Origin of the sequence: Methylobacterium fujisawaense (assembly GCF_014138435.1) — a bacterium.
Taxonomy (GTDB): domain Bacteria; phylum Pseudomonadota; class Alphaproteobacteria; order Rhizobiales; family Beijerinckiaceae; genus Methylobacterium; species Methylobacterium fujisawaense.
In genome coordinates this window covers 111,380-222,714 of the sequence record NZ_JACJIM010000003.1, presented here as the reverse complement: position 1 = coordinate 222,714, position 111,335 = coordinate 111,380, and the positions used below count along the sequence as shown (strand labels likewise).

The 111,335-nt window shown below is 71.1% G+C and carries 104 protein-coding genes, 1 pseudogene and 1 riboswitch (2 of these 106 running past the window's edge); of the genes and pseudogenes, 48 read left to right on the top strand and 57 right to left on the bottom strand.

The window, feature by feature from the left end; all coding sequences use genetic code 11:
* The 6 genes from GGQ91_RS10125 to fliL all read right to left on the bottom strand — a co-directional run.
* Positions 1–1,206: the 5' portion of a phosphopentomutase gene (locus tag GGQ91_RS10125; RefSeq protein WP_182591902.1), read on the bottom strand. The gene continues 18 nt to the left of window position 1, outside the view; 1,206 of the gene's 1,224 nt are visible here — the first part of the coding sequence; its start codon is at positions 1,204–1,206; the stop codon falls past the left edge of the window.
* Between the two features lie 2 nt (positions 1,207–1,208).
* Positions 1,209–2,846 (bottom strand): ABC transporter ATP-binding protein, encoded by a 1,638-nt coding sequence (locus GGQ91_RS10120; RefSeq protein WP_043388711.1) that lies wholly within the window; start codon positions 2,844–2,846, stop codon positions 1,209–1,211.
* A gap of 122 nt (positions 2,847–2,968) precedes the next feature.
* Positions 2,969–3,829 (bottom strand): MotE family protein, encoded by an 861-nt coding sequence (locus GGQ91_RS10115; RefSeq protein WP_043755938.1) that lies wholly within the window; start codon positions 3,827–3,829, stop codon positions 2,969–2,971.
* On the bottom strand, positions 3,826–4,326 hold the full coding sequence (locus GGQ91_RS10110; protein ID WP_043352105.1) for a DUF6468 domain-containing protein: 501 nt from the start codon (positions 4,324–4,326) through the stop codon (positions 3,826–3,828). The genes GGQ91_RS10115 and GGQ91_RS10110 overlap by 4 nt, the downstream gene beginning before the upstream one ends.
* Positions 4,327–4,345: 19 nt before the next feature.
* Positions 4,346–5,563 (bottom strand): flagellar motor switch protein FliM, encoded by a 1,218-nt coding sequence (gene fliM / locus GGQ91_RS10105; protein WP_085987666.1) that lies wholly within the window; start codon positions 5,561–5,563, stop codon positions 4,346–4,348.
* 64 nt (positions 5,564–5,627) lie between these two features.
* Positions 5,628–6,176: a flagellar basal body-associated protein FliL gene (gene fliL, locus GGQ91_RS10100; protein WP_043352102.1), complete on the bottom strand. Its 549-nt coding sequence runs from the start codon at positions 6,174–6,176 to the stop codon at positions 5,628–5,630.
* Positions 6,177–6,431: 255 nt separating this feature from the next.
* Here fliL and flgF point away from each other — a divergent pair, with 255 nt between their 5' ends.
* From flgF to flgH, 4 genes are read left to right on the top strand one after another with little or no spacing between them, the layout of a single operon-like run.
* Positions 6,432–7,172, top strand: coding sequence for a flagellar basal-body rod protein FlgF (gene flgF / locus GGQ91_RS10095; protein WP_043388715.1), 741 nt, complete (start codon positions 6,432–6,434; stop codon positions 7,170–7,172).
* Between the two features lie 14 nt (positions 7,173–7,186).
* Positions 7,187–7,978 carry a flagellar basal-body rod protein FlgG gene (gene flgG / locus GGQ91_RS10090; RefSeq protein WP_043388717.1) on the top strand — a complete coding sequence of 264 codons (792 nt, stop codon included), beginning with the start codon at positions 7,187–7,189 and terminating at the stop codon, positions 7,976–7,978.
* 34 nt (positions 7,979–8,012) lie between these two features.
* Positions 8,013–9,164, top strand: a complete 1,152-nt coding sequence (gene flgA, locus GGQ91_RS10085) for a flagellar basal body P-ring formation chaperone FlgA (RefSeq protein ID WP_100793914.1) — start codon at positions 8,013–8,015, stop codon at positions 9,162–9,164.
* A 36-nt stretch (positions 9,165–9,200) separates the two neighbouring features.
* The gene (flgH, locus tag GGQ91_RS10080; protein ID WP_043352094.1) at positions 9,201–9,950 is read left to right on the top strand and encodes a flagellar basal body L-ring protein FlgH; all 750 of its coding nucleotides are present in this window, start codon (positions 9,201–9,203) and stop codon (positions 9,948–9,950) included.
* Positions 9,951–9,956: 6 nt separating this feature from the next.
* Here flgH and GGQ91_RS10075 read toward each other — a convergent pair whose 3' ends face one another.
* The 5 genes from GGQ91_RS10075 to GGQ91_RS10055 all read right to left on the bottom strand — a co-directional run bounded on the left by GGQ91_RS10075 (position 9,957) and on the right by GGQ91_RS10055 (position 14,272).
* Complete coding sequence (locus tag GGQ91_RS10075; protein ID WP_043352092.1) at positions 9,957–11,267, bottom strand: Gfo/Idh/MocA family protein; 1,311 nt, start codon at positions 11,265–11,267, stop codon at positions 9,957–9,959.
* Between the two features lie 83 nt (positions 11,268–11,350).
* Positions 11,351–11,719 carry a PilZ domain-containing protein gene (locus GGQ91_RS10070; protein ID WP_182591901.1) on the bottom strand — a complete coding sequence of 123 codons (369 nt, stop codon included), beginning with the start codon at positions 11,717–11,719 and terminating at the stop codon, positions 11,351–11,353.
* A 102-nt stretch (positions 11,720–11,821) separates the two neighbouring features.
* The gene (locus tag GGQ91_RS10065; RefSeq protein ID WP_043356220.1) at positions 11,822–12,580 is read right to left on the bottom strand and encodes a phosphatase PAP2 family protein; all 759 of its coding nucleotides are present in this window, start codon (positions 12,578–12,580) and stop codon (positions 11,822–11,824) included.
* Positions 12,581–12,611: 31 nt separating this feature from the next.
* Positions 12,612–13,130, bottom strand: coding sequence for a 2'-5' RNA ligase family protein (locus GGQ91_RS10060; RefSeq protein ID WP_179698316.1), 519 nt, complete (start codon positions 13,128–13,130; stop codon positions 12,612–12,614).
* Between the two features lie 26 nt (positions 13,131–13,156).
* Positions 13,157–14,272 (bottom strand): spore photoproduct lyase family protein, encoded by a 1,116-nt coding sequence (locus tag GGQ91_RS10055; protein ID WP_182591900.1) that lies wholly within the window; start codon positions 14,270–14,272, stop codon positions 13,157–13,159.
* Positions 14,273–14,344: 72 nt separating this feature from the next.
* On the opposite strand from GGQ91_RS10055, the gene GGQ91_RS10050 reads away from it, so the two are divergent.
* The gene (locus GGQ91_RS10050) at positions 14,345–15,304 is read left to right on the top strand and encodes an alginate O-acetyltransferase AlgX-related protein (RefSeq protein ID WP_182591899.1); all 960 of its coding nucleotides are present in this window, start codon (positions 14,345–14,347) and stop codon (positions 15,302–15,304) included.
* Here the strand turns inward: GGQ91_RS10050 and GGQ91_RS10045 are convergent.
* Positions 15,298–15,522 carry a hypothetical protein gene (locus GGQ91_RS10045; RefSeq protein WP_043352033.1) on the bottom strand — a complete coding sequence of 75 codons (225 nt, stop codon included), beginning with the start codon at positions 15,520–15,522 and terminating at the stop codon, positions 15,298–15,300. The two genes, GGQ91_RS10050 and GGQ91_RS10045, sit on opposite strands and share 7 nt — an antisense overlap.
* Positions 15,523–15,786: 264 nt before the next feature.
* Between GGQ91_RS10045 and GGQ91_RS10040 the strand changes: the two genes are divergently transcribed.
* The 6 genes from GGQ91_RS10040 (at position 15,787) to GGQ91_RS10015 (ending at position 20,035) form a co-directional block, all read left to right on the top strand.
* A complete protein-coding gene (locus GGQ91_RS10040) occupies positions 15,787–16,764 on the top strand; it encodes a glutathione S-transferase family protein (protein WP_182591898.1) in 978 nt (325 codons plus the stop codon).
* Between the two features lie 122 nt (positions 16,765–16,886).
* Positions 16,887–17,354 (top strand): hypothetical protein, encoded by a 468-nt coding sequence (locus GGQ91_RS10035; protein WP_075379727.1) that lies wholly within the window; start codon positions 16,887–16,889, stop codon positions 17,352–17,354.
* A gap of 82 nt (positions 17,355–17,436) precedes the next feature.
* Complete coding sequence (gene trxA, locus GGQ91_RS10030; RefSeq protein ID WP_182591897.1) at positions 17,437–18,351, top strand: thioredoxin; 915 nt, start codon at positions 17,437–17,439, stop codon at positions 18,349–18,351.
* Positions 18,352–18,400: 49 nt separating this feature from the next.
* Entirely contained in the window at positions 18,401–19,066 is a 666-nt protein-coding gene (locus GGQ91_RS10025; RefSeq protein ID WP_043352038.1) for an LON peptidase substrate-binding domain-containing protein, read from the top strand.
* Positions 19,067–19,078: 12 nt separating this feature from the next.
* Complete coding sequence (locus GGQ91_RS10020; protein ID WP_043352039.1) at positions 19,079–19,285, top strand: Trm112 family protein; 207 nt, start codon at positions 19,079–19,081, stop codon at positions 19,283–19,285.
* 360 nt (positions 19,286–19,645) lie between these two features.
* Positions 19,646–20,035: a hypothetical protein gene (locus tag GGQ91_RS10015; protein ID WP_043352078.1), complete on the top strand. Its 390-nt coding sequence runs from the start codon at positions 19,646–19,648 to the stop codon at positions 20,033–20,035.
* Between the two features lie 6 nt (positions 20,036–20,041).
* On the opposite strand, the gene GGQ91_RS10010 is transcribed toward GGQ91_RS10015, so the two are convergent.
* The 7 genes from GGQ91_RS10010 to GGQ91_RS09980 form a co-directional block, all read right to left on the bottom strand.
* Positions 20,042–20,404 (bottom strand): SpoIIAA family protein, encoded by a 363-nt coding sequence (locus GGQ91_RS10010; protein ID WP_043352080.1) that lies wholly within the window; start codon positions 20,402–20,404, stop codon positions 20,042–20,044.
* Positions 20,405–20,478: 74 nt separating this feature from the next.
* On the bottom strand, positions 20,479–22,668 hold the full coding sequence (locus GGQ91_RS10005; protein WP_182591896.1) for a primosomal protein N': 2,190 nt from the start codon (positions 22,666–22,668) through the stop codon (positions 20,479–20,481).
* Positions 22,669–22,733: 65 nt separating this feature from the next.
* Entirely contained in the window at positions 22,734–23,900 is a 1,167-nt protein-coding gene (locus tag GGQ91_RS10000) for an MFS transporter (RefSeq protein ID WP_182591895.1), read from the bottom strand.
* 37 nt (positions 23,901–23,937) lie between these two features.
* Positions 23,938–24,195 (bottom strand): hypothetical protein, encoded by a 258-nt coding sequence (locus GGQ91_RS09995; protein WP_043352044.1) that lies wholly within the window; start codon positions 24,193–24,195, stop codon positions 23,938–23,940.
* Positions 24,196–24,345: 150 nt separating this feature from the next.
* The gene (locus GGQ91_RS09990; RefSeq protein WP_043352045.1) at positions 24,346–25,461 is read right to left on the bottom strand and encodes an alpha/beta hydrolase; all 1,116 of its coding nucleotides are present in this window, start codon (positions 25,459–25,461) and stop codon (positions 24,346–24,348) included.
* 124 nt (positions 25,462–25,585) lie between these two features.
* Positions 25,586–26,866: an App1 family protein gene (locus tag GGQ91_RS09985; protein ID WP_182591894.1), complete on the bottom strand. Its 1,281-nt coding sequence runs from the start codon at positions 26,864–26,866 to the stop codon at positions 25,586–25,588.
* 21 nt (positions 26,867–26,887) lie between these two features.
* Positions 26,888–27,286 (bottom strand): DUF3775 domain-containing protein, encoded by a 399-nt coding sequence (locus GGQ91_RS09980; RefSeq protein ID WP_043352051.1) that lies wholly within the window; start codon positions 27,284–27,286, stop codon positions 26,888–26,890.
* Between the two features lie 330 nt (positions 27,287–27,616).
* On the opposite strand from GGQ91_RS09980, the gene GGQ91_RS09975 reads away from it, so the two are divergent.
* Positions 27,617–29,068, top strand: coding sequence for a hypothetical protein (locus GGQ91_RS09975; RefSeq protein WP_343066778.1), 1,452 nt, complete (start codon positions 27,617–27,619; stop codon positions 29,066–29,068).
* 60 nt (positions 29,069–29,128) lie between these two features.
* A complete protein-coding gene (locus GGQ91_RS09970; RefSeq protein ID WP_043388750.1) occupies positions 29,129–30,451 on the top strand; it encodes an HlyC/CorC family transporter in 1,323 nt (440 codons plus the stop codon).
* A gap of 170 nt (positions 30,452–30,621) precedes the next feature.
* Here the strand turns inward: GGQ91_RS09970 and GGQ91_RS09965 are convergent, their stop codons facing one another.
* Positions 30,622–32,010 carry an aminotransferase gene (locus tag GGQ91_RS09965; RefSeq protein ID WP_043388754.1) on the bottom strand — a complete coding sequence of 463 codons (1,389 nt, stop codon included), beginning with the start codon at positions 32,008–32,010 and terminating at the stop codon, positions 30,622–30,624.
* Between the two features lie 136 nt (positions 32,011–32,146).
* Here GGQ91_RS09965 and GGQ91_RS09960 point away from each other — a divergent pair, with 136 nt between their 5' ends.
* Positions 32,147–32,680, top strand: a complete 534-nt coding sequence (locus GGQ91_RS09960) for a hypothetical protein (protein ID WP_043352059.1) — start codon at positions 32,147–32,149, stop codon at positions 32,678–32,680.
* Between the two features lie 304 nt (positions 32,681–32,984).
* Positions 32,985–33,476: a glutathione peroxidase gene (locus GGQ91_RS09955; RefSeq protein WP_210281226.1), complete on the top strand. Its 492-nt coding sequence runs from the start codon at positions 32,985–32,987 to the stop codon at positions 33,474–33,476.
* 23 nt (positions 33,477–33,499) lie between these two features.
* Here the strand turns inward: GGQ91_RS09955 and GGQ91_RS09950 are convergent, their stop codons facing one another.
* From GGQ91_RS09950 to GGQ91_RS09925, 6 genes are all read right to left on the bottom strand, one after another.
* On the bottom strand, positions 33,500–33,820 hold the full coding sequence (locus tag GGQ91_RS09950) for a hypothetical protein (protein WP_182592146.1): 321 nt from the start codon (positions 33,818–33,820) through the stop codon (positions 33,500–33,502).
* A gap of 137 nt (positions 33,821–33,957) precedes the next feature.
* A complete protein-coding gene (locus GGQ91_RS09945) occupies positions 33,958–34,749 on the bottom strand; it encodes an ATP12 family chaperone protein (protein ID WP_182591892.1) in 792 nt (263 codons plus the stop codon).
* Positions 34,750–34,795: 46 nt separating this feature from the next.
* Positions 34,796–35,461, bottom strand: coding sequence for an HAD-IA family hydrolase (locus GGQ91_RS09940; protein WP_043352067.1), 666 nt, complete (start codon positions 35,459–35,461; stop codon positions 34,796–34,798).
* A 58-nt stretch (positions 35,462–35,519) separates the two neighbouring features.
* Entirely contained in the window at positions 35,520–35,900 is a 381-nt protein-coding gene (locus GGQ91_RS09935) for a hypothetical protein (RefSeq protein WP_053610928.1), read from the bottom strand.
* A 732-nt stretch (positions 35,901–36,632) separates the two neighbouring features.
* Entirely contained in the window at positions 36,633–38,039 is a 1,407-nt protein-coding gene (locus GGQ91_RS09930) for an RluA family pseudouridine synthase (protein ID WP_179698324.1), read from the bottom strand.
* 142 nt (positions 38,040–38,181) lie between these two features.
* Positions 38,182–38,616 carry an NUDIX hydrolase gene (locus GGQ91_RS09925; protein ID WP_403091112.1) on the bottom strand — a complete coding sequence of 145 codons (435 nt, stop codon included), beginning with the start codon at positions 38,614–38,616 and terminating at the stop codon, positions 38,182–38,184.
* A 139-nt stretch (positions 38,617–38,755) separates the two neighbouring features.
* A riboswitch (cobalamin riboswitch) is annotated at positions 38,756–38,948 on the top strand.
* A 284-nt stretch (positions 38,949–39,232) separates the two neighbouring features.
* On the opposite strand from GGQ91_RS09925, the gene GGQ91_RS09920 reads away from it, so the two are divergent.
* Positions 39,233–41,416 (top strand): TonB-dependent receptor, encoded by a 2,184-nt coding sequence (locus tag GGQ91_RS09920; protein ID WP_182591891.1) that lies wholly within the window; start codon positions 39,233–39,235, stop codon positions 41,414–41,416.
* Positions 41,410–42,867, top strand: a complete 1,458-nt coding sequence (locus GGQ91_RS09915; protein ID WP_075379737.1) for a PepSY domain-containing protein — start codon at positions 41,410–41,412, stop codon at positions 42,865–42,867. The genes GGQ91_RS09920 and GGQ91_RS09915 overlap by 7 nt, the downstream gene beginning before the upstream one ends.
* A gap of 162 nt (positions 42,868–43,029) precedes the next feature.
* Here the strand turns inward: GGQ91_RS09915 and GGQ91_RS09910 are convergent, their stop codons facing one another.
* Positions 43,030–45,108: a TonB-dependent receptor gene (locus GGQ91_RS09910; RefSeq protein WP_403091208.1), complete on the bottom strand. Its 2,079-nt coding sequence runs from the start codon at positions 45,106–45,108 to the stop codon at positions 43,030–43,032.
* Positions 45,109–45,358: 250 nt separating this feature from the next.
* On the opposite strand from GGQ91_RS09910, the gene zigA reads away from it, so the two are divergent.
* Positions 45,359–46,582, top strand: coding sequence for a zinc metallochaperone GTPase ZigA (zigA, locus tag GGQ91_RS09905; protein WP_053610924.1), 1,224 nt, complete (start codon positions 45,359–45,361; stop codon positions 46,580–46,582).
* A gap of 10 nt (positions 46,583–46,592) precedes the next feature.
* Here the strand turns inward: zigA and GGQ91_RS09900 are convergent, their stop codons facing one another.
* From GGQ91_RS09900 to GGQ91_RS09890, 3 genes are all read right to left on the bottom strand, one after another.
* Positions 46,593–47,168: a MarR family winged helix-turn-helix transcriptional regulator gene (locus GGQ91_RS09900; protein WP_051976358.1), complete on the bottom strand. Its 576-nt coding sequence runs from the start codon at positions 47,166–47,168 to the stop codon at positions 46,593–46,595.
* 135 nt (positions 47,169–47,303) lie between these two features.
* Positions 47,304–47,693, bottom strand: a complete 390-nt coding sequence (locus GGQ91_RS09895) for a response regulator (protein ID WP_020093672.1) — start codon at positions 47,691–47,693, stop codon at positions 47,304–47,306.
* Positions 47,694–47,827: 134 nt separating this feature from the next.
* Complete coding sequence (locus tag GGQ91_RS09890; RefSeq protein WP_043348472.1) at positions 47,828–49,093, bottom strand: adenosylmethionine--8-amino-7-oxononanoate transaminase; 1,266 nt, start codon at positions 49,091–49,093, stop codon at positions 47,828–47,830.
* Between the two features lie 91 nt (positions 49,094–49,184).
* On the opposite strand from GGQ91_RS09890, the gene GGQ91_RS09885 reads away from it, so the two are divergent.
* From GGQ91_RS09885 to GGQ91_RS09875, 3 genes are all read left to right on the top strand, one after another.
* Positions 49,185–50,309 carry an aminotransferase class I/II-fold pyridoxal phosphate-dependent enzyme gene (locus tag GGQ91_RS09885; protein WP_182591890.1) on the top strand — a complete coding sequence of 375 codons (1,125 nt, stop codon included), beginning with the start codon at positions 49,185–49,187 and terminating at the stop codon, positions 50,307–50,309.
* Between the two features lie 116 nt (positions 50,310–50,425).
* The gene (locus GGQ91_RS09880; RefSeq protein ID WP_043349744.1) at positions 50,426–50,935 is read left to right on the top strand and encodes an OsmC family protein; all 510 of its coding nucleotides are present in this window, start codon (positions 50,426–50,428) and stop codon (positions 50,933–50,935) included.
* Between the two features lie 10 nt (positions 50,936–50,945).
* Positions 50,946–51,803 (top strand): class I SAM-dependent methyltransferase, encoded by an 858-nt coding sequence (locus GGQ91_RS09875; protein ID WP_182591889.1) that lies wholly within the window; start codon positions 50,946–50,948, stop codon positions 51,801–51,803.
* A gap of 38 nt (positions 51,804–51,841) precedes the next feature.
* Here the strand turns inward: GGQ91_RS09875 and GGQ91_RS09870 are convergent, their stop codons facing one another.
* Positions 51,842–53,440: a gamma-glutamyltransferase family protein gene (locus tag GGQ91_RS09870; protein ID WP_043755983.1), complete on the bottom strand. Its 1,599-nt coding sequence runs from the start codon at positions 53,438–53,440 to the stop codon at positions 51,842–51,844.
* Positions 53,441–53,561: 121 nt separating this feature from the next.
* On the opposite strand from GGQ91_RS09870, the gene GGQ91_RS09865 reads away from it, so the two are divergent.
* Positions 53,562–55,001, top strand: a complete 1,440-nt coding sequence (locus tag GGQ91_RS09865; RefSeq protein WP_179698332.1) for a carbohydrate porin — start codon at positions 53,562–53,564, stop codon at positions 54,999–55,001.
* 57 nt (positions 55,002–55,058) lie between these two features.
* On the top strand, positions 55,059–56,594 hold the full coding sequence (locus GGQ91_RS09860; protein ID WP_182591888.1) for a cation:proton antiporter: 1,536 nt from the start codon (positions 55,059–55,061) through the stop codon (positions 56,592–56,594).
* A 12-nt stretch (positions 56,595–56,606) separates the two neighbouring features.
* Here GGQ91_RS09860 and gshB read toward each other — a convergent pair whose 3' ends face one another.
* Positions 56,607–57,563 carry a glutathione synthase gene (gene gshB, locus GGQ91_RS09855; RefSeq protein ID WP_043349733.1) on the bottom strand — a complete coding sequence of 319 codons (957 nt, stop codon included), beginning with the start codon at positions 57,561–57,563 and terminating at the stop codon, positions 56,607–56,609.
* A gap of 49 nt (positions 57,564–57,612) precedes the next feature.
* Positions 57,613–57,906: a hypothetical protein gene (locus tag GGQ91_RS09850; protein ID WP_043349730.1), complete on the bottom strand. Its 294-nt coding sequence runs from the start codon at positions 57,904–57,906 to the stop codon at positions 57,613–57,615.
* A 441-nt stretch (positions 57,907–58,347) separates the two neighbouring features.
* Between GGQ91_RS09850 and GGQ91_RS09845 the strand changes: the two genes are divergently transcribed.
* Together GGQ91_RS09845 and GGQ91_RS09840 are read left to right on the top strand one after the other, a co-directional pair.
* Positions 58,348–58,560 (top strand): hypothetical protein, encoded by a 213-nt coding sequence (locus tag GGQ91_RS09845; protein ID WP_043349728.1) that lies wholly within the window; start codon positions 58,348–58,350, stop codon positions 58,558–58,560.
* Positions 58,561–58,658: 98 nt separating this feature from the next.
* The gene (locus tag GGQ91_RS09840) at positions 58,659–59,444 is read left to right on the top strand and encodes a hypothetical protein (protein ID WP_043349725.1); all 786 of its coding nucleotides are present in this window, start codon (positions 58,659–58,661) and stop codon (positions 59,442–59,444) included.
* 244 nt (positions 59,445–59,688) lie between these two features.
* Here GGQ91_RS09840 and GGQ91_RS09835 read toward each other — a convergent pair whose 3' ends face one another.
* From GGQ91_RS09835 to GGQ91_RS09825, 3 genes are read right to left on the bottom strand one after another with little or no spacing between them, the layout of a single operon-like run.
* Positions 59,689–60,348 (bottom strand): DUF1254 domain-containing protein, encoded by a 660-nt coding sequence (locus GGQ91_RS09835; RefSeq protein ID WP_182591887.1) that lies wholly within the window; start codon positions 60,346–60,348, stop codon positions 59,689–59,691.
* A complete protein-coding gene (locus GGQ91_RS09830) occupies positions 60,336–61,019 on the bottom strand; it encodes a DUF1214 domain-containing protein (protein ID WP_043388792.1) in 684 nt (227 codons plus the stop codon). Before GGQ91_RS09830 ends, GGQ91_RS09835 begins: the two co-directional genes overlap by 13 nt.
* Before the next feature lie 4 nt (positions 61,020–61,023).
* Positions 61,024–63,324, bottom strand: a complete 2,301-nt coding sequence (locus GGQ91_RS09825; RefSeq protein WP_043388795.1) for a transglycosylase domain-containing protein — start codon at positions 63,322–63,324, stop codon at positions 61,024–61,026.
* 293 nt (positions 63,325–63,617) lie between these two features.
* Between GGQ91_RS09825 and GGQ91_RS09820 the strand changes: the two genes are divergently transcribed.
* Positions 63,618–64,109, top strand: a complete 492-nt coding sequence (locus GGQ91_RS09820) for a YcgN family cysteine cluster protein (protein WP_043388797.1) — start codon at positions 63,618–63,620, stop codon at positions 64,107–64,109.
* Positions 64,110–64,187: 78 nt separating this feature from the next.
* On the opposite strand, the gene GGQ91_RS09815 is transcribed toward GGQ91_RS09820, so the two are convergent.
* From GGQ91_RS09815 to GGQ91_RS09790, 6 genes are all read right to left on the bottom strand, one after another.
* On the bottom strand, positions 64,188–64,877 hold the full coding sequence (locus GGQ91_RS09815; RefSeq protein ID WP_051976350.1) for an NrsF family protein: 690 nt from the start codon (positions 64,875–64,877) through the stop codon (positions 64,188–64,190).
* Positions 64,877–65,434 (bottom strand): sigma-70 family RNA polymerase sigma factor, encoded by a 558-nt coding sequence (locus tag GGQ91_RS09810; RefSeq protein WP_043349707.1) that lies wholly within the window; start codon positions 65,432–65,434, stop codon positions 64,877–64,879. The genes GGQ91_RS09815 and GGQ91_RS09810 overlap by 1 nt, the downstream gene beginning before the upstream one ends.
* Before the next feature lie 110 nt (positions 65,435–65,544).
* On the bottom strand, positions 65,545–66,288 hold the full coding sequence (locus GGQ91_RS09805) for a DUF1223 domain-containing protein (RefSeq protein ID WP_053610919.1): 744 nt from the start codon (positions 66,286–66,288) through the stop codon (positions 65,545–65,547).
* Positions 66,289–66,358: 70 nt separating this feature from the next.
* Positions 66,359–67,147, bottom strand: a complete 789-nt coding sequence (locus GGQ91_RS09800; protein WP_053610918.1) for a creatininase family protein — start codon at positions 67,145–67,147, stop codon at positions 66,359–66,361.
* Between the two features lie 123 nt (positions 67,148–67,270).
* Positions 67,271–67,804, bottom strand: a complete 534-nt coding sequence (locus GGQ91_RS09795) for a protein phosphatase CheZ (protein WP_182591886.1) — start codon at positions 67,802–67,804, stop codon at positions 67,271–67,273.
* 110 nt (positions 67,805–67,914) lie between these two features.
* On the bottom strand, positions 67,915–68,298 hold the full coding sequence (locus GGQ91_RS09790; RefSeq protein ID WP_012317888.1) for a response regulator: 384 nt from the start codon (positions 68,296–68,298) through the stop codon (positions 67,915–67,917).
* Positions 68,299–68,595: 297 nt separating this feature from the next.
* Between GGQ91_RS09790 and GGQ91_RS09785 the strand changes: the two genes are divergently transcribed.
* Together GGQ91_RS09785 and GGQ91_RS09780 are read left to right on the top strand one after the other, a co-directional pair.
* On the top strand, positions 68,596–69,582 hold the full coding sequence (locus tag GGQ91_RS09785; protein WP_043349701.1) for a bifunctional riboflavin kinase/FAD synthetase: 987 nt from the start codon (positions 68,596–68,598) through the stop codon (positions 69,580–69,582).
* Between the two features lie 62 nt (positions 69,583–69,644).
* Entirely contained in the window at positions 69,645–69,863 is a 219-nt protein-coding gene (locus GGQ91_RS09780) for a DUF2093 domain-containing protein (RefSeq protein ID WP_043349698.1), read from the top strand.
* 3 nt (positions 69,864–69,866) lie between these two features.
* On the opposite strand, the gene lpxK is transcribed toward GGQ91_RS09780, so the two are convergent.
* The 3 genes from lpxK to GGQ91_RS09765 are packed head-to-tail and all read right to left on the bottom strand — an operon-like array spanning position 69,867 to position 72,960.
* The gene (lpxK, locus tag GGQ91_RS09775; RefSeq protein ID WP_179698335.1) at positions 69,867–70,847 is read right to left on the bottom strand and encodes a tetraacyldisaccharide 4'-kinase; all 981 of its coding nucleotides are present in this window, start codon (positions 70,845–70,847) and stop codon (positions 69,867–69,869) included.
* The gene (locus GGQ91_RS09770; RefSeq protein WP_182591885.1) at positions 70,847–72,178 is read right to left on the bottom strand and encodes a glycosyltransferase N-terminal domain-containing protein; all 1,332 of its coding nucleotides are present in this window, start codon (positions 72,176–72,178) and stop codon (positions 70,847–70,849) included. Before GGQ91_RS09770 ends, lpxK begins: the two co-directional genes overlap by 1 nt.
* Positions 72,175–72,960: a lysophospholipid acyltransferase family protein gene (locus tag GGQ91_RS09765; protein ID WP_182591884.1), complete on the bottom strand. Its 786-nt coding sequence runs from the start codon at positions 72,958–72,960 to the stop codon at positions 72,175–72,177. The genes GGQ91_RS09770 and GGQ91_RS09765 overlap by 4 nt, the downstream gene beginning before the upstream one ends.
* 279 nt (positions 72,961–73,239) lie before the next feature.
* Here GGQ91_RS09765 and GGQ91_RS09760 point away from each other — a divergent pair.
* From GGQ91_RS09760 to GGQ91_RS09750, 3 genes and pseudogenes are all read left to right on the top strand, one after another.
* A pseudogene (locus GGQ91_RS09760) lies at positions 73,240–73,743 on the top strand (VIT1/CCC1 transporter family protein); the annotation flags it as partial.
* 64 nt (positions 73,744–73,807) lie between these two features.
* On the top strand, positions 73,808–74,746 hold the full coding sequence (locus tag GGQ91_RS09755; protein WP_043388809.1) for a metallophosphoesterase family protein: 939 nt from the start codon (positions 73,808–73,810) through the stop codon (positions 74,744–74,746).
* Between the two features lie 536 nt (positions 74,747–75,282).
* Positions 75,283–76,677 carry an amidase family protein gene (locus GGQ91_RS09750; protein WP_182591883.1) on the top strand — a complete coding sequence of 465 codons (1,395 nt, stop codon included), beginning with the start codon at positions 75,283–75,285 and terminating at the stop codon, positions 76,675–76,677.
* 257 nt (positions 76,678–76,934) lie between these two features.
* Here GGQ91_RS09750 and GGQ91_RS09745 read toward each other — a convergent pair whose 3' ends face one another.
* The 4 genes from GGQ91_RS09745 to GGQ91_RS09730 are packed head-to-tail and all read right to left on the bottom strand — an operon-like array spanning position 76,935 to position 83,476.
* A complete protein-coding gene (locus GGQ91_RS09745; RefSeq protein ID WP_182591882.1) occupies positions 76,935–78,077 on the bottom strand; it encodes a M20/M25/M40 family metallo-hydrolase in 1,143 nt (380 codons plus the stop codon).
* Positions 78,074–79,546, bottom strand: a complete 1,473-nt coding sequence (locus GGQ91_RS09740) for a M81 family metallopeptidase (RefSeq protein ID WP_182591881.1) — start codon at positions 79,544–79,546, stop codon at positions 78,074–78,076. Before GGQ91_RS09740 ends, GGQ91_RS09745 begins: the two co-directional genes overlap by 4 nt.
* 31 nt (positions 79,547–79,577) lie before the next feature.
* Positions 79,578–81,935 carry a penicillin acylase family protein gene (locus GGQ91_RS09735; protein WP_182591880.1) on the bottom strand — a complete coding sequence of 786 codons (2,358 nt, stop codon included), beginning with the start codon at positions 81,933–81,935 and terminating at the stop codon, positions 79,578–79,580.
* Positions 81,932–83,476: an acetolactate synthase large subunit gene (locus GGQ91_RS09730; protein ID WP_053610972.1), complete on the bottom strand. Its 1,545-nt coding sequence runs from the start codon at positions 83,474–83,476 to the stop codon at positions 81,932–81,934. The genes GGQ91_RS09735 and GGQ91_RS09730 overlap by 4 nt, the downstream gene beginning before the upstream one ends.
* 209 nt (positions 83,477–83,685) lie before the next feature.
* Between GGQ91_RS09730 and GGQ91_RS09725 the strand changes: the two genes are divergently transcribed.
* Both GGQ91_RS09725 and GGQ91_RS09720 read left to right on the top strand, forming a co-directional pair.
* Positions 83,686–85,287, top strand: coding sequence for an ABC transporter substrate-binding protein (locus tag GGQ91_RS09725; protein ID WP_052083552.1), 1,602 nt, complete (start codon positions 83,686–83,688; stop codon positions 85,285–85,287).
* Positions 85,288–85,292: 5 nt separating this feature from the next.
* Complete coding sequence (locus GGQ91_RS09720; protein WP_043388823.1) at positions 85,293–86,684, top strand: amidase; 1,392 nt, start codon at positions 85,293–85,295, stop codon at positions 86,682–86,684.
* Positions 86,685–86,777: 93 nt separating this feature from the next.
* Here the strand turns inward: GGQ91_RS09720 and GGQ91_RS09715 are convergent, their stop codons facing one another.
* Together GGQ91_RS09715 and GGQ91_RS09710 are read right to left on the bottom strand one after the other, a co-directional pair.
* A complete protein-coding gene (locus GGQ91_RS09715; protein ID WP_043388826.1) occupies positions 86,778–87,050 on the bottom strand; it encodes a hypothetical protein in 273 nt (90 codons plus the stop codon).
* Positions 87,051–87,158: 108 nt separating this feature from the next.
* Positions 87,159–87,860: a sigma-70 family RNA polymerase sigma factor gene (locus tag GGQ91_RS09710; protein ID WP_043358038.1), complete on the bottom strand. Its 702-nt coding sequence runs from the start codon at positions 87,858–87,860 to the stop codon at positions 87,159–87,161.
* A 201-nt stretch (positions 87,861–88,061) separates the two neighbouring features.
* Between GGQ91_RS09710 and nthA the strand changes: the two genes are divergently transcribed.
* From nthA to GGQ91_RS09695, 3 genes are read left to right on the top strand one after another with little or no spacing between them, the layout of a single operon-like run.
* Positions 88,062–88,745, top strand: coding sequence for a nitrile hydratase subunit alpha (nthA, locus tag GGQ91_RS09705; RefSeq protein WP_182591879.1), 684 nt, complete (start codon positions 88,062–88,064; stop codon positions 88,743–88,745).
* Entirely contained in the window at positions 88,742–89,401 is a 660-nt protein-coding gene (nthB, locus tag GGQ91_RS09700) for a nitrile hydratase subunit beta (RefSeq protein ID WP_182591878.1), read from the top strand. Before nthA ends, nthB begins: the two co-directional genes overlap by 4 nt.
* Positions 89,398–89,721, top strand: a complete 324-nt coding sequence (locus GGQ91_RS09695) for a nitrile hydratase accessory protein (protein ID WP_043388833.1) — start codon at positions 89,398–89,400, stop codon at positions 89,719–89,721. The genes nthB and GGQ91_RS09695 overlap by 4 nt, the downstream gene beginning before the upstream one ends.
* Here the strand turns inward: GGQ91_RS09695 and GGQ91_RS09690 are convergent.
* Together GGQ91_RS09690 and GGQ91_RS09685 are read right to left on the bottom strand one after the other, a co-directional pair.
* Positions 89,709–90,584: an MBL fold metallo-hydrolase gene (locus GGQ91_RS09690; protein ID WP_182591877.1), complete on the bottom strand. Its 876-nt coding sequence runs from the start codon at positions 90,582–90,584 to the stop codon at positions 89,709–89,711. The two genes, GGQ91_RS09695 and GGQ91_RS09690, sit on opposite strands and share 13 nt — an antisense overlap.
* 58 nt (positions 90,585–90,642) lie before the next feature.
* On the bottom strand, positions 90,643–91,653 hold the full coding sequence (locus GGQ91_RS09685) for an SDR family oxidoreductase (RefSeq protein WP_182591876.1): 1,011 nt from the start codon (positions 91,651–91,653) through the stop codon (positions 90,643–90,645).
* 178 nt (positions 91,654–91,831) lie between these two features.
* Between GGQ91_RS09685 and GGQ91_RS09680 the strand changes: the two genes are divergently transcribed.
* The 4 genes from GGQ91_RS09680 (at position 91,832) to pbpC (ending at position 98,256) form a co-directional block, all read left to right on the top strand.
* Positions 91,832–92,080 carry a hypothetical protein gene (locus GGQ91_RS09680; RefSeq protein ID WP_043354976.1) on the top strand — a complete coding sequence of 83 codons (249 nt, stop codon included), beginning with the start codon at positions 91,832–91,834 and terminating at the stop codon, positions 92,078–92,080.
* Positions 92,081–92,226: 146 nt separating this feature from the next.
* Entirely contained in the window at positions 92,227–95,640 is a 3,414-nt protein-coding gene (locus GGQ91_RS09675) for an acyl-[ACP]--phospholipid O-acyltransferase (RefSeq protein ID WP_182591875.1), read from the top strand.
* 111 nt (positions 95,641–95,751) lie between these two features.
* On the top strand, positions 95,752–96,003 hold the full coding sequence (locus tag GGQ91_RS09670; RefSeq protein WP_236961548.1) for a hypothetical protein: 252 nt from the start codon (positions 95,752–95,754) through the stop codon (positions 96,001–96,003).
* 120 nt (positions 96,004–96,123) lie between these two features.
* Positions 96,124–98,256, top strand: coding sequence for a penicillin-binding protein 1C (pbpC, locus tag GGQ91_RS09665; protein WP_182591874.1), 2,133 nt, complete (start codon positions 96,124–96,126; stop codon positions 98,254–98,256).
* Between the two features lie 64 nt (positions 98,257–98,320).
* On the opposite strand, the gene GGQ91_RS09660 is transcribed toward pbpC, so the two are convergent.
* The 4 genes from GGQ91_RS09660 to GGQ91_RS09645 all read right to left on the bottom strand — a co-directional run bounded on the left by GGQ91_RS09660 (position 98,321) and on the right by GGQ91_RS09645 (position 101,793).
* Positions 98,321–98,764, bottom strand: a complete 444-nt coding sequence (locus GGQ91_RS09660) for a hypothetical protein (RefSeq protein ID WP_075379762.1) — start codon at positions 98,762–98,764, stop codon at positions 98,321–98,323.
* Positions 98,761–99,594: a nucleotide-binding protein gene (locus tag GGQ91_RS09655; protein ID WP_043354968.1), complete on the bottom strand. Its 834-nt coding sequence runs from the start codon at positions 99,592–99,594 to the stop codon at positions 98,761–98,763. Before GGQ91_RS09655 ends, GGQ91_RS09660 begins: the two co-directional genes overlap by 4 nt.
* Positions 99,595–100,277: 683 nt before the next feature.
* Complete coding sequence (locus tag GGQ91_RS09650) at positions 100,278–100,991, bottom strand: MarC family protein (protein ID WP_043354982.1); 714 nt, start codon at positions 100,989–100,991, stop codon at positions 100,278–100,280.
* Between the two features lie 67 nt (positions 100,992–101,058).
* On the bottom strand, positions 101,059–101,793 hold the full coding sequence (locus GGQ91_RS09645; protein WP_043354966.1) for a methyltransferase domain-containing protein: 735 nt from the start codon (positions 101,791–101,793) through the stop codon (positions 101,059–101,061).
* A 148-nt stretch (positions 101,794–101,941) separates the two neighbouring features.
* Between GGQ91_RS09645 and gloB the strand changes: the two genes are divergently transcribed.
* From gloB to odhB, 8 genes are all read left to right on the top strand, one after another.
* Positions 101,942–102,718 carry a hydroxyacylglutathione hydrolase gene (gene gloB, locus GGQ91_RS09640; protein ID WP_075379763.1) on the top strand — a complete coding sequence of 259 codons (777 nt, stop codon included), beginning with the start codon at positions 101,942–101,944 and terminating at the stop codon, positions 102,716–102,718.
* A 342-nt stretch (positions 102,719–103,060) separates the two neighbouring features.
* Complete coding sequence (locus GGQ91_RS09635) at positions 103,061–103,630, top strand: TetR family transcriptional regulator (protein WP_007560094.1); 570 nt, start codon at positions 103,061–103,063, stop codon at positions 103,628–103,630.
* A gap of 400 nt (positions 103,631–104,030) precedes the next feature.
* A complete protein-coding gene (gene mdh, locus GGQ91_RS09630; RefSeq protein WP_043354955.1) occupies positions 104,031–104,993 on the top strand; it encodes a malate dehydrogenase in 963 nt (320 codons plus the stop codon).
* Positions 104,994–105,095: 102 nt separating this feature from the next.
* Positions 105,096–106,292 (top strand): ADP-forming succinate--CoA ligase subunit beta, encoded by a 1,197-nt coding sequence (gene sucC / locus GGQ91_RS09625; RefSeq protein WP_043354953.1) that lies wholly within the window; start codon positions 105,096–105,098, stop codon positions 106,290–106,292.
* Between the two features lie 2 nt (positions 106,293–106,294).
* Positions 106,295–107,179 (top strand): succinate--CoA ligase subunit alpha, encoded by an 885-nt coding sequence (sucD, locus tag GGQ91_RS09620; RefSeq protein WP_043354951.1) that lies wholly within the window; start codon positions 106,295–106,297, stop codon positions 107,177–107,179.
* 172 nt (positions 107,180–107,351) lie between these two features.
* The gene (locus GGQ91_RS09615; RefSeq protein WP_043388850.1) at positions 107,352–110,351 is read left to right on the top strand and encodes a 2-oxoglutarate dehydrogenase E1 component; all 3,000 of its coding nucleotides are present in this window, start codon (positions 107,352–107,354) and stop codon (positions 110,349–110,351) included.
* Positions 110,352–110,361: 10 nt separating this feature from the next.
* Positions 110,362–110,661, top strand: a complete 300-nt coding sequence (locus GGQ91_RS09610; RefSeq protein WP_075379765.1) for a YciI family protein — start codon at positions 110,362–110,364, stop codon at positions 110,659–110,661.
* Between the two features lie 49 nt (positions 110,662–110,710).
* A protein-coding gene (odhB, locus tag GGQ91_RS09605) for a 2-oxoglutarate dehydrogenase complex dihydrolipoyllysine-residue succinyltransferase (RefSeq protein ID WP_075379766.1) crosses the window boundary here: on the top strand, positions 110,711–111,335 show its start. The gene runs 704 nt beyond the window's last position; the window shows 625 of its 1,329 coding nt (coding positions 1–625); it begins with the start codon at positions 110,711–110,713; its stop codon lies beyond the right edge, outside the window.

The window sequence follows — 111,335 nt, the reverse complement described above, 5'->3', positions numbered from 1 at the left end:
TCCGGCCCCGTCCCAGGCCAGCCCGAGATGGGCCGCCACGGTGGCGCCGATATCCGCGAAGGTCTCCCGCCGGCCGATCGACCGGGCGGCCACGCCGGGGCCGAAGGCCAGGACCGGGACCTGCTCGCGGGTGTGGTCGGTCCCGGTCCAGGTCGGATCGTTGCCGTGGTCGGCCGTGATCACGGCAAGGTCGCCCGGCGCCAGCGCCGCCAGGATCTCGGGGATCCGGGCGTCGAACGCCTCCAGCTCCGCGGCATAGCCCGGCACGTCGCGGCGGTGGCCGTGCTCCGTGTCGAAATCCACCAGGTTGACGAAGATCAGGCCGCCCGCCGGCAGGGTCGCCAGCGCGGCGAGTCCCGCCGTCACGCAGGCCGCATTCGGGCCCGGCTTGATCTCGCAGCCGGTGGCGCGGTGGGCGAAGATGTCGCCGATCTTGCCGACGCTCACCACCGCGCGGCCGGCCGACTCGGCCCGGTCGAGCAGGGTGCGCCCGGGCGGCGCGACCGCGAAATCCTTGCGGTTGACGGTCCGGCGGAAGCCCGCCTCCGCCGAGCCCACGAAGGGCCGGGCGATCACCCGGCAGACGCGGTAGGGGTCGCACAGCCGGCGCGCCACGCGGCACAGGTCGTAGAGCCGCTCCAGCCCGAACGCCTCCTCGTGGGCGGCGATCTGGAACACGCTGTCGGCCGAGGTGTAGCAGATCGGCTGGCCGGTCCGGACATGCGCGGCGCCCAGCGCGTCGATGATCGCGACGCCCGGCGCGTGGCAATCGCCCAGGATGCCCGGGATGCCGCCTTCCGTGATCAGCGTGCGGGTCAGCTCCGGCGGGAAGGCCGGCCGGGTGTCGGGGAAATGCCCCCAGGGCTCGGTCAGGGGAAGCCCGGCGATCTCCCAGTGACCGGAGGGCGTGTCCTTGCCGGCGGCCTTCTCCACCGCGTGGCCGTAGGCGCCCCGCGGCGGCCCCGCCGGCGCGAGGTTCGGCGGGATGCGGCCCGAGGCGCCGCCGGCCGCCAGTCCGAGCCCGAGTCCGGCGAGATGGGGCAGACGCAGCGGACCCGCGCGCAGCCCCGCCCGATCGCCGCTTCCCTCCGCGCAGCGCTCGGCGATATGCCCCAGCGTGTCGGAGCCGGCATCGCCGTAGCTCTCCGCATCCGGGGCCCCGCCCACGCCCACGGAATCGAGGACGATGATGAGGGCGCGCGCCATGGTCAGGCGGATTCCAGCTCGGCGGGCGCGTCGCTCTCGAGGGCGAAGGCGGCCTTGAACAGGGCGCGGGTGTAGGGGGTCTGAGGTTTCGCGAAGATCGACTCCGCAGGGCCTTCCTCGACCACGTGGCCGTTCTGCATGACGATCACGTAGTTGGCGAGGGCCCGCACCACCTTCAGGTCGTGGCTGATGAACAGGTACGCGAGGCCGCGCTCGCGCTGGAGGTCGCGAAGCAGGGTCACGATCTGCGCCTGGACCGAGCGGTCGAGGGCCGAGGTCGGCTCGTCGAGGACGACGAAGCGGGGATTGAGGACCATGGCCCGCGCGATGGCGATGCGCTGGCGCTGGCCGCCGGAGAACTCGTGCGGGTAGCGGTCCATGGCGGCCGGGTCGAGCCCGACATCGGTCAGGGCCTTGGCGACCACGGCGCGGCGCTCCGCCCGGGAACGCGCCGCGCCCTGCACCACCAGCCCCTCGGCGACGATGTCGGCCACCGACATGCGCGGCGAGAGAGAGCCGTAGGGATCCTGGAAGACCACCTGCATGTCCTTCCGCAGCGGGCGCATCTGCGCCACGCCGAAGCCGTCGATCGCCCGTCCGAGGAAGACGATCGGCCCTTCCGAGCGCGTGAGCCGCAGCAGGGCGAGGCCGAGGGTCGTCTTGCCGGAGCCGGACTCGCCGACGACGCCGACGGTCTCGCCGGTCCGGACCCGCAGGGACACGCCGTCCACGGCCCTGACATGGCCGGTGACGCGCCGGAGCAGACCCGATTTCAGCGGGAACCAGACCTTCAGGGGCCCGGCCTCCAGCAGCGGCGCGGCATCGGCCGGGACGGGGTTGGCCCGGCCCTTCGGCTCGGAGGCGATCAGGCGGCGCGTGTACTCGTGCTGCGGATCCGCGAAGACGGCCTTGGTCGCACCGGCCTCCACGATGCGGCCCTTGAGCATCACGCAGACGCGGTCGGCGATCCGCTCGACGATGCCGAGATCGTGGGTGATGAACAGCATCGCCATGCCGAGGCGCTTCTGCAGGTCGGCGAGCAGCGCCAGGATCTGCGCCTGCACGGTGACGTCCAGGGCCGTGGTCGGCTCGTCGGCGACCAGAAGGTCCGGCTCGCAGGCGAGCGCCATGGCGATCATCACGCGCTGGCGCTGGCCGCCGGAGAGTTCGTGCGGGTAGGCGCCCATGCGCCGCTCCGCGTCGCGCAGGCCCACGAGGTCCAGAAGCTCCAGGATCCGCCGACGGGCCGCCTTGCCGGAGAGTCCGCGATGCAGGCCGAGTACCTCGCCGATCTGCCGCTCGATCGTGTGGAGCGGGTTCAGCGAGGTCATCGGCTCCTGGAACACCATGGTGATGTCGGCGCCGCGGACGTCGCGCATCGCCCGCTCGGGCAGCTGCGCGAGGTCGCGGTCCTTGAACAGGATCCGGCCGTCCTGCCGGGCCGATCCATCGAGGAGGCGCAGGATCGCCAGCGCCGTCACCGACTTGCCCGATCCCGATTCGCCCACGAGGGCGAGGGTCTCGCCCCGGCGGATGGCGAAGGAGACGCCGTCGACCGCCACGGTCTCGCCCTCCCGCGCGCGGAACGCCACGGACAGGTCCTCGACGGCGAGGAGCGGCTGGGGATCGGCCTCTGACATGAGCCCCTTATAGCGCGCCCGGCCCCGGACCCTAGCCCGTGCGGGTGCCGCATGACGCCCACCCGACATGTGCGACGGCAGGCTCCGGGAAGTCGCGCGGCCGCCCGCGCTGCGCCGCGTTCCTAGCGCGCCGGCGCCCCGGGATCGATCGCCGGCAACTCGTTGGCGGGCAGCCCCATCCCGGCCTGGGCCTGCGGCCCTCCGGCGCCGCGGGCGCGGTTGGCGAGGGCCACGGTCAGGCGCTCGGCGGTCTCGGGCTGCATCACCGCCAGGACCTCGGACATCTTGCGGGGATTCATGGCCAGCACGATCGGGACCAGTACGTCGAGCCCGAGCCGGTCGAACACCCGGGCGGCGTCCTTGGGCTTCATCGCCTCGTACATCGTGACGATGTTCTTCAGGCCCTGCTTCTCGGCGTCCTCCTTCGCCTTCGCGACGGCGTCGACCTTGTCCTCGGCCTTCTTGAGGTCGCCCAGGCCGGTCTCGAGCTTGCGCTCGGCCTCCCCCAGCATCTTCTCGCGCAGCTCCAGCTCCTCGCTCTTCTGGCGCAGGGCGTCGCGCCGGGCGCCGAGCTTCTCCAGGAGCAGGCGCTCGGTGGGCGAGGCCGGGTTCCCGGCCGCGGGCGGTGCGGGCCGCGCCGGGGGCGGTTCCGGCGGCTTCTCGGTCGCGGCGGCCGGCGCCTCCTTGGCGCCCACCGATCCGGTCGTCACCGGGTCGTAGGGCTCGTAGCCGGTGCGCGCCCGGGCGACCGCGCGCCCGTATTCCGGAAGCTCGGCGCTCTCCGGCAGGCCGGCCTGCAGCAGGCTGAGCAGCTTGAGCACGAGCAGCCCGCCCGCCGCCAGCGCCACGGCGTCGATGAGGCGCAGCCGGAACTGCCGGACGGGCTTCCGGCGCGCGCGCCGCTGCGGCGTCGCGGCGCGGCGTATCCGCTCCTCGGGATCCGGCTTCGGCGGCGGGATCTTCGGGGCCTTTACGCCGGTCACGCGGCGCGCGCCCGGACGCGGGCGAGGGCGCGCTCGCTCATGGCGAGGGCCGCCGCGGCCGCCACCCCGAGGCGCTCCCCGTTCGGACCGGCCTGCTCCGGCCTGCGCTCGGGCGGGATCTCCGGCGCGGGCCTCGGCTCAGGGGACGGCTCGGGACGGATCGGGACGGCGCGCATCTGCGCCACGATGGCGCCGATGCGCGTGATCACGCCCTCGCCGGCCTCGACCTGCAGCTTCAGCTCGGCGGCGCGGATGGTGGCGGTTTCCAGGCTGGCGTTCAGCGTGCGGTCGCCCTCGTCGATCGTCGCCCGCAGACCGGCGATGGCCCGCTCGGCCGTGCCGGTCGCCACCATCAGGTCGCCGATGGTCTGGCGCAGGGCGGCCTCGTCGCCCTTCATCTGGCCGATGCGGCGCGAGAGACGGAGGGACGTGACGATGGTCGCTGCCAGGAGGACGGCAACCAGGATGTCGGCGGCGAGGGTGACGAAGAGACTCATGTTGGGACCCTCATCGGCCCTAATTGTCCGACCGGTTGTTCATCGAGGCCTCGTAGGCCTGGATCGTCGTGCGCGAGCGGCGCAGGGGCCGCGTGACCTGGACGGCGATGTGCCCGTCGACGCGGCCCATCCGCCCCTGGGTGAGCGCCCAGTCGCCGCAGCGCACGGTGATGAGATCCGACGGCTTGGCGTCGAACATCAGCGTCTCGCCGACCTTCAGGCTCATGACCTGTTTGAGCGGCAGCATCATCTCGTGCAGCACCGCCTCCATGGTCACGTCGGCCTGCCAGATCTCGGTGGCGAGGTGGCCTTCCCAGACGTGATCGCGGCCGAGCTTCTCACCCATGAAGCTCTGGGTCAGGAGCTCCCGGATCGGCTCGATCGTCGCATAGGGGAACAGGATCTGCAGCATGCCGCCGCGCCCGTCGACGTCCAGGCGCAGGCTGATCAGGATCGCGGCGTTGCCCGGCCGCGTGATCGTGGCGAAGCGCGGGTTGGTCTCGATCCGGTCGATGCCGAAGGTCACGGGCGACAGCGGCTGGAACGACAGCTCGAGATCGCCCAGCACGATCTCCACGAGGCGGCGCACCAGCGTCATCTCGATGGCGGTGAACGGGCGACCGTCCAGACGGCTCGACAAGCCGCCGCGCTTGCCGCCGAGCAGCAGGTCGAACGTCGCGTAGGCGAGGTTCGAATCGACCGTGACGAGGCCGGAATTCTCCCATTGCTCGGCCCGGAACACGCCGAGCAGGGTCGGCAGCGGGATCGCGTTGAGATAGTCGCCGAAGCGCACCGAGGTGATGTTGTCCAGCGTCACCTCGACGTTGTCCTGGAACAGGTTGCGCAGGGAGGTCGACAGCAACCGGATCATCCGGTCGAAGACGATCTCCAGCATCGGCAGGCGTTCGTACTGGACGACGCCCGAATCGACGATGGCCTGAACGCCCCCGGCCCCCGAGGCCGAGAGCTCGCGCATGGAGAAGCCGAGGACGCCGTCGATCTCGTCCTGGTTCAGCACCCGGTCGTTGCCGGCGAGTTCGGGGAGGTTGTCGCTCTCCCCGTCCTCGATCATCGTCGCCCATTCGGCGGCGACGTCGCTCGCGTTGCGCGTGGTGCCCTGCTCGGCGAGGGCCGCGCCCCATTCCTCGGCGAGGGACGAGTCGCCGCCCTCGGCGCCCTGCTCCAGAAGGGCTGCCGACCAATCGTCCTCGGGGAGTTCGTCCTCGGGTTCCATCAGGCGTGCTCGATCGGGGGCCGGCCCGGCGCGGGGTTGGAGGCGATGGGGGTGGTCGCAGGCGCGCTCATTGGACGATCACGTCCTTGAAGAGCACGGCATCGACCTTGGCGGGATACAGGGCGATGTTGACCCGCCGCAGCAATTCCTCGCGCAGCCGGAACAGGCCCACCGAGTTCGTGATGTCGCTGGCGCGCAGCTCGCGCATGTAGACTTGCAGCGCGTCCTCCACCCGCGGCATCAGCGGCTTGACCTCCTCCTCGGCCTTCGCGTCCTTCAGCTCCAGGGCGATCCGGACCTTCGCGTACCGGGCCTTGTCCTGCGGCTGGTCCGGACTGAGGTTGAGGAGCATCTCGCGCACGTCCACGAAGACCACGGGCTTCTTGCCGTCCGGGCCGACACCCTTGCCGTCTGCGCCGTGCCCTCCGCCGTGGCCGCCGTCCTGTGCGGCCTCCTTGCCGCCGCCGCCGCCCATCATCAGGAAGGCGCCCGCGCCGCCGCCCACGAGCAGGACCGCGACGGCCACCATGATCATGAGCTTCTTCTTGCCCTTCGGGGCGCTTTCGGCTCCGGCCCCGCCTTCCTCGGCGGAGGCCTTCTTCGGCTTCTTGGCCATGGAATAATGCTCTCTCGCGGGAGACTGCGCGCCAGGTACACCCAGATATCGGAGCATCACGGTTAACGTGCCGTTAAGCAGGCAATTCCTGCCGGGCCAGGTTTGCCGCAACGCAGACCCGGCGCCGACGCGACGACCGCGCAATCCCCGTCAAGCCTTTGTCAGAACGATGGAATTTTCGTCCGTTGGGTTTGGCACAGCGGATGCTGAATGGATCGTTGCCGCCTCCGCGGCCCGCGAGTCCCAGAGTCCACGATGCAGAATGCCCTCTTCGTCGGCGTGTCGAGCCAGATGGCGCTCCAGCGCGAGCTGGACGTGATCGCCAACAACATGGCGAACGTCTCGACCACCGGGTTCAAGGCTCGCAACACCCGCTTCCAGGAATACCTGATGCCGGTGGCCAGCGCGGATTCGTTCGCCCGGCCCGACCGGCGTCTCTCCTACGTCATCGACCAGGGCACCACCCTCGATCTCGGGCAGGGCCCGGTCGAGCGGACCGGCAACCCGCTCAACGTGGCGATCAAGGGCGCGGCCTTCATCGCCGTGCAGTCCCCCCAGGGCGAGCGCTACACCCGAAACGGCGCCTTCGAGATCGACCCGCAGGGCGCCCTCGTCACCAGCGACGGCTACAAGGTGGCGGGCGAGGGCGGACCGATCACCATCAACCCGCAGGAGACCGGCCTCGCCATCGGCCCCGACGGTACCGTGTCGACCAATCTCGGCATCCGCGGGCGCATCAAGCTCGTCACCTTCGCCAACCCGCAGCGGCTGACCAACGAGGGGGGCAACCTCTACGCCTCGCCGGAGCCGGCACGCCCCGCCGGCATCGACGGACGCCTGGAATCCGAAGCGCTGGAACGCTCGAACGTCCGCCCGGTGATCGAGATGACCCGGCTGATGGACGTGAACCGGTCCTACGCCATGGTGTCGAGCATGATCTCGCGCCTCGACGACCTGCGGGGCACGGCGATCCGCCGCCTCGCCGACGTCGCCTAAGGGGAGCTCGGCCGATGCGCGCCCTCTACTCCGCCGCCACCGGCATGGCGGCCCAGGAACTCAACGTCCAGGTCATCTCGAACAACATCGCGAACCTGCGGACCACCGGCTACAAGCGCCAGCAGGTGCACTTCCAGGATCTGCTCTACCAGAACCTGCGACGGGCCGGCGCCTCGACCTCGCAGCAGAACACCCAGCTTCCGGCCGGCCTCGCCCTCGGCTCGGGCGTGAAGACGACCTCGACAGCCCGCGTGATGTCCCAGGGCACGCTCTCGTCCACCGAGAAGGATTACGACGTCGCGATCCGCGGCGAGGGGTTCTTCCGGGTGACGCTCCCGGACGGCCGCACCGCCTATTCCCGGGACGGCTCCTTCGACCTCTCGGCCTCGGGCCAGCTCGTCACCCGCGACGGCTACCTGCTCGATCCGGCGATCACCGTGCCGCAGAACGCGACGTCGGTGACGATCAGCGCGACGGGCGTCGTGCAGGCGAGCATTCCGGGCCAGACGGCGCCGCAGGCGCTCGGCCAGTTCCAGCTCTCGCGCTTCGTCAACAAGGTCGGCCTCGAATCGATCGGCGACAACCTGTTCGTCGAGACCGCGGCCTCCGGGCAGGCGATCAGCGGCCTGCCGGGCGCCGACGGCTTCGGCAACCTCCAGCAGAGCTACCTGGAAGAGGCGAACGTGAACGCCGTCACCGAGATCTCGTCCCTGATCGCCGCGCAGCGCGCCTACGAGATGAACTCGAAGGTCGTCACCGCGGCCGACCAGATGCTCTCCACCACCACGCAGATGTTCCGCAGCTAACCGCGCGACCCGCACCCGCTTCAGGTCCCTGAACATGTATGCCGGCATGCATCCCGCCCATCCCGCTCATCCCGATCCCGACTTCGAGACCCTCGATCTGCCCCGTATCGGCATGGCGGACGGAAGTGACATCAGCCCGATCATCCGCCGTCCCCGGCCGCGGGTCTCCCCCCTCGGCTCGGCCGTGATCCTTCGCGCGGTGCTGGCCTTCCTGACCTTCGCGGTCCTCGGCGCCCTGGCGATCCCCGCCATGGCCCAGGCTGAAGGTCTGCGGCTGCGCGGCGACGTCACAGCCCGCGGAGACATCCTGACGCTGGCCGACCTGGTCGAGGGCGTGCCGGAGCGCCTGGCCGCGCGTCCGCTGTTCCGCGCACCCACCCTGGGTGCCACCGGGACGATCCAGACCCGCCGCATCCTCGACGCGGCCGCCGCCCTGGGTCTCGCCAACCTGGAGACCGGGGGCCGGCTGCAGATCGCCGTGCAGCGCGCCGCACGCCGCCTCGGGCCGCCGGAGATCGAAGCCGCGCTCAAGCGCGGCCTCGAGACCAGCTACGGGCTCGACCCCCGCAGCGTCACGATCCGCTTCGACGGCGACGGCCCGACCCTGCTCGCTCCGGTGGACCTCGAAGGGCAGGCCGCGGCCCTCGACGTCACCTACGACCTGCGCTCCCGCCGCGTCGCGGGGCTGGTCAGCCTCGGCGAGCGGCAGGCCTCCCTGCGGGTATCCGGCGTGGTCGTCGAACTGCGCGAAGTGGCGGTGCTCACCCGGACGCTCAACCGCGGCGAACCGGTGAAGGAGGGCGACGTCGTGGCGGAGCGGCGTCCGCGCGAGACCGTCGCCTCCGACGCGCAGGGAAGCGCCACGGCGGTCATAGGCGAGGTCGCCCAGAACACGCTCACCGCCGGGACCGTGCTGCGGATGACCGACACCGCCCCGCCCGAACTGGTCGCGCGCGGCGAGAACGTGACCATCGTGTACGAGACGCCGAACGTCAGCCTGTCGATGCGCGGCCTGTCGAACGATTCCGGCCGCATGGGCGCCGTCGTCAACGTCGTCAACGTCGCCTCCAAGAAGATCCTGCAGGCCACCGTGATCGGCCCCGGCCGGGTCTCGGTGAGCCCCAGCCCCGCGGCTCAGCAGGCCGCCGGCGCCGCCCCCGTCCAGGCGACCGCCTCCCTGCGCTGACCGCCCGTCCTGCACGCGTCGAAGAGTGATTGCCCGATGGCCCGCCGCATCGTCCTGAACCCGCTCGCCGCCGCTCTGATCGCCGGCGCGCTCGGTGCCTGCAACACCGCCGACCGCCTCTCGCAGGTGGGCGCGACCCCGGCCTTGTCGGCGATCGAGGATCCCACCACCCAGCCGGGCTACAAGCCGGTGCGGATGCCGATGCCCGACGTCCAGCCGGTCTCGTACGCCCCGAACTCGCTGTGGCGGACGGGCTCCCGCGCCTTCTTCAAGGATCAGCGCGCCGCCCGGCTCGGCGACCTCCTGACCGTGAAGGTCAACGTCACCGATCAGGCCAACATCAGCAACGAGACCAAGCGTTCCCGGGCCAACACCGAGAGCTTCGGCTTGCCGAACGCCCTGGGACTGGAGAACAACGCGGTCGGCAAGTCCTTCGGCGTCGGCAGCACCGCGCTGCTGTCCGCCACCTCGGCCACCGCCAATGACGGTGCCGGCTCGGTCCAGCGCGCCGAGACCGTGACGACGAACGTCGCCGCGGTGGTCACCCAGGTTCTGCCCAACGGCAACCTCGTGGTCGAGGGCAAGCAGGAGATCCGCGTCAACTTCGAAGTGCGCGAGATGGTGGTCGCGGGCGTCGTCCGGCCGGAGGATATCGAGTCGGACAACACCATCGACTCGACCAAGATCGCCCAGGCCCGGATCGCCTATGGCGGGCGGGGCCAGATCACCGACGTGCAGCAGCCGCGCTACGGCCAGCAGATCGTCGACATCCTGCTGCCGTTCTGAGGCCCTTCAGCCCGGCTCCTCCGGCTCCGGCCCACGGGTGACGTCGAGGCCGGACCCGGCGCCGGGGGGCGGCCCGACCTTGACCGGAGCGCCGGTCCGCGCGGCCTCATAGATCGCCTCCATCAGCACCTGATCCTGCAGCCCCTCCTCGCCGGGGGTGCGGGGGCGCAGATCCTCCTGGATGCAGCGCGCGAAGTGGTCGAGTTCCAGGGCGAACTGGTTCTTGGGGCTCAGGACCTTCTCGTCCCGCGCGGCGTTCTTGCCGTCGCGGTGGCCGATGATGAGCCGCTGGCCCTGGTAGGCGAAGGCGTTCTGGAGGTCGATGGCGGCGGTTCCGGTGTGCAGGGTCAGGCTTCGCGCCTCGTAGACCCCGTAGCTCGACAGGCACTGGGCGATCACGCCGGACGGGAAGTGCAGGGTGAAGCTCGCCGTCTCCTCGACCTCGCGGTACTTGGGATCGTCCGGCGGCGAGTGGATCTGGGCCTGGATCAGGTTCGGCTCCTCGCCGAGGACCGCGCGGGTGGTGTTCAGGCAGTAGAGCCCGATATCCGGCAGCGACCCGCCCCCTGCTAGCGCCTTCCGCAGGCGCCACTGCTCCGGCAGTCCCGTGGTCTGGCCGTTGAAGGCCTGGATCAGCCGGGGCCGGCCGAACTCGCCCGAACGGGCGAGCTTGATCACGGCCCGGTTGTGCGGCTCGTACTGGCACCGATAGGCGATCATCAGCTTGACGCCGGCCTTGGCGCAGGCCGCGATCATCTCGCGACACTCGTCCGAGGAGACCGCCATCGGCTTCTCGCAGAGCACCTGCTTGCCCGCCGCCGCGGCCGCCACGACGTTGTCCCGGTGCACGCCGTTCGGCGTGACGATGTAGACCGCCTGGACGTTCGGGTTGGCCTTCAGCCGATCCCACCCGTCGTAGCCGTACACGGCATCGTCCGGCAGCCCGTATTGCCGGGCCACGAGCTTCGCCTTGTCGGGGGAGCCCGACATCACCGCCGCCAGGCGGGCGCGCTTGGCCTCGCCGAAAGCCGGGAGAATCTCGTCGAGGCTCAGGCGCCCCAGACCGACGACGCAGTAGCCGACCCGCTGGCCCGGCGGCTGAGGCGCCGGGCTCGGGGCGGGCGGCCTGTCGCCGGCACCGCGCCAGTTCGGGAACATCACCCGTCCGCCCTGCACGGCACCGGTATCGGCCGGAACCGAGGGGGCCGGTGGAGTGCCCGGCGGGGCGGCCTGGGCGCCGCCGCCCATCGCGGCGCCGGCCAGGGCGCCCCCGGCCGCGAGAAGATTGCGTCGTGAGAGCCGGGTGTCGTCTGCCATGGGCCTCGCCGTGTCGCCGGGAAGGAATGGAGGCGCCTTGGGCGCCGCGTGGCGTGGAAGCCGCCGAGGGCGGAACCGCGCTTTCAGTGAACGCGACCCGGCGGCGTGCCGTTTCCGTCGAGAAGCGCGGCGCGCAGACGCGCCACCTCCGCCTCGCTGGCGGCGAGCCGGCGCGCGATCGGCGCCGGCTGCGTCGCGGCCCCCGTCTCGGCGAAACCGAGACCGACGCTCTCGCCCGCCCGCCAAGCTATGAAGGCCCGCCGGGTCTCGCCGCGGCAGGGGATGGACAGCGCGATGCAATCGGGCAGCGTGGCGTCGGCAGGGACCCGGATCCGTGCCCCGTCCAGGGACACGTCGCGGACCGTGCAGTCGAGATCCGGCAGAAAGGCCGCGACGCGCAGTCGGCCGCCCAGGCAGACGCGGCGTCGGGCAGTACGGCGTCGGTCGACCACGAGCGCTTCATCCTGATGGGTTCGGATGTCGGGACAACCGCCTTTCAGCCCGAAGCGGACCGGCGCGTCTCCTTTAACCGTCGGTTTACCTTAACGTTGGCCTCAGGCGGGCGGCGGCGGATCGGGCGCCTCGACCTCGCCGCGACGCTGCAGCTGCAGGGCGACGAACCAGCACAGGGATGCCCAGGCCGCGCCGATGCACCAGCCGGCCAGCACGTCGCTCGGCCAGTGCACGCCGAGATAGATACGGCTGATGCCGACCAGCAGCGTCACGCTGACTCCGAGGGCCAGGACCAGTGCCTTCGCGCGGCGGTTGCGCTCGACCCGGGCGATGAGGGTCGCCAGGGTCAGATATGCGATGGCCGACATGGTGGCGTGGCCGCTCGGAAAACTCGCCGTGAACACTTCCATGCCGTGAGGGACGAGGTCTGGTCGCGGCCGGTGGTAGAGCATCTTCAGCAAGGTCGAGACCAGCTCGCCGCTGCCCACCGCGGCCAGAACGTAGAGGCCGATGCGCCGCCGCCCGGACACGGCGAGATAGCCCGCCACCGCGCAGGTGAGGAACAGCACCGTGAAGACGCTGCCGAGCCCGGTGATGTCGCGCATCGTCTCCTCGAGCCAGGGCGGCCCGATCGGATCGGCGAGATCGGCGGGGTTGCGCAGGGCGAGCAGGATCCGGCGGTCGAGGGCCGCGGTGGAGCCCTCGCCGACCTCGTGGGCGAGGTAGAAGAACCCATAGCCGAGGGTGCTCAGGCAGAGCAGGGCGACGAGGGGACCGACTTCGTTCAGGCGCAACCGCAGCCACACCGCCAGGGCGGGCTCGATCAGGCGATTGTTGCGGATCTGGCTCGGGGCCTTCATGCGGCGGGATCCGGGTCGGGGACGTGCGTCATCAGTCGTTCTCTCCGAAGGGCAGGCGGGCCACCGCATCCCAGGGACCGCCACGGTAGCGCCAGAGCAGCGTCGCCGGCGCGGCGAAGCGGAACGGCGCGAAACCGGCCGACAGGTCGGCGTGGAGCGCCCGGGCCTTGTCCGGAGCCACCTTGTTCTGGACCGTAACGTGGGGGCGCCAGCCCTGCCGATCCTGGGCGGTGAGATGAGGCGCGAAGCCCTGCGCAAGGCGGGCCCGGAAGTTCGACAGCGCATCGGATTCGAGCACGTAGGCGACGCCGCGGCCGGTGAAGCGCAGGCCCGTCACGGCGACCTCCGGCGTCGGAACGGTGCGGGCGAGGGCGGTGATGGCCTCGATCACGCCCCGCTCCCGGTCGCCCGGAAGGTGGTGGAACAGGGTCGCATGGGCGGGAATGCGATTCAGCGATTCGGGGAAGTAGCGACGCCGCTCGCCGTCGAACCGGGCGAAGGTCGGCTCATCGAAGGCGAGCGTCAGGATCAGGGGGTCCGCGTCCATCATGCGGGCCAGATGGCGCCCGAAGCCGCTCAGGTCCAGTACAGAATCCGCGCCTTCGGCAGGTCTCGGGCGAGGCACGCGGTGAGGTGGCTGCGCATCGCCTGCATCAGGAGCTTCGGGAAGACATACTTCACGGAGCCGAACTTGGTGCGCTTCTCGACGCGCTCGGCCTCGTCGAGGGGCAGGTCCGAGCCGGGATACCAGCCGCGCAGCACCGCCTTCGAGCCGGGGGTGAAGCGATGGGTGATGAGTTCGGCGGTGAGGTCGAGATCCGGCACATCGGCGAGGGCGTCGGCGGCGGCGCGGATCAGCCCGGCATAGGCTGCCTCCCAGTCCGGGACCGGCAGGATCGGCGCGACGGTCAGGCCGACCGGATAACCGGCCCGGGCCACCTCGGCCATGGCGGCGAGCCGGGCGGGGAGGGGATCGGTGCCGCCCTCGTAACGCGCGGCGGCCCGCGGGTTGACCGAGAAGCGGATCCGCGTGCGCCGGTTGTGCGGCAGGTCGAGGAGCGGTGCCACCGCGGCGAACTTGGTGGTGAAGCGCAACTGAACCGGCGCGTCCCAGGCGCCGAAATGCCGGATCGCCGCCGAGAGCGAGCCGGTCAGGTGCTCGATGCCGAGCGGATCGGTGTAGCAGGACGCCTCGAAGGTGGTTCCCTCGTGCGCCCGCTCCCGGGACGCCGAGGTCACTGCCCCGCGCCCGGCATAGGCCGTGAGGTTGCCGAGGATCGCCTCGAGATTGGCATAGGCGCGCGTCACCGGCGGCCCCGCGAGCGAGCCGGCGAGGTAGCAGTACTGGCAATGGGCGGGGCAGCCCTCGGCAAGGTCGAAGCGCCAGTCGGCCGAGGGCGGGATCGGCTGCAGCCGCAGCTTGGTCGGCGGGGCGCTCGTCAGGACGAGGGTCGCCTTCGCGGCCGCGTAGGCCCGGCGGGGATCCGCCTCGCGCGGGCTCGGCAGGCGGTTGGACGGCAGGCGCTCCACCGGCAGGCCCAGGGCCTCGGCGCGGGCCTGCATGGCCCGGCCATGGGGATGCTCCAGAGCGGACGGCATCACCAGCACTCGGCGCGGGCGCCACGGGCGCCCCGGGCGGACGGGCTCCGGGCCATCGGGGGGCTGAACGGCCGGGAGGGACGAAGGCGGCATGCCTGAGGAACGCCTCGTGCCGGCACCGGGTCCGGCCTAGTCGCCCGCTCACGGTGCGGCTAAAGCACCGTCATGTCTTCAGGCAGGGAGAGCGTCCATGTCGGCCGCGACGGCTGGTTATTTCTCACCGGAGGAACCAACCGGGTCATGGACCGGTATCGCGGCGGTCTGCGGCACTGGCTGCTGCTGCGCGGCTGGACGCGGCTGATCAAGGCCCGTGCGCGGCGGGCCGAGGACCTCGGCATTCGCTGCCTCCACGTGATCGTGCCGGAGAAGCTGTCGGTCTACGACGACAAGACCGACGGCCTGCGCTACGCGCCGGGCAAGGCTTCGACCCGGCGACTGGCCCGACGCCTCGCGCGACACCCGGCCTATCTCGACCTTCTCGCGCCGCTTCGCGCTGCCCGCAACGGAGCGACGCCACTCTACCTGCGCACCGACACCCACTGGACCGCGCAGGGGTGCCTGCTGGCCTATCGCGAGATCATGCGGGCGCTCGGGGCGGTTCCGCCCGCCGATATCGGCGGGCGTCCCGGTACCGTCTCGGAACAGATCATGGATCTCGGCGAGAAGCTGCCCGAGCGGCCGCGCGAGCGGCTGGAGCGGTTCATGCTGCAGCGCGATGCGATGCGGGTGGAGACGGGGCCGCTACTGGCCGCCTACGAGGCGCAGGGACGCGACCGCGAGGTGCATGTCGGCGCGCATGTCGTCTATCGAAACCCGTCCCCGGGGGCCGATCCGCGACGGCTCGTCCTGTTCGGCGATTCCTGCGCCCATTTCGACCCGTTCCTGCTGACCGGGCTGCTCGCCGAGAGTTTCAGCGAGGTTCACTTCATCTGGTCCTCGAGCCTCGACTGGCCCTACATCGAGCGCGTGCGTCCGGACATCCTGCTGTTCGAGATCGCCGAGCGCTTCCTGGCCAAGCTGCCGAAGGACGATTTCGACGTGGCCGTCGCCGGTCAGCGCGGGACGGGCGGTCGCCTCGCACGGCTCGGGAGCGACGGCCTGGGACGTGCCGTGGCGCCTCAGTAGATGGCCGGATCCAGGCGGGCGAAGTCGGTGACGCTGGCGGCCTGATACTTGGCGACGGATTCCGGCGCGCAGGCGATCCCGATCATCAGGACGAGGAGTGTCGCGAGGCACGCGAGCGTTGCCGTGACCACGTCGGCATGGCGCCGCAGAGCATGGATCACCAAGCATCCGAACGTGAACAGGGCCGCCTCGGCGACGGGCACCAGCGCGAACGACATCACTTCACCTCCATCGATCTCCCCACGCGATCGGGCCGCTGCGGCACGTGCGCGGCGACGGGTGGGTGCCCGAGAGATGGCTCAGTTTGCTGCACCGCAACAGAAGGATCGGCGCAGCCCTGCCTTGCGCAGAACTCGCGGGCCGGCGGGACCGGGCGCACCGGTCGCGCGGTCGGCGCTCCTCGGATGCAGACCGGCATCCGTCTTCACAGACGCCGCGCGAGGCCCATCTGGGTCGGATCGCTTATGGGACCGGAGACGACGATGGGCCTCCTCGTGGACGGCATCTGGCGCGACCAGTGGTACGATACCGCCGCGACGGGCGGCCGCTTCGAGCGCAAGGCCTCGGCCTTCCGCAACTGGGTGACCGCCGACGGATCACCGGGTCCCTCCGGATCGGGCGGCTTCCGGGCCGAGCCGGGCCGCTACCATCTCTACGTCTCCCTGGCCTGTCCCTGGGCGCACCGCACGCTGATCGGGCGCGCGCTCAAAGGGCTGGAAGACGTGATCTCCGTCTCGGTGGTCGATCCGCATATGGGCGCCGAGGGCTGGGTGTTCGGTGACACGCCGGGCGCGACGCCGGACCCGATCCACGGCGCACGGCGCCTCTACGAGGTCTACCTGGCGGCCGACCCGTCCTACAGCGGCCGCGTCACCGTGCCGGTGCTGTGGGACCGGGAGCGCGGCACCATCGTGTCGAACGAATCCGCCGAGATCCTGCGGATGCTGAACGACGCCTTCGGGGGTACGGGTCCGGATCTCTACCCGGCGGACCTGCGTCCCGAGATCGACGCGGTGAACGCTCGGGTCTACGACCGGGTGAACAACGGTGTCTACAAGGCGGGCTTCGCCACCACCCAGGACGCCTATGCCCAAGCCTTCGAGGCCCTGTTCGCCGAGCTCGATGCGCTCGAAGCGCGGCTCGACCGGAGCCGTTACCTCTGCGGCGACCGCGTGACCGAGGCGGATATCCGCCTGTTCACCACCCTGGTGCGGTTCGACGCGGTCTATGTCGGGCACTTCAAGTGCAACAGGCGCCGGATCGCCGACTATCCGAACCTGTCGAACTATCTCCGCGATCTCTATGCCATGCCCGGCATCGCGCCGACCGTCGATCTGACGCATATCAAGCGGCATTATTACGAGAGCCATCCGACCATCAATCCGACGGGGATCGTGCCCCTCGGACCGGAGCTGGATTTCGCCGCCCCGAACGACCGTGCCCTGCGGTTTGCGGCCTAGCCGGCTGCGGTGGGGGTTCGGCCCGTGGTGAGCCCGACGCCGGCCCCGTCCCGATGCCGCCCCCTCGACGGCGGGCGCCGTGCGCCTAGTTCGGCTCTCAACCGGAGGATGCCCGACCCGCCATGACCAATCGCCTGCGCCTCGCGCTGCTCTGCGCTCTCGTCAGTCTTCCCTCCGCGGCACGCGCCCAGGCCGCGTTGCGGCTGGACGGCACCTGCGAGAAGCTCGTGATCGGCACGCAGGATCTGAGCAGCTCCTGCAGCAACGTCCTGACGAACGCGGTGAGCCGCAATCGCACCAGCTTCGACTTCACCACCTCCGACGGTCAGGCGCTCAGCTTCAGCGGTAACGGCGCCCAGCAGGAAGCCACCGAGGAGACCGATCCGCTGCAGCCGATCAACGTGGTCACCACCGGAAAGGATGGCGCCCCGGTCCTGGCGATCGGCGCCTGCCGCTTCTCCACACCGGAACCGGGCCGCACCGCGATCACCTGCGAGGCCAGCACGGCCGACGGACGCCCGTTTGCCGGAACGTTCGTGACTGCGGCCAAGGCGCCTGCCGGTGCGCCGGCCGCCGCACCGGCCCGCTGAGCGTCCCTGTCTTTGGGCTGGTCAGATCATGGCGGAAGCCCCATTTAGGGAACTCCACGAAAAAGGTTCCGAAGCCAGACCGATGCTCAACGACACCCTCGCCGGGGGCGGTGCCCCGGCCGGCGACACCGGCACCCTCATCAAGGACACGACCACTGCGAGCTTCCGGCAGGACGTGCTCGCCGAGTCGATGCACCGGCCTGTGCTGGTCGACTTCTGGGCGCCCTGGTGCGGGCCCTGCAAGCAGCTCACGCCGGTGCTGGAGAAGGTGGTCCGGGAGGCCGTCGGCGCGGTCGCCCTGGTGAAGATGAACATCGACGAGCATCCCTCGATCGCGGGTCAGCTCGGCATCCAGTCGATTCCGGCGGTCATCGTCTTCCAGAAGGGCCAGCCGGTCGACGGCTTCATGGGCGCGGTCCCCGAGAGCCAGATCAAGGAGCTGATCGGGCGCGTGGCCGGTCCTCAGCAGGATCCGCTCGAGGCCGCCCTGGCGGACGCCGCCGCCCTCATCGAGGAGGGCGACCTCGCCGGTGCTGCGGAAATCTACGCGGCGGTCCTGGAGCAGCAGCCCGACAACGTCACGGCGCTGGCCGGCCTCGCCAAGATGCAGCTCGACGCGGGCGAGATCGAGAATGCCAAGCGGGTTCTGGCCATGGTGCCGGAGGCGAAGGCTGGCGATCCGGCGCTCGCCGGCATCCGCGCCGCCCTCGAACTCGCCGAGCAGGCCGCCTCGCTCGGCGATCTCGCGGGCGTGCAGCGGGAAGTGGAGGCCAACCCGGACGCCCATCAGGCGCGGTTCGACCTCGCGCTGGGCCTCGCCGCCCGTGGCGAACGCGGCCAGGCGGTCGACCACCTGATCGAACTGCGCCGGCGCGACAAGGACTGGAACGACGACGGGGCGCGCAAGCAGCTGCTGCAGTTCTTCGAGGCCTGGGGCGTGATGGATCCGGATACGATCCGCGGACGGCGCAAGCTCTCGGCGCTTTTGTTCTCGTGAGGTTCCGGCTCGCGCTTCGGACCACCAATCGGCCCCCCCGGGAGGCGCCATGAGCACCCATGCGAGCTACAAGGGCCCGGCGGATTGTCCCGCGGTCATCCCGGTCTTCCCCCTCTCCGGGGCGCTGCTGCTGCCCCGCGGGCAGATGCCGCTGAACATCTTCGAGCCGCGCTATCTCGCCATGGTCGACGATGCTATGCGCACGGACCGGATCATCGGCATGATCCAGCCGGATCCGGAAGGATCGGGCGGGGCCAATCCGAAACTCTACCGCGTCGGCTGCGCGGGGCGGGTGACCCAGTACGCGGAGACCGGCGACGGACGATACCTGATCTCGCTCACCGGCATCACGCGCTTCCGGGTCGAGAGTGAATTGGCCTCGATCGGCCCCTATCGCCGCTGCCACGTCTCCTATGACGACTTCGCTGTGGACTTCGAGCCCCGGGCGGGCGAGGAGCAGGTCGACCGCGCGGGCGTGCTCAAGGCGTTGCGCGACTTCGTAGAGTCGAACGACCTCAAGGTGGACTGGGCCGGAATCGACGAGGCGCCCGACGAGGCGCTGGTCAACGCCCTCTGCATGATGAGTCCGTTCGGTGTGCGCGAGAAACAGGCGATGCTCGAGGCCCCCGACCTGAAGACGCGGGCCGAGATCCTGATCGCGGTCACGCAGATGGAACTGGTTCGCGGCTCGGGCCCCGAGTCGACGATGCAATAGGCTGCACGAACGATGACCAACGACCTCACCGCCCCCGTCGAAGCGACCCGCGTGGACCCGAAGCTTTTGGAGATCCTGGTCTGCCCGCTGACCAAAGGGACACTGGAATACGATTCCGTCCGCCAGGAACTGATCAGCCGTTCCGCCAAGCTCGCTTATCCGATCCGCGACGGGATCCCGATCATGCTGCCGGAAGAAGCCCGGCCGCTGACGGACTGATCGCCCGGGCCGTTCGTTTGCGCGCGGGGCAGCCCGCGTCGCTTCGCATCCCGAGCGCCCCGTGCTTACGGGACCCGCCCCCTCCGGTCGGGCTTGGCGCGCCCCGTGCCGGCCGCCCCCCTGCCAAACCTCAGGATGTCGGCGAGATTTGGCATCAGGTCTTCCGATCGGAGAGCAGATTCGACCCTATCGAGCTTGACTATTACTCCGCCCTTCGCCGACCCTGATCTATCTTGAGCTAACGCGTGGCGGCCATACTCTTGCCGCTTCGATCGTTCAGCGTCGAGTCATCCCCGATCGATGATTCTGACCGTGCATCCCGCCTCAGGCGGCATCCACTTCGCTGAGAGATCGCCCCGCATGATCAAGCTGACCGCCGTCGCGGCCCTCGCCGCCGGCCTGTTCCTTCCCCTTTGCGCGCCCGCCAGCGCGGAGCCCGGCACGCACAACGGACGGTGGTCGGTGGAACTGGTCACGGAAACCGGTCTGTGCAGCGCCCGCTACACCTACGCGCTCGCCATTCGCGAGGGTCACGTGCAGCTGATCTCCGGAGCCGCCGGCGCGCAGGTGAACGGGCATGTCGGGGCCGATGGCAGCGTCGGGCTCACCGTCAACAACGGCACCGCGAGCGGCACGGGAACGGGGCGGCTCCGGGCCGGGAGCGGCGCGGGGACCTGGAAGGTCTCGTCCCTCTGCTCCGGCCACTGGACCGCGCGGCGCAGCGATACCCGCACCGCGCAGGCCGACTGAGACCGCTCAGACGGCGGCTGCGAGCCAGGTGCGCGCCTCGTCGATGCGGGCCCGCTCGAACACCTTGATCTGGGTCGGCGAGACGAAATTGAAGGTTTCGGCCAGCGCCTTGAGCCAGGGTGCGTCCGTCACCAGGGCGACGTGGCTGACGCTCTTCATCATCGAGAAGCCGAAGCGCGGATCCTTGAAGAAGGCGGCCGGCTCCATGCCCTCGAAGGCGCGGATGTCCTCGAGCAGCTTGATCTTGCCGCCCTTGTCGAGGTCGGCCTTCATCGCCGTCATCATGGCGTTCATCTCTTCGTCGGTGATCTTCCCGTCGACCACGATCTCGGCGACGTTGGAATCCGGCGTCTTGGTATAAGTCAGCACTGATCGCTCCTCCGGGAACCGCATGCGTCCCGGCCAATCTCCGGCCGGGATCCGCCGCCCGTCGCCCGAGTGTCCTACAAAAAGCTCTGCGGGTCGACATCGATGGCGACCCGGACGTTGCCGCGCACCTTCGGACCCCGGGCGATCCAGGCGCGCAGGTAGGCCTGCAGATCGACGTTGCGCTCGGTCTTCACGAGCAGGCGGAAGCGGTATCGGCCGCGCACCAGGGCCAGCGGCGCCTCGGCGGGACCCAGCACCATCACGCCCTCCGGCGGCTCGGCCGCGCGGGCCAGCGCCTGGCCGTGGGCCTCCGCCACCTCGCGCTCGGTCGCCGAGACGATCAGCGCGGCGAGCCGCCCGAACGGCGGAAGGCCCGCCGCCTCGCGGGCCTGGATCTCCTCCGCGTAGAAGCGCTCGGCATCCCCCGACAGGAGGGCCGCGATCACGGGATGGTCCGGCTGGTAGGTCTGGACGAGGGCGCGGCCGGGCTTCTCACCGCGGCCGGCACGGCCGGTGACCTGCTGCAGCAGCTGGAACGTCCGTTCCGCGGCCCGCGGATCGCCCGAGGTCAGGCCGATATCGGCGTCGAGCACGCCGACCAGGGTCAGGAACGGGAAATTGTGGCCCTTCGCCACGAGTTGCGTCCCGATCACGATATCGCATTCGCCGGCTGCCACGGCATCGAGTTCCTGCCGCAGGCGCTCCGCGCCGCCGGGGAAGTCGCTCGACAGGACGACGACGCGCCGGTCCGGAAACAAGGCCGTGGCCTCCTCGGCGATCCGTTCGACGCCGGGGCCGCAGGCGGTGAGATTGTCGAATGTGCCGCACTCGGTGCAGGCCTCCGGCCGGCGCTCGGCATAGCCGCATTGATGGCAGACCAGCGCCCGGCGGAACCGGTGCTCCACCAGCCAGGTCGAGCAGTTCTTGCACTGGTAGCGGTGGCCGCAGGCCCGGCAGAGGGTCAGGGGCGCGTAGCCCCGGCGGTTGAGGAACAGCAGCGCCTGCTCGCCGCGCTCCAGGGTGCTCTTCACGGCGTTGACCAGCGGCGGGCTCAGGAAGCGGCCGCGCTCGGGCTGGTCGAGGCGCATGTCGATCGCCGCGATGTCGGGCAGGCGCCGCCCGCCGAAGCGCTCGGGGAGCAGGATGTGCCGGTAGCGCCCCCTTGCGGCGTTGACGCGGGTCTCGATGGCGGGCGTCGCCGAGGTCAGCACCACCGGGCAGGACTCGAGACGCCCGCGCACCACCGCCATGTCGCGGGCATGGTAATGGACGCCGTCCTCCTGCTTGTAGGCGGTCTCGTGCTCCTCATCGACCACGATCAGCCCCAGCCGCGCGAAGGGCAGGAACAGGGCCGAGCGCGCGCCGACCACCACCAGCGCCTCGCCCTCGGCCACCGCGGCCCGCAGGCGCTCGCGACGCCTGCCGCCGATTCCGGAATGCCACGCCGCCGGCCGAACCCCGAACCGGGCGGCGAAGCGGTCCAGGAACTGGGCCGTCAGCGCGATTTCCGGCATCAGGATCAGCGCTTGGCGGCCCACCCGGATGCAGGCGGCCACGGCCTCGAAATAGACCTCGGTCTTGCCCGAGCCGGTGACCCCCTCCAGCAGGACGGGCCTGAGATCGGCCGAATCCTCCGCCGGCGGCCGGTCCCACGGAAAGGGCGCGACCAGAGCCGCTACGGCCTCGGCCTGGGCGGGCGAGAGCGGCGAGCGCGGGAAGTCCGGATCGGGCCGCGGCGCGACCGGCTCGGGCGCGACCGCCACGGTCTCCAGGGCACCGTCGTCGATGAGCCCGTCAACCACCGAGAGCGAGACCCCGGCCTCCTTGGCCAGGGCGCTCTTGCCACGCAGACCGCCGTCGGCGGCCGCGGCGAGGACCTTGGTGCGGGCCGGGGTCGGCCGGGCCGGGGGCTTGTCGGTGATGCGCACGGCGACCCGGGCGGTCTCGCCGGCCGCCGCCTCGTCGGGCAGGCGCAACACCATGGCCAGCGCCGAGCCTTTCGGCGCCAGCGTGTAGCGGGCGATCCAGTCGACGAGGCTGCGCAGCGGATCCGACAGGGGCGGGAAGGGCAGGCGGTCGGTCACAGGCCGCAGGTTCGAGCCGCCGGGGCTCTCGGCCACGCCCCAGACGACCCCGACGATCTCGCGCGGTCCGAGGGGCACCTGCACCACGTCGCCGGCGGCGAGGTCGAGCCCGGCCGGTGCCACGTAGCTGTAGGGTGTATCGAGGGCCAGCGGGATCAGGATCTCGGCGACGACGGGCATGCTGGGCTTTTCGGGCGGGTCCGTTCCGGGTCCGTACCACAGGCCCGGGAAAAGAACCCGCCGCTTCAGCGATCCCGCAGCCCCGGCACCAGCGGCAGGGCCGCGAGACTCAGGGCCGCCATCGCCCAGAAGGCGGAAGCCCCAAACGACCCGTAGAGCGCCCCGGAGGCCAGGGTCGCGGCGACGCCGGACAGGCCGAGGCCCAGGGTGCCGTACAGGGCCAGCGCGGTCGTCCGGAGGTCGGCCGGCGTGGTGGCTTCGATGAGCCCGAGGCAGGCGAGGTGCAGGAGGGCGAAGCTCACCCCGTGCAGGGCCTCGACGGCGGCGAGCCACGAGATCGCGGTCGTGGAGCCCAGCACCGCCCAGCGTACGGCCCCCGCGCAGGCCGCGGCCGCGACGCCTGCCGCAGGGCCGATCCGCGCCAGCAGGGGCGGCCCGACCAGCAGGAAGACCAGAACCTCGGCGGCCACCGACACCGACCAGAGGAGGCCCGCGGTGGCCGGCGCGATCCCGGCGGAGCGCCACAGGATCATGGCGAAGCCGTCGTGCATCGCGTGGGCGCCGATCACCAGGGCGGCGACCAGCACCGTGCGGCGGAAGCGCGGCAGCGCGATCAGGGCAGCGAAACCGTGCCACGGCGCCCCGGCCCGGGTCGTTCGGGCCCGATCCGCCGGCAGCGCCAGGGCCGACGCACCGGCGGCGAGGAACAGGCCGCCGCTCGCGACGAGGGCGGCGGCGAGGCCGAAGATCCCGATCGACCAGCCCGCGGCGGCGGTGCCCGCGATGAAAGCGGCCGAGCCCGCGCCACGGATCCAGCCGTACTGGAACGCCGCCCCGCCCCGCGCGGCGGCCAGGGCCAGCGCGTCGGCGAGCGGCGCCGGAGCCGCGGTGCCCACCGCGTAGAGCAGAGCCGGCGCGATCAACTGCGCCAACCCGACGCCCGGCAGATGCGCCAGGGTGCTGAGCCCCGCCAGCGCGAGACTCGCCGCAAGAATGGATCTGCCGGCGCGATGGCGGTCGGCGAAGGCGCCGGCCAGCGGCCCGATCCCGAGGCGCAGCGCACCCGCGGCAGCGAGAAGAAGGCCGATCTCAGCCGGCGTCAGGCCACGGGCCGCCAGGAAGCCCGGCAGGATCGGCGACAGAACGCCATAGGCACCGTAGAGCGCCGCATACAGGACGAGGAACCGGGGGAGCCCGCCACGTCGTTCCGCCCCTGGCGCCCGCTTCTGCATGGGCGGAACGTAGTCCGGCAGGCCTCCCGAAGTCAGGTCAGCAGGGGCGACGGACGGCGTAGCGGTAGCGCCGCCCTTGCGCGTCGAGCAGCTCGCTGTCGGGACCTTCCTGCCAGACGACCTCGTCCTCGGGCCCCGCCGCGTTGGTCAGGGTCGCCCCACGGACGATGTCGAGGCTGAGGCCGAACCCGTAATTGGTGGCGGTCGCGTCGGTGATCGCGGCCGTGATGTCGGCCTCGTCGGGCAGGCAGGCGAACAAGACGCCGTCGGCGATGGCGAGGGTGTAGGTTTGCACGGATGGGCTCCAACAGGCTCGAAGAGCGTGGACCGGCACGGGAGCGCCCAAACCTAGGCATCGCCACCGGGATGTGAAGGCTTCCCACCGAATTGCTGCATTGCACCATTTCGTGAGGACAAGCCCCGCGCAAGCCCGCCGCGCCGCGTCTCACCGCCCCAGATGGCTATCGAAGAACCGCGCCATCTCGCCGAACACCTCCTTGGTCTCCGGGGCGTCCGGGGTGAAGAGGTACTGGGCGTGGGACATGCCCTCGAACACCTGGAGGGACGCCTCGATCCCGGCGGCGCGCAGCTTCCGATGGGTGCGCACGGTGTTCGACAGGAACAGGTCGCGGGTGCCGGTGATCAGGATCGCGGGCGGCAGGCCGGCGAAATCGCCATAGATCGGCGAGAGCTGCGGGTCCTTCAGGTCCCGACCGGCGGCGTAGAGCTTGGCGGCCGGCGTCAGGTAGCCGGAATAGCTGACGAGAACGTTATCCAACCACTCGTTGGTCCGGTAGCTGTCGCCGGTCTCGGTCATGTCGGACCAGGGCGTGCCGAGGCCGATCGCCGCCGGCAGCGCCAGTCCCTCGGCCTTGGCGCGGAGCATCAGAGCCAGGGTCATGCCGCCGCCCGTGGAGGTGCCGAACACCGCCATGTTCTGAGGCTTCTGCATGGTCAGCATGGCGCGCCACACGGCGGTCGCGTCGTCCATGGCGGCGGGGTAGGGGGCATCCGGCGGCATGCGGTAATCCACCGCGATGACCTTGTAGCCGCCGAGGCCGGCCATCAGGATCGCCTCCAGCGTGCCGGACTCGCCGGGATTGTAGACGTAGCCGCCCCCGTGGATGTGCAGGAGCAGGCGGTTGCGGTTGGCCTCGGGCATCTGCCGGGGCTGGATCACGAAGGCCTTCACGCCGCCGATCACGGCGGCCTCGCTGGTGACGCCGAGCTTCTCACGCAGGGCGGGGAGGGCGGCGGCGCCGGCGGCGGCCAGCCGGTCGACCAGGGCCTTCCAGGCCGCGGCGTCCGGCGGGTTCGCGTTCCAGGCCGGCACGCGGTAGGGCGCCGCCACAGCCGTGCGGAATTGCGGACTCGTCGTGTCGGCAGGCACCGGCACGACCTTGGCCGGTACCGTCCGTGGCCCCGGCGCGGCATTGGCCGCCCCGATCTCGGCCTCGAGCTGCTCGAAACGGGGAACTGGCCTCTCGGCGGGTGCGGCCTGCCCGAGGGCGGCGTGGGTTCCGCAGGCGATCATCAGCAGCGCGGACAGGCTCAGGCGCATCTCGGTTCCTCCTGGGCAGCCCGGTCTGCGGACCCGTCTCGGCGGGGGCCGGCTGCGTGGATCCATGAAGTATCGGACGGGGCGGACCGCGACAGCGGCCCCGGTTACGATCACGGCCGTGCGTTCACGCTTCGAGGCGCGGCAGTGCAGCCGGGGTGGCCGGCTCGACCACCAGGGTCGCCGGCACGGCGCCGTCACCGGCCAGCGCCTCGGCGATCGCCTCGGGGGCGATCGGGTCCTCGGCGGCAGAACCGGCGAGATCCGGCGTGATCCGGGCGGTCTCCCGCCGTGTATCGGTCTCCGCCGCGGCGTGCTCGTCGGCGACGCCGGCCACCGCCTCGGGGGCGATCAACCCGATGGCCGCCGCATGCTCGGCCATGGCGACGCTGTCGCCGGCCAGCACCAGGCTCGATCCGGCCCGGGCGACGGCGCCGGCGAGGCGGACGATCTCCTCGACCCGGGCCGAGTCGCGGGACACGTTGCGGATGTAGACTGCCAGCACCCGCCCGGGATTCTCCTCGACGATCTGCGCGTAGACCTCCGGATCGTGCTGGCCGCTGTCGCCGATCAGCACGAAGGGCAGATCCCGGTAGAGGGCGAGCATGTGGCGGATCAGCGCCTGCTTGTGGTCGGTGGCCCGGCGCGGCAGCGGATGCGTCCAGGACAGGCCCCATTCCCTCAGGAACAGCACCGGCCCCGCCGGAATGCCGTGGCGCTGGAAGAATTCCGACAGCATTTCGTAGAGGCCCCAGGGGGCCCGGGAGACGTAGAGCATCGGGTTGCCCTCGCCGCCGCCGGCGCCCGCATGCAGGGCCCGGTAGAGGGCGGCCACACCCGGGAAGGCGACCCGGCTCTCGGCATCCTCCACGAACAGGCGCCAGAGCATCGTCAGCTTGTTGGCGACACCGGTGCGCATGACCGTGTCGTCGATGTCACTGACGACGACGACACGGCACTGGTCGGGCGGGATGAACACCGCGCCCTCGGCGGGGATCGGCGGGTCGGCGTCGAGAAGGAGGTCGACCGCGTGCCACTCCCCCGGCGCAGACGGTCGCGTGCGCGGGTGCAGGTGCAGACGGAAATAACCGTCGCGGTCGGTCTCGACCCGGACGGCGTCGTCGCCGAACCGGGCGGTCACGGCTGCTCCGGCAATCGCCCGCCGGGCGATGCGGCGCCGCAGGTCGCGCCATTGCGCCCGCAGGGAATCGGGATCCTCGCCGGGGATCCCGGGCGATTGCCGGAAGACGCGGCCGATCAGGAATACCTCATCGCGTGAGCCGTAGCCGCGGTACGGCTCGACCACGAGGCCACCCGGTCCCTTGCCGCCCCGGCCCTGCGCCCGGCGGACCGGCCGGGTGAGGACCCGCAGCGCCTTGGTGGCGCCCCTGCGCACGCGTGAGGCCATGGACCGGCCGCTCCCGGGCGCTCAGGCCTGCGGCAGTTCGGGGCTGAGCCCCATCGCGTCGAGGCCCTCCTCCAGCAGATCCCCGGCGTCGGGCGAGCCCAGCAGCTCCCGCACGGCGCCCTCGCCAGCGGCCTCGCGCTCGCGGGCGAAGCGCACGGCCTCGCTCCACTCCTCCGGCTCCATGTCGCCGCGTCCGATATAGAGAAGGGCGAGCAGCTCGGCCCGGGAATCGTCGTCGAGCCCGGCGATCAGGCCCCGAACCTCGGATTCCGTGGCGTCGTCGGTGCCGGAGGTCAGGACGTCGGTAGACCCGTCGTCGATCGGGTTCGAACCCGAATCCGGATCGGTGTTGCCCTCCTTCACCTCGATGGCGCGCAGCCGCATGACGATGTCGGTGACGGTTTCGACGGCGATATCCATGCGCTGATCTCCGAACGCTGACAGGAGCGGCCAAGCGGGGCCCTCAAGCCGCGACAACGGACGAGCGGGCCCGGGGTTCGCCCCATCCCCATCGAAGGCGCGGTGCGTGGTCCGCGCCACTTCCCGGTTGGACCACCGTAGGATAGAGCCTGCGAGACTATTTCGATAACCGGGTCAACATCGGCGATAGACGTGGTTTCTATAGAGTCTGCTGGAACATCCTTCGCCGATACCACCGTCTCCTGCGTACGCGACTCAAGGTCTCGGCGCTCGGCCGGGCGCCGCTGGCACGTCGGCGCCCTCGCGGGGCTCTGCGGAGTGGCCGGATCCGTGCTGCTTGGACCAAACCCCGCCGAGGCCAGGCCCGCGAGCTACGAGGGCAGCGCGCCGAGCTGCTTCCTCACGGGCGGCGGCGCCCTCGAGATCTGCCGGGATGGCTCGGAGGCCGAGGGCGTCCTGATCGCGCCGGCGCCCTGCGCGTTCGTACGCGGCGTTCAGCTCCTGCGGCTTGCCCGTTCCGAGGCACCGGGCCCGATCCAGGCCCTGTTCCAGGGGCAGACCCCGGTGGCATCCCGACGGGACGAGCCCTGCCCGGAGCGCCGCGCCACGGACAGCCGGGATGGCGGCGCCCTGCGCACCGGGCGGACCTTCGAGGCCTTGGTCACGACGCTGCCGCCCACGGCCGACCGGTTCTGGGTCGACCTGCCAGAGCAGAGCACGCGGGCGCGCGGCTGGTCCGAACCGACACCGACGGCCGAGGGCATCGGCCCGCGCGACCCGATCGCGGTGACGGGCCGCACCTGGGCCGGGGAGGCCTACAGCTACGTCTTCCTGCTCGGGCAGGAGCGCGTGGGCGTCACCGGCGGGGACGATGCCGAGACCGAGCGCCGGGGCCGCCGTCGGCGCCGGCGAGCGGAGCAGGACGCGCCGGCGTCCGGCCCGGCCGATGTCCGCCGCCGCGTGCAGATCGAGGCAAGGACCCTCGATTTCCAGACCTTCGAGATCCGCACCCGCACCGCGGACGGGTACGGCCTGGCCTGGACGCCGTTCGAGGCGGGCGCGGGCCGCGGGCGGCGCAGCGACCCGCCCGCCCCCGCCGCGGTGATCGACGAAGCGGGCAAGCCGGTGACCTCGGCCTGCACGGCCCCGGCCTTCGAGACCCACGGGCTCGCCGGTTCGATCAGCGTCGTGGATCGCACCTATCACTACGTCTACACCGACGTGCTGCCCGAGGATTGCGGCCTCGCCCCCGAGAAGCGCCGCACCGGGCTCTTCCTGCGCACCGCGCAGGACCTGTCCGGGGCGAAGGTCTGGTCGACGGCCCGCAAGCTCGCCGGGCCGCTGCCGCCCGGGTCCCTCGTGCGGGTGGCCCGGGCCAAGGGCTTGCAGCGCTGGGCGGTCTCCTACACGTGCCAGCGGCCGGCCAACGCGCCGGGCGGCCCCGTGGCGGACATCTGCCTCCAGTACACCGCCGACATGAACCTCGACGGCATCGGCGCCCTCAAGCTCTACGCCGATCCGGTCGAAGCCGGCCGCTCGCCGGCCTATCTCGGACTGCGCTCGGGGGGCGACGGCAGCGGCCGGTACGATCGGAGCGCGCATTTCTGGATGACGGACGCGGAAGGCAACCTCGACACGCCGGCGATCTATCCGAACAAGGCCGGGTTCCTGACCTGGCTCGACCGGCTCGCTCCGACCGCCTCCGGCCGCGACACGTCGAGCCTCTACGGAAGGCCCGTTTACTGGGCGACGTGGACGGTGCGCCAGATCGGCGCGCAATAAGTCGCGGGAGGCGCTATATGGGCGGCCGACAAGCCGCGCGCGGCGTGCCTGACGGACCCGATGGAAACCCATATCGACCTGTGGTTCGCCGCGAGCATCGTGGCGATCTCGTTGCTCCTCTCGGCTTTCTTCGCGGGCGCGGAGACGGCCTTCACGGCCGCGTCGCGGGCGCGGATGCACGCCCTCGAACAGGCGGGCGACCCGCGGGCCGCGATCGTCAACCGCATCCTGGCGATCCGCGAGCGCTTCATCGGCGCCATGCTGATCGGCTACAACATCGTGGCGATCGGCGCCTCGGCCTTCACCACCAGCGTGCTCACCGCGCTGTTCGGCAAGAGCGGCGTGATCTACGCCACGGTCGGCATGTCGGTGCTGGTCATCGTGTTCGCCGAGGTGCTGCCGAAGACCCTCGCCATCTCCAAGCCCGACAAGGCGGCGCTGCTCACCGCCCGGCCGGTGGCCTTCGCGGTGGCGCTGATGGGCCCGCTGGCCATCGCCATCGAGCATCTCGTGCGGCTGATGCTGAAGCCGTTCGGCGTCACCATCGGCGAGCACCAGTCGATCCTCACCGCCGCCGAGGAGCTGCGCGGGCAGGTGGCGCTGATGCACCGGGAGGGGGGCGTCGCCAAGGCCGAGCGCGACATGCTGGGCGGCCTCCTCGACCTCTCGGACCTGTCGGTCTCCGACGTCATGGTCCACCGCACCAAGATGCGGGCGATCGACGCCGACCAGCCCTCCGAGGACATCGTCCGCGCGGTCCTGTCCTCGCCCTATACGCGCATGCCCCTGTGGCGCGGCACGCCGGAGAACATCGTGGGCGTGCTCCACGCCAAGGACCTGCTGCGGGCGCTCGACGCGGCGGGGGGCGACGCCTCGGGCCTCAAGGTCGAGGCGCTCGCCCTGGAGACGTGGTTCGTGCCGGGCACCACGTCCCTGCGCGCCCAGCTTAAGGCCTTCCTCACCAAGAAGACCCACTTCGCCCTGGTGGTCGACGAGTACGGCGAGGTGATGGGCCTCGTGACTCTGGAAGACATTCTGGAGGAGATCGTCGGCGACATCGCCGACGAGCACGACGTCACGGTCTCGGGGGTACGCCCGCAGGGGGACGGGTCGGTGAACGTCGATGGCGGCGTGCCGATCCGCGACCTGAACCGCGCGATGGACTGGAAACTCCCCGACGAGGAGGCGACCACGATCGCGGGCCTCGTCATCCACGAGGCCCGGACCATCCCGGATCAGGGGACGGCCTTCAACTTCCACGGCTTCCGCTTCCAGGTGCTGCGGAAGGCCAAGAACCGGATCACCACGCTGCGCATCACGCCGCTGACGGCGACCGGGCTCCAGGCCACCGCTCAGCCGGACGCGCAGCGCGACGCGGTGTGATGCCGCGTCCGGAGACGCGATGCTGATGGACCTCGCGGCATGCCGGGTCACGTCGCGCCACGCAAAATGACGGGGCGCGCGTCTTCGACCGGAATGCGGGTGCGGCACCGGGTCCCGACGACGGTTTTCCCGCCGTCCGTCTGAGGTCCATCCGCGACCGGCCGCGCGCCTCAGCCCGGCATCGCCTCCAGCCCCTCGGCGCGGATCCAGTCCCGGGTGCGGTCGAGCGCCCGGCCGAGCCGGTCGAACAGGGCATCGATCTCATCCGGCGCGATGATCAGCGGCGGGCAGACCGCGACGCGGTCGCCGGCAAGCGCCCGCACGATCAGACCTTCGCCCTGCGCGAAGGCGACGCAGCGCGCAGCGACGCCGGCCTTGGGGTCGTATTGCCGCTTGGTGGCCTTGTCGGCGACGATCTCCAGGCCGCCGATCAGCCCGATGCCCCCGGCCTCGCCCACGAGGTCGTGCCCGGCCAGCGCCGAGAGGCGACGCTGGAACTGGGGTGCCTTCTCGGCCGCCCCCTCGATGATGCGGTCGCGGCGATAGATCTCGATGGCCTTCAGCGCCACGGCCGCAGCCACCGGGTGTCCGGAATAGGTGGTGCCGTGGCCGAAGGTGCCGATCTTCTCGCTCTGGCCGACAAGCGCTTCGTAGAGCGGTTCGTCGATGCTCACGCCGCCGAGCGGCATGTAGGCCGAGGTCAGGGCCTTGGCGAAGGAGATCGAATCGGGCCGGGCACCCAGCGCCTCGCTGCCGAACCACGTGCCGAGCCGTCCGAAGCCGCAGATCACCTCATCGGCGATGAAGCGGACCTCGTATTTCGCCAGCACCGCCTGGATCGCGGAAAAATAGCCCCGCGGCGGCACGATCGCGCCGCCCGCGCCCATGACCGGCTCGGCGATGAAGGCCGCCACCGTGTCCGGCCCCTCCCGCAGGATGGTCTCCTCCAGTTCGGCGGCGAGGCGGGCGGAATAGGCCTCCTCGCTCTCGCCCGGCTCGGCGCCCCGGTAATGGTGGGCGGCGGAGACGTGCAGGAAGCCCGGAAGCGGCAGGTCCCAGTCGGCGTGATTCGCGGCGAGCCCGGTCATCGACGCACTGGCGACCGTCACGCCGTGGTAGCCCTTCTGCCGGGCGATGATCTTCTTTTTATTCCGGCGCCCGAGGGCGTTGTTGTAATACCACGTGAGCTTGACCTGCGTGTCGTTGGCCTCGGATCCCGAAGACGTGAAAAAGATCTTCGAGGTCGGAACCGGCATCAGCTCCTTGAGCGTCTCGGCGAGTTCGATACCCGGATCGTGGCTGCGGCCGGAGAACAGGTGCGTGAAGGGCAGGCGCGCCATCTGCGCCCGGGCCGCCTCCACCAGCTCGGCGTTGGAATAGCCCAAGGCCGTGCACCACAGGCCGGACATGCCCTCGATATAGGGACGCCCCTCGGTGTCGTAGACGTGCACACCCTCGCCGCGCTCCAGAACCAGCGGACCGATCTGTCGGTGCGTCGACAGGTTGGTGTAGGGGTGGAGAACGGTTTCGACGTCGCGGGTCGCGAGATTCGAGAGCATGGTTCGCAAGGTCCTCGTGCGAGGGTCACCGCCGCCACACTACCGACCCGATGCCCCGGCAGGTAGCCCGAAGGACCCGCGGCCGGCCGTTACCGGACGCATGCCGCCCGCGACCGCCTCTGTTGACGCCCGACCGATGCTCAATCCGGAAACGTTCGTCGCACAACCCGCCCCCGGCCGCGCCTGCGGCGCCTGCACGCTCTGCTGCAAGGTCTACGACGTGCCCGCGGTGGAGAGCGTGGCCGGACAATGGTGCCGGCACACCAGGGCCGGCCAGGGCTGCGCCATTCACGCCACCCGGCCCGACCATTGCCGGGCATTCCACTGCCTCTGGATGACGGAAGGCTGGCTCGGACCGGAATGGAAGCCGGATCGCGCCAAGATGGTGCTGAGCCTCGACCCGCTCACCCGCAACATGAACGTCCAGGTCGATCCCGGCCAAGCGGGCGCGTGGCGGCGCGAACCCTATTACGGGCAGCTCAAACGCTGGGCCGTCGCCTCGGTGCCGCTGCGGCGGCACGTGCTGGTCCACGTCAACAAGAGCACCACCGTCGTCCTGCCGGACCGCGATGTCAGTCTCGGAGTGGTCGGCGCCGACGAACGCATCGTCACCACCGACCGCATGACCCCGCAGGGCCCGAGCTTCGACGTCCGGAAAGTCCCGGCCTGAGCCCATCGGCCCGGACCGGAGGAGCCCACTCTCAGGGGCTCATGAACACGTAACCGCTCCGTTTCAGCACTCCGGGTCGGACGCCCGTCAGCCGGGCGGATTGCCTGTCCCGCAATCCGGTGCCCGGCGCCTCCGGCACCGTGGATGCGCCCCGGACGAGGAAGCGACAGCGCGGCATCCCCACATCCCGGTCGGGCGCGGAGGGGAGGCGGGCTCCACGCGCCGCCGGCGCCGCCGCGGCGCGGTCGCGATGAGATGATGCGCGCGTCTTGCGGAACCGGCCGGTTTGCTCAAGTGATCGGGCATGACGACAGTTCACGATCTCAGCGTGTCCGCGGCCGACGGCACGCCTTACCCGCTCGCGCAGCATCGCGGACAGGTGCTGCTCATCGTCAACACGGCCTCCCGCTGCGGCTTCACCCCGCAATATGAGGGCCTGGAGGCGCTGTCGCGCCGATACCGGGAGGAAGGTCTGACGATCCTGGGCTTCCCCTGCAACCAGTTCGGCGCCCAGGAGCCGGGCGACGCCACCGAAATCGCGCAATTCTGCTCGCTGCGCTACGACGTGAGTTTCCCGGTGCTCGCCAAGATCGCGGTGAACGGGCCGGATGCCGATCCGCTCTACGCCCATCTTACCCAGGCCCGACCGGGGCTGTTCGGCACGCGGATGGTCAAGTGGAACTTCACCAAGTTTCTGGTGGGTCGTGACGGCCGGGTCATCGCCCGTTTCGCGCCCGGGACGAAGCCCGCGGCCCTGGAGGCGAAGATCCGGGCTGCCCTGGCCGCGCCAGCCTGAGCCGCGTCGGCGAGACTCTGGCGTCAGACCGCGTCGAGATCCGCCGCCTCGGGGGAGGGAACGCGGCGTCGGTCGACCCGCTCGCGAGCCCGCAGCACCGTCCGCAGGGACGCGACCGGGAAGGGGCGCACCGACTCGCGCAGGATGCCCGTCAGGAAGCGGATTTCGGCGATCTTGCGCAAGGTCAGGTCGGGGGCACCGGCGCTCTTTGCCCTGCGTTCGAGGTCCGAAAGAGCGTCGAAGAGCGCGTATCGCGCGGGTAGATCCCGGAACGATTGCTTCGAGGCAATCAGCGTCGCCAGTTCGCCTTCAAATCTGCATCGGACAGGCTGATCGGAACGCATTGTCGACTCGAACACAATGTGCGCCGACCTTAAAACAGTGTTCGCAGCTTGTCAGCCGCTGAAGCCGACCGGGCGCCGCGAATGCCGGATTGTTGCCCAATTGCATCTGCGCGACGGATCGCACTTCGGGTCTCGGCTCAGCCTTCGACACCGACGAACGCGGCCGCCGCCTCGAACTCGATCCGGCGCGCCGCGAGGCGTGCTTCCGCCTCCGCGTCGCGCCCCCAGACGGCAGCCTGGTAGGTCTCGTCGACGTGAGCGGCGTCCCAGGCTTCCGCCGGGGCCAGGCGGCCACGCAGCACCGCCAGCGCGATCAGCAGGGAGCCGGTCAGGGTGGTCAGGGTGTGCAGTCCGGCCAACCGGAACGGATCCGTCACCGCATTCACCGCCGTGGAGAGGGCCTGGATCGTGTCGGCGGGCTGCTCGACATGCATGACGCCCTCGCTCAGGATCACCCGCGCACCGAACTCGTCCCGCGCCCAGGCGAGGATCGGGTCCCAGGCCGCCGCCTGCGCCGCCACGAGGCGCTCCGGGTCACCAGCGCGGTAGGCCACGAGATCGGTGCCGGCATAGGCGCAGAGATCGGCCGCCACCGCAGCCAAGCGGGGCGTGACGCCGTCGATCGCCGTGTTGGCGAGCCGCGTCAGCGGCATCTGTGCCGGGTCGATCGCAGTGTCCTGGGCCGCCCATTCCGCCGCGACCCGCTCGGCCAGGGCGCGGCTCGGGAGCCGCAGCGGGTTGCGGGCCGGCGTGTTGGCCGGACGTCCGTCCAGGGTCAGCCGGAATCCGTCGGCCTCTTCGGAGAAGCCGGCCTCCGTGTAGAACCGCCGGGGCAGGGCGGGCTTGGAATGGCCCCGGGCCGCACGGATCGGGTCGGGCCGCGCGCCGTCGCCCGGTTCGCCGAGCCAGTCTGTCGTCTGATCGCTCATGGACGCGAGATAGGCGTTTCCGGCCCGGCGCGCGAGCCTTTCGCCATCAGCCGCCCGTCGCGAGGCCCTCGAGAAGCAGCACCTCCAGCGCAGCGGCCGTCGGGACGACCGTCACGGCCCCGGCCCCGTAGAGCGCGTCCGGCGGATGATACCCCCAGGCGACCCCAATGGCCGTGGCACCGGCCGCCACGCCCATGGCGATGTCGAAGGTCGTGTCGCCCACCATCACGGTCGCCTCCGGCGCGCAACCGGCCTCGCTGATCGCCTGCCGCAGCATGGTCGGGTCCGGCTTGGACGGCGCGTCGTCGGCGCTCTGGGTCGTGGCGAACCACTCCGCCCAGCCGTGATGCGCGATAAGCCGGTCGACGCCGCGCCGCGACTTCCCCGTCGCGAGGCCGATCAGCACATCCCCACGGTCATGGAGCCGGGTCAGCAGGTCGGCCATCCCGGGGAACAGCGGTTCCTCATGGGCCGGATCGAGCCGCAGGCGGTTGTAGGCCTGCTTGTAGCTCTCCGAGAGTTCCGCAACGGGGCCGTCCTCGCCGACCAGACGCCGGAAGGCCTGCGGCAGTGACAGGCCCACCACGGACAACGCCTCGCGCCGCCCCGGGGCCGGCAGGCCATTCTCCGCGAAGGCCACCTCCTGGGCCGCCACGATCAGGTGCTGGCTGTCGACGAGGGTGCCGTCGACGTCGAAGACGACGAGCCTCATCGCCGACGACGCGCCAAAGGCGGCCCCGACGGCGCGGATGGGCGGATGTCGGACTCGGTCACGGCTTCCGGCCCGGCTGTGCCGGCGCGGCCGCGGCGGGCTGACCGCCGGGAACCCGGGTCCGCTCGTAGCCGAGCCGGCAGCGGATCAGGAAACGCCGGCGCTTGCCGCCGCGCAGGCCGCGCTGGTGCGAGGCGCGATTGCAGGCCGCATAGGAACGCCGGCGGCGCTCCGCGCGGGAGTTCGGGGCCGGGCGCTGCGCGGCCTGCGTGGGCGCCGCATTCGCGGCGGGAGCGGCGGGCGGATGCGGCGACGCCGCCTCGGCCGGATGGGCGCCGTTCGCGGTCGGCGCCGCCTTGGCTGCCTCGCCCGGTGCGGCGTGCGCGATCGGCCCGGTGAGGCACAGGGCGGCGAGGCAGGCCAGCATCGCGAGCTTCATATGTCAGGGTCTCGAACCGCCGGAAACTGGCCCCGCAGCGGATCGGCGGGACGCGGGCAGCATATGAGGCGGCACGGCCGATTGCCAAGGCATGCGCGGCACGGCCCGCCCCGATGACGGTCCACTTTCACCGGGGATACCGCAGCGCACATCTCCCGCGACAATGATTTGGGGATGGAAGGGGGATCCGGCGATCAGGCTCCTGCGGCTGCCCGCTTTGATGCGCGAAACCGACCTCTCACCGGAGACCGAGACGGCCTCACGCGCTTCTCTGAGCGGGGATCCCGCCATCCGGCGCGTCGCGTCGCCGCAGTGGCACCTGGGCGATCGTTTGAACCGAGCGCAGGCGCCCATCTTCGTTGCCCCTTGCGTGCCGGCACGGCGGCGCAGGCGCGACGGACCTCCGGAGCCATCACCCCTATCCACCAGCGAAGCTTGCAGGAGCCTCGACCGGACGGGCGCTCCTCCAGCCGATGCATCCGGGCCGGGTCGAGGATACCGCCCTCGGGACGCGCATTCGGCCGAAGGGCGACGGGCACGGCGAAGCGGTTCTCCTGCCCGACCCGGGTCGTGGCCGCAGCCCAGGAGGTCCGGCGCGGACTCGACCAGACGCGGGACCGTCGCGACGGCATACCGGGCGCGGCCCCGACGGCGATCGGCGGGTCGCGCCGCAGGGCGGCGGCCGGAAGTCCCGGACGCCCTGACGAACCCGGCCGTGCCCTGGCTGCCCGCTCAGGCTTCCGGGGCCTCGACGATCGGGTCGTAGCGGGTGGCGTCGAAGCCCAGCAGGTTCCAGCTCTGCGCCATGTGGGGCGGTAGCGGCGCGCTCACGTCCACGGGCTTGCCGGTGCGCGGATGCGGGATGACGATCCGGCGGGCGAGCAGGTGCAGGCGGTTCTGGATGCCCCCCGGCAGCTCCCAATTCTCCACGGAGAAGTATTTCGGGTCGCCGACGATCGGGTGGCCGATATGGGCCGCGTGGGCGCGCAGCTGGTGCGTCCGTCCGGTCACCGGCTTGAACGACAGCCAGGACAGCTTCTGGGCGGCCTGATCGACCATCGCGTAGTAGGTCAGCGCGTGGCTCGCCCCCTCGTCGCCGTGCTTGGCGACGCGCATCCGCGCGTCGGCGTCGGTGGGCTCCTCCTTGGCGAGGTAGGTCGAGACACGCCCCTGCCGGACCCGCGGCACGCCCGCGGTCAGCGCCCAGTAGATCTTCCGCGCGGCCCGGGAGCGGAAGCTCTTGGCGAGCGTCGCGGCGGCGAGCCGGGTCTTGGCGACGATCAGGCAGCCGGCCGTATCCTTGTCGAGCCGGTGGACGAGGCGCGGCTTCTGGCCATCCGGGCCGGTGAGGGCGGCGAGCAGGCCGTCCACGTGCCGGACCGTCCCCGAACCACCCTGGACCGCGAGGCCGAAGGGCTTGTTGAGGATCATCATGTCGGCATCCTCGTAGAGGATGAGCGACCGGATGAATTCGGCATCGTCCTGCTCGCGGGCGGCGTTGCGCGGGCGCTCGGAGGGCTGGTCGAGGCGCAGCGGCGGCACGCGCACGCTCATGCCCGGCTCCAGCCGGTCGTTCGGCTTGGCGCGCTTGCCGTCGACGCGCAGTTCGCCCTTGCGCACAATGGTCTGCACGCGGGTAAAGGGCAGGAGCGGAAAACGCGCGGTGAGGAAGCGGTCGATCCGCATGCCGGCCTCGTCCGGCTCGACCATCAGGGTCTGCACCCCGGAGGCGAGGGTCGCGGAGGCGGCCGCGCGCTGCTCGCGGCGGGTCGGACCGGGTGTCGGCGCGGGGGAAGGGGCCGGGGCAGGCGCAGGGGCCTCCGAGCGCTTGGAAACGGGCCGGCTGCCGGGCTTCGCCGCCAGCGGACCGCGCGGCGCGGCTGTGTCGCGCCGCGGCTTCGCGGGCCGGGCCGGGGCTGCGGCTGCGGCGCCCTGCGCACCCCAGGGATCGCGCGCACCCGCATCGTCGCCGCGATTGCGGGCCGCGCGCTCTGCAGCGTCGCGGGCGCTGGTGCGCGGGCCCGTACGGGCACGGCCATCGGCCTGGAACTTGCCGGGCTTGAACTTGCCCGCATCGAACTTGCCGGCCTGAGGCTTGCGCCCCTTCGGCCCGCCGCTTTTGGGAGGTCGTGTCGTCATGCTTCCGCCGGCACCCGTCTCCGCTTCGGACGGAGCGTCCGGGCGCATGGGCCGCGGCGTCGCGGACGTCCGGACCGATGGGATTGCACGGCTGTAGCATCGCCCGCGCGCAGCGGCAAAGGCGGCAGCGCGATCGCGCCCGTCAGGGCTCCGCGTCCCACGCCGCGCGGAGCCAGGCCTTCAGGCCGGTCGGGAAGAGTTCCGGCCCGCCCGGGACGTCGAGCCCGTCGAGATCGCACCACCGCGCCACGCAGGCGGTGCCGCAATCCTCGTGAAAGACGAAGCGCTCCTGTCCGTCGAACCGGCCGGGCGGCAGGGCGACCGGGAACAGGAACAGCACCTCGTGCCCGACCTGCCCCTCGTGCAGGAAGATGTTCTCCACGACGCGCGGGCCGCCGAGCACCGTGACGGTGACGCCGAGCTCCTCTTCGAACTCCCGGATCAGCGCGTCCTCGGCCCTCTCACCGAACGCGACGCTGCCACCGAGGGGCCGGACACCTGTCAGCCGCCCGTCATCCGCATGGATCTCCGCCACCAGCAGGCTATCGCCGCGCCGGGGGAGCCCCAAGGCCTTCACGCGGATCTCCGCAGGGGGACGCCAGACCGTCATGCCGAACCGGCTAGATCGTTCCCGACGGCGCCGCAACGAACCGGCGGACCGCCGCATCGATCCACGACAACTCCCGGACGTGCGGTTGACGCCCGGACACACGACGGCCAAGCTGTTCCTCGACGGTTCCCCTCGGGGATCAAAAGGGAACGCGATGAGGGGTCCGCCCCGAAGCCGCGGCTGCCCCCGCAACTGTAAGCGGCGAGCCCTTCACCACCACGTCACTGGGTCACCCCGGGAAGACGGTGCGAGGGCGGCGACCCGCGAGCCAGGAGACCTGCCGTCAGCCGTGGTCACACGCGAAACGCGCCGGGCGGGGTGTCCTGGCGGGTGTCGAGGCGCCGTCAATCCCGAGGGGAGGCGGCCGCCGAGGCCTCGTTCGCGGTGACGTGCCACAGCAAGCGCGCCCGCGACGCCGTTCCCATGTCCGTCTCCACCGTTTCGCGACCTGCGATCCCTGTTCCGGGAGGCCTCCGCGCACCCGTTCAGGCTCAGGTTTCCAGATGGTCGAGGCATTGTAATGTTATTACAATGCTTATAGGACGAAGGGGCCGGCGCGCGCCGTGCACGGACCGCTTCCCCCATGCTTCGCTCGATCCATCGCGCCCGCTCCGGCGGGCCGGCTCCCCTCTGTGGCGTTCTCCTCGCGCTCCTCGCCAGTCCGACCGCCGCCCAGGAGGCCGTCACCCTGGATGAACTCTCCGTGGCCGGCGCGGGCGGAGACCCGAACCGCGCTGCGCCGACCGGCCTCAATCTGCGCACCCCCGACCGGACCGCGAGCCGCCTCGGTCTGACGCCGCTGGAGACGCCGGCGAGCCTCGACATCGTGTCGGGTGAGACCGCGCGGCTGCGCGGTCAGGACACGATCGCCGAGGCCGTGACCCAGGACGCCACCGGCATCACCACGATCGCGGCACCCGGCAACGGCAACGGCGCCTTCACGTCCCGGGGCTTCGCCGGCCCGAACTCGATCCAGCAGCTCTACGACGGCACGCGCTTCTACGTCGGCGCCAACACGGTGACCTTCCCGTTCGACACGTGGAACGTCGAGCGGATCGAGGTGCTCCGCGGCCCGTCTTCGGTGCTGTACGGCGACGGCGCCATCGGCGGCGTGATCAACGTGGTGCCGAAGAAGCCGGTCTTCGTGCCGATCAACGTCGCCCGCGCCGTTGTCGGCACGGATGGCGTTGCGCGCCTTGCGTTCGATTCGGGCGGTGGAATCGGTCAAGCGGAGTTCGGCGACACCTTCGCGTATCGCCTCAACGTCAGCGGCAATCGCGCCGACGGCTGGATCCGGCCGGAGGGCGATTTCCGCAACCTCGCGGTCTCGGCCGCCCTGCTGTTCCGACCGAGCGCCGATCTGGCGTTCACCCTGAGCCACGATCTCGGCTACCAGGAGCCCGCCCGCTACTGGGGCACGCCGCTCGTCGAGGGACGGATCCCGGACCTCATCCGGTTCAACAACTACAACGTCCGGGACGCGAAGATCACCTGGGCCGACAACTGGACCCAGCTCAAGACCGAATGGTCGCCCTCGGCCGACATCACGATCCGCAACACCGCCTACCGGCTCACAAGCCGGCGCCACTGGCTCGACGTCGAGCAATATTCCTACAACCGCGGCACCGGGCTGGTGGACCGGGGCGACTATCTGGAAATCTACCACAGCCAGGAGCAGGTCGGTGACCGGCTCGACGCGACGTTCCGGGGCAGCCTGTTCGGCTTGCCCAACCAGTTCGTGGCCGGGTTCGACGTGAACCACATCGACTTCCGGCACACCAACAACTTCTACTTCGACCAGACCACCAGCGTGCCGCTCGTCGGCTACGATCCGGGCCTCTTCCCGCAGAACGGGCGAGCCCGTCCGGCCTACGCCACGCAGACGAGCCAAGCCTCGGTCTTCGCGGAGGACCGTCTGATCCTGTCGGACAAGCTCTCGTTCCTCACCGGCGTGCGCCTCGACGTGCCAACGCTGAATCGGGAGGACCTGCAGACGGGATCGCGGTTCGAGAAGACCTACCGGGCGCTGGGCTACCGGTTCGGCCTCGTCTACAACCCGACGCCGGACAGCGCGCTCTACGCCCAGTACAGCTTCGCCACCGACCCGGTGAACAGCCTGATCACGCTGAACCAGTCGCTGGCGGGCTTCAAGCTCGCCACAGGCGATCAAGTCGAGATCGGCGCCAAGGGTCTTGCCTTCGACGGTGCCGTGGAATGGACCATCGCGGGCTACCGGATCGTCAAGGACAACCTGATCTCGGCAATCCCCGGCCAGCCGACGCTGTCCACGCAGGTGGGGAGCCAGTCCTCGCAGGGATTCGAGCTGGCCTTGGGCTGGCGCTTTGCTCCGGGCTGGCGACTGGACGGCAACCTCGCGCTGCTGCACGCGCAGTACGACCGGTTCGACCAGACGGTGAACGGCGCCACGGTCTCGTACGCCGGCAACCAGCCCATCGACGTGCCGGAGCGGGTGGCCAACCTCTGGCTGACCTGGGACGTCTACCGCGACTGGACCGCGCGGGTCGGGCTTCAGAACGTGGGGCAGGTCTACAGCGACTTCGGCAATACGGCGCGGCGCCCGGCCTACAACCTCGTCAACGTGGTCCTCGACCATCAGGTCACGGCGGAGTCGCGCCTGTCCGTGCGGGTCTACAACCTGTTCGACAAGGTCTACGCGATCAGCGGCAATGCCGTGAACGGGGTCGGGACCAACTGGCTGCTCGGGCGGCCGCGCTCGGTCGAGGTCGCCTACACGGTGACGTGGTGAGCCTGCCGCGGCGGCTCGGCAAGGCGGGGCGGCGCTGGCTGCTGCTGTTCCACCGCTGGGCCGGGATCGCCGCGGGGCTGTTCTTCGCCCTGTGGATCGGCTCCGGACTGGTGATGCTCTACGTGCCGTTCCCGGCGCTCACCGGGGCCGAGCGCCTGGACCGACTCGCACCGATCGCCTGGGAGCGCGTCGCGGTGGCGCCCGACGACGCGCTGCGGGCCGGCGGCCTTGCCGGCGTGCCGGCGGCCTTCGCCCTGGAGATGCGCGGTGCGGAACCGGTCTACCGGATCGCCGACCGCGACGGGCGCCGGGCCACGGTCTCGGCGCGGACCGGGGAGCGGCTCGGCCCGCTGACGCCCGAGGATGCGTTGCGTCTCGCGGCCGAGGGGATTCCGGGCGCACATGTCGATCCGGTCGAGCGGGACCAGTGGACCGTCACGGCCCGGTACGATCCGCTCCGGCCGTTCCTGAAGGTCGTCCTCGACGATGCGGCCGGGACCGAGCTCTACGTGTCTCAGGTCACCGGCGAGGTCGCCCTCGACACGACCCGCTTCGAGCGTGGCTGGAACTGGGCCGGCGCCGTGGCGCATTGGATCTACCTGACGCCGCTGCGCGCCCGGGCCGATCTGTGGCGGACGGTCCTTCTGTGGCTGTCCGGCTTCGCCGCCCTCGGGGCGCTGAGCGGCCTCGCGATCGGGATCTGGCGCCTGCGCCTCCGCCGCCGCTACGCGGGCGGCGCCGTCACGCCCTATCGCGGTCTCGCACGCTGGCACCACCTGTTCGGCCTCGCGGGCGGAATCGGACTCAGCACCTTCATCCTCAGCGGCTGGATCTCGATGAACCCGAACCGCTGGTTCTCGTCGAACGCTGCGCCCGCCGAGATCCGCGCCGCCTATGCCGGACAGCCCGCCCCCCTCGGCCTCGACGCCGGAGCCCTGCGGGGCTTCGCAGAGGCCGGAACCCGCGCGCTGCGCTTCGCCGCCATCGGCGGGTCCTGGTGGATCGTCGCCGACACACCGGCGGGAGCCCGGAGCCGCAGGGCGGATGACGGCACGCTCCTCGATGCCGCCGCGCTCGCGCGGGCCGCCGGTCCGGCCCTGCTCGGCGGATTACGGACGGCAGAGACCCTGACCGCCTACGACCTGTACTGGTATCCGCATGGGATCGACCCACGGCCGCTTCCGGTGCTGCGCCTGCGCTTCGCTGATCCGGACGCCACGTGGCTCCACGTCGATCCCCGGGACGGGACCATCCTCCAGCGCCTGGATCGCTCCGGCCGCATCAACCGCTGGCTGTTCGACGCCGCGCACCGCCTCGATCTGCCCGGGCTCAGCGTCAACCGCTCGCTCCACGATGCCGCCCAATGGGTCCTGAACCTCCTAGCGGCGGGGATCGCGGTCACCGGTCTGGTCGCGGGCTGGCGCCGCCTGCGCCGCGTTCTGTCGGCCTAGGGGGCCGGCCGAGGCTCCCGGTGCCCGACGCGGCCGAGCACGCCCGCTTGGTCGTCACGCCGAAAGCGCAGTGACCCGGTGCCCGCCGACAGCGCGACGTCCGACGCAGCCCTGAATGGCTTCGCCGCGCGCGCAAGGACGGCGCCGCGGCGGCCGCAGCGTTCAGAACCGCGCCGTCAGGAACAGCCGCACGTTCCGCCCCGGCAGCAGGATCTCGTCCTTCTTGAACGAGGTCGAGTTGCGGATGTCGTCGTTCAGGAGGTTGCGGCCCTGGACGCCGAGGGTGATCGCGCTCGCCCCGTAGACCGCGGGATCGACCGCCTTGGTGTAGCTCAGCTCGGCCCGCAGGTCGTCGTAGCCGGGCGTGGGCGTCTCGTAAACCGCCGTGGCGTCGTGGCTGAAGGCGTGGATGAGGTTCACCCGCGCGAACCATCCGTCGGCCCGCAGATAGACGCCGCCGCCGAGCCGGTAGGGTGGGATGCGCGGCACGTTGGTGCCGTTGTCGAACTGAGCGCGGACGAAATCGAACTGCCCCTCGATGCCGGCGAAGCCGTTGCCCACCGGCAGGAGGTCGTACTGGCCGATGATCTCGGCGCCGTAGAAGGTCGCGTTCTGCTGCTGATAGACGATCTGCCGGTTGTCGGTGCCGACACCGCAGGAGGCGAAGTCGTCGTCGCAGGTCAGCCCCGTGTAGTTGCGGTAGATGAAGCCGGTGTAGCGCGTGAAGTAGCCGGTGGCGTCGAGGCGGAAGGGTCCCTCGGCCCGCCGGATGCTGGCCTCGACGGTCCGGGCGCGCTCCTTCTTGAGGTTCGGGTTGCCGATCTCGAAGGTCGCGGTGGCGTCGTGGGGCCCCTGCGAGAACAGCTCGTAGCCGGTGGGTCCGCGCTCGACATAGGAGCCGGTGAGGCTCGCCACGAAGCCGTAGGGCAGATCCTGCAGGGCGCCGATGCTGGCGCTCTTCGGCGCGAAGCGGCGGGTCCGGGCGTACTGGAACGGCTCCTGCCCGTCGACGGGCACGTAATCGCTGGGGAACTGCGCGGCCGTACTCGACAGCCGATCGACCTCGTAGCGCCCGGCCGCCTGCAGACGCGTGCCCGGACGCAGCTCCAGCTCCTCGAACAGGTAGACCGCGTTGGCACGGGACTCGGTCTTGGGCAGGAACGATTCGAGCTGCGTGTTGATCACACGCCGGTCCGACTGGAAGCCGAGCGCGCCGGTGAGCTTGCCGAGATCCGTGAAGACCGGGACGTGCTGGAGTTCCAGGCGCCCTTCGGCCTCCCGGTTCTTGAAGATCGCCTGGACGCCCTCGATCCCGTCCTCGCCGATGCCGACCTCGTTGTGGCGGTAGACCGAGTAGCCCGCCCAGTAGCGGATCACCTCGAACGGACCGTCGAGGGGCCGGTACTCGCCCCGCGACAGGACGCGGTCCTGATTCGGGGTCAGCCGGGTCCGGTCCTGCTCCGCCACGCCGCCGGGGATCGCATAGATGGCGTCGTAGTGGCTGAAGGAGATGCCGACGAAGCCGCGGTCGCCGATCGCCGAGATGCCGACCGCGCCGCCCTGCGACTCGTTGTAGGAATTGCGCTGGATCCCGCCGGGGATCGCGTAGCTGTCGTTGGCCGTCTTGAAGCCGTCGGCGTGGACCGCGATGCCATCGCCGCCGGCATCCACCGTGGCGGCCCCGAGCCGGCCGTTGTCCACGCTGGAGAAGCCGGTGGTCACCTGCCCCTGCACCCCGTTCGCCGGAATGAAGGTCGGCACCCGGTTGTTGTCCGCCGAGACCACGCCGCCGATGGCGCCGGAGCCATAGCGCAAGGTCGCGGGGCCGCGGATCACCTCGATCCGGTCGGCCACCAGCGGATTCACCGGCACGGCGTGGTCCTCGCCGAGGTCGGACACGCCGCCGTTGACGATGCCGTTCTCCTGGATGCGCACCCGGGCGTTGTCGAGACCGCGAATGATCGGCCGTGAGGCCGCGCCCGGGGCGTAGGACGTGCCGGAGATGCCCGGCCTGTCGAACAGGGCGTCGCCCAGGGTCCGGGGCTGATCGCGCGCGATCTGCTCCTGGGTGACCACGGTGACGGGCGAGAAGGTGTTGGTCGCCACCGGCAGTACGCCGATCGGGACCGCCGCGTCGGCGATCGGCGCCGTGCGCGGGGCCTGGATCGGGCTCGGACTGGTGACGCTGATCTCGTCGAGGGTGACGGCCTGCTGGGCCCGGGCAACCGACGGAGCCAACATGCCGGTGCAGACGGTCGAGGACAGCATTGTGCCGGCAAGGAAGCGGAGGCGACGCAGGCGGGACATGGAGACTCACATAGTGTTATACTGTTTCAGTGTCGCGGACCTCGGGTCAGGTGCAAGGTGTAATCCCGCGCCACCCCGACACGCTTGAGAAACGTTACATCGTTGCAACAGCTTCGCCGGGTCCCGCCGCTGCGGCGCGTTTCACTGCCTTGACTTTGAAATGTTATAACATTTTGATTGCGGCATGACACAGCCCGATCGCCGCCTGCCCGTCACCGTCCTGTCCGGCTTTCTCGGAGCCGGCAAAACGACGCTGCTCAATCATGTTCTGAACAACCGCGACGGCCGCCGGGTGGCGGTGATCGTGAACGACATGAGCGAGGTCAACATCGATGCCGACCTCGTCCGCGCGGGCGGAGCCGACCTGTCCCGGACGGACGAGACCCTCGTCGAGATGACCAACGGCTGCATCTGCTGCACCCTGCGCGACGATCTGCTCGCCGAGGTCCGCCGCCTGTCGGAGACCGGGCGGTTCGATTACCTGCTGATCGAGGGCACCGGCATCGCCGAACCGCTCCCGATCGCGTCGACCTTCTCGTTCCGGGACGAGGCGGGCCGCTCCCTGTCGGATCTGGCCCGGCTCGACACGATGGTGACCGTGGTCGACGCGGTGAACCTGCTGAAGGATTACGGCTCGGCCGCGTTCCTGCGTGAGCGCGGGGAGACCGCGGGCGCCGAGGATACGCGCACGCTCGTGGACCTGCTCGTGGAGCAGATCGAGTTCGCCGACGTGGTGGTGATCAACAAGGCGCATGACGTCTCACCCGAGCATCTCGCGCTGGTCCGCTCGGTGGTGCGCGGCCTGAACGCCGACGCCCGCATCCTCGAGACCGATCACGGACGTGCGCCGCTCGCGGAAATCCTCGACACCGGCCTGTTCGACGAGGAGAAGGCGCAGCAGCACCCGCTCTGGTTCAAGGAACTCTACGGCGCCCACGCGCACGTACCGGAGACCGAGGAATACGGCATCGCCTCCTTCGTATACCGGGCCCGGCGCCCCTTCGACCCCGAGCGCTTCAACGCCTTCGTCAACGCCACCTGGCCGGGCCTGATCCGGGCGAAGGGCCATTTCTGGCTGGCGACGCGGCCGGATTGGGTCGGCGAGTTCTCCCTGGCGGGGGCCGTGGCCAGGGTCTCCGCGATGGGGTTCTGGTGGTCGGCGGTGCCGCGGCGGCGCTGGCCGGAGGCGCCCGAGTTCCGGGAGCGCCTGCATACGGTCTGGAGCGAGGTCTGGGGCGACCGGCGCCAGGAACTGGTCTTCATCGGATCCGGGATGGACCGCGCCGCGCTCATCGCCGCGCTCGATGCCTGCCTCGTGGACACCGGACCGGATCGCGCACCTTTCGATCCCGCGCCCTACCGCGAACTGCCGGATCCGTTCCCGGCCTGGCGCCGGGCCGCGGCCTGAGCCCCGCCGGTCAGGCCGGCAGGCCCTCCGTCTCGTCCTCGGCCTCGATCTCGGCATCGGCCTCCGCCACCTGACCGGAGGCACCGGCTGCCTCGGCGAGGCCGCGGGCGGCCTTGCGCAGGAGCTTGCGCAGGCGTCGGCGGTCGGTCTTGTCGAGGTGGTCGAGCAACTCGGCCTCGACCTCTTCCTGGATCCGCTCGATCGCCTCGGCCTTGGCCATGCCGGCTTCCGTGAGCTGAACCCGGACCACGCGGCCATCGCCCGACTCGGCCCGGCGCTCGACGATGCCGAGGGCCGCGAGCCGCGTCACGGTCTTGGACGCGGTGGGCGGCCGCACCCGCAGCAGCGCCGCGAGATCACCCATGGTCATGGTGCCGGCCGCAGCCAACGCCTGCACCACCTGCTCCTGGCCGGCGAAAAGCCCCAGCTTGGCCAGCCGGTCGCCGGTTCGGGCGCGGTGCAGGCGCGCCGCCTGCACCAGCGCCCAACCGACGCTGCGGACGCCGGGCGGCCGCATCTTCTTGGACGTGTGGCCGAGCACGGCCGCAGCTTCGTCCTGATGATCGCGCTTCTGCTTGTCGCCCACCGGAGCGCCCGAATTAATGCCGGCGGCCGCCGGACGATCCTGAAACTGCACCGTCCACCCCCGTCACGCGGCCGCTCCGGTCCGTGTGGCGCTGGCCGGTGACGGTGCGATGACGGGGCCGACGTGAAGGTCGGATCAGCAGTGCATGAGGCGCTGAAGACGGTCCAGGATATCCTCGCCGGTGCAGGGCCGGGCGATGAACTCGGCATGCTCGGGCATGCGGGCCGGATCCGGGGCCGCGCGCCCGGAGACGATCAGGATCGGCAGTTGCGGCCGCGCCTCGGCCACGGAACTCGCCAGATCGAACCCGTCGGTCTTTCCCGACAGCTGCACGTCCGTGACCAGGCCGCAGATGTCCGGGCGCGCCTGCAGGATGCTCAGCGCGCGCTCGGCCGAGGCGCACTGAACGGTGTCGTAGCCGCCTTCCTCCAGCACGTCCCCGAGGTCCATGATCGTCAGCGCCTCGTCCTCGACGAGGAGGATTACCGGCCGATCGCCGCTCGAACCCGTCTGCTCGCTCGCCACTGTGTACTCCCTTTGGCAGCGTCCGGCCGCGCGGGCCGCCGCACGCATCTCCAGCCGTAGGCCCAACGGCAGAAACGGTCACGGGTTGCAGGCGCCCGCGGAGACGGATCACGGGAATGTGGAACGCCCGGTCGTCATGCCGATCCGGGCGCCAGCTCGGTCACCACGGCGGCGACCGCCTCGATCAGCCGGTCGAGATCCGCTGCATCGATCGTGAGGGCGGGGGTGAGATAGACGATGTCGCCGAACGGCCGGACCCAGACGCCGCGGGCGAGCAATCGCGCCTTGAGGACGGCCAAGTCGGGCGCACGGGCGAACTGCACCGCTCCGATGGCACCGAGTACCCGGACATCCGCCACGCCCCGCACCCGCCGCAGGGGTTCCAGCCCCTCGGCAAGACGGGCCGCGATGGCGCGGGCCTGGATCAGCCGTGGCTCCGCCTCGAACAGATCGAGGCTGGCATTGGCCGCTGCGCAGGCCAGGGGATTGGCCATGAAGGTCGGGCCGTGCATCAGCGCGGCCGCGGGGTCTTCGGACCAGAACGCCGCGAACACCTCCGTGCGGGCGACCGTGGCGGCGAGCGCCATCGTTCCGCCCGTAAGGGCCTTCGACAGGCAGACGATGTCGGGCACGATTCCCGCCTGCTCGCAGGCGAACAGGCTGCCGGTGCGCCCGAAGCCGGTGAAGATCTCGTCGGCGATGAGCGGCAGTCCGTGCCGGCGCGCCAGCCCGGCGATCGCCGCGAGCACCTCAGGCGGGTGCGTCCGCATCCCGCCCGCACCCTGGACCAGCGGCTCGACGATCACCGCCGCCAGGGTGTCGCGATGAGACGCGAGGGCCGCGTCGAGCGCCGCGGTCTCGGCCGCGCTTCGCGGCAGGTCGCAGAAGATCTGGCTCGGCAGGTAGGCACCGAAGCGGCGATGCATGCCCTCCTCGGGGTCGCAAACCGACATCGCCCCCATCGTGTCGCCGTGATAGCCGCCCCGGAACGCCAGGACCTTCGTCCGGCCGCCCACCCCGCGGTTGATCCACATCTGCGCCGCCATCTTGAGCGCGACCTCCACGGCGACCGAGCCCGAATCGCTCAGGAAGACGTGGTCGAGATCGCCCGGCAGCAGGGCGGCGAGCCGGCGCGCCAGCGTCTCCGCCGGCGCATGGGTGAGGCCGCCGAACATCACGTGGGGCATGCGCGCGAGCTGGTCGGCGACAGCGCCCGCTATGTGCGGGTGATTGTAGCCGTGCACCGCGGTCCACCAGGAGGCGATGCCGTCCACGAGTTCGCGGCCGTCGGCGAGGCGGATGCGGGTGCCATGCGTCGCGACCGCCTCCAGCGGCGGCGGGGCGAGGCGCATCTGCGTGTAGGGCCGCCAGAGATGGCCTGCGGGCGTTTCGAGGGTCATGCGTCCGGCATGGAAGCCCCTCGGACGGGGGTCAAGAGTCCGGCACCCGCCGCTTGACTTTGCCGCCGCGGCATCGCCCATCCCCATCCCCATGGACAGCCTCGACGCCTTCGCCACCGGGAAACTCGAAGCCCTCGAGGCCGGTCGCCTGCGCCGCACGCTGGTGCCGACGGAGCGCGGCTCCGGCGCCGCGGCGGCACGACGGGGCCGGACGCTCGTCTCCTTTTCCTGCAACGATTACCTCGGCCTCTCGCATCACCCGCGGGTGATCGCGGCGGCTCAGGCGGCCGTCGCGAGCCACGGTGCGGGGTCGGGCGGATCGCGGCTCGTGACCGGCGACCATCCGTATCTCGGCGCGCTGGAGGACGGCCTCGCGCGCCACAAGGGCACGGAGGCCGCCCTGGTCTTCGGCAGCGGCTATCTCGCCAATCTCGGCATTACCCCGGCGCTGGCCGGGCGGGGCGACCTCGTCCTTCTGGACGCGCTGTCCCATGCCTGCATGTGGGCCGGCGCGCGGCTGTCGGGCGCGCGGGTCCTGACGTTCCGCCACAACGATCCCGGCGACCTCGCGGCCCAGCTCGCGGAGCACCGCCCCCATTACGGGCGCGCCCTGGTGCTCACCGAGCGGGTCTTCAGCATGGATGGCGACCGGGCGCCGCTCGGCGACATCCTGGGCATCGCGGAGACCTTCGACGCCTGGACGCTGGTGGACGACGCCCACGGCATCGGCGTGGTCGAGGACGGGCCGCGGGCGCCGCTGGAAATGGGCACCCTGTCGAAGGCGCTCGGCTCGTATGGCGGCTATCTCTGCGCCTCGCGCCCGGTCATCGACCTGATGACGAGCCGCGCCCGCAGCTTCGTCTACACCACCGGCCTGCCTCCGGCCTCGGCCGCCGCCGCCCTGGAGGCGCTGACGATCCTGGAGGCGGAGCCCGACCGGCGTGCCCGACCGCTGACCCTCGCCCGGCGCTTCACCGCCCGTCTGGGCCTGCCGGAGGCCGAGAGCGCCGTCGTGCCGGTCCTGGTCGGCGAGGCGCAGGCGGCGCTCGACATCTCGGCCGCGCTGGAGGCCTCGGGATTCCTGGTGGTGGCGATCCGCCCGCCGACCGTGCCGGCCGGGACCGCGCGGCTGCGGGTGGCCTTCTCGGCCGCCCACGACGAGGCCCAGGTCGACGCCCTCGCGGAAGCGATGACCGTCCTCACCGGGCGCGCCTGAGAACCGCTTCCCGTCCGCGTGGCGCGCACCTATACCGGGCGCCTGACGGAGCCGGAACGCTCCGGCCGGCCCGCCGCCGAGAAGCGGGTCAGATCCGGAATCGAGAGGACGACGCCATGGACGCCACCACGCTGCGAGCCCTCCAGGCTCCGATCAAGGACAAGTACCGCACCGCACCGGACGCGGCGGTCATCACCCTGAAGGCCAGGGGCACGCTGGACGACACCAAGATCGCCTGCAAGGTCGAGACGGGCCGCGCCATCGCGGAGGCCGGGCTCCATCCGGCGACGGGCGGTTCGGGGGCGGAGCTGTGCTCGGGCGACATGCTGCTGGAGGCGCTGGTCGCCTGCGCGGGGGTGACGCTCAAGGCCGTGGCCACAGCCCTGGAGATCCCGCTGCGCGCCGGCACGGTCAGCGCCGAGGGCGACCTCGATTTCCGCGGCACCCTCGGGGTCGACAAGGAGGCGCCGGTGGGCTTCCGCAGCATCCGCCTGTTCTTCGAACTCGATACCGACGCGCCGGAGGACAAGCTGGCGCAGCTCCTGAAGCTGACCGAGCGCTACTGCGTGGTGTTCCAGACCCTGAACCACAAGCCCGAGCTGTCCGTGGCCACGACCACGGTCTGACGGAGGGAGCATGGCGGGCGGCATCACCCAGACCGAATACTGGAACGGCGAGGTCGGCACGCGCTGGGCGCGCAATCAGGCCGTCCTCGACGCGATGTTCCTCCCGCTGACGGAGGCGCTGTTCGCCCGCACGCCCCTCGCTCCCGGCGACACGGTGCTCGATATCGGCTGCGGCGCGGGGGCCACGACCCTGGAGGCCGCCCGTCGGGTCAGGCCCGGCGGCGGCGTCACGGGGGCCGACATCTCGGCGCCGCTGCTCGCCGTGGCGCGGGACCGCGCCGCCGCGGAGGTTGCACGCACCGCCCCGATCCGGTTCGTGGAGGCGGATGTCGGGACGGCGGATCTCGGTCCTTTCGACGGGATCCTGTCGCGCTTCGGCGTGATGTTCTTCCCGGATTCCGCCGGCGCTTTCGCCAACATTCGCCGGATGCTCAAGCCGGGCGGCCGGCTGACCTTCCTGTGCTGGCGGACCTTGCCCGAGAATCACTGGGTGAGCGTGCCGCGCGACGCGGTGCTTCCGCTCCTGCCGGAGCCCCCGCCTCCGCCGCAGCCCGACACGCCGGGGCCCTTCCGCTTCGCCGACCCCGACCCGCTGGTCGCGCTCCTGCGCGCCGCCGGGTTCGCCGGCGTGACCTGCGACGCGCTCGACCGGGACATCGTCGTCGGTCAGGGCGAGACCGACGCGGCGGCGACCGCGGCGGCCACCCACGTCTCCCTGAACCTCGGCCCCAGCTCCCACCTCGTCCGCGAGGCCGCACCGGATCTCCGGGCGCGGGCCGAGGCGGCCGTGGCGGCGGCCCTCGCGCGGCACGCGGCGGGTGGCGCCGTGCGCCTGCGCGCCGCCTGCTGGCTCGTTCAGGCGGGCTGAGCCGGCATCCCGCGCCGCCGGGCGGGCGGCGCGTTCTCTCAGAGTCCCAGGGCGCCGCCGTCCGAGCGCGGGTCGTGGGTCGCCTCGATCCGACCGTTCCGGGGATGGCGGACCAGCATGCCCGCGTGCCCGAGCGAGTCGATGTAGGGTCCGCCCAGTTCCTCGATCTCGTGGCCGAGTCGGCCGAGGGCCGCGATGCAGGCCGAATCGAACCGGTCCTCCACCTTCACGCTGAGCGAGGGCGCCCCCCAGGTGCGCCCGTAGAGCAGGCGCGGCGCGTCGACGGCATCGGCCACCGACATCCCGTAATCGGCGTAGCGGGTGAAGATCTGGGCCTGGAATTGCGGCTGCCCGTCGCCGCCCATGCTGCCGTAGCTCATCACACGGCCGTCGTCGAAGGCGGCGAGCGCCGGGATCAGCGTGTGGAAGGGGCGGCGACCGGGCTCCAGGGGATTCACGGCCTTCGGGTCGAGGGAGAACGACATGCCCCGGTTCTGCCAGCAGATGCCGGTGGCGGGCAGCACCGTGCCGGAGCCGTACTCCCAGTAGACCGACTGGATGTAGGAGACGGCAAGCCCGTCCTTGTCGATCGCGCCCATCCAGACCGTGTCGCCGTGACCCGGATCGGGCAGGGGCACCCGGGCTGCGCGACCCATGTCGATCAGCGCGGCCTCGCGGGCCAGCCGTTCCGGGGTCAGGAAGGCGGCGGGGTCGTGCCGCAGGCGGGCGAAATCGGTGACCACCCGGTCGCGGATCGCGAAGGCCCGCTTCGTCGCCTCGATCAGCCCGTGATAATGGGCCGTGCGTTCGGGCTCGGAGACATTCAGCCGGTCGAAGATCCCGAGGATCAGCAGGGCGGCGAGCCCCTGGGTCGGCGGCGGGAAGTTGTAGAGCGTCGCGTCGCGGCGCCGGATCGACAGGGGCGCCCGCTCCACCGCCGCGAAGGCCTCCAGATCCGCCCGGGTGACCGGCGCACCGAGGCGCTCCAGGTCGGCGGCGATCTCCCGGCCGATATCGCCGCGATAGAAGTCGCCGAGCCCCGCATGAGCGAGCTGCTCCAGGGTATCGGCGAGGCGGGGCAGCGCGCGGGTCTCTCCGGCGGGATAGGGCTTGCCGTCCTTCAAGAAGGTTGCCGCAAAGTTTGGCGCGTCGTGGAGCGTGTCGAGTTCCTGTGGCACGTAGCGTGCCTCCGAGGGCGAGACCGCGACGCCGGCTCGGGCCTGACCGATCGCGTCGGCGAAGAGCGTCTCCAGGGGCAGGCGGCCGCCGAGCGCCCGCGCCAGCTCCAGGGCGAGGCGCCAGCCGCCCACCGCGCCCGCCACCGTGACCATGGCGTCGGGTCCCCGCGCGGGGATCGCGTCGTAGCCCTTCTCGCGGTAGCGCGGGATCGTGGCGAGGCGCCCGGCCGGGCCGCAGGCCTCGATGCCCCGCACCCGGCCGCCCCGCTCGCGCACCAGCCAGAACCCGTCGCCGCCGATGCCGTTCATGTGCGGATAGACCACCGCGATGGAGGCGGCCATCGCCACCATCGCCTCGATGGCGTTGCCCCCCTGGGCGAGGACGGTCTGGCCGGCCTGGGCGGCGAGGCTGTGGGGTGCGGCGACGGCGGCGGACGTGAAGACGGGGGTCTCGGGCATCGACGGTCCTGTGGTGTACCGGCCGCAGGGTTAGGCGAGGCGACGCCTCCTGCAAAGACCAAGCGCATACGGGCGGCGGGCCATGCTATGCTGCGCGTGTGCTGTCGCCCAGAAGCGGCCGATGTCCTGCAAACTCATTTCCTGGCTGGCCCTCGGCCTGTCGACCCTTCCCGCTGCGGCCCAGACGCGGACCGTGTACGAGGGCGCGGGCGCCGATCCGCGCATCTCGGTCTCGCAGCCTGAGACCACAAGCCAGGCCTCCGGCGGCTATGTCCGCTCGGTGGAGCCCTCTCTCGGCCCGCTCGGCGACCCGCTCGGGATCCGCCCGGTCCTGAAGGAACGGGGCATCGCGTACAGCCTGACCTACATCGCCGACGTGCTCGGCAATCCGGTCGGCGGCCTTCGACAGGGTGCTATCGTCGAGGATCGCCTCAACCTGCGCCTCAACCTCGACCTCGACCGGCTGGCGGGCTGGCAAGGCGCCACGGTCCATGCCAACGCCTACTTCATCCACGGCACCGGCCTGTCGCGCTACTATGTCGGCAACCTGCTGACCACGAGCGTCATCGAGGCGCTGCCGTCCACGCGGCTCTACGTGCTCTGGTTCGACCAGAGCCTGATGGACGGCCAGCTCGGGATCCGGATCGGGCAGCAGGCTGCCGACACCGAGTTCTTCGTCAGCCAGACCGCGACGCTGTTCGTGAACTCGACCTTCGGCTGGCCGGTCATCACCGGGCTCGACCTGCCGAGCGGCGGGCCGGCCTACCCGCTCGCAGCCCCGGCGATCCGGGCCAAATACGTGCCGGGCAACGGCTTCTCCCTGCAGGTCGGGCTCTACGACGGTGATCCGGCCGGTGCGAATCGTCCTGGTGACGATCCGGAGGCGCAGCGCCTCGACCGGACGGGCACCAATTTCCGCCTGCGCGATCCGGCCCTGATCATCGCCGAGGCCACCTACGCGTACAACATCGCGCCCGGTTCCCGGGGCCTGCCCGGCGACATCACCCTGGGCGGCTGGCAGCATTTCGGCCGGTTCGACAGCCTGCGCTTCGACATCACCGGCGTGCCGCTCGCCGACCCGAACGCCACCGGGATCGGCCGGCCGGTGCGCGGCAATGCCGGCCTCTACGCGATCTACGACCAGACCCTCTACCGGGAATCCGGCAAGGACGACGAGGGCCTCGGCTTCTTCGTGCGTGCCGCGTGGTCGCCCACCCGCTCCAGCCTGATCGATGCCTACGTGGATACCGGGCTGGCCTACAAGGGCCTGTTCGACGGGCGCGACGACGACACGATCGGCCTCAGCGTCGCCTACGCGCGCATCAGCGACGAGGCCCAGCGGGCCGACCGGGACACGATCCTCTACTCGGGCATGCCGATGCCCCGCCGCCGCGCCGAGGCGGTGATCGAGGCGACCTATCAGGCCGTGGTCGTGCCGGGCTTCACGGTTCAGCCCGACGCGCAATACGTCATCCGGCCGGGCGCCGGCATCGCCGGTCCGGACGGCCGCCGGCTGCGCAACGCGGCGGTGCTTGGGGTACGCGCCACCGTGCAGTACTGAGCCGGCCTGCGACCGTGGGCCCCGGAACGGTCCCGGGGCTCCGCCTCTTTCAGCAGCATGTTAGTCTTCGAGTGGGTCGTCGGCGTCCTGTTCGGCGCCGTCCTACTGGCCGGTGTCGCACGTCGGCTCGGGGCGCCATATCCGGCCTTCCTGGCGATGGGCGGTGTCGGCCTCGCCTTCGTCCCCGGCGTCCCGAACCTGCGGCTCGATCCCGAACTGGCGCTCGCGCTGTTCCTGGCTCCGGTCCTGCTCGATGCCGGCTTCGACGCCTCCGTGCGGGATCTGAAGGAGAACTGGCGCGCGGTGGCCGGGCTCGCGGTCGGGGCGGTGGCGGTGACCACGCTCGCCGTCGCGGTCGTGGCGCGGCTCGTGGTCCCGGACATGCCGCTCTCCGCCTGCATCGTGCTCGGTGCCGTGGTCGCGCCGCCCGACGCCGTGGCGGCACTGGCGGTGCTCAAGCACGCGCCGATGCCGCACCGGCTCGCCACGATCCTGCGCGGCGAGAGCCTGCTCAACGACGCGGCCTCGCTGCTGATCTACCGGCTCAGCGTGACGGCCGCGATGGCCGGCACCTTCCACCCGGCGGAGGTGGCGCCGGCGTTCCTCCTGGGCGTCGTCGCGAGCCTCGTCGTCGGCCCCTGCCTCGGCCTGCTGTTCGTGGCCGTGACCCGGCGCGTGACCGACCCGGCGAGCGCGATCGTGATGCAGTTCGTCGCCGCCTTCGGGATCTGGCTTGCCGCGGAGCGGCTCGAGCTGTCGGGGGTCCTGACTATCGTGACCTTCGCGGTGACGGTCGCCCGCCGGGCCCCCGGCGTCACCGCGCCCCGGGCCCGGGTGATCTCCTACGCCGTCTGGGACACGGCGGTGTTCGTGCTCAACGTCCTGGCCTTCGTGCTGATCGGCATCCAGATCGACCCGATCCGGGAGCGGCTGAGCGGCGCGGATGCGTGGCAGGCCCTGATCCTCGCGGGCGCGACCTTCGCCACCGTGGTGGTGACCCGCCTCGCCTGGGTCCTGCCGACCACCGGGATCCGCGAATTCGGCCTCCGCCAGGCCGGAGTTCCGGCGCGGCTGGGGCCGGGCATCGCCCTGTCCTGGGCGGGCATGCGCGGGATTGTCACCGTGGCCGCCGCCCTGGCGCTGCCTGCCCAGTTCCCGCACCGGGATCTCGTGGTCGTCGCCGCCTTCGTCACGGTGCTCGGAACCCTGATCGTTCAGGGCCTGACCCTGCGGCCGCTGCTCGCCCATCTGCGGCTCGAGGACGACGACCCCGTGGGGCGTGAGACGGGCCGGGCCCGGGCGGCGGCCTACAAGGCCGCCCTCGACAGCCTCGGGGATGCGGAGGACGCGCCGGCGACCGACGCGCTGCGCGCCGAGTTCCGCGCGGCCCTCGCGGAGGCGGAGGCGCACGACGAGGGCCTGGCGCCGGAGAGCCTGCCGGCAGACGCCGCCCGGCGCCAAGCCGTCGAGGCCGCCCGCGACGCGGTGCTCGCCCTGCGCCGCCAGGGCCGGATCGGCGACGACGCCTATTTCCTGCTGGAGGAGGAGTTCGACTGGGCCGAACTCAGCGCGACGCCGCGCGCGGAGACCTGAGACCGCGCGCCGTCACACGCCCTTGCGTGCCGCGATCCGGGCCTCGATCGCATCCCAGACGGCGACGGACAGGTCGGGGCCCCCGAGCCGCTGGATCGCCCGGATGCCGGTGGGCGAGGTGACGTTGATCTCGGTGAGGTGCCCGTCGATCACGTCGATCCCCACCAGGATCAGGCCCCGCCGCGCCAGCTCGGGCCCGATCGTGGCGCAGATCTCGCGCTCGCGGTCGGTCAGCTCGGAGGCGGAGGCGGCCCCGCCGCGGACCATGTTGGAGCGGATGTCGTTGGCCGCCGGGACGCGGTTGACCGCGCCCATGGGGACGCCGTCGACCAGGATGATGCGCTTGTCGCCCTCCGTGACCCGGTCGAGGTAACGCTGCACCACCCAGGCCTCCCGGAAGGTCGTGGCGAACAGGTCGAACATCGAGCCGAAATTCGGATCCTTCTCGGTGACCTTGAACACGGCCGCGCCGCCATGCCCGTGCAGCGGCTTCATCGCCACCGTCCCGTGCTCCAGCCGGAAGGCCTCGATCTCCGCCTTGTCGCGGCTGATCAGGGTCGGCGGCATCAACTCGGGAAAATCGAGGACGAACAGCTTCTCGGGCGCGTTGCGCACCTCGAAGGGATCGTTGACCACGAGGGTCTCCGGATGGATCCGCTCGAGCATGTGGGTGGCCGTGATGTAGGCCATGTCGAAGGGCGGATCCTGGCGCATCAGCACCACGTCCGCCTCGGCCAGGTCGAGCCGCTCCGGTGGCGCCAGAGTGTAATGCGCGCCTTCGACGTCCTGTACGGTCAGACGTTCGACCCGCGCGGTGACGCGCCGGCCCTGCATCGAGAGCCGGTCCGGCGTGTAGTAGACGAGCGTATGCCCCCGCCGCTGGGCCTCCAGCAGCAGGGCAAAGGTCGTGTCACCCGCGATCCGGATATTCTGGATCGGGTCCATCTGAACCGCGACGGTCAGGCTCATACCAAACGCCCCTCGCCAACGGCGGACATCACAACCGGATGCGGCAATCTCAATCGTCGGACAGAGACTTGCTGCCCGTGCGCTTGTCGTAGTCGCCGATCGCCGACCGGCATTCGGGAGACAGGCGCTTGCGGTTGCGCATCATGCAGCGATCCGCGTCCTGGCTGTTCGGGTCGACGCCCGCGCAGAGGCGGAAATAGTCGTTGGCGCAGCCAAGCTGCAGGCCTTGGTCCTCGCGCTGGGCATAGGCGGGGCCAGCCGTCAGCGCGAACAGCGCCAGCGCCGCAGTAGCCAACCCGCGGCGGCGGGCGGCGCGCAGGGATCGTTCCGGAACCAGTCGCATTCAGCGGTGTCCTCAATCTCGCTCGGGCGGAGAACCGACGCGGCGGTCCCGCAATCGCCCGCGTCCGGCATATCGGTCGGGCCGGGCGGTAGGCAAGCGTTGGAGGTCCCGAGGGGTTCCGCGCAGGAACGTCGCGACCACGCTTCGCCGCGGTGTGGCTCGCGGGTCGCACGGCGGCGGCGTCCGACAAGACACGACGCTCCACATAAGAAGGCCCCGTCCGGGATCGGACGGGGCCTCAAGTCGAAGGGAGGAAACGCCCGCCATGGGCACGGAAGGCCACGCAAGTCGCGCGCCAACTCCCATCAGAGCGCTCTTCGGGCGCCGATGCCTGGAAAGACTCCGTTAACCACGTCGTGCTGGATTGTTTCGGTAGCCCTTGCCGACGCCCTCCGAAGGGCCCGGGCCAGATGCTCGGACCGCCGACAGGAGCCGGAGACCATGACCCTTTTCAAGCCGCAGGAGACCGGCGAAATCCGCTCGTCGAAGTCGGCCGCCGATCTGTCCCGCAGAGTTGCGCCGGCCGCGTCCGCGGACCTGATTCCCTTTCCGGGCGCAGAGGCGCGTCGGAGTTCCCGCATTCCGCGCTCCGGCGAGCGGCGCGGCGAGATCCTCCTGTTCCTCGGCGTGCGCTACGAGCGCCTCGCGTCCTGAGGACGTCGCGGTCCATGTCACATCGGCCGCACGCCGCCACAGACGGTTCTCCCATGTCAGCCCCGGATCGCCGGCCGTTCGGCCGCGCCCGCCGAGCGATGCGCCTCGGCCCCGTCGGCGCTGCACTGGCCGTGCTCGCAGCCTGCACCCAGAGCGGCGATTTCGGCCGACCGCGTACGGGGGTCTGGAACGGGCTCATCGATACGACAGGCAGCTTCAGCACCCGAGACCGCGGGCGCCTGCTGCTCGAATCCGGCCTCACCGACGACGAGCAGGCCCTGCGCGACCGCGCATGGCGATTCGTCCAGCCCGCCAGCAGCTTCACCGCCTTTCAGGACGCGGTGCTCGGCCTCGCCAGCGCCCACGTGCTCCCGCCGACCTGGCGCTACGAGGAAGTCGGTTCCTATTACGAGGCCCTAACGGCGGAGCCGTCCCGCTCCCCGGTCTCCCGCTACCGGAAGCTCGGCGACGACGCCACGGCCGATGCCCGGCTGATCCCGATCTTCGTGGCGCTGGCCGCCCGCGTCATCGACGCCGATGCCGCGCGTCTGCGCAGCCTGCCCTTCGCCAAGACCCTCGACAACGCCGACGTGCTGGAGGCCGCCCAGCGGGTCGCCGAGAATCGCTGCCTGATCGCCTGGGTGCGCTTCGAGGCCGGCCTGCGGCTGGCGCGCTACCGCTTCGCCCTGGAACACCTGTTCGCCGCGGCGCCGGCACCGGAATCGGTCTCGGCCGAGCGGTCCATCATGATGCTGGCCGCCCGCCGCAATCTGCTCGACCCGCTCCTCCCGCCGGATGCCGCGGCCCGCTGCGGCCTCGGACCGGCTCCGCTGCCGCCCCCGGTGCCGGTCGCGCAGGCGGAGCCGCTGGTGGTCAAGTATTGAACGACCGAGACTGCGGTCGCGCCCCACCCTGACGACGACAGCGCCCGTGCTGCCGCGACATCGGCCGCGGGGCCGACCTGCAGGCCCGCGCGTGTCCGGGATCGTGGGTCAGGGAGAGGGGCAGGTCCATCCGGCCGATCGCCCAGTGCTGGAGACGCGGACGATCCGCGGATCCCCGAACGGACGAAGGTGGCTGAGGCCCGCCGCACGTCGATCGACGCAGCCAGCCCGTTCGACGGCCCCGCTAGCGCCCCGTCCCCTTGCCGGGCCCATCCTTGCCGGGCGCGTCCTTGACGGCCGCGTCCTTGCCCGTCGGCGCATCGTCCGTCGACGTGTCGGTGGTGCAGGAGACGGCCTGGACCGCGGCATTCGCGGCGGGACGCTGGCTCGGGAGACCGGCGATCACCCGCACCACCACGAAGCCGCGCGTGTCGGGCGCGACGATGCGCACGTCGCGGCTCGGATCGTTCTCGTCGTCGTCCGCAAGCGCCTCGTCGTACTGGGCGCGGGTCAGGATGACGAGGTCGAGGGCGCCACGGACCGCGGCCTGGTCGGTCACCGCGTAGAAGGCCCCGCGGCGGGCATGCGCGGCGAGCGACAGGGACAGGGGACCGGTGCGGGCGGAGACGCGCATGGGCCCGTCCGCGAGGTTGTAGGCGCAGACGCCCACCGCCACCGCCGGATCCGGGATCGGCAGCCATGCCTCGGGCGGGGAGGGGTCGTCACCGGTGGCGACCGTGTAGATCGACTGCGGATGGTCCAGGTTCTCGCTGGTGCGGGCGCGCGAGACGGCGTCGGCTTCCGAGAGGGCAGGGATCGCCAGGACCGCCGCGATGTGGACGATCCCGGCGAGCACGAGGCCGATCAGCGTGGCGTAGACGAAGCGCAGGCTCACGAGGCGCATCCGAGGCGAGTGACGGCCGGCACGGAACTCCGGTCGAGGGACCCGACGCTGGCGGCCACCGGCGTATCGTAGAGGCGCAGCGCCAGCCGGACCGGACCGGTCGCCCGCGGGCTCGGGAGCCAGTTCCCGGGCTGCACATCCGGCGCGAGCACGATCGAGAACCACCCGTCGGGCGCGCGCAGCACTTCGGTGGAGGTGAAGCCCTCGCGCAGGGGCGCACGGCCGGGATCGCGCGGGCCGCGGCCGGCCACCGTGATCGTCCAGGCGCGGGCGGGCGGCGTCGCGCCGCCGATCCGGTAGGTGCAGGTGGCGTCGAGCGCCTGTCCGGCATCGTCGACCGCCGCCGTCAGGAGCAGGCCCTCACCGACCGCCAGAGGGATCTCTCCCCGGCGGGCATTGACGGCGCGGGTGTAAGGATCCGCATTCGCCGCGCCGGCCCGCGGCCAAGCGGTCCAGGCACCGACCTGAACGCCCCCGAACGGATAGCCGCCGCTCGTCGCCCAGTCGGCGCTGGCGAGGCCCAGGAGGGCGCCCAGCGCCAGGGCGTAGACGGCAAGGCCGGCGATCGAAGTCTTGCGCCACAGCCGTCGGACGAACCGGACCGCGCGGCTGCGCGGGGCGCCGGCGGACATGGAGACGCGGCCGAACGCGTCGGGAATCGTGAGCTTCATGCGCTCACCGAACCTCGGTGAAGCCGCCGACCGGGCGGCTGCCCTCGGCAAGTTCGCGCAGCTGGCCGGACGGCGGCACCGCGGCCCGGTCGCCGGGCTTCCTGCCGGTCTTGCGCGGCTCTCCGGTTCCGGAGGGTGCGTCCGGAGCCGGTTCTGCGGGGGCGCGCTCGACCGTGCGGAACAGGCCGTTCAGGCCGCTGATCACCTCGAAGGAGCGGCGCGAGAGCTTGCCGTAGGCGCTGGCATTGGGGTCGATCGGGGCGGTCGGGCCCCCGGAAGCCTGCTGCTGGGCGGCGCGCGGGCTGTCCTTCAGGCCGGGCAGACCCTTGATCTCGATGCCCTGATGGGCCGGCTCCATGATGTCGTGCCAGGTCTGCGCCGGGAGCGAGCCGCCGGTCAGCTTGTTGGTGGAGGTGTGATCGTCGTTCCCGAACCAGACGGCGCCGACGTAATTGCCCGTGTAGCCGACGAACCACGCGTCCCGGTAGGCGTTCGTGGTGCCCGACTTGCCGGCCACCTTCACGCCCTCGAGCTGCGCGCGCTTGCCTGTGCCCTCCTCGACCACCTTGTTCAGCATGAAGTTCATGTCGGCCACGACCTGCGGCGAGAGCACCCGCTCGGGCGCCTCGTCGGCGTGGCGGTAAATCACCTCGCCGGACGAGTTCTTCACCTCGATGGCCGCGTAGGGCTTGGCGCGGAAGCCGCCGTTGGCGAAGACCGCATAGCCCGCCGCCTGGTCGATCACCGTCACCTCGTCCGAGCCGATCGGCATCGACACCGTGTCGATCAGGTTCGAGGTGATGCCCATCTTGTGGGCAAGTTCGGTGATCTTTGCGCGGCCCGCCTTGGCGGCCCGGGCCTCGTGACTGATGCCCATGGCCTTGCCGAGGGAAATCGAGATCTTGATCGGGATCGTGTTGATCGACTTCGCCACCGCGAGCCACATCGGCACCCGGCCGGCATAGGAGCGGCCGTAATTCTGCGGGCACCAGTTGCCGATGCAGACGGGACTGTCGACCACCGTCGTGTCGGGCTTGAACAGGCCGGAGGCGAGCGCGGCCGAATAGACGTAGGGCTTGAACGACGAGCCGGGCTGGCGCAGGGCGTCGGTGGCGCGGTTGAACTGGCTCTCGCCGTAATCGGCGCCCCCCACCATGGCGCGCAGCGCCCCGTCCGGGTCGAGGATCACCATCGCGGCCTCGTCGACGTCGTAGGCGTCGCCGGACTTGCGCAGGATGTCGGCCACGACCTCGTCGGCCCGCTTCTGGATGGCGAGGTCGAGGGGCGTCTTCACGGTCAGCACACGGTCGCTGCGCAGCTTGCCCGCGTCGGCCATGGCCTTGATCTCGCCGAAGGCCCAATCGAGGTAATAGTCGGCGGTGATGTCGCGGGTGCGGGTCACCGGGGTCGCCGGGTTGCGGAGCGCCGTCTGGATCTGGCCCTCGGTGACGAAGCCCGCCTCCACCATATTGTGCAGCACGTCCGCCGCCCGGGCGCGCGCCGCCGGCAGGTTGACGTGCGGGGCGTACTTGGTGGGCGCCTTGAACAGGCCCGCCAGCATGGCGGCCTCGGCGAGGCTGATGTCCTTGAGCGGCTTGCCGAAATAATAGTCCGCCGCCGCCACGGCGCCGAAGGTGCCGCCGCCCATATAGGCGCGATCGAGGTAGAGCTTCAGGATCTCGTTCTTGGTGAGGTGGCTCTCCAGCCACAGGGCCAGGAACGCCTCGTTGATCTTGCGCTCCAGGGAGCGCTCGTTCGTCAGGAACAGGTTCTTGGCGAGCTGCTGGGTGATCGAGGAGCCGCCCTGCGTGCCGCCGCCGCCGCGCGAGTTGTTGACCAGCGCCCGGAGGGTGCCGATCGGGTCGATGCCCCAATGCTCGTAGAAGCGCCGGTCCTCCGTGGAGACCAGCGCCTTGATCATGATGTCGGGAAAGTCATCGAGCTTGAGCGAATCGTCATGCTTGATGCCGCGGCGGCCGACCTCGGTGCCGTAGCGGTCGAGGAAGGTGACGGCGAGGTCCTGCTGCTTGAGCCAGTTCTCGCTCGTCAGCTGGAAGGCGGGCTGAGCCAGGGCGAGCATCAGGACAGCGCCCCCGGTCCCGATGGTGACGCCCTCGCTCGTCAGGTCGAGGGCGACGCGCTTCCAGCCGCGCACGGCGAACCGGCTCATGACGCGCTGGAAGCGCTCGTAGGCTTCGCCCGTGGACTGGCCGCCATCGTACAGGCTGGCATTGACCCAGGCGTCGAAGGCGAGCGCGGCGCGTTCGAGGCGGACCTTGATCTCGGTGAGCGTCGGCAGGCGCACGATGTCGAACCCGGCTTGTCGAGCGCCTCTGCGGCGGATCCTGGCGGCGGATGGTCGAGGGCCCGCGCCGCGGACACGAACCCTGCGCCTGCGCCACCGCACGGCATCCGAGGTCCATAGCAGGATCCGGAACCGTCGGCGAGGCTCTGCGCAGTCTCGCGAATCGCCGCGGACGAGCTTGGGCGTAACGCACGACGGTGCGATCCGGTCGCATGGAGGTCGTCGGCGGCCACGCTTGCAGCGGTGCCCGGGCTCGGGCAGAGAGGCGGCTTCCCATCCGAGAGACTTTCCCGATGCCCAAGCCCGAGGCGCCGCGCCGCGGGGCGGTCGAGCCGTTCTGGCGGACCAAGACGCTCGAAGCCATGACCCCGTCCGAGTGGGAGAGCCTGTGCGACGGCTGCGGCCGGTGCTGCCTGATGAAGCTCGAGGACGAGGATACCGGCGAGGTCCATCACACCGATATCGGCTGCACGTTGCTCGACGGCCTCACCTGCCGGTGCCGCGACTACGCGCGGCGCCAGAAGCGGGTGCCCGACTGCGTGCGCCTGACGCCGGAAGCGGTGCGGTCGATCGCCTGGCTGCCGCCGACCTGCGCGTACCGGCTCGTGCGCGACGGGCAGCCGCTCTACCCGTGGCATCCCCTGATCTCCGGCCGGGCCGCGAGCGTGCACGAGGCGGGCATCTCGGTCCGCGGCCGGCTCGCCGGCAACGAGGAGGAATTCTCCGAGGACGAGCTGCCGGATCGGATCGTGGACTGGCCGGGCCTCGATCCCAGCGCCGCCTGAGGCGAGCGCGCCGGACGCCGGGGCCCGCAGACCGGCTCACGCCGCGTGGTCGCGGCCCGGCGCCTCGACCGGTACGCCCTAGCCGGTCCCGGAGTGCCGGCCGAGCAGCCGGCCGCCCGCCAGGCCGTTCGCCGCGATGACGATGGTCACCGCCGCCGCGTGGAACAGGAGATCCGTGGCGGTGGCGTCGTGGGGGTGGACGGGCATGAGCAGCGCCGCCGCCGCCGCCGCCACCGCCAGCCCCCCGAGGGCGGCGGTGAGGTTCGGCCGCAGCGGGCAGGCGCGCCGCAGCATCACGACGATCAGCACCGACAAGGGCACCGAGACGCAGATCAGGAAGCTGAAGCAGCCCGCGATCGTGTGCTCGCCGGGCACGTCGGCCCCCGGCGCGATCCAGTCGCGCAGGCAGCCCAGCCCGCTCGCGCCGACCCAGAGGGCCAGGGGCGGAAGCGGCAAAAGCGCCCAGCGGCTGGACCGTCCCGGCACGCTCGTGGCGAAGGCCGCGAAGGCGGCCGTGATCGCCGTCAGCACGGCGCCGACCGCCGCGAGGGCCAGATCCGGCACATGCATGCGCAGCATGAAGCCGCCGGTTCCGATCCAGGCCGCGAGGACGACGCCGACCACCAGCGTCACGCCGAGCCAGAGCGCCGCGCGGGCCTCCGGGGTCGGCAGCGGCCGCACGGGTTCGAGGCCCCCTGCGAGTTCCTCGACGAGTCGGTCGTAACGGGACAGGTCCCCGCCGGCCCGGTTGCTCCCCTCTCCGGGCATCACTCCCGCTCCTGCGTCAGACTGGCCCGGAGCGCCTTCAGCGCCCGGTGCAGGTTCACCTTGAGGGCTCCCTTGCTGCGACCGGTGAGGGCCGCGGTCTCGTCGAGCGACAGCTCGCGCAGGCCCAGGTGCTCCACGGCCTGCCGCTGGCCGTCGGGCAGGGCGGCCACCGCCCTGGCCAGGGCGGCCGCCCGATCCCGCGCCTCCAGCCCATGGCCGGGGATCGGGCCCGGATCGACCTCGGCCTCGTAGGCCAGGGGGTCGTTGACCTCCCGCGGGCGCCGCCCGGCGCGGCGCAGCCGGTCGATCGCCCGCCGCTGGGTGATGGCGCGCAGCCAGGGCAGGAAGGGACGGGCCGGATCGTAGCTCGCCCGGGCCCGGTGGACGGTCATCAGCGCGTCCTGCACGACATCGTCCACCGCCTCGCCGCGCACGCCCTGTGCCCGGGCGATCGCCGAGACCACGGGCAGACACGCCTTGAGCAGCGAGCGGTAGGCGGCCGCGTCGCCGCCCTGCGCCGCCGCCATCAGGGTCGCCAGTTCCTCTTCGAGCGCCATCCGGGCTCCGCCGTCGTTCCGCCCCCCGGCCCGCGTCGTGTCTACCCCGCGGTGGGATCCCGACGCCAGCGCCCAAGCGCGCGCGGGCATCCCGCCCGAAACGGCGAGCATCATCGTACGGCCTCCCGTTCCGTCCCGGCGGGGGACGCGGCGAGTCGCGCCGCGCCGAGGATGCGCCCGTCATCGGCCTGAAGCAGCAGGGCCGACGTCTCGCCCTCGGGGCGGGTCGCCGTGAAGGTCGCGGCGGTACCGGACCAGCGCCCGAGATCCTGCAGCGAGCGGACGACGTTGGCCTGCTCGAGGGTCCGCCCGGCATTCTCGCCGCGCAGCACCCGCGTGGTGTGGCTCGGATCGTACCCGATCAGCAGGACGCGGCCGGAGGCCCCTCCGGCGTCGGGCGCGGGCCCGATCTGCGCGACGACGCGCCCGCCGTCGCGGGCCAGGGTCGCCGGGATGCCGGGGCCGGCCTCCCGGGCGCGGGCGATGGCAGCGCGCAGCCCGACCTCGTCGGAGCCGACGAGCCCGGTCTGCCCGTCGATCACGGCCTGCGGCGTGTAGGCGGGTCCGCCGAGGCGGGCCGCGTAGGATTCCTGGCGGGCGGTGGCGGCCGGCAGTGCGTAGGGGTCGCGCCAGTTCAGGTGGTTCCAATAGGTGACGTGGAACGCGAGCGGCAGGACGTCGCCCTGCGCACCCGCCGGCTCATGGGCGAGGCGGCCGATCAGCGCCTCCGCGGGCGGGCAGGAGGAGCAGCTCTGCGAGGTGAACAATTCGACGACGACGGGGCGCGCCGCCGCCTCGGCCGAAGGGAGGACGGCACACGACAGGACGGCGGCGATCAAGAGGGCAGGGCGCATGGCCGGAACTCCCGCACGCCGGCGGTTCGGACCCGGCGTACCGGCTCCTTCGGCGCTGCCGCGGCGGCGGTTACACGTCCGGGTCGAGTTCGAAAGCGTCGACGTCGCGCAGGAGGGCGAGGAAGGCCCGGGCACCGTAGTCCAGCGCCGCACGACCCGCCTCGGCGGTTCCAAGACGCGCATCGCCCATGGCGCCCGAAGGATGGAGGTCGCCGGCCTTCCACGCGAAGGCGGCGGGGCGGCCGGCACGCAGGTGAGTGAAGTCGCGGACCATCGCCCGCGTCCGCGGCGGGAAGTCGGTGATCCGGTCGGCCCGGACGAGGTCAGGCCGCAGGGCCAGCATCAGCGCCGTCTCGATCCCGCCGGCATGGATGCCGTGGGCGATCTCGTCGGCGGGGAACAGGCCCTCGGGATAGCCGAGTCGCGCCCAGGACGTCGTGACCGCCACCATGCGGAACCGGGCGCGCAACTCGCCCGCCACGAGATCGATGAGCCCGCTGTTGCCGCCGTGACTCGTGACGAGCACCAGCTTTCGGCAGCCGGCGCGGTGGACGGCCGCGCCGATTCCCGTCCAGGCGGCGAGCGCCGTCCCGGTGTCCAGGGAGAGCGTACCCGGGAAGGAATCGTGCTCGTCCGACTTCCCCACCGGCTGGACTGGCAGCAGCAGCACGTCGAGATCGGGCGGCGCGTGGTCGCGCACCCGGGCGAGGTAGCCCTCGGCGATGAGGGTGTCGGTGGCGAGCGGCAGGTGCGGGCCGTGTTGCTCGATGGCGGCCACCGGCAGCACCGCGATCGCCCGCCCCATATCGCGACGCGCCAAGTCTTCGGTGGTCAATTCGGACCAGAACCGCGCCGTCATTCCTGCCGAGGCCTCCTTCCGGCGCCGCCGGGCGGCAGCGGGTTCGGGAGGCGATCTAACCGGCAGGCCGCCGCCGAGTCGACTATCGGGTCGGCGGTCGACGCCTCGCCGGCAGGGTTCGCCTCAGGCGAACAGCGCGTCGATGTCGTCCTGGGAGGGCGTGGCGTCCACAGCCTGCGGACCGTTCAGCAGGAGATCCTCCGCCCGAGCCCGCCGGGCGCGCTCGGCGGGATCCATGGAGGACGCGTCGCGGGCCTTCACGGCCCCCACGAACCGCGCCAGGCGCTGCTCGAACAGGCGCAGCGATTCGACCACCTTGGCGATCCGCTGGCCGGTGATGTCCTGGAACGCGCAGGCTTCGAAGATCGTGTTGATGCGCTCCTCGGCGGCCTCGCGGTAACCCGGTCCGTCGGGCAGGCCGAGCATCGCCTCGGCGGCCTCCATGATCGTGTTGGTGGCGCCTGCCGTCGCCGCGACAACGCTGCCGAGTTCCTCGTGCGCCATGGGGATGCGGTCACGGCTCATCTCGTTCGCGCGCAGCGCCCCGATCTCCTCACGGAGATGGGCGATGTAATCCGCGATCTCGATCAGCTCGGCGATCACGGTCTGCGGTTCACGAAACCGCAGATCGGCCTGCCGTGAGGCGGCTGACGACATGCTCTTCTCCTCGGATCTGTGGCCGTCCTGACCGGCCACGCCACGTCTCGGCGCCCGGCGGCGCAGGAGCGAACCGCCCGGACGGCGAGGGGACGAAGAAGGGGAGCCGGTCAGCTTCCGCAGACCGCCTCGATCTTCGACTTCAGCGTGGCCGCGTTGAAGGGCTTGACGATGTAATTGTTCACGCCGGCCTTCTTGGCCGCGATCACGTTCTCGGTCTTCGATTCGGCCGTCACCATGATGAACGGCGTCGTCCGAAGATTTTCGTCGGCGCGCACGTGCCGCAGCAGCTCGTAGCCCGTCATCGGCTCCATGTTCCAGTCGGAGATGACGAGCCCGTACTTGCGGCCCTTCAGTCGCGCCAGCGCCTCGGTCCCATCGGACGCGTCATCAACCTCTTCGAAGCCGAGCTGCTTCAGTAGATTGCGAATAATGCGGACCATCGTCTGGTAATCGTCGACAACGAGGATCGGCATGCTCAGGTCGAGAGCCATCGAACAACTGCTCCGTATTGCCCGGCGGGAAGCCGCGGCGGCTCCCGGATAGATTAACGCTTCGCTAACGCTGCGTTTTAGCTGCGCTGCACAGCATTGAAAATAGGGCACGCGCATTGCGAAGCGGTTAATCGGGACGGCCGGGGCGAGGCCGCGCGCCCCGAGGGCAGCCCGGCGCCCTCGGAATGCCTCGCTTGACCCTCCGGGCGCCTTTGGGCAGGGTCCGGCCGCGTCGGGCCCCTCGCGGACATGTCAGGCGATCCCATCCGACCCTTCCGAGCATTCGACCCCGAACCGATGGCCCCAGGCGACGACACGGCCGCGCGGCCCTTCACGATCTGCCGCGCCGATGCGCCCGTCCCACCCGCCCTGGCCGGGGCCGTGGCGGCGATCGGCAATTTCGATGGCGTCCATCTCGGTCATCGGGTGCTCGTCGAGGGCGTGCGCGCCGAGGCCCGTGCGGCCGGCCGACCGGCCGTGATCCTGACCTTCGAGCCGCATCCGCGGGCCTATTTCACGCCCGACGCGCCGATGTTCCGGCTGACCGGCCTCGCCGCCAAGGAGATCGTGTTCGCGCATCTGGGCCTCGACGGCCTGATCGTGCGCCGCTTCGACGGGGCTCTGGCTGCCACGGGCGCCCGTGCCTTCGTGCTCGACTTCCTGAAGGGGGCGCTCGGCCTGTCCGGCGTTGTCGTCGGGCACGATTTCCATTTCGGCCGCGGCCGCGAGGGTACCCCCGCGATCCTCGCCGAACTCTGCCGTGAAGCCGGGATGCGCTGCCGGATCGTGGCGCCGGTCGCCCTCGGCGGCGAGACCGAGCCGGTCTCGTCGAGCGCGATCCGCGCCGCCCTCGCGGCCGGCGACATCGTCCGCGCCAACGCGCTTCTCGGCTATCGCTGGTTCGTCCTCGGCGCGGTGCGCCACGGCGACAAGCGCGGGCGGCAGCTCGGCTTTCCCACCGCCAACATGATGCTGCCCGATTGCGGGCTGGCACACGGCATCTACGCGGTGCGGGTCCGCCTGGCGTCGGGGGACTTCCGCGACGGCGTGGCGAGCTACGGGCGCCGTCCGACCTTCGATGACGGCGCGCCGCTGCTGGAGACCTATCTCTTCGATTTCTCCGACGATCTCTACGGGCAGGACATCGCCGTGGAGTTCGTCGGACACATTCGCGGCGAGGAGCGGTTCGCCAGCGCCGACGCGCTGGTCGAACGCATGCATGTCGATGCGGCGATGGCGCGCGCCCTGCTGGCGCGCGATGAAACCCCGTCGATGCTGACCTGAGCCTCGCGGGCATCGCGGGACGTGCAGATCGTGTAGAAGGCGCCATCGAGCAGGAGGCGGACGTGCTGGGTCGTTACGAGCGCGCGAACAACGGCGAAGCGGTCGTCGAGTACGGCGACGGCACCATGCGGGTGGTCAAGCCCGGCAGCTTCGTGCGCTGCGCGGTGACCGGCGAGCCGATCCCCCTCGACGGGCTGCGCTACTGGAGCGCCGCCCGCCAGGAGGCCTATGCCTCCCCCGAGGCGATTCTGCAGCGGCTCAAGGAAACCGGCCGTCCCTGAGGGTCACGGCGCGCGGAGCGCGTCGCGGATCTGCCGGCGCAGGGCGTCCGCGTCGTCGAGCACGAGGCGGACGCGCAGGACGCGCACGTCTGCCGAGAAGGCCGGCGGCAGGCGCACGGCGTCCTTCTCGGTGGTGACGAGGTCTGCGCCGAGGCGCCGGGCCGACTCGGCCAGGGCAGCCAGTTCTCCCGGCCGGTAGGGATGATGATCCGGGAACGGACGCGTCCCGGCGATCACCGCGCCCGCCGTCGCGAGGGTCGCGAAGAACTTTTCGGGTCGGCCGATGCCCGCGAAGGCGAGGCAGCGCCGGCCCGCCAGATCATCCGCCTCCCGCACGAGTCGCGCCCGGTGGACGGGCAGGCCGCGCCGCTCGGCCGTCCGGGCGACCGCGTCGCCCCCGGCGCCGTCACCGATCACGATCAGCCCGCCGACATGCGGCCATTGCCGGGCGAGGGGCGCGCGCAGCGGCCCCGCCGGGAACGGCAATCCGTTGCCGAGGCCGGCGGGGCCGTCGACCACCGCGAAGCTGAGATCCTTGACGAGGCTCGGATTCTGCAGGCCGTCATCCATGACGATGACGTCGGCGCCAAGCTGCCGGCAGAGGGCGGCGCCCGCCGGCCGGTCCCGGGAGACGATCGCGGGCGCCCTGCGGGCGAGGAGCAGCGGCTCGTCGCCGACCTCCGCGGCGGCGTGGCGGTCGGGATCGACCCGTACCGGGCCCGCGTTCCGGCCCCCGTAGCCGCGGGACAGGAAGGCCGGCCTGCGGCCGAGCTCGGCGAGGAGGGCCGCGACCGCGAGGGCGGCCGGCGTCTTGCCGGCACCGCCGAGGGTGAAATTGCCCAGGCACAGGACCGGGCAGCCGGCCGGGGCGCCGGGACGATCCATGCGCCGGGCCACCAATGCCCCGTAGAGCGCCGCGAACGGGGCGAGGCCGCGCGCGGCCGGGTGATCCGGCCCCGCCGCCCAGAAGGCCGGGGGCCGCATCAGGCCCGCACGAGCGGTCGCGCGCGGCTAACCCGGTCGAGGCGCTGGAGCTTCATCTGCGCCACGAAGGGATCGAGCACGGCGAGCGTGCGCGCCACCGCCCCCTCGAAGGGCTCCAGGGCACGCTGTCCCTCACGGGCCATGTCGGCGAGCCGGCTCCGATCGCCGAGGAGCTCCGCGGCGATCGCCGCCAGTTCGACGCCGTCGCGCACGGGCAGGGCGCCCCCGGCCCGGTCGAGGGCCTGATAGACCACGCTGAAATTCTCGATGTGGGGCCCGTGCAGCACCGCAGAGCCGAGGCGCAGCGGCTCGATCGGGTTCTGTCCGCCCCGCGGCACCAGGGAACCGCCGAGAAACACCAGGGGACTCAGGCGGTAGAACAGGCCCAGCTCACCGATCGTATCCGCGACGTAGACCTCGATGGACGGGTGAGGCCGCCCGCCGGTGGAGCGCCGGGCGCTGCGCAGGCCGACGGCGTCGGCGCACGCCACCACCTCGCCCCCCCGGGCCGGATGCCGCGGGGCGATGATGGTCAGGAGCTGGGGGAACTGCACCTTCAGCATCGCGTGCGCGTAGGCGACCATGGTCTCCTCGCCGGCATGCGTGCTCGCTGCGACCCAAACCGGCCGGCCGGCCATCATGGCCCCCAGATAGGCAAGCTGCTGCGCGTCGGCCGGAGGCACCGACGCGTCGAACTTCAGATTCCCCGCGATGCTCACCCGCGGCGCGCCGAGCTTGGCGAAGCGCTCGCCGTCCTCCTGGGTCTGCGCGAGGCAGATCGCGATCCGCGTCAGCAGAGCCTTGGCGGTGCGCGGGCAGCGCTCCCAGCCTCGGAACGAGCGCTCCGACATGCGGCCGTTGACCAGGATCAGCGGGATCTCGCGCTCATCCAGCGCCAGGATCGTGTTCGGCCAGATCTCCGATTCGGCGATGACCGCGAGGTCCGGCTGCCAATGCTCCAGGAACCGTCCGATCCAGCGGGGCGCGTCGAGCGGCATGTACTGATGCACCGCGCCGGGCGGCAGCCGCACGCCGACGAGTTCGGCCGCCGCGCGTGTGCCCGTGGTCACGAGCACCGAGAAGCCGCGGGCGATCATGCCCTCGACGAGCCCGATCAGCGACAGGGCTTCGCCGACGCTCGCGCCGTGCATCCAGGCCAGCGGCCCGACCGGCCGGGCCCGCCCCGGCAGACCGCGGCGCTCCGGAAGCCGACGCGGATCCTCCTTGCCGCGCTGCGCACGCCACGCGAGCAGGCCGGTCAGCGCCGGCTCGCCGATGCGCAGGCCGGCCCGGTAGGCCTGCAGCGGCAGGGTGACGGAGGGACGCCTCACGCGAGGTCTCCCACCGGCGCGTCTCTAAGCTCGGGAAGCGGGTCGCGGTAGAGCGCCGCCCGGTCGGCGCGCCCGACGAGCGCGTAGGCGCGGGCATGCACCCGATTCATCTCGGCCTCGACGAAGCGGCGCAGCGTCTCGAACGCCTCGCCGTCGCTGTCCCGCGGAACATAGATCGGGTCGCCCAGCACGATCGCGCCGCGGCCGAAGGGCAGGCCCAGGCAGGCCCGGTCCCACGAGTTGAAGCGCAGATGCCGGCTCGTCACCACGGCCGCCGGGACGATCGGCCGCCCGGAGAAGCGCGCCAGGGTCAGGATCCCGGCATCGCACCGGCGCGAGACCTTGGGAACGTCGGCGCTGAAGGCTACCGATTCGCCGCCCTTCAGGGCCCGCAGCATGGCCCGCAATCCTTCGGCTCCGCCCTTGGCGCGCAGATCGGTGGCGCGGCTGCGGCCGCGGGCGCCGGAGGCCCGCATCACACGGACGCCGAAGCGTTCCAGCGCGATGGTGTTGATGTTCCCATCGGGATTCCGCGAGATGATCGTGGCCACGCGGTCGCCCGGGCGACGCATGAGCGGCATCATGATGTGCTGGCCGTGCCACATGCCGATGATCAGCGGCTTGCGCGCGTCGATCCAGCCGTCCGCGGCCCCAGGGGACGCATCGCCCGCATGGATCTCGAAGCGGTTGGTGAGTCGCACGAGCCGCAGATAGCCGGCCGCGAAACGGCCGAGGAGGCCCTGCACGGACGGATGGCGGATGAAACGCTTGCCGAGGTTCATGTCACGCGTGGGGCGGCTGGACGGCCGCCCGATCAGTTCCGGATCGAATTCGACCGGGCATGGTCTAGCCCCCGCCCCCGAGACGAGACAATCGGCCCCGCCCACAACCACACGTTTGAGCCACCGGTGTCGACCGGCCTGCCGGCGTCGCGGATGCTCCCGCGGAGCGGCGAAAACACGGCAAGCACCCTTGTTTGGATTAATTCCAGACTGTAGATTGGAATTGATCCAAACAAGGAGATTCGCATGGCCGCCGCCCTCGAAAGTGCCGTCGCATTGGACGCGGAAGCGCGCCGCGCCTTCGTCTTGCGCTACGTGCAGCCCGGCCTTGCGGGCCTGATCGACGGCTCGGTCTCGACCCTCGCGCCGATCTTCGCGGCGGCTTTCGCCACGGGGCATAACGGCGCGACCTTCCTGGTGGGGCTCGCGGCGTCGGTCGGGGCCGGCATCAGCATGGGCTTCACCGAGGCGCTCTCGGACGACGGCCAGGTCACGGGCCGCGGCGACCCCTGGCTGCGCGGCCTAGTGTGCGGGGCCATGACCACGCTGGGCGGCCTCGGCCACACGCTGCCCTACGCGATTCCCGACACGCTCCCGCCCGGCTGGCCGAACCCGTTTGTGCTCGCCACGAGCCTCGCCGTCCTGGTCGTGGTGGTGGAACTCGCGGTCATCGCGGCGATCCGCACGCGCTTCATGGCGACGCCCTTCTGGCGCGCGGCCCTGCAGGTCATGCTCGGCGGAGCGCTGGTGCTGGTGGTCGGGATGCTGATCGGAAGCGCTTGACGCGAGGCGCCGCGCCCGCGATGCGGGGCGCCTTCCGTCCCCGTGTCGAGGGTGACCACCGGCGTTGACCTTCCGCCTCGCCCATCTCAGCGATCCGCATGTCGGCCCCCTCGGCCGGGTGCGTCTCCACCAGCTCATCGGCAAGCGCGCCACCGGCTACGCCAATTGGCGGCGCGGGCGCTCGCGCAGCCACGACATGACCGTGCTGGAGGCGCTGGTCACCGATCTGAAGGCGCAGGGCGCCGGACACATCGCCTGTACGGGCGACCTGTGCAACATCGGCCTGCCGAGCGAATGGGAGACGGCCCGCACCTTCCTGGAGGCACTGGGCTCGCCCGAAGCGGTCAGCTTCGTGCCGGGCAACCACGATGCCTATGTTCGCGGCTCCCTCGAAGGCCTGCTCGCCGCCTGCGGCCGTTACACGGGCGACGATTCCGGCTCGTGGGGCCGCTTTCCCTACCTGCGGCGGCGTGGGCCCCTGGCGCTGGTCGGCCTGTCCAGCGCGATTCCGACCAAACCCTTCGTGGCGACGGGCCGCCTCGGTGCGCCGCAGCTGGCCGCGGCCGAAGCCCTGCTCCGCGCCCTGGCCACGGAGCCGGGGCGCCCGTTCCGCGTGGTGATGATCCACCATCCGCCGCAGCCCGGGGGCGCCTCGCCCGGCCGCGAGCTGAAGGATGCCGCAGCGTTCACCGCGATGATCGCACGGGCCGGGGCGGACCTGATCCTGCACGGTCACAATCACGTCACCAGCGCCGCCCGGATCCCGGGGCCGGACGGCCGGGCCGTCCCGGTGGTGGGTGCCCCCTCCGCATCGGCGCGCCCGCACGGACACGGGGCGATGGCGTCGCGCCGGGCCTCCTACCTGCTGTTCGAGATCGACCGGTCGGACCAGAGGGTCTCGGTCACAGCCCGGCGACGGGGCCTCGATGCGTCAGGCGCCATCAGCGATCTCGGCGCCCTGGACCTCGACGGGTCGGACCTCGACGCGTCAAACCTCGCCTGACGAGCCGGGCCGGCCGGCCCGTGAGGGGGGCGCCGGCCCGGGATCGGGATGCGGGTCAGATGCCGACGACTGCCAAGTCGGTGCGCTGCTGTCGGCTGAGGCTCGCTTCGTAGCGCTCGGCCTGGAGGCGGGTAAGACCGCAGATCAACGCGAGTGTCCCGCGATACACAGTGTAGGTGCCGTCGTGTGTCGGCCTGACGCGAATCACCTCTGCCATGGAAGCCTGCCTTCTGCTGGAGGTTGCCTGCCCTCGTCTAAGAAAGTCGTTCCTTCTCGCTGAATTGGCCGGTCGAACGCGCGAACGGGGAGAGGTTATCAGTCGTTCCAAAGGTAGCAAGAGCCGCCTACGTCGGAATGCTTAGGTCTTTTCTGCTGCATTGCGGCAAAGCCTTGCCGGCGTTGGCGATCCGCGGAAGCGGAAAAAAGCGGCCGTCGGCTTGCATATTGAATATGCTGCACGGGCCGGCCGGGAGCCGCTCGGGCGGTGCGAATCGTAGGATGGACCCCGCCCGTCCGGGCGCGCGAAAGGAACCCCCATGCAGCTCTGGCGTCTGACGGCGACCGACCTCGCGGCCCTGATCCGCACCGGCCAAGTTTCGGCCCGGGAGGTCGCGCGGGACGCCCTCGACCGGCTCGAGACGGTCAATGGGCGGATCAACGCCGTGGTCGAGCACCGCCCGGAGGATGTGCTGGCGCAGGCCGACACGGTGGACGCCGCCCGGGCTCGGGGTGAGGCGCCCGGTCCGCTCGCGGGTGTTCCGGTCACCATCAAGGTCAACGCCGACCAGCGGGGCTTCGCGACGACGAACGGGCTGCGTCTCCAGCGCGACCTCGTGGCGACGGACGACAATCCCGTGGTCGCCAATTTTCGCCGGGCCGGCGCGGTGCTGCTCGGTCGGACCAACACGCCCGCCTTCTCGCTGCGTTGGTTCACCACCAACCAGCTCCACGGCGACACCAAGAATCCGCGCGATCCGGCTCTGACGCCCGGCGGCTCGTCCGGAGGCGCGGGCGCGGCTGTGGCGGCCGGGATCGGCGCGATCGCCCACGGCACCGACATTGCCGGATCGGTGCGCTATCCAGCCTATGCCTGCGGCGTGCACGGGCTGCGTCCGAGCCTGGGCCGGATCCCCGCCTGGAATCCGTCCTCGCCCGAGCGCGGGATCGGTCCCCAACTCATGGCGGTCTCGGGGCCGCTCGCCCGCAGCATCGCGGATCTTCGCCTCGGCCTCGAAGTCATGGCGGCCCCGGATCCGCGCGATCCATGGTGGGTGCCGGCGCCGCTGGAAGGGCCGTCCGTGCCGCGCCAGGTCGCCCTGTGCGTGCGGCCTGGGGGCCTCGCCGCCGCCCCGGAGGTCGAAGCCGCCCTGCGGGAGGCCGCGCGCCGCCTGGCCGAGGCCGGATGGACGGTCACGGAGATCGCCGACACCCCGCCGATCCGGGAAGCCAGCGAACTCCAGCTCCAGCTCTGGCTCGGGGACGGCTACGCGGCGGTCCGGGCTGCGGCGGAGCGGGAAGGGGATCCTGCGGCCATCGGGCTCCTGGAGAGCTTCCGGTCGCGGGCCGAGGCGATGGCGCCCGACGCCATCGCCCGGGCGCTCGCCCGGCGCGCGACGCTGGCGCGGGAATGGTCGCTGTTCCTTGCCGAGAACCCTGTGCTCCTGGTCCCGGTCTCGGGCGAGCTGCCCTTCCCCGACGGGCTCGACCGCACCGGGGACGCCGGTGTCGCCCGGGCCTTCGAGGCGAACCTGCTGCAGGTGGGACTGGCACCGATCGGGGTCCCGGCGCTCACCGTAACGACCGGCCTCGTCGGACGGACCCCTGTCGGGGTGCAACTGGTCGCCGCCCGCTACCGGGAAGACCTATGCCTCGCGGCCGGCGCGGCGATCGAGGCCGGAGGCGTGCCGGAGATGCCAGTCGACCCGGTCTGACGCCGGGCCGCCCCTGTCCGGACCCGAAAAGTGGCTGGCCCGCCGGTCCGACGATCGGCTGAAAGAGTCGCGACGGGTCGAGGATCGCCACAGGCGGGTGCGTGTGAAGCCCCTGACAGGTCTGCCGGCCGCGCCGTCAGGTCCGCTCCTCGCCCTGGCGGGCTTCGTCCGCGGCGGCACGGCGGGAGGGCCTGCCGGGGTGCCGTCGCGATCGCGACCCTCGGCCGGGTCCGCGCCTGACATCACGCCGGCCGGGCTCAGGCCCGGCCTGCGGCTCCGAGGTTTGCCAGCAGGGCCGCAAACAGGCGCGCCCGCTGCGGCAGGGTCTCGATCAGCACGTGCTCCTCCAGGGTGTGGTAGCCTTGGCCCAGCGGCCCTAGCCCGTCGAGGGTCGGGATACCGTTGGCGCCGGTGAAGTTGCCGTCCGAGCCGCCGCCGGCGCTGCGATGAGGCAGGGGCTGGCCGAGCGCCTCGCTCAGGGCACGCGCCTGCTCGTAGAGCGCCATGCAGCCTGCATCCGGCTCCCAGACCGGCCGGGTCACGCCCCGGGTCACGGTGAAGCGGACGCCGTCCTCCTCACCCGACAGCGCCAGCATCCGCTCGACGCCGCGGTCGAGGTCGGCCTGGCGCTTGGCCATGCTGAGCGCCTGCCCGCGGCAGACGGTCGGGACGCAGTTCACCCACTGCCCGCCCGAGACGATCCCGGTGGAGACGGTGCAGTCGGCATCCGAGAGCCCATCGATCGCGAGGATCTTGCGCGCCATCGCGCGGATCGCCGAGCGCCCCTCGTGGGGCGAGGCGCCGGCATGGCTCGGACGGCCTAGGGCCTCAAGGTCGAATCGGGCGATGGCGTAGCGCCCGGTGACCACGCCGTTGTCGGGCTGGCCGGGTTCGGGCACCAGCACGACGACGTGGCGGGCCGCCTCAGCCTCGATCAGGTCGCGGGTCGAGGGGCTGCCGACCTCCTCGTCGCCGGTGAACAGGACGGTCACCGGCAGCGGCGTCTCGATCCCGGCCGCCGCCAGGGCGCGGATCGCCGCCAGGGCGATGACGTTGCCCCCCTTCATGTCGAGGATGCCCGGGCCGTAGGCGCGGTCGCCGTCGATCCGCCAGGGCAGGCTTCCGAGGGTGCCGACCGGATGCACCGTGTCGAGATGGCCGAGCACCAGAATGCCGGGCCGGTCGCGGTCCCGGTGCGGGAACCGCGCGCGGACGCAGTCGCTCAGGCCCATGCGGCCCGGGATCGTCTCGACGGTCGCCCCGAGGAGCGCGAGATCGCGGGCGGCGACGCTCATCATCCGATTGACCGCCGCCGCGTCGTGGGTGGGACTCTCGCACAGGACCCAGGGCTGCAGGGTCGCGAGGATGTCCTGAGCGTCGAAGCGCAGATCCGAAATCATCGGGCTTTCTCCTCGGCGAACGGATCGGCGACCCGCGGCCAGTAGTGGCCCGACCGCTTGGTGTAGGGGATCGCGCCGTAATCCGGCGGAACGGCTCCGGGCGCCGCGACGTAGCGGACCTCGCTCGCGATCGGCGCGAAGGCGGCGTAGAAATGCTGCATCGACTTCACCACGACCATCCGCTTGTCGTCGAGGGTGAGGCCGAGACCCGTGAACGCGTCGGGCGCGAAGGCCTGCTGGCGCTTGTGGGTCAGCACCACGTGGATCCCGTCCGCCTCGACCCAGGCCGCGGGGCCGAGATGGGCGCGGCCGCCGCTGAGGCCGGTCTGGCTGTGGTTGTCGGACAGGCCGCGCACCGTGACGCGCAGGTCCACCGGGTTCCCGGAGGTCACGCCGCACTTGCCGCCGATCCGCAGCGTGAAAGACGCCCCGAGCCCGGCCTCGTGGCAGATGCCGACTGCCCCGGGATCCCAGATCAGGCCGAGGGCCACGTCCTTGACGCCCCGCTCTGCGAGGCGGGCGAGGATCGCGGTGTTGTCCGAAGGCGCGCCCGCGCCGGCATTGTCGGCGAAGTCGGCGAGGACCATCGGGCGCGGGTCGGCGGAGGCGAGGGCGAAATCGATGGCCGCGTCGATCGTATCGCAGCGGCTCGCCGCCTCCTCCCGCATCGCCCAGACCGCGCCGGCCAGCTCATCGGCCAGCGCCTGCGCCTTGCCGGCATCACCGTCGGCGACGACCAGCATCTTGGCGCCCACATCCGCCACGTCGCCCCAGGGGAAGCCGTGCCCGAAGGAGACCGACAGGATGCCGTCGCGCCCCTCCAGGGACTCCATCCGGCGCACGAAGCCCGCGACCGGCTCGCGGCTGGTGCGCCACATGTTGACGATCCGGCAGTCGGCGTACGCCATCACCGGCCGGATGTCCTTCGACACCGTCTTGACGACCAACGGATACAGGTCGCGGGCGCGGTCGACGATGTCGGTGTGCGGGTATTCCTTGTAGATCACGATGACGTCGGCGTTGGTTCGCATCGTCTCGGTGAGATGGCAGTGGAGGTCGAGCTCGACGCCGATCGTGGCGTCCGGCCCGACGATGGCGCGGACCCGCTCCAGGATGTCGCCCTCGCAGTCGTCATAGCCCTCCGCCACCATGGCGCCGTGCATGAACAGCAGCACCGCGTCGACCGGCATCGCCGCCTTCAGGTCCTCCAGCAGGGTGTCGCGCAGGTCCTCGTAGACGGCCCGCAGGGTGATGCCGCCGGGCTGCGCGAAGGTCGAGAGGCTCTCGACCACCGCATGCCCGTCCGCCTCGGCCATCGCGCGCCAGGCCTTGAGGCCGATATTGCTCAGGCTCGGCGGGTTCCGGCTGCCGTCGCGGCGGGCGTAGTCGGCGTGAAACGCCGCTTGTCCGGTGGGCAAGGGCGCGAAGGTGTTGGTCTCTGTGGCGAGACCCGCGATGAAGATCTTCAAGGTCCTGTCCCAATCCGTCCCGGCCGCCGGGTCAGGCGGGGCTCGGGGTCAGCGTGATCACCGTCTCGGTGGCCGCGTCCACGGCCGCGCGGCCGTAGAGCATCGGCACATAGTCCTGGCGCCCCCAGACCGGGGCCAGATCGGCGTAGTGCGGGCTTGCCGGGTCCCCCGACTGGCCCGGCACGTTGATGAAGACCGAACGGTCCCAGTCCCCCACATCCACGACCATGCGGAACGAGGCGCCGTGGGTGAGCCGGAACGTGTCGGTCCGGTACTCCGCGTGCATGACCGATGCCGCGGCTCCGCCCACGGGGAGCGGACCGATATCCCAGCGGGAATCGGGCCTCAGGGCGGTCAGCGGATGCGCGAACAGCGCGTGGTGCAGGCGGCCCCAGGACCAGCCCGCGGGGTCGGCGCCCATCCGCTCCCGGCAGGTGCGGTAGGCGGCGGCGAGGGCGTCGGTGAGCAGCGCCGCGCACGCCGCCGGGTCGAGACCGGTCTCCAGCCGCTCGATCAGGCTCTGCGTGTCGCCGGGCGGCAGCAGGCGCCGCGTCCCCGGATCGGGCACCAGCGCCGCGAGCAGGGCCGGGCGGAGGTGCCGGACCCAGACCACCTCGATCAGGGCCGCCGCCGCGGAGCCGTGGTGCAGCGCGCCGTCGAACGACGCCAGCACGGCCTGGGCCGCGGCGACATCGGGATCGCCCGCCGCCGGCAGGGCCCGCACCAGATCGACCAGCCGCCGGGCCGGCTCGGAGACGACATCCCCCTGGAGCGCCTGCGAGTCGGCGAGGCTGTGCCGGTCCGGCCCGCCGAGCACCGCCCGGATACGGCCGGCGCGCCAGGGCTCGGCCCATTCGAACCCGACCTTCCGATCCTCCGCGGGGTAGTCCGGCGGCAGGTTCATCTCGTTGGCGGTGGCGAGCCAGCCCGAGGCCGGATCGACGCTGCGGGGCAGGGCGCCGGGATCGTGGAAGCCGGCCCAATCGTAGCGACCATCGCCCGGCACCGGCAGCAATCCGTCATGGCCGGGGCGGACCGGCGCCTTGCCGGCCATGAACCACGCGATGTGCCCCGCGGTGTCGGCGTAGAGCTGGTTCACCGAGGGCGCCGACCAATGGCGCAGGGCCTCGCCGAAGTCCTCGGGCGTCGTGGCGCCGAGATAGGCGAGGCTGCCGAGATAGGCGGCAGCGCCGGGCTCCGACCAGACGGTCCGCAGCGCGAAGGCGCGGCCGCGGTCCTCGCGAAGCACAGGCCCGTGCCGGGTGAAGCCGAGAATGACGGTCTCGTCCGGTCCGCCGCGCACCGGGATCCGCTCCGTGATGCGCGTGATCGCCGCCCAACCGTCGCCGAAGCGGTAGCGGTCGGGATCGGCCGGGTCGGTCTCGCAGACGAAGAGATCCTCCTGGTCCATCGGCGCGATGGTGAGGCTGAAGGCGGCCTGGCCGTTATGGCCGATGGAGATGCCGGGCAGGGCCGGCTCGCCGGCCCCGATCACGTCGAGCCCCGGGGCGGTCAGGTGCACGGCGTAGCGCAGCGAGGGCTGCAGGTAGACCCGGTGCGGATCGCTCGCCAGGATCGGCCGTCCGGTGGCAGTGCGGGACGGCGCCACCGCCCAGTTGTTCGAGCCCTCGGCCGGCTCCTTCGGCACGCTGCGGGGGCCGCGCGTGACGGCTCCGTGCGCGTCGACCTTGGACCAGTCCCAGGCCTCCGCGCGGGTCGCCGCCATCCGGTCCGGGCTGAACCCCACCGTCGCCGTGGCCAGTCGGAAGTCGTCGAGGAGATCGTCCGGCCAGTCGACGGCGTCGAAACCGTCCGGGACGATGGGTTCGTGGGGCGGGCTGATCCGCTTGCGCAGGTCGTCCGCGTCGAGCCCGTCTGCCCGGCTCTCCGCACGGGCGAGGACCCGTGCGCGGGCGACCTCGGACAGGACGTTGCGGATCAGCCCGTGGCTGCGGATGCGCACCACGTCCTCCGGCTGCCACAGGGCCGGGCGCGTGTCCGTCACGGCGAATTCCGGCGGGCGCAGCTCGGGACGCGCCTCGGTCAGGGCCACGTAGGCGTTGATCCCCGCCACGAACGCCGTGACGATGGCCCGCGTGTCCTGCGGCCCGTAGGCCGCCCACTCGGCCGCCATGTCGCCGCGGTAGAGGAACAGCCGGGCCGCGCGATCCTGGGCGAGGTAGCCGGGCCCGAAATCCGCCGCCAGCAGGCCGAGGCCGCGCTTGCGCCAGAGGTCGAGCTGCCAGAGCCGGTCCCGGGCCGCGTTGAACCCCTGCGCCCGGAAGGCGTCGAGCGCCGTGCCGGCGCGGATATGCGCCAGCCCCCAGCGGTCGAGGCGGATCTCCACCGGCGCGTCGAGGCCGGGGAGGGGATAGGTCGCGCCGCTCACAGAGCCACTTCGATGAGGTGCGGACCCGGATTGGCCAGCGCGTGCTCGAACGCCGCGATGAAGTCGGGCAGGGTCTCGACCCGCCGCCCCGCGACCCCGAATCCTCGGGCGAGGCTCACCCAATCCACCGCCGGATCGTCGAGGCTCAGCATGCCGAGCGCCTTCGGGCCGGGATTGAGCGCGCCGACATTGGCGAGCTCCGCCCGCAGGATCGCGTAGGAGCGGTTCGACCAGACGAGCGTCACCACGTCGAGGCGCTCGCGGGCCTGGGTCCAGAGCGCCTGCACCGTGTAGAGACCGCTGCCGTCCGCCTGCAGGTTGATGACCTTGCGGTCGGGGCAGGCCACGGCGGCGCCGGTCGCCATCGGGATGCCGAGGCCGATCGACCCGCCGCTGAGCTGGAGCCAGGTATGGGGCGCGGCATCCCGGGTAAGGGCGAAGAAGTTGCGCCCCGTCGTGATCGACTCGTCGCAGATCACCGCGCCCTCGGGGATCAGCGCGCCGAGCACCTGTCCGATCGTGTCCTGGTCCAGCGGACCTGAGGTCGGGAGCTTCGGCCGCGGGCCGACGGCGACCGGTTCGGCGGGCGGGGCCGCGACGGCCTCGGCGAGCCGCTCGAGGGCGTCGATCTGGTCCTCCTCGGGCGTCGCCAGCGTGATCGTGGTGCTGCCCTCCGGCGCCAGCAGGCTCGGCTTGCCCGGGTAGGCGAAGAAGCCCACCGGCGGGGTCGCGCCGATCAGGATGATGTGGCGGAAGTCCTTCAGGGCCGCGATGCCCTGGTCGATCGGGTAGGGCAGGCGCTCGATCGGCACGGTGCCGGCGCCGCGGTCGATCCGGGCATTCGACGTCATGGCCATCAGCTGCGCGCCGGTCTTGCGGGCGATCCGGTCGGCGATCACCCGGCCCTCGTTCCGGACTGCCCGGTCGCCGAGATGCAGGAGCACCGGCTCGCCGCTCCGGAGCGCCTCCACGGCCGCCGCGATCGCGTCGTCGCTCGCCCGCGCACGCTCGGGGATCGGCGGCACGGGCGCGGGTCCGGTGCCGGGATCCCAGGCGGTGTTGGCCGGGAGGATCAGCGTCGCGACCTGACCCGGGGCGGTACGAGCGGCCGCGATGGCGGCGGCGCCGTCGGAGCCAATCTCGGTCGCGCTCATCCCAGTCCGCACCCAGGACGACATCGGATGGGCCAGCCCCTCGATGTCGGAGGTGAGCGGCGCGTTGTATTCCCGATGGTAGGTCGCGTGCTCGCCGACGATGTTGACGACGGGGGTGCGTGCCTTCTTGGCGTTGTGGAGGTTGGCCAATCCGTTGGCGAGGCCCGGCCCGAGATGGAGCAGGGTCGAGGCCGGCTTGTCGGCCATGCGGGCGTAACCGTCGGCGGCACCCGTCGCCCCGCCCTCGAACAGGAACAGGACGCAGCGCATCCCCTCGACCCGATCGAGGGCGGCGACGAAATGCATCTCGGACGTGCCGGGATTGGTGAAGCACACCTCGACCCCGCCCTCGACAAGGGTCCGGACCAAGCTCTCGGCCCCGTTGATGGCGCGCGGCGTCTCGTCGGTCACGGGTGTCTCCCTCGCGGTGCCGCCGAGTTGGCCGGCGAATCGCATTTTTTATTATCGTGACGCGGCTGACGCCACGCGCAAGAGGCGAAGTCCGGCATCTTCTGTTCGCCGAACGCAGGACCTAAACTTGAGCGTGGCGCGGGAATTGCGCTTGGCGCGCCGCAACTACGACGATTGGGATCCGGATGACATTTCGCCGCCTGATTGCCGCCGCCCTGGCGGGTTCCGTGGCCCTGACGGGATCGGCCAGCGCCGAGAGCGTCCTGCGCATCGCCATGACGGCGAGCGACATCCCCACCACGACGGGCATGCCCAACAACGGCTTCGAGGGGATGCGCTTCCTCGGCTACCCGATCTTCGAGGGGCTGGTGCAGTGGGATCTCAAGAGCACCACCAAGCTCGCCGGGCTCATCCCGGCTTTGGCCGAGCGCTGGGAGCAGGATCCGAACGACAAGGCGGTCTGGACCTTCCACCTGCGCCAGGGCGTGAAGTTCCATGACGGGACGCCGTTCAACGCCGACGCGGTGATCTGGAATCTCGACCGCTACTTCAAGAACGACAGCCCGCAATTCGAGGCCCAGGGCGCCGGCATCACACGGGCGCGGGCGCCGCTCGTCGGGAGCTACAGGAAGATCGACGATTCGACCGTGCAGATCACCACCACGCAGGTCGCCTCGTACTTCCCCTACATGGTGGTCTACGTGCTCTTCACCTCGCCCACCTCCTTCGAGAAGGCGGGGCGCGACTGGAGCAAGGTCGCGGCGCTTCCGGCAGCCGGCACGGGCCCGTTCAGGATCACCCGCGTGGCCCCGCGGGAGGCGGTCGATCTCGCCAAGTTCGACGGCTACTGGGACCCGGACCGGATGGCCAAGGTCGACAAGGTCCGGCTGCTGCCGATCCCGGAGGCGAATGCCCGGGTCGCGGCCCTCCGGGCCGGCCAGGTCGACTGGATCGAGGTACCGGCGCCCGACGCGATCCCGTCGCTGAAACAGGCGGGCTTCACGATCACCACGGGCTCATACCCGCATGTCTGGCCCTACCTCTTCAACATCGGCGCCAAGGACAGCCCGCTGAAGGATGTGCGCGTCCGGCAGGGCCTGAACTACTGCATCGACCGGGCGGGCATCGTCGAACTCCTCAACGGGACCGCCGAGCCGGCGACGGGGTGGCTGAACGACAAGGACCCGAATTTCGGCAACCCGAAGAACCGCTACACCTTCGACGCCGCCAAGGGGAAGGCGCTGCTGGCCGAGGCCGGCTTCACCGACAAGAAGCCGCTCAGCCTCAAGGTGATGATCTCCTCCTCCGGCTCGGGCCAGATGCTGCCGATGCCGATGAACGAGTACCTGCAGGAGAACCTGAAGCAGGCCTGCAACGTCGATCTGACCTTCAACGTCGTCGAATGGCAGGTTCTGCTGAACGCCGCCCGGGCGCTCCCCGACGCGCCGAACCTTCAGGGGGCGATGGCGCTCAATGTCTCCTCGCCCTCGTCGGATCCCGCCGTCATGGCCCGCTACTTCGCGGGCGACCGGTTCCCGCCCAACGGCTTCAACTTCCCCAACTGGAAGGATGACCCGTTCGACACGGCCCTGAAGGCGCTTGCCGAGACCACCGACGCCAAGGTGATCGACGCGCAGACCAAGACCGCCCACGAGCGCCTGGTGGACAACCCGCCCTGGCTGTTCGTCGTCCACGACCTCAATCCCCGCGGGATGTCCAAGAAGATCCACGGTTTCGTCTCGCCGCAATCCTGGTTCGTCGATCTCACCCTCGTCAGCGTGCAGTAGAACCCATGTCCGACATCGATCCCGTACACGCCTCCGCGGCCGAACTCGCCCGGGCGATCCAAGGGCGGACGCTCTCGCCGGTCGAGGCCGTCGATGCCCTTCTCGGGCGGATCGACCGGCTGGAGCCCAAGCTCCAGGCCTTCACGGAGGTCTTCGCCGCCGATGCCCGCCTCGCCGCCGAGGGCGCCGACCGGGCGATCCGGTCGGGCCATGCCGTGGGGCCGCTCCATGGCGTCCCCGTCGTGCTCAAGGACCTGATCGACCTGGAGGGCCGGATCACCATGGGCGGCTCGGCCGCCCACCGGGCCCGGCGGGCGGAGCGCACCGCGACGATCGCCAAGCGCCTCATCGGCCAGGGCATGATCGTGCTCGGCAAGACCCACACAGTGGAGTTCGCCTATGGCGGCTGGGGCACGAACCAGCATCTCGGCACACCGTGGAATCCCTGGGACACCGAGACGCCGCGCACCCCCGGCGGCTCGAGCAGCGGCACCGGCGTTTCGGTGGCGGCCCGGATGGCCCCCTGGGGCATCGGCACCGACACCGGCGGATCGGTGCGCCTGCCGGCCGCCTTCTGCGGGCTGACGGGGCTCAAGGTGACGGTCGGGCGCGTCTCGACCTGGGGGATCGTGCCGCTGTCTATGACCCTCGATACGCCCGGACCGCTGGCCCGCACCGTGGAGGATGCCGCGCTTCTCTACGAGGCGATCTCCGGCCCCGATCCCCGCGATCCGACCACCCGCGGGATCCAGCCGGAGGCCCCCTGGTCCACGCTCAACCGCGGCGTCCGCGGTCTGCGCCTCGGCCGGATGCCGGCCTCGGAACGGGACGGGGTCGCCCCCGACATGCTGGCCGCCTACGACGCGGCCCTGGACCTCCTGGCCGGGCAGGGGGCGGAGATCGTGGATGTCGATCTGCCGTTCCGGTTCAGCGACTGCATGGCGCTGACCGAGATCACCAACGCGGAGGCGTACTTCGTCAATGGGAGCCTGGCGGAGGACCCGTCCGCGCAACTCGGCGACGCCGTGCGGGGGCGGATCCTGGCCGGCGCGACGGTCTCGGCCCAGGCGTACCTCGGCACACTTCACCGGCGGGCCGCGATGAAAGAGCAATACGCTGCCGCCCTCGAGGGGATCGACGCCCTGCTGACGCCGACCACCGAGAGCGCGGCCGTGGCCCTCGCCGCCGTCGACGAGGCGCACCTGCCGTCGCGCTTCACCCGCTTCGGCAACCTGCTCGACCTCTGTGCCCTGGCTCTGCCGAACGGCTTCACCGGCTCCGGCCTGCCGCTCTCGCTGCAGATCGTCTGCCGGGGATACGAAGAGGCAACGGCTCTGCGGATCGGACAGGCCTACCAGCGGGCGACCGACTGGCACCTGCGCCGGCCGCCGATGTGAGGGGCGTTCGGTCGCGTCCCGCCGGCTCCATCACCGGCTCACGGGACGGCGCGGCGAAAGGAACACGTCCGCCGCGCCGCCCTGCACCGGGCATCAGCGGGCGAAGAGAGTCCAGATCCAGACGACGAGCGCCCAGAACGCCTTCAGGTTCCAGATCAGCGCTCTGAACCAGACCGACAGAAAGCTGAGAAAGACGACGGCACAGAGGAACGCGCTCATCCAGGCGGAATCCTCGGTGACGAGACCGAGCCGCCAGATGGCCCAGGAGAAAGCGAGTCCGAGGAGGCAAAGACCGAAGGCGATGACCACCGGGTGCGCCAGCCCCCGGTGCGCGGCGCTTGCGCCGTCTTGAGACGAAGCGTCCATGCGCGCGGCCCGTCGCGGAGATCGCCAGGAGCCTACGCGGCCACGGCTTACGATCGCCTTAGCGCCGAAGACCAATCAGCCGGACCGGCATGCCGCCGAGCCGCCGGCTCAGACAGCCGGTGCCTGGCCCGAGACCACGACGCCGAGGGTATCGAGCAGCGACGACCGGGCCCGGCTCACCCGGCTCTTGACGGTCCCGACCTGACAGCCGAGCTTCAGGGCGGCTTCCTCGTAGGTGTGGCCCTCCGCCCCCACCAGCAGCAGCGCCTGCCGCTGCGCCGAGGGCAGGTCACCGAGACGTTCCCAGACGACCTTGAGGGTGCTGGCATCCTCCTGGTCGGAGGGGCTGCTCATCTGACCCGCATGCGTCCCGTCCACATCCTCCACCTCCCGCCGCGTCTTGCGCAGGTCCGTGTAGAACTGGTTGCGCAGGATGGTGAACAGCCAAGCGGTGAAGTTCGTGCCCGGCCGGAACTTCTGCTGGTTCGCCCAGGCCTTCACGAAGGTCTCCTGCACCAGATCGTCGGCGCGGCTCACATCGCCGACGAGCGACAGCGCGAAGGTGCGCAGAGCCGGCAAGGCCTTGATGATGTCGCCGCGGAAGTCGAAGGGCACCGTGTCGCCATGCGCCTTGATCGCCACCTCGAACCGGGTGACCAAGGCGGCGAGCTGCGCCGGCAGCGGCTCCTGCTCGACGACCCGGAAATACTCGCGGATCGGCAGGACGAGGTGCTGGCCGATGGCTGCGGCGTAGCTGTCATCCCGGGCACGTACGACGGCGTCGGGCAGGTCCGCAGCAGCATCAGTCATGAATCTTTCCGCCTCCAACACCGATTTACTGGAATCGCTCTAACGTCGGTAGCGGTAAAATTCTGAACCTATGCCAAACGCTCCCGAACGTGACAGGGAATTTAGGCAGAGCGCCCGGCAAGACGGACGGATCGGATCCGCGCAGCCGGACTGGCGCCGCCCCCTCGGGGGATGCACACTGCGCGCAGCCAGGAGAGCGGGATGAGCCACGATCACGCCGATCATGAGCATGATCACCACGATCATCAGCACGATCATCAGCACGATCATCACCATGGCAGCGCCTTGTCGCCGGTGGAGGCCCGGGTGCGCGCCCTCGAATCCCTGCTCACCGAGAAAGGCTATGTCGACCCGGCGGCCCTCGATGCCCTGGTCGAACTCTACGAGACCAAGGTCGGCCCACATGCGGGCGCCCGGGTCGTGGCACGGGCCTGGACCGATCCCGCATACCGGGCGCGGCTCCTGGCCGACGCCACGCCGGCCATCGCCGAACTGGGGATCGGCGGCCGCGGCGGCGAACACATGGTGGTGGTCGCGAACACGCCGGAGACGCACAACCTCGTCGTCTGCACCCTGTGCTCCTGCTACCCGTGGCCGGTGCTCGGCCTGCCCCCGGTCTGGTACAAGGCGCCGCCCTATCGGGCCCGGGCGGTGATCGACCCGCGCGGCGTTCTCGCCGAGTTCGGGGTGACGCTGCCGGAAACCACCCGCATCACCGTCTGGGACTCGACGGCCGAGACCCGCTACATGGTCCTGCCCATGCGGCCTGCCGAGACGGAGGGCTTTTCCGAGGAGTCGCTGGCCGCCCTCGTGACCCGCGATTCCATGATCGGCACGGGCCTGCCCAAGGGCATACCGGCCTCGCCCATGGAGATGCCGGTATGAACGGCGCCCAGGATCTCGGCGGCTGCCACGGCTTCGGGCCGGTGACGCCGGAGCCGGACGAGCCGGTCTTCCACGCCCCTTGGGAGCGCCGCGTCTTCGCGATGGCGATGGCCATGGGCTACACGGGTGCGTGGAACCTCGACGGCAGCCGCGCCAATCGGGAATCCTTGCCGCCCGCGGAGTACCTTGCGGCGAGCTACTACGAGATCTGGCTGAAGGCCCTGGAGAAGCAGGTCACCGCCACCGGATTGGCGACGCAGGCGGAGATCGAGGCCGGCAAGTCCGCGGCCCCGGCCGAGCCTGTCGCGCGCGTCCTGCACCGCGAGGGACTGGAAGAGCGCTTCCGGGCCGGTTTCCCGAGCAGCCGCACCGCCGCTACCGCGGCCCGTTTCGCGGTGGGCGACGCGATCCGGGCGCGCAATGATCACCCAACCGGCCATACGCGGCTGCCGCGCTACGTCCGGGGCAGGCACGGCCGGATCGTGCGCGTCGACGGTGTCTTCGTCTTCCCCGACACCAACGCCTACGGGGCGGGCGAGAACCCGACATGGCTCTACACGGTGGCCTTCACCGCGCAGGAGTTGTGGGGCGAGAGCGGCGATCCGGGCGGCATCGTCACGGTGGCGGCCTTCGAACCCTATCTGGAGCCCGCGTGACCGATCCGTCGCCGAACGCCTTCGCGGCGCCCTGGGAGGCGCAGGTCTTCGCCCTGGTGGTCGCCCTGCGGGAAGCCGGAGTGTTCACGTGGTCGGAATGGGCCGCGCGCCTCGGGCGGGAGATCCGCCCGGCGGGCGCGCCGGAGCAGGCGGCCGATTACGGCGCGTGGCTCGCGACTCTGGAGGCGCTGCTGGCCGAGCGCGGCGTGGCCGGACCCGAGACCGTCGCGGCGCGGACCGCGGCCTTCCTGCGGGCCGCGGAGGCCACGCCCCACGGCCAGCCGATCCGCCTGGAGAACGATCCGCTCTACCGGCCCTGAGGCCGGAGCCCGTCGAGCGGCACCGGAGCCGCGTGAGACCGGCCGCTCATCAGCTGGTCGAGCAAGGCCAGGACCTCGGGCCGCCCGCAATTGCGTGCGGGCTCGAACGGCGTCCAGGTCTGGACGAAGTCGAGTCGCTCGAACACGTCGCGGTAGCGGCGCAGTTCGCTCGGCGTGAGCGGTACCCCGCGGACGAAGGCCTTGTGGGCCGAGATCGTGGTGGCGCGGCGAAAATCGTCTGGGTCGAGTTCGAATTTCAGCGCATCGCCGCAGAAGCAGATCTTCCGCGACCGGTCGTACAGGACCGCGTGGCCATCGAAATGGCCGGCGGTCCGGTGCAGTTCCAAGCCGGGCAGGGGCTCGAGGAAATCGTCGTAGGGCCAGCTCACCTGGAGCGCGGCGCTCCAGGTGAGGTCGGCCGCCGGCAGGCACAGCTCCGGGTCGAACCGGTCCTGGAGCTGCGGCAGCGCCCCGTAGGAATGCGGGTGCGAGGCCGAGAGGACCGCCATGCCGCCGAGCCGGGCGATCTGGTCGAGGGCGGCCTCGCTGAAGACCGGGCAGCCCTCGAAACCCATATTCCCGTGCTCGGTCTGGATCAGGTAGGCGGAGGGCCCGATGCCGGAGACCGGCTCGTTCCAGAAGCGCCAGACGCCCGGCTCCAGCTCCTGCCAGTGACAGGGGAAGGCCTCCTGCGCCTCGCGGGCGGTGCGGAAGCGCCAGCCGTCCTGCGGCACCACGTGGCGGGCGTCGAGGCACATCGGGCAGGCGGCCGGCGTCTCGAAGTGCCGCTGCCAGAAGCCGCAATTGTCGCAGGTATAGGCGGGCAGCTTCAGGGCGCCCGCGAAGGGCAGGTAGCCGGGCATCGTGGTGGACCTTCCTCGAGGCGGATCGTGTAACAGGCGGCGCGCTCGGACGCAGCCGTCAGGTCCTCTGAGGCAGCCGGCGCGCCGATCGGGCGGCATGGACGGTGCCGGCGAGCCCGACCAGCGCCAGCCCGGCGAGGCCGGCGACCAGGAGATCGCGGGTGCGGCTCGTGGCGAACTCGGTCCGGCTCGCCTTGGTCCTGTCGGAGAATCGGCCGTCGATCCCGACGGAACCGGGCACGGGCTCGTAGAGGTTGCCCGCCATGGCGGGGATGGTCTCGTCGGAGAGCTGCGCCGACCACATGGATGCAGCCTTGCGGTCGGCGAGCGCCGGCGCCAGCGCCTGCGCTGCGGCCATCATCATCGACGAGCGCCCGACCCAGACCTCCCGGCGCGGATGCTCGACCGCGTACAGGATCGCCTCGGCGCAGAGCCGCGGGTCGAAGACCGGATCCGGCGCGAATTGGCGGTGCCCGGTGCGGTTGCGCGCCCAGTTGAACTGGGGCGTGTTGACCGCCGGCAGGTAGATCACGCTGAGGCTGACATTGACCCGGTCGTGCAGCAGCTCGCAGCGCAGGGCGTCGGTGAAGCCCGACACCGCGAACTTCGCCGCGCAATAGGGCGCCTGCAGCGGCGCCGCCCGGATCGCCAGACCGGACGAGACCTGGATGATCGCGCCGCGATCGCGTCGCTTCATGTAGCGCAAGGCGGCGAGCGTCCCGTAGACCTGGCTGAGATAGGTCGTCTCGGTGACCCGCCGGTATTCGTCCGGCGTGATCCGATCGGCCGGACTCACTACGGTCGACATGGCGTTATTGACCCAGGCGCGGATCGGGCCGAGTTCGCGCTCCACCCGTTCCGCGGCCCCGTCCACGGCCTGCGAATCGGCCACGTCGGCCCCGATCGCCAGGACCGGCTGGCCGTAGGCGGCCAGCGCCTGCTCCACCGCGGCGAGACGACCCGGATCCCGTGCGATCACTGCCACCGACCAGCCGCGCGCAGCGAATTCATGGGCCGTGGCGAGCCCGATCCCGGCCGTGCCCCCAGTGACGACCGCAACCCGTGCCATACCCACCTCACCGTCGACTGATCGAACCGGCAACACGGATCGGCGCCCTCGGTTGCGTCGTCGGACCGGGCCGCATCGTCACGGGGCGGCCGAATTCCGTTCCGGCGACGCAACGTCCGACGGCCACAGCTGTTGACTGCCTGTACCGCGTCATGCCGAACCATCGAGGGTCGCAGCCATGCGCACCGGACGACGCTTCTCCCTGCCGATCGATCCCTGGCCGCAGGCCTCTCTGGCCGAGCGGACCGCCGTCGGGATGGTGCTGACGTTCCTGCTGCTGCTGCCGGCCTGTGCGGCCGGGGCCGCGCTCTTCGTGATCACGACGCTCGCGGCCCACATGTACTGGTCCTACGACCTCGGCGCCTCGCTGCACGCCCTCATCGCCCGGCACGTCGGGCGGAAGGAGCGCCTGGCCCCGAAGACCTGACGCGGCCTGCCGGCCGATCCGCCACGGGCGGTGCCGGTTCACACGGTCCGACACCGCGACGGCCGTGATCCCTGTGCGTTCGCATCGGTCCGATTTGACCTGACCGTCTCTCGTAGGCCAGTCAGGGTCGGAACCGAGAGAATGCCATGTTCCGTACCCTGATGACTGCGCGGCGGTTCGCGCCGCTGTTCTGGTGCCAGTTCTTCTCGGCGTTCAACGACAATTTTCTCAAGAACGCGCTGGCCTTCCTGATCCTGTTCGGCATCGGCGGCCAGGCGGATTCCCATGCCGGCGTCCTGGTGACCCTGGCGAGCGCCGTCTTCATCGGGCCGTTTTTCATCCTGTCAGGACTCGGCGGCCAGTGGGCCGACCGGTACGACAAGGCCCTGATGGCCCGGCGGCTCAAGTTCGCCGAGATCTTCGCGGCCGGCGCCGCCGTGCTCGGCTTCCTGCTGCATTCCGTGCCGATCCTGTTCGTCGCGCTCGGCCTGTTCGGGACGATCGCGGCCCTGTTCGGCCCGATCAAGTACGGGATCCTACCGGACCATCTCCGGCGCGAGGAGCTGCCCGCCGGCAACGCCCTGGTGGAGGCGGCGACCTTCCTGGCGATTCTGCTGGGGACGATCGCGGCGGGCGCGGCCTCGGCGATGGGCGGGTCCGGAATCGTGTTCGGCGCCCTGGTGATGGGCTTCGCCGTCCTGTGCTGGCTCTCGGCCCGGATGATCCCGGCGACCGGGGAGGGGGCACCGGACCTGCGCGTCGACCCGAACGTCGCCCGCTCCACCTACGCGCTGCTGCGCGACCTCTGGGCCGACACGCGCCTGTGGCGCGGCTCGCTCACCGTGAGCTGGTTCTGGCTCGTCGGCGTGGTGGTGCTGTCGCTGCTGCCCGTCCTGGTCCGCGGCGCCTTCAACGGCACCGAGACGGTGATCACGCTGCTCCTGGCGCTCTTCTCCATCGGCATCGCATTGGGCTCCGGCCTCGCCTCGTGGCTCGCCAGCGGCCGGATCGTGCTGCTGCCGACGCCGGTGGGCGCGGTTCTGATGGGGCTGTTCGGCCTCGATCTCGCCTGGACGGTCGGCCATCTCCCGGCGCCCCCCGCGGAGCCGATCGGGCCCCTCGCGTTCCTGCAGACCGGCCACGGCCTGCGCGCCGGGATCGACTTCCTCGGACTCGCGGTCTCGGGCGGCCTCTACATCGTCCCGTCCTTCGCGGCCGTGCAGGCCTGGGCCGAGAAGGCGATGCGGGCGCGAATCATCGGCGCGGTCAACGTCATGACGGCGGCCTTCATGGTGGCCGGCACCCTGGCGCTCGCGGGCCTGCAGGGCGCGGGCCTGTCGATCGCGAGCCTTCTCGCCGTGGTCGCGGTGCTGAACGTCCTCGTCGGCGCGATCGTGTTCGCGACCCTGCCGACCAGCCCGTTCCGCGACGCCCTGTCGATCCTGTTCCGGGCCTTCTATCGCCTGGAAGTCCGGGGCTTCGACAACCTCGCTGCGGCCGGGCCGAACGCCATCGTGGCGCTCAACCACGTCTCGTTCCTCGACGCGCCGCTGGCCCTGTCGCTCCTCGAGCAGGAGCCGGTCTTCGCCATCGACAGCGGGATCGCGCAGCGCTGGTGGGTGCGGCCGTTCCTGCGCGTCACCAAGGCGATGCCCCTGGACCCGACCCGGCCGCTCGCCACCCGGACGCTGATTAATGCGGTCAAGGGCGGCGAGACCCTGATCATCTTCCCCGAAGGTCGGCTCACCGTCACCGGCAGCCTGATGAAGGTCTATGACGGCGCCGGGCTCATCGCCGACAAGTCCGACGCGATGGTGGTCCCCGTGAAGATCGACGGGCTGGAGCGCACCGCCTTCTCGCGCCTCTCCCGCCGGCAGGTCAGCCGCCGCTGGTGGCCCAAAGTCGTCGTGACGGTGATGCCGCCGGTGCGCCTGACGGTGGACCCGGCCCTCAAGGGCAAGGCGCGGCGGCAGGCGGCCGGTGCGGCCCTCTACGGCATCATGTCGGACCTCGTCTTCCGCACCACCGACATCGACCGCGGATTGATGGCGGCTTTGATCGAGGCGGGCGAGCTTCACGGCTGGCGCCGCAACGCCCTGGAGGACCCGGTCGGCGGAAAGCTCAGTTACGGCCGGCTCGTGATGGGCGCCAACATCCTCGGCCGCAAGCTGATGCCCCTCGCGCCCCTCGGCGGGCGGATCGGCGTCATGCTGCCGAACGCCAACGGCGCCGCCGTGACGCTCTTCGCGCTGGCTTCCGCGGGCCGGGTCCCGGCGATGATCAATTTCTCGGCCGGCCCCGCCAACGTCCTCTCCGCCTGCCGGGCGGCCGAGGTGAGCCGGATCCTCACCTCCCGGGCCTTCATCGAGAAGGGGCGGCTCGGACCGCTCGTGGAGGCGATCCGCGACTCGGTGGAGCTCGTCTACCTGGAAGACGTGCGGGCCGGCATCACCACCGGGGACAAGATCCGGGGCTTTCTCGCGCCCCGGCGCCCCCTCGTGGCCCGCCGCGGCGAGGATCCGGGAGCGGTGCTGTTCACCTCGGGCAGCGAGGGCACGCCGAAGGGTGTGGTGCTCGCCAACCGCTGCATGCTCGCCAACGTGGCGCAGGTGGCGGCCCGGATCGATTTCGGGCCGATGGACAAGGTGTTCAACGTCCTGCCCGTGTTCCACGCCTTCGGCCTGACGGCCGGGCTGATCCTGCCCTTGGTCTCGGGCGTGCCGGTCTATCTCTACCCGTCGCCGCTGCACTACCGGATCGTCCCGGAGCTGATCTACGGCTCGAACAGCACCGTTCTGTTCGGGACCGACACGTTCCTCACGGGCTATGCCCGGGCCGCCCATTCCTACGACCTGCGCTCGCTGCGCTACGTCGTCGCCGGCGCCGAGGCCGTGAAGGAGACGACCCGGAGGACCTATGCCGAGAAGTTCGGGCTGCGCATCCTGGAGGGCTACGGCGTCACCGAATGCGGACCGGTCGTGGCGCTCAACACCCCGATGTTCAACCGCTTCGGCACGGTCGGGCGGATCCTGCCCGGTATCGAGACCCGCCTGGACCCGGTGCCGGGGATCGACGAGGGCGGCCGCCTGTCGCTACGCGGCCCCAACATCATGCTGGGCTATCTGCGCGCCGAGAAGCCGGGCGTCCTGGAGCCGCCGCCGGGGGGCTGGCACGACACCGGTGACATCGTGGCGATCGACCCGATGGGCTTCGTGACGATCAAGGGCCGGGCGAAGCGCTTCGCCAAGGTCGCGGGGGAGATGGTCTCGCTCGCCGGCGTCGAGGCGTTGGCCGCCGAACTCTGGCCCGATCGTCCGAGCGCCGTGGCGGCGCTGCCGGACCCGCGCAAGGGCGAGCGGCTGGTCCTATTCACGCAGGAGACGGGCGCCACCCGGGCGGCCTATCAGAGCTTCGCCAAGAGCCGTGGCGCCTCGGACGTGGCGATCCCGGCCGAGGTCGTGGTGCTGGAGGCGATCCCGATGCTCGGCACCGGCAAGATCGATCAAGTGGCCGTCACCAAGCTGGCCCTGGAGCGCGCGAAAGAGACGGCGGCCGCCTGACCGGAGGCCCTCACGCCCCGCGTCACCCAAACGGGGGATGCGGGGTGCCCCGGGATCCGATGGTATCGCGCATACAGCCGCGATTCGAGACGCTCGGCGCGTACGGGTTGCGTGTCTGAGGGGGACGCGGGTCGGTTCGACGAGGGGCAGATCATGCAGAAGGGCAGGCCTATTCCCGCTTGGCTGGCGAGGCGGACCTATTTCAAGCGGATCGGGCGCTGGACGAAGCCCGGCAAGGCGGCGCCGCCGCCCTCCGGGCCGGTGGCGGCCCCGATGCCCTCCAACGTCGTGCCCTTCCCGGTGCGGATGAACCGCCCGGATCGCCCCGTCCTCGAAGACCTGCGCGTGGTCGGCACGGCGTAGGGTCGGGCCTCACCCGGACCGGACGGTCGCGCGCGGTCGGCGCCCGGGATCGCCGGGGGACTTGTCGGCCGCGCCGGAACGGTAAATCCTGCGCCGTCGGAGCCGGAACCGGGGGGATGCGTGCCGCACGACGGGTCCGATCCGAGCAGGCCGGCGCCCCCGCGGGCGCGGCGCATCGGTTCGCGGCTGGCTTTCGGAGCCGCCGCGCTCGGTCTGAGCCTCCTGGCGGCCGGCGTCGGCGCGCTCTGGCGTTTCGCCGACGCGCTTCCCCCCCTCGACCTCAGCCCCGCAGAGGCGCGCTCGACGGTGGTGCTGGACCGGGCCGGCACGCTGCTGCGCCCTTTCGCGACGGCGGACGGGCGCTGGCGCCTGCCGGTCACCGCGGAGACGGTCGATCCACGCTATCGGGCCATGCTGCTCGCTTTCGAAGATCACCGTTTCGCCGATCATCCCGGCATCGATCCGGCCGCGGTGTTGCGCGCCGCCCTCCAGTGGCTGGTCCGGGGCCACATCGTCTCGGGTGCCTCGACCCTGTCGATGCAGGTGGCCCGCCTGGTCGAGCCGCGGCGGGAGCGCTCCCTCGCGGCCAAGCTCCGCCAGATGGTGCGCGCGGTCGCGCTGGAGCGACGTCTCGGGAAGTCCGGGCTCCTCGATCTCTATCTGGCGCTGGCCCCCTATGGCGGTCCGCTGGAGGGCGTCCGGGCGGCGAGCATCGCGTATTTCGGGCGGGAGCCGGTGCGGCTGACCGCGGCGCAGGCGGCTCTCCTCGTCGCCCTGCCGCAATCGCCCGAGACCCGCCGCCCGGACCGGTTCGCGGACCGCGCCCGCGCCGCCCGCGATCGGGTCCTAGCCGTCGCGCAGGCCCGCGGCATCCTCACCGCGGCCGAGGCCGAGGCCGCCCGGGCCGAGCCGGTGCCGACGGCGCGCCGGCCGTTCCCGATGCTCGCGGCGCATGCCGCCGAGGAGGCGGTCGCGGCCGACCCGGAGGCTGCAACGATCCGCCTTGCCATCGACGGCCGCCTGCAGGAGAGACTGGAAGCGCTGGCGGCCGAGCGCGCAGCCGCCGCCGGGCCGGACCTCTCGGCCGCGATCCTCGTCCTCGACAATCGTGACGGGCGGGTGCTCGCCCAGGTGGGCAGCGCCGGCTACCTCGACCCGTCCCGGCGCGGCGCCATCGATATGACCCTGGCGGTGCGCTCCCCCGGCTCGGCGCTGAAGCCGTTCGTCTACGCCATGGCCTTCGCGGACGGCCTCGCGCATCCCGAGACGCTGCTGGAAGACCGGCCCGCCCGCTTCTCGGCAAGCTACGCCCCGGAGAATTTCGACCTGACCTTCCAGGGCACGGTGACGGCCCGCCGGGCCCTGCAGCTTTCGCTCAACGTGCCGGCGGTCGAATTGATGGACGCGGTGGGGCCCGCCCGCTTCATCGCCCGGCTGCGCGCCGCCGGGGCCGGGATTCAGCTCCCCCGAGAGGCCGCGCCGGGGTTGCCGGTCGCACTGGGCGGGCTCGGAATCACGCTCACCGATCTCGCCCGTCTCTATGCCGGGCTCGCCCGCGGCGGCGCGGTTCCAGACCTGCTGCGCCGCGCCGACGGGGTCGCGGCCGAATCCCGGCACCGCGTCGCGGAGCCCGTGGCCGCCTGGTACGTCGCCGACATCCTGCGCGGGACACCGCCGCCGGAGAACGCCCTGCCCAATCGCATCGCCTACAAGACCGGCACCTCCTACGGGTACCGCGACGCCTGGGCGGCGGGCTTCGACCGTCACGTCACGGTCGTCGTCTGGGCCGGTCGGCCGGACGGCGCCGCGGTGCCGGGGCTCGTGGGCCGGACGGTCGCGGCGCCGCTCCTGTTCGACGCCTTCGCGCGCCTCGGGATCGAGCCCGAGCCGGTCCCGCAGCCGCGGGATGCGCTGGTCGTTGGGACGGGGCGCCTGCCGCCGCCGCTGCAGCACCTGCGCCGCGAGGCGGCCGAGACGGCGGGCCCGGCGCTGCGGATCGCGTATCCGCCGGACGGGGCGCGGATCGATCTCGGCCTCGACGCGGACGCCCACGGCGCGGCGGATGGCGGTCCGGGCCTCGCCTTGAAGGCCCTGGGCGGGGTGCCACCGCTCACCTGGCTGGTCGATGGTCAGCCGGTCATTCAGACGCCGCGACGGCGGGCAGAATGGGTGCCGGGGGGCGCAGGCTTCGCCCGGATCTCGGTCCTGGATGCGACCGGCGCCAGCGACAGCGTGTCTGTCCGGCTCGAATAGGCTTACGCAATCCTGGCTGCCGGCGCAGCACCGGGCGCCGCAGTGGAATCCGGATGCGTCTGGATCAGCGGCCGATCCCGAACCCGCGCGGTGTGTCGGCGGCGCCGCGCTGCCCGCAGACCTCCAGCGCGGCGGCGATCCGCGTCGCGCTGGCCGCGGACCCGTGCGACAGGCTGAGGACGGTGCCGAGGATCCCGGCGCTCACGAGGACGCCGAGGGCTGCCACACCGAGCAGCACGTAGCTCATCAATCTGTTGCGGCGCAGGTCGCCCGTCAGCGCCCGGATCAGATCCTGGTTGTCTTCGGCCAGACGATTCCGCGCCGCCACCAGCTCGTTGTACATGTTGGTGATGGCGTTGGTGGACATGTACACGAGCAGCAGGTGGACGACGAAGTCGTCGTCCGTCGTGGTGTTGAGGGCGGCCGCGATCCGCACGGCGAGCTGGCGCTCCCAGGGCTGCAGATCGCGGCCATGGACCGACCGGTAGAACCGCTCGAGGTTGGTCACGGCCGAAGGGCATCCCGCCACGCCGTGTGGAAGTTGCGCCGCAGGCGGCGGCCCTCGACCCGAAGGCGCATCGGCGCGCTGTTCGCCAGGGCCTGCCAGGTCATGTGCTGGACCCGCAGGGCCTCGATCAGCCGCTCGCCGATCCGCTCCACCTCGATGACGCGGAAGTTCGACTGCTTGCGCAGGGAGCGCACGAGATCGGACGATTCGAGATAATCGAAATTCGTCGCCTGGGCGGTGTTCTTGGCCAGGATCGCCCGATCGCACTCGATCAGCATGGGCCGGAGTTCCCTGAGGACCTCCAGGGCGGTGGGATCGACCGCGCCGGCCGCGACGACCACAGCGAGGCGGATATTCGCCTCCCGGCAGCTCTCCACGATGATCTCGGCACAGCGGCGCGTCGTCTCGGTATCGCCGGCCGGGAAGTCGACCACGATGAAGCGTTCGGGGGTCTCGATGACCCGTTCGATCAGGTCTTGGCACAGGGTCGGGTCGACGCGCCCCGTGCTGTCTTCGGCACGCAGGCGCTGCCGGAAGCCGGTGATTCCGGACCTGCGCGCCACGAAATTGTCGCTGCCGGGGTTGGTCTCCTGCATGAGCGCGGTGTGGAAATGCCGGTTGGCCGGATCGGTGTCGATCGCCAGCACCGGACCCGCCTCCGCACAGAGATCGGCCACCTGAAGGGCGATGGTGGTCTTGCCGACGCCGCCCTTGCCGCCGAGGCAGAGGACGAGAACCTTCGCGGCAGAGCCCAGAAGATCGCGCTGGATGTCCTGGATCTCGTCCGGGCTGTACCAGGCCGGAACTTTACTCTGGGACGTGTCGGTCATGCGCTGTCTCCTTGCTGATTCATGCAGGACGGCCTCGGCACGCGCGGCACCGGGTCTGCGGGCATTCGGGGGTCACGGGACCAGCCCGCACGGGCGCTCCGGGGACGCGGTGCGGGCTCCCGACGGCGCGATCGCGCAAAGGGCTCTCGGGCCTTCGTGAGGGAAGGATCCGATCATGCCGGTGCCGACGGGGGCGGGGAGCCCCACCGGTGACGCTGGCCTGGGCCGAGCGCGGTCGCGTGCGCCGTCCCTTCGCGTCCCCCCGGCGATAGGCGTCTCGGATTGGCGTCCGTCGCCACGGTAGGCACTCCGTTCCTGGATCTCTTTCTTCGACGGTTGGACCCGGAAGCTTTCGCTTCGCCGCAGCCGAGTTCTGGAAAGATCTGGCGCGCCACAGGAAACAACGCAAGCCAGGTCTTATCAGTTTTACTCTTAAATCTCCGTCTAACGTGCGATCATTAAAAAACTTTTATATTTGATCACAACGCACTAATCGTCGATTAAATGAGTAATTTTCTTATACTCATCGATATACGGCAGACATAATCCTCAATTCGGCAGATTCGTCCGGACGGATAGCGAGCCCCTCCGCATATCCGGCATGTGACGGGAAAGGCCCGTCGAAACGATCCGATCCGGGGCGGCCCTCAGCACTTCGCGAATGACGGGTGCGCGCGCGGACGTCAGCGGGCCGCAGCGAGGGGGGCGAACACGTCCAGGAGGCCGTTCACCAGGATCTGCGTGCCAACGCACAGCAGCAGGAAGGCGAAGAGGCGGCCCATCACCCGGGCGCGGGCCGGGCCTATGAACGCCACCACCCGGTCGGCGGAGGCGTAGAGCACGGCGACCGTGGCGGCGACCGCGAGGGCTGCCAGCGTGACGCCGATGTAGAAGCTGAACCGCTCCGCATAGGCCGTCGGCCGGTTCGCCCCCAGGGTGATGGCAACCGCGATCGTCCCCGGTCCCGTGGTGAACGGCAGCGTCAGGGGGAAGAAGGCGATGTCGGAGAGGGGGCCCGGTGCCGGATCGCCCTGCGGCTCTGTCGAGACGGCGCCGCGGCCCGCCGAGCCCGAGGCCTCGGCCTGCTTGCGCGCCTCCCGCGCCTCCGGCCGGTTCAGCTGCGTCCAGGCCGACGACATGACCACGAGGCCGCCGGCGATGCGCAGCGCCCCCAGCGTCACGCCGAAGAAATTGAGGATCGGCGTGCCCGCCCAGAGGGCGCCGAGCATCACCAGGGCGGCGTAACCGCCGATCCGCCGCGACAGCAGCACGCGCTCGGCGTGGCTGAAGGCGCTCGTCACCTGCGCGAAGATGAACGCACCCCCAATCGGGTTCACGATCGAGAACAGGGCCGACAGGGCGAGCAGGAACTGCTGGGTGGTGAGGTCGAGGCTCATCGGGTCCAACCGGATCGCACGCTGTCCTGGACCATCGACCGCCGTGGATGGGGATCGCGCATCCGGATCAGCCCGGGGAGGGGGCCGGCACCAGCACACGGGCCGGCGCGAGACGGCGGGCGCGCCGCACCTGCTGCACGGCGACGGGCCGGTACAGCTGCTTCGTCGCGTCGACCACGTGCAGGCCCGCGAAGGGCAGGGACAGGCTGGTGCCGAGCCACTCCCAGGCGGGTCCGGTGCGCAGCATCAGGCGCGAGCGTGCCGGCGGCATGTACAGGGTCTCGGCCCAGCTCACCGGCGAGAACAGCGTATCCCGCATCAGCCGTCCGAGCTGCGAGCGGCTGTAGGGCTGGCCGTGACCGAAGGGCGTCGCCTCCCGGCGCGCCCAGACGCCCCGGCGGTTGGGCACCACCAGGATCATGCGGCCGCCCGGGGTGAGGGTCCGCCAGACCTCCTGCAGCAGCTCTGTCGGGCTCTCCACCGATTCGAGGGCGTGGACCAGGATGACCCGGTCGATGGCGGCCTCGGGCAGCGGCATCATGGTGGGATCGGCCAAAGCCGCGCAGGAACGCCCGGTGCTCGGCCAGTTCACCACGCCCTGCGTGGCCGGCATGAAGGCGAGCGTGCGCTCGGCGATATAGTGGACCGGCCCGAGATAGGGCGTCGCGTAGCCGATCCCGAGGACGCGCAGCCCCGAGACCGAGCCGAGGAAATCGTGGAGCGCGCGGCCGACCACACGATGCGTCGTGCGGCCCAGAGGGCTGGCGTAGAAGGCCCGCAAGCCGTTGACGTCGAGACGCATGGGAACAGAAGATCGCGATCGGAACGGTCGTTGTACTCAATGGTGAGCCGCGCGCCGCGCGGCAAGCGTCGGAGGAACCCGGCGGGACCATCACCTGTTCACGGCAACAGATTTCGCGCCCCTTCGCGTTCCTGGGAGACCCCGTCCGATGGCCGCCGAGACCGAGATTCGCACCTTCCTCTGCCGCAGCGACAATATCGGCGTGCTCATCCGCGATCCGGCGACCGGCGCCTGCGCGGCGATCGACGTCCCAGAGGCCGGGCCGGTCCTGAAGGCCCTCGACGAGACCGGCTGGCGCTTGACCGACATCCTCGTCACGCACCGGCACGGCGACCATGTCGAGGGCATCCCGGCGGTGAAGCAGGCGACCGGGGCCCGGGTGGTCGCCCCCGCCAAGGCCGGGGACGCGGTTCCGCAGGTGGACGTGACGGTGCGAGAGGGCGACACCGTCGCGATCGGCCGCCTGGAAGCCCAGGTCTGGGAGACGCCGGGCCACTGCGCCGACCATGTGACCTACTGGTTCGCCGAGGCCGGCCTCGTCTGCGCCGGGGACACCCTGTTCACCCTCGGCTGCGGTCGGGTGATGGAGAGCCCGCCCGAGACCCTGTACCGCTCCCTGCGGCGCTTCGACGATCTGCCCGACGCGACGCAGGTGTTCAGCGGCCACGACTACGTACTCTCCAACGCACGCTTCGCCCTGGCGGCCGATCCGGACAATCCGGACCTGAAGGCGCGCTTCGCCGAGGCCGAGCGCGCCAAGGCGGAAGGCCGCTTCCTGATCCCCTCGACCATGGGCGCGGAACGGGCGACCAACCCGTTCCTGCGCAGTGGACAGCCGGCCCTGGCCCGGTCCGTCGACCTACCGCCGGAAAGCGATCCCGAGGCGGTGTTCGTCGCCTTGCGAGCGTGGAAGAACCGCTTTTAACGCAGGTGATAACGAGAAAAATTTGTTGCCTTCTCAAGGCAAACTGACACATAGGGATGTTTAAGCGGTCCTAATCCGCTCAGGTAACCGGGCTCCCGGGGGGAAGCCGTAACGTCAACGCGAAGCGCCGGGACGCTTCAGCCGGTATGATGGGGGTCCGTCTCGCCCTACCACCTGTCCACTTCCCGCCTGCCGCTGCCTTTCCTCAAGCCAGAGTCCGACGGGTCCAAGGAGGAGGCGCTCAGCGCCAAGCCCAAGATTTCCGTCGCCGACGCACTCCGCGAAAATGGTGACGCGGCCAGTCCTGCGCGCCCGCGGGCGCCGGTTGCGGCCGACGTCCGGCTGCTCGGCATCGCCACCGAGCATCTGTCGCGGCTCGGCCCCAAGCGCGTGACGGTTGTGGCCGTTGCCGCTGAGGCCGGCATGACGCACGCCAACGTGTACCGTTACTTCCCGTCGAAGGACGCGCTCCTCGACGCGGTGGCGGGGCGCTGGCTGCGCGAGGTCGAAGCCCGGCTCGCCGGCATCGCCGACGCGCCCGATCCCGCCGACGACAAGATCGAGCGCCTGCTGACAGCCCTCGCGACGGTCCAGCGGGACGCCCTGTTCGACGAACCGAACCTGTTCGCGGTCCATCTCGACGCCACCGTGTCGGCCCGGCCGATCGCCCGGCGGCATCGCGTCCGCCTGCGCAGTCTCGTGGAGCGGGTGGTCGAAGAGGGGATCACGTCCGGGATCTTCTCGGCTCGCGATCGGGAGCGGGCGATCGCCTACATCTTCGACGCGAGCTACCGCTTCACGCATCCCCTGGCGATCCAGCACGATGCCGAAGTGCCCCGCGACCTGATCGAGGCCCGTTTCGGAGCCGTCATCCACGCGATCCAGCGGGTGCTCCGCTCCGGCATCCTCTGATCCACCGCTTTCGCGAACGCCGATCGCCGGGCCCGGACTCCCCTGTCCGGGCCCTTGTCGTTTCCGCGCTGCGGGCCGATCCGAGCGCCGCCCCCGACCGAAATGACAGGTTTCAGAATCTGTCATCGAGACTTCGGAGCGCCTGCGGAGCCGGGTGCACTGCACCTAAAACCTTCGCGACGTTGACGTTTCGGCACACCCCTCGCCTCGTTGAGAGGCCGCCGGATGCCTCGGACGCGCCGGCCGCGCACCCTGCATCGGGTTGAAGCCACGGTGCTTTTCGGCCACACAGCCGCGCAGATTTCAGAGTGACGAATCCGGTCTCGGACCCTGGCGGCCGAGCACGGCCGGCCTCGCGCACCGCATCACCGAAGTCGAACGCAGCGGAGACGAATCCGACATGGCTCGCAACAAGATCGCGCTCATCGGTGCCGGCCAGATCGGCGGCACCCTGGCACTTCTCGCTGGCCTCAAGGATCTCGGGGACGTGGTGCTGTTCGACATCGTCGACGGCGTGCCGCAGGGCAAGGCACTCGACATCGCCGAGGCCGCCCCGGTGGAGGGCTTCGACGCGACCTACGCGGGCGCGAGCGACTACGCCGCCATCAAGGGGGCCGACGTCGTGATCGTCACCGCGGGCGTGCCGCGCAAGCCCGGCATGAGCCGCGACGACCTGATCGGCATCAATCTCAAGGTGATGCAGGCGGTGGGCGAGGGCATCAAGACCCACGCGCCGGACGCCTTCGTGATCTGCATCACCAACCCGCTCGACGCGATGGTCTGGGCGCTCCAGAAGTTCTCCGGTCTGCCCACCAACAAGATCGTCGGCATGGCCGGCGTTCTCGACTCGGCCCGCTTCCGCCACTTCCTGGCCGAGGAGTTCAAGGTCTCGGTCGAGGACGTCACCGCCTTCGTCCTCGGCGGCCACGGCGACGACATGGTGCCGCTGACCCGCTACTCGACGGTGGCGGGCGTGCCGCTGACCGACCTCGTCAAGCTCGGCTGGACCACCCAGGAGAAGCTCGACGCCATGGTCGAGCGCACCCGCAAGGGCGGCGGCGAGATCGTCAACCTGCTTAAGACCGGCTCGGCCTTCTACGCGCCCGCCGCCTCCGCCATCGCCATGGCCGAGAGCTATCTGCGCGACAAGAAGCGGGTCCTGCCCTGCGCCGCCTATCTCGACGGCCAGTACGGCGTCTCCGGCATGTTCATCGGCGTGCCGATCGTGATCGGCGCGAACGGCGTGGAGCGCGTGCTCGAGGTGACCTTCGACGCGGCCGAGAAGACGATGTTCGACAAGTCGGTCGCCTCGGTGGCGGGCCTGATCGAGGCCTGCAAGGGCGTCGACAGCAACCTCGCCTGACCGGTAAGCGGATACCGGGCCGCGCGAAGCGTTCGGGGATTCGAATCCCAGTCGCTCCGCGCTGTTCGTTGCCACCTATTCGCTCCTCCCTACGAGGCTCCGATGAACATCCACGAATACCAGGCCAAGGCCGTGCTGAAGGAGTTCGGCCTGCCCGTCTCCCGCGGCGTGGCCATCTTCAACCCGTCGGAGGCTGAGGCCGCCGCCAAGGAGCTCGGCGGCCCGGTCTGGGTCGTGAAGAGCCAGATCCACGCGGGCGGCCGCGGCAAGGGCACCTTCAAGGGTGCACCCGAGGGCGCTAAGGGCGGCGTGCGCGTCACCAAGTCGATCGACGAGGTGAAGCAGTATGCGGGCGAGATGCTCGGCCAGACGCTGGTGACGATCCAGACCGGCCCGGCCGGCAAGCAGGTCAACCGCCTTTACATCGAGGAAGGCGCGCAGATCGCCGAGGAATTCTACCTCTCGATGCTGGTGGACCGCGCCACGGGCGGCGTCGCCTTCGTGGTCTCCACCGAGGGCGGGATGGACATCGAGGCGGTGGCCCACGACACGCCCGAGAAGATCCACACGATCGCGGTCGATCCGGCCACGGGCGTCATGCCCCATCACGGCCGCGCCGTCGCCAAGGCGCTCGGGCTGTCCGGCGCCCAGGCCAAGGAAGCCGGCGCGCTCACCGAGAAGCTCTACGCGGCCTTCGTCGCCAAGGACATGAGCCTCCTCGAGATCAACCCGCTGGTGCTCACCGCGGACGGGCATCTCAAGTGCCTCGACGCCAAGATGGCCTTCGATTCGAACGCCCTCTACCGGCACCCGGACATCGTGGCGCTCCGCGACGAGACCGAGGAGGACGCCAAGGAGATCGAGGCGTCCAAGTACGACCTCGCCTACATCGCGCTCGACGGCACGATCGGCTGCATGGTCAACGGCGCCGGCCTCGCCATGGCGACCCTCGACATCATCAAGCTCTACGGCGAGGAGCCGGCGAACTTCCTCGATGTCGGCGGCGGCGCCTCGGAGGAGAAGGTCACGGCGGCGTTCAAGATCATCACCGCCGATCCGAACGTGAAGGGGATCCTCGTCAACATCTTCGGCGGGATCATGAAGTGCGACGTGATCGCCAACGGCGTCATCGCGGCCGTGAAGGCGGTGGGCCTGCAGGTGCCGCTGGTTGTGCGCCTCGAGGGCACGAACGTCGAGGAGGGGAAGGCGATCATCCGGAATTCCGGTCTCAACGTGATCCCGGCGGACGACCTCGACGACGCCGCCCAGAAGATCGTCGCCGCCGTGAAGGGAGCCTGATCATGTCGGTGATGATCGACGCCAACACCAAGGTCATCTGCCAGGGTTTCACCGGCAAGAACGGGACCTTCCACTCCGAGCAGGCCATCGCCTACGGCACCAAGATGGTCGGCGGCACGAGCCCCGGTAAGGGCGGCTCGACGCATCTCGGCCTGCCGGTGTTCGACACGGTGGCCGAGGCCCGCGAGGCCACGGGCGCCGACGCCTCGGTGGTCTACGTGCCCCCGCCCGGCGCCGCCGACGCGATCTGCGAAGCGATCGCCGCCGAGATCCCGCTGATCGTCTGCATCACCGAGGGCATTCCGGTGCTCGACATGGTCAAGGTGAAGCGGGCGCTCACTGGCTCGAAGTCGCGTCTGGTCGGGCCGAACTGCCCGGGCATCGTCACGGCGGGCGAATCGAAGATCGGCATCATGCCGGCCAACATCTTCCGGCAAGGCTCGGTCGGTATCGTCTCGCGCTCCGGCACGCTGACCTACGAGGCGGTGTTCCAGACCTCCAATGCCGGCCTCGGCCAGACCACCGCGGTGGGCATCGGCGGTGATCCGGTGAAGGGCACCGAATTCATCGACGTGCTGGAGCTGTTCCTCGCCGATCCGAAGACCGAGTCGATCGTGATGATCGGCGAGATCGGCGGCTCGGCCGAGGAGGAGGCTGCGCAGTTCCTGAAGGACGAGGCCAAGCGCGGGCGCAAGAAGCCGATGGTTGGCTTCATCGCCGGCCGCACGGCGCCTCCGGGCCGCCGCATGGGCCATGCCGGCGCGATCATCTCGGGCGGCAAGGGCGGCGCCGAGGACAAGATCGCCGCCATGGAGGCCGCGGGCATCCGCGTGTCGCCGTCGCCGGCCCGGCTGGGCTCGACGCTCGTCGAGGTCCTGAAGGGCTGAGGGCAAGCGCGCCTGCGTTGCGGCCATCGCAGGGCCGCAACGCCCATATCGGGCGTGCAGACGATTTCAGCGGGGCGGTCACCCGCCCCGTTTCGGTTTGAGGGCGATCCGCCGCGCTGACGGGGAGCCCGAAGGGCAGGGGAGCCTGCCCGCGCGACAGGATGGACGCACCATGGCACGCCAAGACGTGAACGAAGCGCTCCTCGAAACCTCGTTCCTCTACGGCGCCAACGCCGCCTACATCGAGGAATTGCAGGCGGCCTACGCCCGCAACCCGTCCTCGGTGGATCCGGAGTGGCAGACCTTCTTCAAGGGGCTCGGCGAGGACGAGACCCTGGTCGAGAAGAACGCCGCCGGCGCCTCCTGGGAGAAGCCCAACTGGCCGGTGCCGCTGAACGGCGAGCTGGTCTCGGCGCTCGACGGCAACTGGGGTGCCCTGGAGAAGGCGGTCGGCGACCGCATCGTCGCCCGGGACGGCAAGGACGCCAAGGACGCGAAGCCCGGCAAGCCGCAGGACAGCGTCACCGCGACCACCGGCGTGTCTGTGGAGCAGGCGACGAAGGATTCGGTGCGGGCGATCATGCTGATCCGCTCCTACCGCATGCGCGGCCACCTGCACGCCAAGCTCGACCCGCTCGGGCTTGCCCCCCGCGGTGACCACGAGGAGCTGCACCCGCAGCATTACGGCTTCACCGAGGAATCCGACTGGGACCGCCCGATCTTCCTCGACAACGTGCTCGGCCTCCAGTTCGGCACGATCCGCGAGATCGTCGACATCCTGGAGCGGACCTACTGCCAGACGCTCGGCGTCGAGTTCATGCACATCTCCGACCCCGCCGAGAAGGCGTGGATCCAGGAGCGCATCGAGGGCAAGGACAAGGAGATCTCCTTCACGCCCGAGGGCCGCCGCGCGATCCTCAACAAGCTGATCGAGGCCGAGGGCTTCGAGAAGTTCCTGGACCTGAAGTACACCGGCACGAAGCGCTTCGGCCTCGATGGCGGCGAGTCGATGATCCCGGCGCTGGAGCAGATCATCAAGCGCGGCGGCGCGCTCGGCGTCCGCGAGATCGTGCTGGGCATGGCCCATCGCGGCCGGCTCAACGTCCTCACCAACGTGATGGCTAAGCCCTTCCGGGCGGTGTTCCACGAGTTCAAGGGCGGCTCGGCTTCCCCGGCCGAGGTCGAGGGCTCGGGCGACGTGAAGTACCATCTGGGCGCGTCCTCGGACCGCGCCTTCGACGGCAACAACGTCCACCTGTCGCTCACCGCCAACCCCTCGCATCTCGAGATCGTCGATCCGGTGGTGCTCGGGAAGGTCCGCGCCAAGCAGGACCAGTGGGCCAAACCCAACATCGAGCGCCGCACGGTGCTGCCGCTGCTGATCCACGGCGACGCCGCCTTCGCGGGCCAGGGCGTGGTGGCCGAGTGCTTCGGCCTGTCGGGCCTGAAGGGCCACCGCACCGGCGGCTCGATCCACTTCATCATCAACAACCAGATCGGCTTCACCACCGATCCGCGCTTCTCGCGCTCCTCGCCCTACCCGTCCGACGTCGCCAAGATGGTCGAGGCGCCGATCTTCCACTGCAACGGCGACGATCCGGAAGCCGTCACCTTCGCGGCCAAGGTGGCGGTCGAGTACCGGCAGAAGTTCGGCAAGCCGGTCGTGATCGACATGCTCTGCTACCGCCGCTTCGGCCACAACGAGGGCGATGAGCCGGCCTTCACCCAGCCGAAGATGTACCAGCGGATCCGCAAGCATCCCTCGGTGCTGGAGAATTACGGCCGCAAGCTCGTCGAGAACAGCTCCGTGACCCAGGAGGCGCTCGACGCCCGAAAGGCCGAGTTCCGCGGGATGCTCGACACCGAGCTCGACGTCGCCAACACCTACAAGGCCAACAAGGCCGACTGGCTCGACGGCCGCTGGTCCGGCGTGAAGGCGGTCCACGAGGACGTGGACGATCCGCGCCGAGGCCGCACCGCCGTGCCGGCCGAGACCCTGCAGGAGATCGGGCGCAAGATCACCCAGGCGCCGCCCGGCTTCCACCTGCACCGCACGATCCAGCGGTTCATGGACAACCGCGCCAAGGCGGTGGAGACGGGTGTCGGCATCGACTGGGCGACCGCCGAGGCGCTGGCCTTCGGGGCGACCCTGCTCGACGGCAACCGGGTCCGGCTCTCCGGCCAGGATGTCGAGCGCGGCACCTTCTCGCAGCGCCACGCGGTGGTGATCGATCAGGAGAACGAGCAGCGCTACACGCCGCTCAACGCCATCCGCGAGGGCCAGGCCTCCATAGAGATCATCAACTCGATGCTCTCCGAGGAGGCGGTGCTCGGCTTCGAGTACGGCTACTCGCTGGCCGAGCCGAACGCCCTGGTCCTCTGGGAGGCGCAGTTCGGCGATTTCGCCAACGGCGCCCAGGTGGTGATCGACCAGTTCATCGCGTCCGGCGAGCGCAAGTGGCTGCGCATGTCCGGCCTCGTGCTGCTGCTGCCGCACGGCTACGAGGGGCAGGGGCCGGAGCACTCCTCCGCCCGGCTGGAGCGCTACCTCCAGGCCTGCGCCGAGGACAACATGCAGGTCGCCAACGTCACGACGCCGGCGAACTACTTCCACATCCTGCGCCGGCAGCTGAAGCGCGACTTCCGCAAGCCGCTGGTGCTGATGACGCCGAAGTCGCTGCTGCGCCACAAGCGTGCCGTCTCCAGCCTCGACGCGCTGGCCGAGGGCTCGACCTTCCACCGCGTCCTCTGGGACGACGCGGAGGAGGAGGGCGCGCCGAACAAACTCGTGCGCGACGACAAGATCCGCCGCGTCGTCTTGTGTTCCGGCAAGGTCTACTACGACCTGCTGGAGGAGCGGGAGAAGCGCGGGCTCAACGACATCTACCTGATGCGTGTCGAGCAGCTCTACCCGTTCCCGCTCAAGGCCCTGGCCAACGAGATGGCCCGCTTCCGCAACGCCGACGTGATCTGGTGCCAGGAGGAGCCCAAGAACATGGGCGCCTGGTCCTTCGTCGAGCCCTACCTCGAGTGGGTGCTCGGCCAGGCCGGCTCCGCGGTGAAGCGCGCCCGGTACGTCGGCCGTCCGGCCTCCGCCTCCACGGCGGTCGGCCAGATGTCGAAGCACCAGGCGCAGCTCCAGGCCTTCCTCAACGAGGCCCTGGCGGTCTGATCATCCGGCCATGGCCTATTTCCTGCTCCGTCTGGAACCGCCCCGCCCGAGCTTCCCGTTCGACGCGACGGAGGCCGAGAAGGCGCTGTTCTCGGCCCATTCCGGCTACTGGATGGAGCAGGCGGCCGCAGGGGCCGCCATCGCGGTCGGGCCCGTCTTCGAGTCCGGCGGCACCTGGGGCCTGGCCCTGGTCGAGGCGGACGACGCGGCCCAGGCCGAGGCGCTCGGCGAAGCAGATCCCGTCCTGATGGCGCAGGCAGGCTTCCGGTACAGCGTCTCGCCCGTTCCATCCCTGATCCTGCGGCGCTGACGTCGCGGCCCGACATCCAGAGGAGGCCCCCCGCGGGGCAGAAGAGAGCATGGCAACCGACATCCTCGTCCCGACCCTCGGCGAATCCGTGAGCGAGGCCACGATCGGCCGCTGGTTCAAGAAGCCCGGCGACACGGTCGCGGCCGACGAGCCGATCGTCGAGCTCGAGACCGACAAGGTCACCCTGGAGGTCAACGCCCCGGCGGCCGGCGAGCTCGGCGAGATCCTGGTCAAGGATGGGGAGACCGTGGAGCCCGGCGCCCTGCTCGGCTCGATCGTCGAGGCCGGCGCGGCCGGCAGCGGCAAGAAGGCCGCCCCCAAGGAGGCCCCGAAGGAGGCCGCCGAGATCAAAGCCGAGAGCCGGAGCGAGACCCCGAAGGCCGCCGCCCCCGCGAAGGCCGAAGCGCCCGCCCAGGAATCCTCTGCCGGCTACGGCAACCACGGCGACGCCGCCGCTCCGGCGGCAGCCCAGCAGCGCCCGGTGGGCGACAACGGCCCGGCGGTGGCGAAGCTCGCCCGGGAATCCGGCGTCGACCCGTCGGCGGTCAGTGGCTCCGGCAAGGACGGCCGCGTCACCAAGGGCGACATGCTCGGCGCCATCGCAAAGGGCCCGTCGGCCGCGCCCGCCAAGGAGGCCCGACCGACCCTGCCGCGCGCGCCTTCGGCGCCGGACG

What these genes read in the sequence shown, in the direction of transcription:
- GGQ91_RS09940 (WP_043352067.1), bottom strand. Translation starts at nt 35,461, where the DNA reads ATGAGGCTCGTCGTCTTCGACGTCGACGGCACCCTCGTCGACAGCCAG.
- GGQ91_RS09680 (WP_043354976.1), top strand. Translation starts at nt 91,832, where the DNA reads ATGCGCACCGGACGACGCTTCTCCCTGCCGATCGATCCCTGGCCGCAG.
- fliL (WP_043352102.1), bottom strand. Translation starts at nt 6,176, where the DNA reads ATGGCCAAGAAGCCGAAGAAGGCCTCCGCCGAGGAAGGCGGGGCCGGA.
- GGQ91_RS09720 (WP_043388823.1), top strand. Translation starts at nt 85,293, where the DNA reads ATGTCCGACATCGATCCCGTACACGCCTCCGCGGCCGAACTCGCCCGG.
- gshB (WP_043349733.1), bottom strand. Translation starts at nt 57,563, where the DNA reads ATGAGCCTGACCGTCGCGGTTCAGATGGACCCGATCCAGAATATCCGG.
- GGQ91_RS09765 (WP_182591884.1), bottom strand. Translation starts at nt 72,960, where the DNA reads ATGAACCTCGGCAAGCGTTTCATCCGCCATCCGTCCGTGCAGGGCCTC.
- GGQ91_RS09690 (WP_182591877.1), bottom strand. Translation starts at nt 90,584, where the DNA reads ATGCCCGGCTACCTGCCCTTCGCGGGCGCCCTGAAGCTGCCCGCCTAT.
- GGQ91_RS09850 (WP_043349730.1), bottom strand. Translation starts at nt 57,906, where the DNA reads ATGCGACTGGTTCCGGAACGATCCCTGCGCGCCGCCCGCCGCCGCGGG.
- GGQ91_RS09835 (WP_182591887.1), bottom strand. Translation starts at nt 60,348, where the DNA reads ATGCGCCTCGTGAGCCTGCGCTTCGTCTACGCCACGCTGATCGGCCTC.
- GGQ91_RS09860 (WP_182591888.1), top strand. Translation starts at nt 55,059, where the DNA reads ATGTTAGTCTTCGAGTGGGTCGTCGGCGTCCTGTTCGGCGCCGTCCTA.
- GGQ91_RS09985 (WP_182591894.1), bottom strand. Translation starts at nt 26,866, where the DNA reads ATGGCCTCACGCGTGCGCAGGGGCGCCACCAAGGCGCTGCGGGTCCTC.
- GGQ91_RS09865 (WP_179698332.1), top strand. Translation starts at nt 53,562, where the DNA reads ATGTCCTGCAAACTCATTTCCTGGCTGGCCCTCGGCCTGTCGACCCTT.
- GGQ91_RS10025 (WP_043352038.1), top strand. Translation starts at nt 18,401, where the DNA reads ATGAGCACCCATGCGAGCTACAAGGGCCCGGCGGATTGTCCCGCGGTC.
- gloB (WP_075379763.1), top strand. Translation starts at nt 101,942, where the DNA reads ATGGCCGCCGAGACCGAGATTCGCACCTTCCTCTGCCGCAGCGACAAT.
- GGQ91_RS10120 (WP_043388711.1), bottom strand. Translation starts at nt 2,846, where the DNA reads ATGTCAGAGGCCGATCCCCAGCCGCTCCTCGCCGTCGAGGACCTGTCC.
- GGQ91_RS10050 (WP_182591899.1), top strand. Translation starts at nt 14,345, where the DNA reads ATGTCTTCAGGCAGGGAGAGCGTCCATGTCGGCCGCGACGGCTGGTTA.
- mdh (WP_043354955.1), top strand. Translation starts at nt 104,031, where the DNA reads ATGGCTCGCAACAAGATCGCGCTCATCGGTGCCGGCCAGATCGGCGGC.
- GGQ91_RS09960 (WP_043352059.1), top strand. Translation starts at nt 32,147, where the DNA reads ATGCTCAATCCGGAAACGTTCGTCGCACAACCCGCCCCCGGCCGCGCC.
- GGQ91_RS09615 (WP_043388850.1), top strand. Translation starts at nt 107,352, where the DNA reads ATGGCACGCCAAGACGTGAACGAAGCGCTCCTCGAAACCTCGTTCCTC.
- GGQ91_RS10000 (WP_182591895.1), bottom strand. Translation starts at nt 23,900, where the DNA reads ATGCAGAAGCGGGCGCCAGGGGCGGAACGACGTGGCGGGCTCCCCCGG.
- nthA (WP_182591879.1), top strand. Translation starts at nt 88,062, where the DNA reads ATGAGCCACGATCACGCCGATCATGAGCATGATCACCACGATCATCAG.
- sucD (WP_043354951.1), top strand. Translation starts at nt 106,295, where the DNA reads ATGTCGGTGATGATCGACGCCAACACCAAGGTCATCTGCCAGGGTTTC.
- flgG (WP_043388717.1), top strand. Translation starts at nt 7,187, where the DNA reads ATGCGCGCCCTCTACTCCGCCGCCACCGGCATGGCGGCCCAGGAACTC.
- GGQ91_RS09675 (WP_182591875.1), top strand. Translation starts at nt 92,227, where the DNA reads ATGTTCCGTACCCTGATGACTGCGCGGCGGTTCGCGCCGCTGTTCTGG.
- GGQ91_RS10110 (WP_043352105.1), bottom strand. Translation starts at nt 4,326, where the DNA reads ATGAGTCTCTTCGTCACCCTCGCCGCCGACATCCTGGTTGCCGTCCTC.
- GGQ91_RS10055 (WP_182591900.1), bottom strand. Translation starts at nt 14,272, where the DNA reads ATGCCGCCTTCGTCCCTCCCGGCCGTTCAGCCCCCCGATGGCCCGGAG.
- GGQ91_RS09910 (WP_403091208.1), bottom strand. Translation starts at nt 45,108, where the DNA reads ATGTTGGCTCCGTCGGTTGCCCGGGCCCAGCAGGCCGTCACCCTCGAC.
- GGQ91_RS09750 (WP_182591883.1), top strand. Translation starts at nt 75,283, where the DNA reads ATGCAGCTCTGGCGTCTGACGGCGACCGACCTCGCGGCCCTGATCCGC.
- zigA (WP_053610924.1), top strand. Translation starts at nt 45,359, where the DNA reads ATGACACAGCCCGATCGCCGCCTGCCCGTCACCGTCCTGTCCGGCTTT.
- GGQ91_RS09790 (WP_012317888.1), bottom strand. Translation starts at nt 68,298, where the DNA reads ATGGCTCTCGACCTGAGCATGCCGATCCTCGTTGTCGACGATTACCAG.
- GGQ91_RS10015 (WP_043352078.1), top strand. Translation starts at nt 19,646, where the DNA reads ATGATCAAGCTGACCGCCGTCGCGGCCCTCGCCGCCGGCCTGTTCCTT.
- GGQ91_RS10065 (WP_043356220.1), bottom strand. Translation starts at nt 12,580, where the DNA reads ATGAAGGCCCCGAGCCAGATCCGCAACAATCGCCTGATCGAGCCCGCC.
- GGQ91_RS09820 (WP_043388797.1), top strand. Translation starts at nt 63,618, where the DNA reads ATGCCCAAGCCCGAGGCGCCGCGCCGCGGGGCGGTCGAGCCGTTCTGG.
- GGQ91_RS09815 (WP_051976350.1), bottom strand. Translation starts at nt 64,877, where the DNA reads ATGCCCGGAGAGGGGAGCAACCGGGCCGGCGGGGACCTGTCCCGTTAC.
- nthB (WP_182591878.1), top strand. Translation starts at nt 88,742, where the DNA reads ATGAACGGCGCCCAGGATCTCGGCGGCTGCCACGGCTTCGGGCCGGTG.
- GGQ91_RS10040 (WP_182591898.1), top strand. Translation starts at nt 15,787, where the DNA reads ATGGGCCTCCTCGTGGACGGCATCTGGCGCGACCAGTGGTACGATACC.
- GGQ91_RS10020 (WP_043352039.1), top strand. Translation starts at nt 19,079, where the DNA reads ATGACCAACGACCTCACCGCCCCCGTCGAAGCGACCCGCGTGGACCCG.
- GGQ91_RS09800 (WP_053610918.1), bottom strand. Translation starts at nt 67,147, where the DNA reads ATGACGGCGCGGTTCTGGTCCGAATTGACCACCGAAGACTTGGCGCGT.
- GGQ91_RS09745 (WP_182591882.1), bottom strand. Translation starts at nt 78,077, where the DNA reads ATGATTTCGGATCTGCGCTTCGACGCTCAGGACATCCTCGCGACCCTG.
- GGQ91_RS09650 (WP_043354982.1), bottom strand. Translation starts at nt 100,991, where the DNA reads ATGAGCCTCGACCTCACCACCCAGCAGTTCCTGCTCGCCCTGTCGGCC.
- GGQ91_RS09920 (WP_182591891.1), top strand. Translation starts at nt 39,233, where the DNA reads ATGCTTCGCTCGATCCATCGCGCCCGCTCCGGCGGGCCGGCTCCCCTC.
- GGQ91_RS09885 (WP_182591890.1), top strand. Translation starts at nt 49,185, where the DNA reads ATGGACAGCCTCGACGCCTTCGCCACCGGGAAACTCGAAGCCCTCGAG.
- GGQ91_RS09840 (WP_043349725.1), top strand. Translation starts at nt 58,659, where the DNA reads ATGCGCCTCGGCCCCGTCGGCGCTGCACTGGCCGTGCTCGCAGCCTGC.
- GGQ91_RS10060 (WP_179698316.1), bottom strand. Translation starts at nt 13,130, where the DNA reads ATGATGGACGCGGACCCCCTGATCCTGACGCTCGCCTTCGATGAGCCG.
- GGQ91_RS09785 (WP_043349701.1), top strand. Translation starts at nt 68,596, where the DNA reads ATGGCCCCAGGCGACGACACGGCCGCGCGGCCCTTCACGATCTGCCGC.
- sucC (WP_043354953.1), top strand. Translation starts at nt 105,096, where the DNA reads ATGAACATCCACGAATACCAGGCCAAGGCCGTGCTGAAGGAGTTCGGC.
- GGQ91_RS09795 (WP_182591886.1), bottom strand. Translation starts at nt 67,804, where the DNA reads ATGTCGTCAGCCGCCTCACGGCAGGCCGATCTGCGGTTTCGTGAACCG.
- GGQ91_RS09930 (WP_179698324.1), bottom strand. Translation starts at nt 38,039, where the DNA reads ATGACGACACGACCTCCCAAAAGCGGCGGGCCGAAGGGGCGCAAGCCT.
- GGQ91_RS09890 (WP_043348472.1), bottom strand. Translation starts at nt 49,093, where the DNA reads ATGACCCTCGAAACGCCCGCAGGCCATCTCTGGCGGCCCTACACGCAG.
- trxA (WP_182591897.1), top strand. Translation starts at nt 17,437, where the DNA reads ATGCTCAACGACACCCTCGCCGGGGGCGGTGCCCCGGCCGGCGACACC.
- flgA (WP_100793914.1), top strand. Translation starts at nt 8,013, where the DNA reads ATGTATGCCGGCATGCATCCCGCCCATCCCGCTCATCCCGATCCCGAC.
- GGQ91_RS10045 (WP_043352033.1), bottom strand. Translation starts at nt 15,522, where the DNA reads ATGTCGTTCGCGCTGGTGCCCGTCGCCGAGGCGGCCCTGTTCACGTTC.
- GGQ91_RS09955 (WP_210281226.1), top strand. Translation starts at nt 32,985, where the DNA reads ATGACGACAGTTCACGATCTCAGCGTGTCCGCGGCCGACGGCACGCCT.
- lpxK (WP_179698335.1), bottom strand. Translation starts at nt 70,847, where the DNA reads ATGCGGCCCCCGGCCTTCTGGGCGGCGGGGCCGGATCACCCGGCCGCG.
- GGQ91_RS10075 (WP_043352092.1), bottom strand. Translation starts at nt 11,267, where the DNA reads ATGGCAGACGACACCCGGCTCTCACGACGCAATCTTCTCGCGGCCGGG.
- flgF (WP_043388715.1), top strand. Translation starts at nt 6,432, where the DNA reads ATGCAGAATGCCCTCTTCGTCGGCGTGTCGAGCCAGATGGCGCTCCAG.
- GGQ91_RS09610 (WP_075379765.1), top strand. Translation starts at nt 110,362, where the DNA reads ATGGCCTATTTCCTGCTCCGTCTGGAACCGCCCCGCCCGAGCTTCCCG.
- flgH (WP_043352094.1), top strand. Translation starts at nt 9,201, where the DNA reads ATGGCCCGCCGCATCGTCCTGAACCCGCTCGCCGCCGCTCTGATCGCC.
- GGQ91_RS09830 (WP_043388792.1), bottom strand. Translation starts at nt 61,019, where the DNA reads ATGAAGCTCACGATTCCCGACGCGTTCGGCCGCGTCTCCATGTCCGCC.
- GGQ91_RS09725 (WP_052083552.1), top strand. Translation starts at nt 83,686, where the DNA reads ATGACATTTCGCCGCCTGATTGCCGCCGCCCTGGCGGGTTCCGTGGCC.
- GGQ91_RS09655 (WP_043354968.1), bottom strand. Translation starts at nt 99,594, where the DNA reads ATGACCGACACGTCCCAGAGTAAAGTTCCGGCCTGGTACAGCCCGGAC.
- GGQ91_RS09980 (WP_043352051.1), bottom strand. Translation starts at nt 27,286, where the DNA reads ATGGATATCGCCGTCGAAACCGTCACCGACATCGTCATGCGGCTGCGC.
- GGQ91_RS09685 (WP_182591876.1), bottom strand. Translation starts at nt 91,653, where the DNA reads ATGGCACGGGTTGCGGTCGTCACTGGGGGCACGGCCGGGATCGGGCTC.
- GGQ91_RS10005 (WP_182591896.1), bottom strand. Translation starts at nt 22,668, where the DNA reads ATGCCCGTCGTCGCCGAGATCCTGATCCCGCTGGCCCTCGATACACCC.
- GGQ91_RS09710 (WP_043358038.1), bottom strand. Translation starts at nt 87,860, where the DNA reads ATGACTGATGCTGCTGCGGACCTGCCCGACGCCGTCGTACGTGCCCGG.
- GGQ91_RS10035 (WP_075379727.1), top strand. Translation starts at nt 16,887, where the DNA reads ATGACCAATCGCCTGCGCCTCGCGCTGCTCTGCGCTCTCGTCAGTCTT.
- GGQ91_RS09970 (WP_043388750.1), top strand. Translation starts at nt 29,129, where the DNA reads ATGGAAACCCATATCGACCTGTGGTTCGCCGCGAGCATCGTGGCGATC.
- GGQ91_RS09945 (WP_182591892.1), bottom strand. Translation starts at nt 34,749, where the DNA reads ATGAGCGATCAGACGACAGACTGGCTCGGCGAACCGGGCGACGGCGCG.
- GGQ91_RS09935 (WP_053610928.1), bottom strand. Translation starts at nt 35,900, where the DNA reads ATGAAGCTCGCGATGCTGGCCTGCCTCGCCGCCCTGTGCCTCACCGGG.
- GGQ91_RS09965 (WP_043388754.1), bottom strand. Translation starts at nt 32,010, where the DNA reads ATGCTCTCGAATCTCGCGACCCGCGACGTCGAAACCGTTCTCCACCCC.
- GGQ91_RS09810 (WP_043349707.1), bottom strand. Translation starts at nt 65,434, where the DNA reads ATGGCGCTCGAAGAGGAACTGGCGACCCTGATGGCGGCGGCGCAGGGC.
- GGQ91_RS09875 (WP_182591889.1), top strand. Translation starts at nt 50,946, where the DNA reads ATGGCGGGCGGCATCACCCAGACCGAATACTGGAACGGCGAGGTCGGC.
- GGQ91_RS09805 (WP_053610919.1), bottom strand. Translation starts at nt 66,288, where the DNA reads ATGCGCCCTGCCCTCTTGATCGCCGCCGTCCTGTCGTGTGCCGTCCTC.
- GGQ91_RS09645 (WP_043354966.1), bottom strand. Translation starts at nt 101,793, where the DNA reads ATGCGTCTCGACGTCAACGGCTTGCGGGCCTTCTACGCCAGCCCTCTG.
- GGQ91_RS09990 (WP_043352045.1), bottom strand. Translation starts at nt 25,461, where the DNA reads ATGCGCCTGAGCCTGTCCGCGCTGCTGATGATCGCCTGCGGAACCCAC.
- GGQ91_RS09870 (WP_043755983.1), bottom strand. Translation starts at nt 53,440, where the DNA reads ATGCCCGAGACCCCCGTCTTCACGTCCGCCGCCGTCGCCGCACCCCAC.
- GGQ91_RS09880 (WP_043349744.1), top strand. Translation starts at nt 50,426, where the DNA reads ATGGACGCCACCACGCTGCGAGCCCTCCAGGCTCCGATCAAGGACAAG.
- GGQ91_RS09950 (WP_182592146.1), bottom strand. Translation starts at nt 33,820, where the DNA reads ATGCGTTCCGATCAGCCTGTCCGATGCAGATTTGAAGGCGAACTGGCG.
- GGQ91_RS09715 (WP_043388826.1), bottom strand. Translation starts at nt 87,050, where the DNA reads ATGGACGCTTCGTCTCAAGACGGCGCAAGCGCCGCGCACCGGGGGCTG.
- GGQ91_RS09845 (WP_043349728.1), top strand. Translation starts at nt 58,348, where the DNA reads ATGACCCTTTTCAAGCCGCAGGAGACCGGCGAAATCCGCTCGTCGAAG.